The organism is Arthrobacter sp. zg-Y1110 (assembly GCF_025244865.1).
GTDB lineage: Bacteria > Actinomycetota > Actinomycetes > Actinomycetales > Micrococcaceae > Arthrobacter_B.
In genome coordinates this window covers 1,939,883-2,055,225 of sequence record NZ_CP104272.1, presented here as the reverse complement: position 1 = coordinate 2,055,225, position 115,343 = coordinate 1,939,883, and the positions used below count along the sequence as shown (strand labels likewise).

At 64.1% G+C, this 115,343-nt stretch carries 95 protein-coding genes (2 of these 95 running past the window's edge); 71 read left to right on the top strand and 24 right to left on the bottom strand.

Going from position 1 to position 115,343, the window contains the following annotated elements; translation table 11 throughout:
• Positions 1 to 473, top strand: the 3' portion of a protein-coding gene (hisS, locus tag N2K99_RS09485; protein ID WP_227933606.1) for a histidine--tRNA ligase. 883 nt of this gene lie to the left of the window's left edge; 473 of the gene's 1,356 nt are visible here — the last part of the coding sequence; the start codon falls outside the window, past its left edge; the stop codon is at positions 471 to 473.
• A gap of 12 nt (positions 474 to 485) precedes the next feature.
• On the opposite strand, the gene N2K99_RS09480 is transcribed toward hisS, so the two are convergent.
• Both N2K99_RS09480 and N2K99_RS09475 read right to left on the bottom strand, forming a co-directional pair.
• The gene (locus N2K99_RS09480) at positions 486 to 1,094 is read right to left on the bottom strand and encodes a response regulator transcription factor (protein WP_231711853.1); all 609 of its coding nucleotides are present in this window, start codon (positions 1,092 to 1,094) and stop codon (positions 486 to 488) included.
• 56 nt (positions 1,095 to 1,150) lie between these two features.
• Entirely contained in the window at positions 1,151 to 2,461 is a 1,311-nt protein-coding gene (locus tag N2K99_RS09475; protein ID WP_227933604.1) for a sensor histidine kinase, read from the bottom strand.
• A 48-nt stretch (positions 2,462 to 2,509) separates the two neighbouring features.
• On the opposite strand from N2K99_RS09475, the gene N2K99_RS09470 reads away from it, so the two are divergent.
• On the top strand, positions 2,510 to 3,154 hold the full coding sequence (locus N2K99_RS09470; RefSeq protein WP_227921317.1) for a hypothetical protein: 645 nt from the start codon (positions 2,510 to 2,512) through the stop codon (positions 3,152 to 3,154).
• A gap of 45 nt (positions 3,155 to 3,199) precedes the next feature.
• Positions 3,200 to 4,210, top strand: a complete 1,011-nt coding sequence (locus tag N2K99_RS09465; RefSeq protein WP_227921320.1) for an adenosine deaminase — start codon at positions 3,200 to 3,202, stop codon at positions 4,208 to 4,210.
• 24 nt (positions 4,211 to 4,234) lie between these two features.
• Here N2K99_RS09465 and N2K99_RS09460 read toward each other — a convergent pair whose 3' ends face one another.
• On the bottom strand, positions 4,235 to 5,581 hold the full coding sequence (locus N2K99_RS09460) for an APC family permease (protein ID WP_227933603.1): 1,347 nt from the start codon (positions 5,579 to 5,581) through the stop codon (positions 4,235 to 4,237).
• Between the two features lie 77 nt (positions 5,582 to 5,658).
• Here N2K99_RS09460 and aspS point away from each other — a divergent pair, with 77 nt between their 5' ends.
• From aspS to N2K99_RS09445, 3 genes are all read left to right on the top strand, one after another.
• Positions 5,659 to 7,452 carry an aspartate--tRNA ligase gene (gene aspS / locus N2K99_RS09455; protein WP_227921325.1) on the top strand — a complete coding sequence of 598 codons (1,794 nt, stop codon included), beginning with the start codon at positions 5,659 to 5,661 and terminating at the stop codon, positions 7,450 to 7,452.
• Between the two features lie 120 nt (positions 7,453 to 7,572).
• Positions 7,573 to 8,409 (top strand): PhzF family phenazine biosynthesis protein, encoded by an 837-nt coding sequence (locus tag N2K99_RS09450; protein ID WP_227921328.1) that lies wholly within the window; start codon positions 7,573 to 7,575, stop codon positions 8,407 to 8,409.
• A gap of 9 nt (positions 8,410 to 8,418) precedes the next feature.
• Positions 8,419 to 9,456 (top strand): nitronate monooxygenase family protein, encoded by a 1,038-nt coding sequence (locus N2K99_RS09445; RefSeq protein WP_227933602.1) that lies wholly within the window; start codon positions 8,419 to 8,421, stop codon positions 9,454 to 9,456.
• A gap of 6 nt (positions 9,457 to 9,462) precedes the next feature.
• Here N2K99_RS09445 and N2K99_RS09440 read toward each other — a convergent pair whose 3' ends face one another.
• Positions 9,463 to 10,050: a Vms1/Ankzf1 family peptidyl-tRNA hydrolase gene (locus tag N2K99_RS09440; protein WP_227933601.1), complete on the bottom strand. Its 588-nt coding sequence runs from the start codon at positions 10,048 to 10,050 to the stop codon at positions 9,463 to 9,465.
• 92 nt (positions 10,051 to 10,142) lie between these two features.
• Here N2K99_RS09440 and N2K99_RS09435 point away from each other — a divergent pair, with 92 nt between their 5' ends.
• The 13 genes from N2K99_RS09435 to nusB all read left to right on the top strand — a co-directional run bounded on the left by N2K99_RS09435 (position 10,143) and on the right by nusB (position 22,666).
• Positions 10,143 to 11,534: a replication-associated recombination protein A gene (locus N2K99_RS09435; protein ID WP_227933600.1), complete on the top strand. Its 1,392-nt coding sequence runs from the start codon at positions 10,143 to 10,145 to the stop codon at positions 11,532 to 11,534.
• A 207-nt stretch (positions 11,535 to 11,741) separates the two neighbouring features.
• Positions 11,742 to 12,368, top strand: a complete 627-nt coding sequence (gene rpsD, locus N2K99_RS09430; protein WP_104054795.1) for a 30S ribosomal protein S4 — start codon at positions 11,742 to 11,744, stop codon at positions 12,366 to 12,368.
• A gap of 229 nt (positions 12,369 to 12,597) precedes the next feature.
• Entirely contained in the window at positions 12,598 to 12,972 is a 375-nt protein-coding gene (locus N2K99_RS09425; protein WP_227921340.1) for a DUF948 domain-containing protein, read from the top strand.
• Between the two features lie 27 nt (positions 12,973 to 12,999).
• A complete protein-coding gene (locus tag N2K99_RS09420) occupies positions 13,000 to 13,254 on the top strand; it encodes a hypothetical protein (RefSeq protein WP_227921347.1) in 255 nt (84 codons plus the stop codon).
• A 93-nt stretch (positions 13,255 to 13,347) separates the two neighbouring features.
• Positions 13,348 to 16,041: an alanine--tRNA ligase gene (gene alaS / locus N2K99_RS09415; RefSeq protein WP_227921350.1), complete on the top strand. Its 2,694-nt coding sequence runs from the start codon at positions 13,348 to 13,350 to the stop codon at positions 16,039 to 16,041.
• Between the two features lies 1 nt (position 16,042).
• Positions 16,043 to 16,615: a Holliday junction resolvase RuvX gene (gene ruvX / locus N2K99_RS09410; RefSeq protein ID WP_227921352.1), complete on the top strand. Its 573-nt coding sequence runs from the start codon at positions 16,043 to 16,045 to the stop codon at positions 16,613 to 16,615.
• Positions 16,612 to 17,826, top strand: coding sequence for an endolytic transglycosylase MltG (gene mltG / locus N2K99_RS09405; RefSeq protein ID WP_227921355.1), 1,215 nt, complete (start codon positions 16,612 to 16,614; stop codon positions 17,824 to 17,826). The genes ruvX and mltG overlap by 4 nt, the downstream gene beginning before the upstream one ends.
• 2 nt (positions 17,827 to 17,828) lie before the next feature.
• Positions 17,829 to 18,698 (top strand): shikimate dehydrogenase, encoded by an 870-nt coding sequence (locus N2K99_RS09400; protein WP_227921358.1) that lies wholly within the window; start codon positions 17,829 to 17,831, stop codon positions 18,696 to 18,698.
• A gap of 32 nt (positions 18,699 to 18,730) precedes the next feature.
• Positions 18,731 to 19,939, top strand: a complete 1,209-nt coding sequence (aroC, locus tag N2K99_RS09395) for a chorismate synthase (protein ID WP_227921359.1) — start codon at positions 18,731 to 18,733, stop codon at positions 19,937 to 19,939.
• On the top strand, positions 19,929 to 20,471 hold the full coding sequence (locus tag N2K99_RS09390; RefSeq protein ID WP_227921360.1) for a shikimate kinase: 543 nt from the start codon (positions 19,929 to 19,931) through the stop codon (positions 20,469 to 20,471). The genes aroC and N2K99_RS09390 overlap by 11 nt, the downstream gene beginning before the upstream one ends.
• Positions 20,472 to 21,593, top strand: a complete 1,122-nt coding sequence (gene aroB, locus N2K99_RS09385; RefSeq protein ID WP_227921362.1) for a 3-dehydroquinate synthase — start codon at positions 20,472 to 20,474, stop codon at positions 21,591 to 21,593.
• Between the two features lie 102 nt (positions 21,594 to 21,695).
• Positions 21,696 to 22,259 (top strand): elongation factor P, encoded by a 564-nt coding sequence (gene efp / locus N2K99_RS09380; RefSeq protein WP_227911484.1) that lies wholly within the window; start codon positions 21,696 to 21,698, stop codon positions 22,257 to 22,259.
• Positions 22,256 to 22,666: a transcription antitermination factor NusB gene (gene nusB, locus N2K99_RS09375; protein WP_227921364.1), complete on the top strand. Its 411-nt coding sequence runs from the start codon at positions 22,256 to 22,258 to the stop codon at positions 22,664 to 22,666. Before efp ends, nusB begins: the two co-directional genes overlap by 4 nt.
• Before the next feature lie 122 nt (positions 22,667 to 22,788).
• Here the strand turns inward: nusB and N2K99_RS09370 are convergent, their stop codons facing one another.
• On the bottom strand, positions 22,789 to 24,006 hold the full coding sequence (locus N2K99_RS09370; protein ID WP_227933599.1) for a PrsW family intramembrane metalloprotease: 1,218 nt from the start codon (positions 24,004 to 24,006) through the stop codon (positions 22,789 to 22,791).
• A gap of 146 nt (positions 24,007 to 24,152) precedes the next feature.
• Here N2K99_RS09370 and pyrR point away from each other — a divergent pair, with 146 nt between their 5' ends.
• The 13 genes from pyrR to N2K99_RS09305 all read left to right on the top strand — a co-directional run bounded on the left by pyrR (position 24,153) and on the right by N2K99_RS09305 (position 39,043).
• Positions 24,153 to 24,737: a bifunctional pyr operon transcriptional regulator/uracil phosphoribosyltransferase PyrR gene (gene pyrR / locus N2K99_RS09365; RefSeq protein WP_227921369.1), complete on the top strand. Its 585-nt coding sequence runs from the start codon at positions 24,153 to 24,155 to the stop codon at positions 24,735 to 24,737.
• On the top strand, positions 24,734 to 25,729 hold the full coding sequence (locus N2K99_RS09360) for an aspartate carbamoyltransferase catalytic subunit (RefSeq protein ID WP_227933598.1): 996 nt from the start codon (positions 24,734 to 24,736) through the stop codon (positions 25,727 to 25,729). The genes pyrR and N2K99_RS09360 overlap by 4 nt, the downstream gene beginning before the upstream one ends.
• Positions 25,726 to 27,054 carry a dihydroorotase gene (locus tag N2K99_RS09355; RefSeq protein ID WP_227933597.1) on the top strand — a complete coding sequence of 443 codons (1,329 nt, stop codon included), beginning with the start codon at positions 25,726 to 25,728 and terminating at the stop codon, positions 27,052 to 27,054. The genes N2K99_RS09360 and N2K99_RS09355 overlap by 4 nt, the downstream gene beginning before the upstream one ends.
• Positions 27,054 to 27,569 (top strand): hypothetical protein, encoded by a 516-nt coding sequence (locus N2K99_RS09350; RefSeq protein ID WP_227921376.1) that lies wholly within the window; start codon positions 27,054 to 27,056, stop codon positions 27,567 to 27,569. Before N2K99_RS09355 ends, N2K99_RS09350 begins: the two co-directional genes overlap by 1 nt.
• 38 nt (positions 27,570 to 27,607) lie before the next feature.
• The gene (gene carA, locus N2K99_RS09345; RefSeq protein WP_227933720.1) at positions 27,608 to 28,744 is read left to right on the top strand and encodes a glutamine-hydrolyzing carbamoyl-phosphate synthase small subunit; all 1,137 of its coding nucleotides are present in this window, start codon (positions 27,608 to 27,610) and stop codon (positions 28,742 to 28,744) included.
• Positions 28,744 to 32,037, top strand: a complete 3,294-nt coding sequence (gene carB, locus N2K99_RS09340) for a carbamoyl-phosphate synthase large subunit (RefSeq protein WP_227921378.1) — start codon at positions 28,744 to 28,746, stop codon at positions 32,035 to 32,037. Before carA ends, carB begins: the two co-directional genes overlap by 1 nt.
• Before the next feature lie 37 nt (positions 32,038 to 32,074).
• On the top strand, positions 32,075 to 32,899 hold the full coding sequence (gene pyrF / locus N2K99_RS09335; protein ID WP_231709360.1) for an orotidine-5'-phosphate decarboxylase: 825 nt from the start codon (positions 32,075 to 32,077) through the stop codon (positions 32,897 to 32,899).
• A 112-nt stretch (positions 32,900 to 33,011) separates the two neighbouring features.
• Positions 33,012 to 33,329, top strand: coding sequence for an integration host factor, actinobacterial type (gene mihF / locus N2K99_RS09330; protein WP_227921382.1), 318 nt, complete (start codon positions 33,012 to 33,014; stop codon positions 33,327 to 33,329).
• Between the two features lie 26 nt (positions 33,330 to 33,355).
• A complete protein-coding gene (gene gmk, locus N2K99_RS09325; protein ID WP_227933596.1) occupies positions 33,356 to 33,940 on the top strand; it encodes a guanylate kinase in 585 nt (194 codons plus the stop codon).
• Between the two features lie 26 nt (positions 33,941 to 33,966).
• On the top strand, positions 33,967 to 34,230 hold the full coding sequence (gene rpoZ / locus N2K99_RS09320) for a DNA-directed RNA polymerase subunit omega (RefSeq protein WP_227921386.1): 264 nt from the start codon (positions 33,967 to 33,969) through the stop codon (positions 34,228 to 34,230).
• Between the two features lie 32 nt (positions 34,231 to 34,262).
• Positions 34,263 to 35,525, top strand: coding sequence for a bifunctional phosphopantothenoylcysteine decarboxylase/phosphopantothenate--cysteine ligase CoaBC (gene coaBC / locus N2K99_RS09315; RefSeq protein ID WP_227933595.1), 1,263 nt, complete (start codon positions 34,263 to 34,265; stop codon positions 35,523 to 35,525).
• 56 nt (positions 35,526 to 35,581) lie between these two features.
• The gene (gene metK, locus N2K99_RS09310; RefSeq protein WP_227933594.1) at positions 35,582 to 36,811 is read left to right on the top strand and encodes a methionine adenosyltransferase; all 1,230 of its coding nucleotides are present in this window, start codon (positions 35,582 to 35,584) and stop codon (positions 36,809 to 36,811) included.
• A gap of 6 nt (positions 36,812 to 36,817) precedes the next feature.
• The gene (locus N2K99_RS09305) at positions 36,818 to 39,043 is read left to right on the top strand and encodes a primosomal protein N' (protein ID WP_227933593.1); all 2,226 of its coding nucleotides are present in this window, start codon (positions 36,818 to 36,820) and stop codon (positions 39,041 to 39,043) included.
• 127 nt (positions 39,044 to 39,170) lie between these two features.
• On the opposite strand, the gene N2K99_RS09300 is transcribed toward N2K99_RS09305, so the two are convergent.
• The 5 genes from N2K99_RS09300 to N2K99_RS09280 all read right to left on the bottom strand — a co-directional run bounded on the left by N2K99_RS09300 (position 39,171) and on the right by N2K99_RS09280 (position 43,894).
• Entirely contained in the window at positions 39,171 to 39,320 is a 150-nt protein-coding gene (locus N2K99_RS09300; RefSeq protein ID WP_227933592.1) for a hypothetical protein, read from the bottom strand.
• 240 nt (positions 39,321 to 39,560) lie between these two features.
• Positions 39,561 to 40,037 (bottom strand): Hsp20/alpha crystallin family protein, encoded by a 477-nt coding sequence (locus N2K99_RS09295; RefSeq protein WP_227933591.1) that lies wholly within the window; start codon positions 40,035 to 40,037, stop codon positions 39,561 to 39,563.
• 149 nt (positions 40,038 to 40,186) lie between these two features.
• Positions 40,187 to 40,924 carry an MBL fold metallo-hydrolase gene (locus N2K99_RS09290; protein ID WP_227933590.1) on the bottom strand — a complete coding sequence of 246 codons (738 nt, stop codon included), beginning with the start codon at positions 40,922 to 40,924 and terminating at the stop codon, positions 40,187 to 40,189.
• Between the two features lie 187 nt (positions 40,925 to 41,111).
• Entirely contained in the window at positions 41,112 to 42,725 is a 1,614-nt protein-coding gene (locus N2K99_RS09285) for a DUF222 domain-containing protein (RefSeq protein WP_227933589.1), read from the bottom strand.
• 197 nt (positions 42,726 to 42,922) lie between these two features.
• Positions 42,923 to 43,894: a phosphotransferase gene (locus N2K99_RS09280; RefSeq protein WP_227933588.1), complete on the bottom strand. Its 972-nt coding sequence runs from the start codon at positions 43,892 to 43,894 to the stop codon at positions 42,923 to 42,925.
• 106 nt (positions 43,895 to 44,000) lie between these two features.
• On the opposite strand from N2K99_RS09280, the gene N2K99_RS09275 reads away from it, so the two are divergent.
• Positions 44,001 to 44,435 (top strand): MarR family winged helix-turn-helix transcriptional regulator, encoded by a 435-nt coding sequence (locus N2K99_RS09275; RefSeq protein WP_227921403.1) that lies wholly within the window; start codon positions 44,001 to 44,003, stop codon positions 44,433 to 44,435.
• A gap of 68 nt (positions 44,436 to 44,503) precedes the next feature.
• On the top strand, positions 44,504 to 45,517 hold the full coding sequence (locus N2K99_RS09270) for an NADP-dependent oxidoreductase (RefSeq protein ID WP_227933587.1): 1,014 nt from the start codon (positions 44,504 to 44,506) through the stop codon (positions 45,515 to 45,517).
• A gap of 3 nt (positions 45,518 to 45,520) precedes the next feature.
• On the opposite strand, the gene N2K99_RS09265 is transcribed toward N2K99_RS09270, so the two are convergent.
• Genes N2K99_RS09265 through N2K99_RS09255 form a run of 3 tightly spaced genes read right to left on the bottom strand, consistent with a single transcriptional unit; the run spans position 45,521 to position 48,381 of the window.
• Complete coding sequence (locus N2K99_RS09265; protein ID WP_227933719.1) at positions 45,521 to 46,612, bottom strand: glycosyltransferase family 1 protein; 1,092 nt, start codon at positions 46,610 to 46,612, stop codon at positions 45,521 to 45,523.
• A gap of 2 nt (positions 46,613 to 46,614) precedes the next feature.
• The gene (locus N2K99_RS09260; protein WP_227933586.1) at positions 46,615 to 47,544 is read right to left on the bottom strand and encodes an alpha/beta fold hydrolase; all 930 of its coding nucleotides are present in this window, start codon (positions 47,542 to 47,544) and stop codon (positions 46,615 to 46,617) included.
• Positions 47,545 to 48,381, bottom strand: a complete 837-nt coding sequence (locus N2K99_RS09255; RefSeq protein ID WP_227933585.1) for an aldo/keto reductase — start codon at positions 48,379 to 48,381, stop codon at positions 47,545 to 47,547. It abuts the gene before it with no gap.
• 197 nt (positions 48,382 to 48,578) lie between these two features.
• On the opposite strand from N2K99_RS09255, the gene N2K99_RS09250 reads away from it, so the two are divergent.
• From N2K99_RS09250 to N2K99_RS09230, 5 genes are all read left to right on the top strand, one after another.
• Entirely contained in the window at positions 48,579 to 49,322 is a 744-nt protein-coding gene (locus tag N2K99_RS09250) for an MIP/aquaporin family protein (protein ID WP_227921407.1), read from the top strand.
• Positions 49,323 to 49,385: 63 nt separating this feature from the next.
• Positions 49,386 to 50,909 carry a glycerol kinase GlpK gene (glpK, locus tag N2K99_RS09245; protein WP_227921415.1) on the top strand — a complete coding sequence of 508 codons (1,524 nt, stop codon included), beginning with the start codon at positions 49,386 to 49,388 and terminating at the stop codon, positions 50,907 to 50,909.
• 224 nt (positions 50,910 to 51,133) lie between these two features.
• Positions 51,134 to 52,399: an NAD(P)/FAD-dependent oxidoreductase gene (locus N2K99_RS09240; RefSeq protein WP_231711837.1), complete on the top strand. Its 1,266-nt coding sequence runs from the start codon at positions 51,134 to 51,136 to the stop codon at positions 52,397 to 52,399.
• On the top strand, positions 52,399 to 53,337 hold the full coding sequence (locus N2K99_RS09235) for a bile acid:sodium symporter family protein (RefSeq protein ID WP_227933583.1): 939 nt from the start codon (positions 52,399 to 52,401) through the stop codon (positions 53,335 to 53,337). The genes N2K99_RS09240 and N2K99_RS09235 overlap by 1 nt, the downstream gene beginning before the upstream one ends.
• Positions 53,334 to 54,305: an SDR family oxidoreductase gene (locus tag N2K99_RS09230; protein WP_227933582.1), complete on the top strand. Its 972-nt coding sequence runs from the start codon at positions 53,334 to 53,336 to the stop codon at positions 54,303 to 54,305. The genes N2K99_RS09235 and N2K99_RS09230 overlap by 4 nt, the downstream gene beginning before the upstream one ends.
• On the opposite strand, the gene N2K99_RS09225 is transcribed toward N2K99_RS09230, so the two are convergent.
• Positions 54,296 to 55,342 (bottom strand): sigma-70 family RNA polymerase sigma factor, encoded by a 1,047-nt coding sequence (locus N2K99_RS09225; protein ID WP_227921424.1) that lies wholly within the window; start codon positions 55,340 to 55,342, stop codon positions 54,296 to 54,298. The genes N2K99_RS09230 and N2K99_RS09225 overlap by 10 nt on opposite strands.
• Positions 55,343 to 55,685: 343 nt before the next feature.
• On the opposite strand from N2K99_RS09225, the gene leuS reads away from it, so the two are divergent.
• From leuS to N2K99_RS09200, 5 genes are all read left to right on the top strand, one after another.
• Positions 55,686 to 58,187, top strand: a complete 2,502-nt coding sequence (gene leuS / locus N2K99_RS09220; RefSeq protein WP_374200053.1) for a leucine--tRNA ligase — start codon at positions 55,686 to 55,688, stop codon at positions 58,185 to 58,187.
• Positions 58,188 to 58,200: 13 nt separating this feature from the next.
• Complete coding sequence (locus N2K99_RS09215; RefSeq protein WP_227933580.1) at positions 58,201 to 59,334, top strand: DegV family protein; 1,134 nt, start codon at positions 58,201 to 58,203, stop codon at positions 59,332 to 59,334.
• A 64-nt stretch (positions 59,335 to 59,398) separates the two neighbouring features.
• Positions 59,399 to 60,067, top strand: coding sequence for a hypothetical protein (locus N2K99_RS09210; protein ID WP_227921431.1), 669 nt, complete (start codon positions 59,399 to 59,401; stop codon positions 60,065 to 60,067).
• A 417-nt stretch (positions 60,068 to 60,484) separates the two neighbouring features.
• Positions 60,485 to 61,312 carry a helix-hairpin-helix domain-containing protein gene (locus N2K99_RS09205; protein WP_227933579.1) on the top strand — a complete coding sequence of 276 codons (828 nt, stop codon included), beginning with the start codon at positions 60,485 to 60,487 and terminating at the stop codon, positions 61,310 to 61,312.
• Positions 61,313 to 61,784: 472 nt separating this feature from the next.
• A complete protein-coding gene (locus tag N2K99_RS09200) occupies positions 61,785 to 62,450 on the top strand; it encodes a ComEC/Rec2 family competence protein (protein WP_227933578.1) in 666 nt (221 codons plus the stop codon).
• A gap of 1,385 nt (positions 62,451 to 63,835) precedes the next feature.
• Here N2K99_RS09200 and N2K99_RS09195 read toward each other — a convergent pair.
• Positions 63,836 to 65,038 carry a hypothetical protein gene (locus tag N2K99_RS09195; protein WP_227933577.1) on the bottom strand — a complete coding sequence of 401 codons (1,203 nt, stop codon included), beginning with the start codon at positions 65,036 to 65,038 and terminating at the stop codon, positions 63,836 to 63,838.
• A 1,143-nt stretch (positions 65,039 to 66,181) separates the two neighbouring features.
• On the opposite strand from N2K99_RS09195, the gene N2K99_RS09190 reads away from it, so the two are divergent.
• From N2K99_RS09190 to N2K99_RS09165, 6 genes are all read left to right on the top strand, one after another.
• On the top strand, positions 66,182 to 67,153 hold the full coding sequence (locus N2K99_RS09190) for a hypothetical protein (RefSeq protein WP_227933576.1): 972 nt from the start codon (positions 66,182 to 66,184) through the stop codon (positions 67,151 to 67,153).
• Between the two features lie 58 nt (positions 67,154 to 67,211).
• A complete protein-coding gene (locus N2K99_RS09185) occupies positions 67,212 to 67,628 on the top strand; it encodes a hypothetical protein (protein WP_227933575.1) in 417 nt (138 codons plus the stop codon).
• Between the two features lie 259 nt (positions 67,629 to 67,887).
• Complete coding sequence (locus N2K99_RS09180; RefSeq protein WP_227933574.1) at positions 67,888 to 68,136, top strand: type II toxin-antitoxin system Phd/YefM family antitoxin; 249 nt, start codon at positions 67,888 to 67,890, stop codon at positions 68,134 to 68,136.
• A 265-nt stretch (positions 68,137 to 68,401) separates the two neighbouring features.
• The gene (locus N2K99_RS09175) at positions 68,402 to 68,857 is read left to right on the top strand and encodes a DUF6507 family protein (RefSeq protein WP_227933573.1); all 456 of its coding nucleotides are present in this window, start codon (positions 68,402 to 68,404) and stop codon (positions 68,855 to 68,857) included.
• 158 nt (positions 68,858 to 69,015) lie between these two features.
• Entirely contained in the window at positions 69,016 to 70,530 is a 1,515-nt protein-coding gene (locus N2K99_RS09170) for a hypothetical protein (RefSeq protein ID WP_260554618.1), read from the top strand.
• Between the two features lie 33 nt (positions 70,531 to 70,563).
• On the top strand, positions 70,564 to 71,337 hold the full coding sequence (locus tag N2K99_RS09165) for a hypothetical protein (RefSeq protein ID WP_227933571.1): 774 nt from the start codon (positions 70,564 to 70,566) through the stop codon (positions 71,335 to 71,337).
• On the opposite strand, the gene N2K99_RS09160 is transcribed toward N2K99_RS09165, so the two are convergent.
• Positions 71,294 to 72,316 carry a hypothetical protein gene (locus tag N2K99_RS09160; RefSeq protein WP_227933570.1) on the bottom strand — a complete coding sequence of 341 codons (1,023 nt, stop codon included), beginning with the start codon at positions 72,314 to 72,316 and terminating at the stop codon, positions 71,294 to 71,296. The two genes, N2K99_RS09165 and N2K99_RS09160, sit on opposite strands and share 44 nt — an antisense overlap.
• 3,295 nt (positions 72,317 to 75,611) lie before the next feature.
• Between N2K99_RS09160 and N2K99_RS09155 the strand changes: the two genes are divergently transcribed.
• The gene (locus N2K99_RS09155) at positions 75,612 to 76,379 is read left to right on the top strand and encodes a nucleoside 2-deoxyribosyltransferase domain-containing protein (protein ID WP_227933569.1); all 768 of its coding nucleotides are present in this window, start codon (positions 75,612 to 75,614) and stop codon (positions 76,377 to 76,379) included.
• A gap of 407 nt (positions 76,380 to 76,786) precedes the next feature.
• Positions 76,787 to 77,782 (top strand): hypothetical protein, encoded by a 996-nt coding sequence (locus N2K99_RS09150; RefSeq protein ID WP_227933568.1) that lies wholly within the window; start codon positions 76,787 to 76,789, stop codon positions 77,780 to 77,782.
• A gap of 64 nt (positions 77,783 to 77,846) precedes the next feature.
• On the opposite strand, the gene N2K99_RS09145 is transcribed toward N2K99_RS09150, so the two are convergent.
• Positions 77,847 to 80,018 carry an HIRAN domain-containing protein gene (locus N2K99_RS09145; RefSeq protein ID WP_227933567.1) on the bottom strand — a complete coding sequence of 724 codons (2,172 nt, stop codon included), beginning with the start codon at positions 80,016 to 80,018 and terminating at the stop codon, positions 77,847 to 77,849.
• A 216-nt stretch (positions 80,019 to 80,234) separates the two neighbouring features.
• On the opposite strand from N2K99_RS09145, the gene N2K99_RS09140 reads away from it, so the two are divergent.
• The gene (locus N2K99_RS09140; protein ID WP_227933566.1) at positions 80,235 to 85,043 is read left to right on the top strand and encodes a type ISP restriction/modification enzyme; all 4,809 of its coding nucleotides are present in this window, start codon (positions 80,235 to 80,237) and stop codon (positions 85,041 to 85,043) included.
• Positions 85,040 to 85,162, top strand: a complete 123-nt coding sequence (locus N2K99_RS09135; protein WP_257793670.1) for a hypothetical protein — start codon at positions 85,040 to 85,042, stop codon at positions 85,160 to 85,162. Before N2K99_RS09140 ends, N2K99_RS09135 begins: the two co-directional genes overlap by 4 nt.
• Positions 85,163 to 86,033: 871 nt before the next feature.
• Here the strand turns inward: N2K99_RS09135 and N2K99_RS19120 are convergent.
• Positions 86,034 to 86,327, bottom strand: a complete 294-nt coding sequence (locus tag N2K99_RS19120; protein ID WP_227933565.1) for a helix-turn-helix domain-containing protein — start codon at positions 86,325 to 86,327, stop codon at positions 86,034 to 86,036.
• Between the two features lie 682 nt (positions 86,328 to 87,009).
• Here N2K99_RS19120 and N2K99_RS09125 point away from each other — a divergent pair.
• The 3 genes from N2K99_RS09125 to N2K99_RS09115 all read left to right on the top strand — a co-directional run bounded on the left by N2K99_RS09125 (position 87,010) and on the right by N2K99_RS09115 (position 91,613).
• Positions 87,010 to 87,135 carry a ParB family protein gene (locus N2K99_RS09125; protein WP_308036382.1) on the top strand — a complete coding sequence of 42 codons (126 nt, stop codon included), beginning with the start codon at positions 87,010 to 87,012 and terminating at the stop codon, positions 87,133 to 87,135.
• A 165-nt stretch (positions 87,136 to 87,300) separates the two neighbouring features.
• Positions 87,301 to 89,784 carry a tetratricopeptide repeat protein gene (locus tag N2K99_RS09120; RefSeq protein WP_227933564.1) on the top strand — a complete coding sequence of 828 codons (2,484 nt, stop codon included), beginning with the start codon at positions 87,301 to 87,303 and terminating at the stop codon, positions 89,782 to 89,784.
• A gap of 800 nt (positions 89,785 to 90,584) precedes the next feature.
• Positions 90,585 to 91,613 (top strand): hypothetical protein, encoded by a 1,029-nt coding sequence (locus N2K99_RS09115; protein ID WP_227933563.1) that lies wholly within the window; start codon positions 90,585 to 90,587, stop codon positions 91,611 to 91,613.
• Positions 91,614 to 92,013: 400 nt separating this feature from the next.
• Here N2K99_RS09115 and N2K99_RS09110 read toward each other — a convergent pair whose 3' ends face one another.
• Positions 92,014 to 93,576, bottom strand: a complete 1,563-nt coding sequence (locus N2K99_RS09110) for a recombinase family protein (RefSeq protein ID WP_227933562.1) — start codon at positions 93,574 to 93,576, stop codon at positions 92,014 to 92,016.
• A gap of 44 nt (positions 93,577 to 93,620) precedes the next feature.
• Here N2K99_RS09110 and N2K99_RS09105 point away from each other — a divergent pair, with 44 nt between their 5' ends.
• Both N2K99_RS09105 and holA read left to right on the top strand, forming a co-directional pair.
• Positions 93,621 to 95,411, top strand: a complete 1,791-nt coding sequence (locus N2K99_RS09105) for a ComEC/Rec2 family competence protein (RefSeq protein ID WP_231711835.1) — start codon at positions 93,621 to 93,623, stop codon at positions 95,409 to 95,411.
• Between the two features lie 189 nt (positions 95,412 to 95,600).
• Entirely contained in the window at positions 95,601 to 96,638 is a 1,038-nt protein-coding gene (gene holA / locus N2K99_RS09100; RefSeq protein WP_227921439.1) for a DNA polymerase III subunit delta, read from the top strand.
• 248 nt (positions 96,639 to 96,886) lie between these two features.
• On the opposite strand, the gene rpsT is transcribed toward holA, so the two are convergent.
• Entirely contained in the window at positions 96,887 to 97,147 is a 261-nt protein-coding gene (gene rpsT / locus N2K99_RS09095) for a 30S ribosomal protein S20 (RefSeq protein WP_146361896.1), read from the bottom strand.
• A 174-nt stretch (positions 97,148 to 97,321) separates the two neighbouring features.
• On the bottom strand, positions 97,322 to 97,978 hold the full coding sequence (locus tag N2K99_RS09090; protein ID WP_227933561.1) for a type II toxin-antitoxin system PemK/MazF family toxin: 657 nt from the start codon (positions 97,976 to 97,978) through the stop codon (positions 97,322 to 97,324).
• Between the two features lie 174 nt (positions 97,979 to 98,152).
• Here N2K99_RS09090 and lepA point away from each other — a divergent pair, with 174 nt between their 5' ends.
• Both lepA and hemW read left to right on the top strand, forming a co-directional pair.
• Entirely contained in the window at positions 98,153 to 100,006 is a 1,854-nt protein-coding gene (gene lepA, locus N2K99_RS09085; RefSeq protein WP_227921442.1) for a translation elongation factor 4, read from the top strand.
• Positions 100,003 to 101,235 (top strand): radical SAM family heme chaperone HemW, encoded by a 1,233-nt coding sequence (gene hemW / locus N2K99_RS09080; RefSeq protein ID WP_227933560.1) that lies wholly within the window; start codon positions 100,003 to 100,005, stop codon positions 101,233 to 101,235. Before lepA ends, hemW begins: the two co-directional genes overlap by 4 nt.
• 59 nt (positions 101,236 to 101,294) lie before the next feature.
• Here the strand turns inward: hemW and N2K99_RS09075 are convergent, their stop codons facing one another.
• Both N2K99_RS09075 and N2K99_RS09070 read right to left on the bottom strand, forming a co-directional pair.
• Complete coding sequence (locus tag N2K99_RS09075; RefSeq protein WP_255766287.1) at positions 101,295 to 101,723, bottom strand: DUF4870 domain-containing protein; 429 nt, start codon at positions 101,721 to 101,723, stop codon at positions 101,295 to 101,297.
• Between the two features lie 117 nt (positions 101,724 to 101,840).
• Positions 101,841 to 102,689, bottom strand: a complete 849-nt coding sequence (locus tag N2K99_RS09070) for a DUF3097 family protein (protein ID WP_227933559.1) — start codon at positions 102,687 to 102,689, stop codon at positions 101,841 to 101,843.
• A gap of 209 nt (positions 102,690 to 102,898) precedes the next feature.
• Here N2K99_RS09070 and hrcA point away from each other — a divergent pair, with 209 nt between their 5' ends.
• The 3 genes from hrcA (at position 102,899) to N2K99_RS09055 (ending at position 105,929) form a co-directional block, all read left to right on the top strand.
• Positions 102,899 to 103,912: a heat-inducible transcriptional repressor HrcA gene (hrcA, locus tag N2K99_RS09065; protein WP_227921446.1), complete on the top strand. Its 1,014-nt coding sequence runs from the start codon at positions 102,899 to 102,901 to the stop codon at positions 103,910 to 103,912.
• Between the two features lie 105 nt (positions 103,913 to 104,017).
• A complete protein-coding gene (dnaJ, locus tag N2K99_RS09060; RefSeq protein WP_227921449.1) occupies positions 104,018 to 105,160 on the top strand; it encodes a molecular chaperone DnaJ in 1,143 nt (380 codons plus the stop codon).
• A gap of 1 nt (position 105,161) precedes the next feature.
• The gene (locus N2K99_RS09055; protein WP_227933558.1) at positions 105,162 to 105,929 is read left to right on the top strand and encodes a 16S rRNA (uracil(1498)-N(3))-methyltransferase; all 768 of its coding nucleotides are present in this window, start codon (positions 105,162 to 105,164) and stop codon (positions 105,927 to 105,929) included.
• Positions 105,930 to 105,942: 13 nt separating this feature from the next.
• Here N2K99_RS09055 and N2K99_RS09050 read toward each other — a convergent pair whose 3' ends face one another.
• Positions 105,943 to 106,914 (bottom strand): GerMN domain-containing protein, encoded by a 972-nt coding sequence (locus tag N2K99_RS09050; RefSeq protein ID WP_227933557.1) that lies wholly within the window; start codon positions 106,912 to 106,914, stop codon positions 105,943 to 105,945.
• A gap of 371 nt (positions 106,915 to 107,285) precedes the next feature.
• Here N2K99_RS09050 and N2K99_RS09045 point away from each other — a divergent pair, with 371 nt between their 5' ends.
• From N2K99_RS09045 to recO, 7 genes are all read left to right on the top strand, one after another.
• A complete protein-coding gene (locus N2K99_RS09045) occupies positions 107,286 to 108,383 on the top strand; it encodes a PhoH family protein (protein WP_227933716.1) in 1,098 nt (365 codons plus the stop codon).
• Entirely contained in the window at positions 108,380 to 108,856 is a 477-nt protein-coding gene (ybeY, locus tag N2K99_RS09040; protein WP_227921458.1) for an rRNA maturation RNase YbeY, read from the top strand. The genes N2K99_RS09045 and ybeY overlap by 4 nt, the downstream gene beginning before the upstream one ends.
• Positions 108,857 to 108,876: 20 nt before the next feature.
• On the top strand, positions 108,877 to 110,181 hold the full coding sequence (locus N2K99_RS09035; protein WP_374200052.1) for a hemolysin family protein: 1,305 nt from the start codon (positions 108,877 to 108,879) through the stop codon (positions 110,179 to 110,181).
• Positions 110,174 to 111,103, top strand: coding sequence for a GTPase Era (era, locus tag N2K99_RS09030; protein ID WP_227921464.1), 930 nt, complete (start codon positions 110,174 to 110,176; stop codon positions 111,101 to 111,103). Before N2K99_RS09035 ends, era begins: the two co-directional genes overlap by 8 nt.
• Before the next feature lie 90 nt (positions 111,104 to 111,193).
• The gene (locus N2K99_RS09025) at positions 111,194 to 112,717 is read left to right on the top strand and encodes an LCP family protein (RefSeq protein WP_227933555.1); all 1,524 of its coding nucleotides are present in this window, start codon (positions 111,194 to 111,196) and stop codon (positions 112,715 to 112,717) included.
• 177 nt (positions 112,718 to 112,894) lie between these two features.
• On the top strand, positions 112,895 to 114,637 hold the full coding sequence (gene leuA / locus N2K99_RS09020) for a 2-isopropylmalate synthase (protein WP_227921469.1): 1,743 nt from the start codon (positions 112,895 to 112,897) through the stop codon (positions 114,635 to 114,637).
• A 67-nt stretch (positions 114,638 to 114,704) separates the two neighbouring features.
• Positions 114,705 to 115,343: the 5' portion of a DNA repair protein RecO gene (gene recO, locus N2K99_RS09015; protein WP_227933554.1), read on the top strand. 111 nt of this gene lie beyond the right edge of the window; the window shows 639 of its 750 coding nt (coding positions 1-639); the start codon lies at positions 114,705 to 114,707; its stop codon lies off the right edge, out of view.

The window sequence follows — 115,343 nt, the reverse complement described above, 5'->3', positions numbered from 1 at the left end:
TCCTGGTGGGCCATGAAGCGCTCGGCTCCATCTGCTCCGGCGGCCGCTACGATTCCCTGGCCAGCAAGGGCAACCGCACCTTCCCCGGCGTCGGACTCTCCATCGGCGTCACGCGGCTGGTCATGCGCATGCTCAGCCAGGAATTCGCGCAGGCTTCGCGCAGCGTTCCCACCACCGTGCTGCTGACCCTGGCCACCGACGAGTCCTGGTCCGAAGCCCAGGACACCGCCGCCCAGCTGCGCGGCCGCGGAATTTCGGTGGAAGTGGCCCCGAAGGCGGAAAAGTTCGGCAAGCAGATCAAGTTCGCCGACCGCCGGGGCATCCCGTTTGTCTGGTTCACCGCCGAGGACGGCAGCCACGAGGTCAAGGACATCCGCACCGGCGAGCAGGTGCCGGCGGATCCCGCGCTGTGGACTCCGCCGGCCGAGGACCTCACCGTGCAGGTGACCCCTGTACAGGTGCCGTCCGCCTAGCGGCCCGGGCCGCTAGCCGCGTTCCCGGAACGCGATGGCGGCCTGCACCCGGGAGGAGACTCCCAGCTTGGCCAGGACCCGGGACACATGCGTTTTAACGGTGGTCTCGGCGATGCCCAGCCGGCGGGAAATCTGCTGGTTGGACAATCCCTCGCCGATGCAGGCCAGGACCGCTTCCTCCCGTGCGGTCAGGGACTCCGCCGGCATGGTTCCGGTAGCGGCACCGGTACCGGTAGCCGCTGCCGGAGCCGCAGCCGGTGACTGCACGAACGCGGAGATCAACCTGCCGGTGACCTCCGGGGAGAGGACACTGTCGCCGTCGGCCACGCTTTGCACTGCACGGACCAATTCGGCAGGTTCCACCGATTTCAACAGGAAACCGGCGGCGCCGGCCCGCAGCGCCGCGAAAACGTACTCGTCAATGTCGAAGGTGGTCAGCACCAGCACCGCCGCCAGCCCCTCTCCGGTGATCTCGGCGGTGGCGGCGATTCCGTCCATTCCGGGCATACGGAGGTCCATCAGGACGACGTCGGGCCGCAGGGCCCGTGCCATGCGCACGGCTCCGGCTCCGTCGGCAGCCTCGCCGACGACGGTGAAGCCGCCGATGGACTCCAGAATCATGCGCAGGCCGCCGCGGATGGCCGAGTGGTCATCCGCCAGCAGCACAGTGGCGGCGCTCAAAGCATCTCCTGGGGCTGGCGGGGCACGCGGGGGAGCACGCGTGGGAACACGGAGGCTCCGTCGGCTTCTTCTGTAGGCAGGGTGGCTTCCACGAGCCAGGCGGCATCCAGTCCCGGGGCAGGACCTGCCACCCGTCCGGCAGAGAAACTGCCGCCGAGCTGACCTGCCCGCAGTTTCATATTCCGCAGGCCCGAACCGTTTCCGGCGGCTGCGGAACTGCCGCCCTCGGAGGCAGGGAGCGCGTTGCGGATCCGCAGCTCCAGCTGCTTGTCCTGCCGCCGGACCGAGATACTCACGGGGCAGCCGGGCGCGTGCCGGACCGCGTTGGCCAGCGATTCCTGCACGATCCGATACACGCTGCTGCCCACCAGCACCGGCACCTCAACGTCGCCGGACAGATCCAGCTCCACCGGGCTTCCGGCCAGCCGGGCGGAAGCGGCCAGGGACTCCAGATGGCCCAGGCCCCCCGCGGCCGCAGCGGCTTCCGCCTGCTCCCGACTGTCCAACGGGCCGTCGGACTGGAGCAGGTCGATCATGGACCTCATTTCCCGCAGGGCGGAGACGCTTTCCGTCCGGACCTGGGCCAGCACCCTGCGGTCCAGGGCAGCGTCACCTGCCGCCAGCGCTGCGCCGGACTGCAGTGCTATGGCGGACAGATGCCCGGCAATCGCGTCGTGCAGTTCGCGCGCCATGGCTCCGCGCTCCGACGCCACGGCAACCTGCAGGTTGAGCTCGGCCAGCTGGGCGGTGCGTTCGGCCTTGAGCCGTTCCGTTTCCGCCCGCTGCCGTTCGCGTTCCGCCCTCTCGGTCTGGCGGCGCAGGGAGCCGGCCCACCAGAGCGGAACAAGGCAGACAAAAACCGCCTGGAACAAACCGAAGAGCAGGTACGGCCATCCCCGGTAGACCAGTCCTACGGAAACGGGAAGGACGACCATGCCGGTTACCGCCGCGCGCTGCACGCCGCGGCTTACACGCGGGGAGCCAAAGAGGATCCCGGCGTACAGCACCTCGAACAGGAGCAGGTAGGTAATGATTCCGCCGCCGAGCAGTGCGCCGGCACCGGTTGCCGTTCCGGTGACGGCCAGCATCAGCGGAACATTCCGGCGGCGGAACAGCAGGCCCGTACATCCCAGCACCAGGACCGGTACCCAGGCCCAGCCCGGTGCGCCCGGAATCGGCGGGAACAGACCTGCGGCGTTCACCCCGAGGAGTTTCAGCACGGTACCGCCCACCAGATAGCCGGCGGCAGCGGCGGCGCCGGAAGGCCAGATTCCGTTCCCGGTGCCCTGGTTTGGGGTTCTTTGCATGGGTTCAGCCTAAATGAGCGGCGTTCCCCTGGGCCCGGGCGGCGGGCTATGTCCTCCAAAGGGATGACGGAAGGCACCCTCGCGGTGGCACCTTTCGCCGACGACACCGGGTTTTCCGCACGGAAGGCTGGGGTCATGGACATCCTCGTGTATTTGATCATCGGCTCAGAGATCGGTTTCTGGGTCCTGCTGGCGGCCGGCCTGGGAGCCCGCTACCTGCTTCACCGCCGCCGGCTGGGCCTGCTGCTGCTCGCCTGCGTTCCGCTGCTCGACGTCGTGCTTTTGGCGGCATCCGCCGCTGACCTGGCACTGGGCGGACGGGCCGAGTCCATCCACGGCCTTGCGGCGTTCTACCTTGGCTTCAGCGTCGCCTTCGGCCGCAGCCTGATCCGGTGGGCGGATGTACGGGTTGCCCACCGGTTTGCCGGGGGACCGGCACCCGTGAAGCCGGGGAAGGGGACGCCGGAGTATCGCCGGTCATTGTGGGTGGAATACGGCCGCGTCCTGCTGGCCACCGGGATTGCCGTCGCCGTCCTGGTGGGCATGATCGGGATCGTGGCCGCACCCGGGGAAGCGGAGGTGCTGTGGGACTGGGTGAAGCGGGCCGGCCTGGTCGCAGGGATCTGGCTGCTGGCCGGTCCGGTGTACGGAATGTTTGAAACCGCTCCCCGGGAACGTGCCGGCCGCCGCTGACCTGGTGAATGGCGGTCCAAGGCATCAGGCCCCTAGGCTTTAACCATGCCTGTTGACCTGCTTCCCACCCCGCCCTGCGCCGAACTCCACCTCCACATCGAGGGAACACTGGAACCGGAGCTGATCTTCGAACTGGCCGCCCGCAACGGCCTGGACCTGCCCTACGACAGCCTCGAGGACCTCCGTGCGCGGTACCGGTTCACGGACCTGCAGTCCTTCCTGGACCTCTACTACTCCAATATGGATGTGCTGCGGACCGAGGCGGACTTCACCGACATGACCCGTGCCTACCTGCGCCGTGCAGCGGCGGCCGGGGTGCGGCACGTGGAAATGATGATGGATCCGCAGGCGCACCTTGTCCGAGGCGTCCCACTGAGCGTCTCCGTGGGTGGCGTCTGGGCGGCTTTGGCCCGCAGCGAGGAAGAGTTCGGGATCTCCACGGAGCTGATTGCCGCGTTCCTGCGCGACCACCCGGTAGCCGAAGCGCTGGAGGTGCTGGAGGAACTGCTGGCCATGGACGCGCCCATCATCGGAATCGGCCTGGACTCCGCGGAAGTGGGCAACCCGCCGTCGTCGTTCATCGAGCTGTACCGGCGTGCCCGGGAGGCAGGGCTGCGGAGCGTAGCCCACGCAGGCGAGGAGGGTCCGTCCTCCTACATCGAGGAGGCGCTGGACCTGCTTCAGGCGGACCGCATCGACCACGGCATCCGCTGCCTGGATGACCCGGACCTGGTGGACCGGCTGGTCCGCGATCAGGTGCCGCTGACCGTCTGCCCGCTGTCCAATGTGCGGCTGCAGGCGGTGTCAGCCCTGGCTGAGCATCCCTTGCCGCGGATGCTTGAGCACGGGCTGAACATTTCCGTGAACTCGGATGACCCGGCCTACTTTGACGGCTACGTGGATGACAATTTCCGGGCGGTACAGGAAACCTTCGGGCTCAGCAGGGCGCAGCTTGCCCGGTTGGCCGCCAACTCGATTGAAGCCTCGTTCGCCTCTGCCGGACGCCGCGCCGAACTGCTGGGTGAGGTCCGTGCGTGGGAGGCAGCCGGGGCCTAGGTGGGCGCCGGCCCCTGGACGAGGCTAGAACGGCGGCGTCCTGGGGGTCCGCGGCCGCCGGAAACTCAACCGGACCACGAGCCCCGCCACCAGGATGATCAGTGCCAGGCTGATGGACACCGGCGGCAGGGCGAGTGCCAGCAGCAGCGCCCCCACCGCCCCGGCCAGGTTCAGGACCCGGGGTGCGTAGCGCGTGCGGTCCTTCACTGTGAAAGCACACACGGTGGTGATGGCCGCGTAGAACAGCAGGGCGAAGGACGCCATCCCCAGCAGCGCGTCCAGATCCCCGAGCAGCACAAGCAGCAGCACGACGGCGGCGGCCGCGGCTTCGGCGGCCCAAGGGGTCTGCCCGCGGCCGAAGCGGGATTCCCTCGACGCACCAAAGAAGGACGGAAGGTCACGGTCGGCGGCCATGTCGGAGGCTGTCCGGCCTGCCGATTCCAGCAGCGACCACAGGCCGCCCAGGGCAGCGGCGGCAACGGCAAGGATGACGGCACCCGTGCCCACGCCCGCGCCCACGCTCTCCAGGGGTTCAAGCAGGGGAGCGGTCTCGGCGGACAGGGCAGCCGCTCCGTAGTAGGCCAGCATTGATGAACCCATGAACCAATACAGTCCGAAGGCCACGGCAATGGCAGCGGGGATCGCGATGGGCAGGTTGCGTGAGGGATTGCGCACACCGGACCCCAGCGTGGCCAGCCGCGTGTACCCGGAGAAAATAAAGAACAGCAGTCCGGCGGCCTGCAGCACGCCCGAGGCGGAAGCCTCAATCTCCGCACCCACCCGCACCGGCTGGTGAGGCGCCTCGTTGAAGAGCACCACCACCGTGAAGGCCAGGACGCTGAAGACAAAGGCCACTATGAAGCGGGTGACCCAGGAACCCCTGTTCACTCCCAGCAGGTTCACCGCAGCCATGACAATCACGGCTCCCGCCGCGCCGGCCCGGGGATGCTCAGGGAAGACATACGCCCCGAACGCGAGGGCCAGGACAGCCGAGGAAAGCAGCAACGCCCAGATCAGGGTCCAGCCGGAAAGGAAACCGCTGTACGGCCCCAGGAGGATCCGCGCGGCTGTCCGCGCCGTGGCGTCTCCGCCCCGGTCCTCGGGGAGCCGGCGCGAAACGGCCCTGCTGAGCTGGAAGGTGGAGAGCCCGCAGAGGAAGGCCACAACAGCGGCTATGCCGAGGCCCGCGCCCAGCGCCGGTCCTGCAGCGGCCGCAGCCGGAGCGAAGGCGACGAACGCGCCCGCACCGACGATGGAGCCTAGGCCGGCAGTGGTGGCATCAAAGCCGCCCAGGGGAACACGCGGCTGGGTAGTGCCGGACAACAGGCTTATCCAATCGGTAGGTACATGGCGGGGTGGGGGTCGGTTCACCGGTAAACTCTCAAGGAGACCGTGTATTTACAATGGGCGGAAACAGTGGTTTCCGCAAGTTTTTCGAAAGGACAGCTGTGCTGCGCACTCATGCCCTTGGTTCCCTGAGGGCCGAGCATATTGGACAGACCGTTACTCTCGCAGGATGGGTCGCCCGACGGCGCGACCACGGCGGCGTTGCCTTCCTCGACCTCCGCGATGCCTCGGGTGTGGCGCAGGTTGTGGTGCGTGAAGAGGATGTCTTCCACGGGCTGCGCAACGAGTACGTCCTGCAGATCACCGGCACCGTGCAGAAGCGGCCCGAGGGTAACGAGAACCCGGCCCTGGCCACGGGCGAAGTCGAGGTGATCGCGGACGACGTCGTCATCCTGAACACTTCAGACCCGCTGCCGTTCCAGATCGACGAGCACGTGGAGGTCGGCGAGGAAGCACGCCTGCGCCACCGTTACCTGGACCTCCGCCGCCCGGCACCGGCCGCGGCCATGCGCCTGCGCTCGGAAGCCAACCGCGTGGCCCGTGAACTGCTGCACGATGAAGGCTTCGTGGAAATCGAAACCCCCACGCTGACCCGGTCCACCCCTGAGGGTGCCCGCGACTTCGTGGTTCCCGCACGCCTGGCCCCGGGTTCCTGGTACGCCCTGCCGCAGTCCCCGCAGCTGTTCAAGCAGCTGCTGCAGGTTGGCGGCTTCGAGAAGTACTACCAGATTGCCCGCTGCTACCGCGATGAGGACTTCCGCGCGGACCGCCAGCCGGAGTTCACGCAGCTGGACATTGAAGCCAGCTTCGTTGAGGAAGACGACATCATCGCCCTGGGCGAGCAGATCGTGAAGTCGCTGTGGAAGCTGATCGGCGTCGAGATCAGCACCCCCATCCCGCGCATGACCTACGCCGATGCCATGGCCCGCTACGGTTCCGACAAGCCGGACCTGCGGTTCGGCCTGGAACTCACCGAGCTGACCGAATTCTTCAAGGACACCACCTTCCGCGTCTTCCAGGCTCCCTACGTGGGTGCCGTGGTGATGCCGGGCGGTGCCTCCCAGGCACGCCGCACCCTTGATGCCTGGCAGGAATGGGCCAAGCAGCGCGGCGCGAAGGGCCTGGCCTACGTGCTGATCCAGGAAGACGGCACGCTGACCGGACCGGTCGCCAAGAACCTGACCGACTTCGAGCGGGAGAACCTCGCCGAAAAGGTGGGCGCCAAGCCCGGTGACTGCATCTTCTTCGGTGCCGGCGAAAAGAGCGAGGCACGTGCCCTGCTCGGCGCCGCACGCGTGGAGATCGGCCACCGCACCGGCCTGATCGATCCCAAGGACTGGGCCTTCGTCTGGGTGGTTGACGCACCCATGTTCGAGCCGGCGTCGGCCGCAGTTGCCGCCGGCGACGTGGCTGTGGGCGGCGGGGCCTGGACGGCCGTGCACCACGCCTTCACCTCGCCCAAGCCCGAATTCATGGATACCTTCGACACGGATCCCGAGTCGGCAGTGGCCTACGCCTACGACATTGTCTGCAACGGCAACGAAATCGGCGGCGGTTCCATCCGTATCCACCAGCGCGACGTGCAGGAACGCGTCTTCAAGGTCATGGGCCTTTCGCAGGAAGACGCCCAGGAAAAGTTCGGGTTCCTGCTCGAAGGCTTCAAGTACGGCGCACCGCCCCACGGCGGCATCGCGTTCGGCTGGGACCGCGTAGTGGCCCTGCTGGCCGGCACCGAGTCGATCCGCGACGTCATCGCCTTCCCGAAGTCCGGCGGCGGCTACGACCCGCTGACGCAGGCTCCGGCACCGATCACGCCGCAGCAGCGCAAGGAAGCCGGCGTGGACTTCAAGCCTGAGGCGAAGAAGGACAAGGAAGCAGCCGCGAAGGAAGCATAGCTTCCCGCCGCAGGTACGGTACCCGGTCGCAGCATGCGGCCGGGTACCGTGCTTTAACCGTGTTTTGACATGCCCGCTTCCGCTGGACAGTCCGGCACCGGCACCCGATAGTGTTTGGGCATGAGAGATCGCTGGTTCAAGCAGGTGGACGTATTCGGCACGAAGCCCTATCTGGGCAACCCGGTGGCCGTGGTGCTGGATGCCGACGGCGTTTCCGACGCCGCCATGGCCTCCTTTGCCCGGTGGACCAACCTGTCCGAGACAACGTTCGTGCTGCCGCCCACCCAGGAAGGCGCCGACTACAGGGTCCGCATTTTCACGCCCGGGGGAGAGATCCCCTTCGCCGGGCACCCCACGCTGGGCACCTGCCACGCCTGGCTCGAAGCCGGCAACATCCCGCATTACCCCGGCGTGGTGATTTCCGAATGCGAAGTGGGCCTGGTGACCCTGCACGCCTCGGCCGGGATGGCCGCGTTCGGCGCACCGCCGCTGATCCGCTCGGGCGAGCTGGAGGAAGCCGTGCTGAAGCAGGCGGTGGACGCCCTCGGGATTACCCGGGACCAGGTCTCCGCCTCGAACTGGATCGACAACGGTCCCGGCTGGCTGGGTCTGCTCCTGAAGGATGCCGAAACCGTGCTGTCCCTGACGCCGGATCCGGCAGCTATGGGCTCCCTGGCCGTGGGAGTCATCGGCCCGCAGCCCGACGGCGGCGAAACGGACTTCGAAGTCCGCGCCTTCGCGCCCGGCCACGGGGTGCGGGAGGATCCCGTCACCGGCAGCCTCAATGCCGGACTGGCGCAGTGGCTGATCGGAGCCGGACTCGCACCGGAGCGCTACACCGTCACGCAGGGCACCGTGCTGGAGCGTTCCGGACTGGTGCGGATCTTTACCCGGGACCGGAAGATCTGGGTCGGCGGGGAAACCGCCACCTGCATCGACGGCACCGTAAAGCTGTAGGCGGCGGGAATGTTGACGCTGGGGTCCCTTCCGCACGCCGTCGTCGGCGCGCCCATGGCCGGCGGGCCGTCCACTCCGGCGCTGGCAGCGGCGGTCAGCAACGCCGGAGGCCTGGGGTTCCTCGCGGCAGGCTATAAAAGCGCTGAGGCTCTGGCCGGGGAAATCACGGCGACCCGGGCGCTGACCGGCCGGCCGTTCGGAGTAAACCTCTTCGTGCCGGATGCCGCGAACACCGGCGGTTCCGGAACATCCCGGCAGGTCGCTGCCGCCCTGGCCTACCGGGAGCAGCTGGCCCGGGACTATCCGCCGGAGCTGCTGCCGCTGCCGGACCCGGAGGACGACGACGGATGGGATGCCAAGCTCGAACTGGTCCTCCGCCTGCAGGTACCCGTGGTGTCCTTTACCTTCGGCCTGCCCGGCGGAGACGTTATTACTGCGCTCCGGGAGGCAGGCACCGCCGTCGCCGTCACCGTGACCACCGCACGGGAAGCGGAGCTGGCCGTTGCGGCAGGTGCACGGATGCTGTGCCTGCAGGGACCGGCGGCCGGCGGTCACCGCGGAACCTTCGACGCCGCGGCGGAACCGTCCGCGCAGTCGTTGGATGAGCTGGTGCGTGCGGTCCGGGACGCCGTCAATGACGATGTTGAACTCATTGCCGCCGGAGGCATCAGCACTCCTGCACAGGTCCGGACCCTGCGGGCTGCCGGGGCCGACGCCGTGCAGGTCGGCACCGCGCTGCTGTTGAGCCCGGAGGCCGGGACCGCGGCCGTGCACCGGGCGGCCCTGCAGGACCCGCAGTTTACGCAGACCGCACTGACCCGGGCCTTTTCCGGCCGCACCGCACGGGGACTGGCCAACCGGTTCATGGCCGAACACCCGCACGCTCCGGCCGCCTACCCGCTGGTCAACCAGGTCACCAAGGGGCTCAGGGCACAGGCGGCAGCGTCGGGGAATCCGCACGGCACCAGCCTCTGGGCCGGAACCGGTTACCACTCGGCACTGCCGGAGCCGGCCGCCGCCATAGTCGCGCGGCTGGGTGCGCGGTAACCGTTCCTAGGGCAGGCTGATCCGGACAAACACCGACGCCGCATCCCGGGCCGCCTGCGCCAGCACCGCCGCTTTCGGGTCAGGTACGTCCAGCGGGCGCAGCCGGGGCAGCCCGGCCCAGCGGGCAAACTCCCGCCGGCCGGCAACCTGCTCGGCCAGCATCCGGTCGCCGCCGAAAACCAGGTACTCCGGGGTGGCGCTGCTGAACACGGCCGCTGCCTGCTCCGCGGCGATGGCTGCCAACGCGTCGGCTGCGTTGGCCCGGCGGCTGTTGGGCGACCCCGTTTTCGAGCCCAGCAGGCGGCCTTCCCGGGCAACGCCCACGGCATATCCGCCGCGGCGGACCAGCACCAGGCCCAGGGTCCGGGCCTGCCCGGCCAGCGAAGCGAGGCGTTCGACGTCGTTGGTTCCCCGCCCGGGGCGGCCGTCGGCAGGCCACGGGCCCAACAGCTCGGCCTCGGCGCCGGACGCAGCACGGACCCGGACACCCTCATTCCCGGGGACAAACTCCAGTGCACCCTGGCCCGCTTCGAACCGTTCCAGCCAGCCAACCAGCCGCTCTGCCGGAACATAGGTGGTGCGCGAGGCAGGCATGGCCGGGTCTGCTTTCAACGAAAAGCGGGGTGGACCTGCTCAGGTTACGGCACGAGTAGCCTTGAAGCGTGAATGGTTTGCCGGGGAATGATTTGTTCAGCGTAGACGGAGACGACGACGCAGAGTTCGACGACGCCGGGGCAGCCCCGGGCACGAGAGTGCGGCCGCGCAGCCCCCTGGCTGTGCGGATGCGCCCGCGCACGGTGGACGAGGTGGTGGGACAGCAGCACCTGCTCGGCCCCGGCTCCCCGCTGCGCACGCTGGCTTCCTCCGCCGATGAACGCAACCCCGCCGGACCTTCCTCGGTCATGCTGTGGGGGCCGCCCGGCACCGGCAAGACCACTTTGGCGCACGTCGTCGCCCGGGGTGCCGGGCGCAAGTTCGTGGAACTCTCCGCCATCACGGCAGGCGTCAAGGATGTCCGACGGGTCATGGAGCAGGCCCTGACGGACCGGGACCTGCACGGCGTCACCACCATCCTCTTCCTGGACGAGATCCACCGCTTCAACAAGGCCCAGCAGGATGCCCTGCTGCCCGGGGTGGAAAACCGGTGGGTGGTCCTGATGGCCGCCACCACGGAAAACCCGTCCTTTTCCGTGGTTTCCCCGCTGCTGTCCCGGTCGCTGCTGCTGACACTGAAACCGCTGACCGAGGAGGACATCGCCGCCCTGCTCCAACGCGCCGTCGAGGATGAACGGGGGCTGGCCGGACGGGTCACGCTTAGCTCCGAGGCGCTGGAGCACCTGGTCCGGCTGGCGGCAGGGGACGCCCGACGCGGCCTGACCGCGCTCGAGGCCGCCGCCGGCGTCGCCTACTCCGAAAAAGCGGACGACGACGATATCCCCGAAGTGACCCTGAAACACGCCGAAGAGGCACTGGACGTTGCGGCGCTGCGCTACGACCGCGCGGGTGACCAGCACTACGACATCACCAGCGCGTTCATCAAGTCCCTCCGGGGATCCGACGTCGACGCCGCCCTGCACTACCTGGCCCGCATGCTGGAATCGGGGGAGGACCCCCGGTTCATTTCCCGGCGGTTGATCATCTCGGCATCGGAGGACGTGGGAATGGCGGACCCGACCGCGCTGCAGACCGCCGTCGCGGCTGCCCAGGCCGTCCAGCTGATCGGCATGCCCGAAGGGCGGATCATCCTGGCGGAGGCGGTGGTGCATATTGCCACCGCACCGAAATCCAACGCTGCCTACAACGGCATCAACGCGGCCATCGCCGATGTGCGGGCCGGGCGCGGGCAGGGCGTTCCGTCCCATCTGCGCGATGCCCACTACCCGGGCGCGAAGCAGCTGGGACACGGCAAGGGGTACATCTATTCGCATGACTCCCCGCACGGCGTCGCACGCCAGCAGTACGCGCCGGATGACCTGGTCGGAAAAAACTACTACGAACCCACCGGCAACGGAGTGGAGCGCGACATTTCCGCCAGGCTGGAGCGGCTTCGGGGAATCATCCGGGGCGAGAAGTCCTGACCGGCCCGGCTGTTCCTGCCGGCCGGCCCCGCAGTGCGTGTTAGCATTGATGGTTGACTGGCAAGCCGGTTGTCGATTTCGACACCCTCGGCTGTAGCAGACGGCAGCGGTTGGCCGGAGCTCTCCCTAATGGAGGCCAGCATATTTCGCAGCAGTCACGGCACGTACTACCGCCGTGGCCAAACCGCCAAACAGTGAAAGGTGAACGTGGCTAACAACACACGTGCACGCCGGCAGGCACGCGCATCGCGCGCCCTCGGCATTGCTTTGACCCCCAAGGCAGCAAAGTACTTCGAGCGTCGGCCTTACCCCCCGGGTGAGCACGGCCGCGCCCGTCGCAAGCAGGACAGCGACTACGCCGTACGTCTGCGCGAAAAGCAGCGTCTGCGCGCCCAGTACGGCATCCGCGAAGCACAGATGACCCGTGTCTTCGAAGAAGCCCGCCGTACCGCCGGCCTGACCGGTGAAAACCTGATCGAACTGCTCGAAATGCGTCTCGACGCACTCGTGCTGCGTGCCGGCTTTGCCCGCACGATCGCCCAGGCCCGCCAGCTGGTTGTGCACCGTCACATCATGGTCGACGGCGCCCGCGTGGACCGCCCGTCCTTCCGCGTTTCCGAAGGCCAGCTCATCCACGTGCACCAGCGCAGCGAGACCATGACGCCGTTCCAGGTTGCCGCAGCCGGCGCCCACCGCGACGTCCTGCCCGCCGTTCCGGGTTACCTCGATGTTTCCCTGGACAAGCTGCAGGCACGCCTCGTGCGTCGCCCGAAGCGCTCGGAAGTCCCCGTGACCTGCGAAGAGCAGCTCGTGGTGGAATACTACGCACGCTAATAACGGAAACTTTTCCGTTTACTGTTCAGCCCGCGGCCTTGTGCCGCGGGCTGTTCCGTTATCCGGGGCAGTATTCCTCCTTTCGTGGCGTACACGGCAAAAGTAAGTGCCGCGGCGTTGCAGTAGGTAAGGTACATACCGGAGTCTTTCGCCGTATCCAGGCGGGGACTTCCGGGCAGAGCCGTTCACGGCGATGCGAACCACGAATTTTTGCGCAAGAAGGAGTCCCATGTCGGGTGGAGATATAGCCGGTCTGATCGCGGCCGGTGTGTTTGCCGTATTGGTCGCGTTGCTGGCCGTTCCCGTCTGGAAACTGGGGAAGGTCTTCGACGAGATGCGCGGCGCCATCCGTACGCTCAGCGAGGAGACCACTCCGCTGATCGACGAGGTCACCACCACGGTGTCCACCACCAACCTGCAGCTGCAGAAGGTGGACGGCATCTCCTCGAACGTTTCGGACGCATCGGCCAACTTGTCCGCTCTGTCCTCCCTGGTGGCCGCCACCGTGGGTTCCCCGCTGATCAAGGTCTCGGCGTTCAGCTACGGCGTACGTTCCGCCCTCGCCTCCCGCAGGACCGCCGGCCGTGGCCGGCGCAGCCGCTAAGCACACCAACAACTACAGGAGCCAGCCATGATCAAGCGCGTATTTTGGATGTCCATTGGCGTTGCCATCGGCGTAATCGCCGTCCGCCGGGTTTCCGAGGCCAAGACCAGCCTGAGCCAGGCGGGGATCAACCGTGCGGTGGATTCCGCAGCGGGTGCCGTGCAGAGCTTCGCCGAAGCCCTGCGTGAAGGCATGGGCCAGCGCGAGGGCGAGCTGCGTGCCGCCCTGGGCCTGGACAACTCCGACAACGTTGCCGAGACCCTGAGGTCCACGCGCCGCTAAGCGCCGCACTTCTTCGTCACTGGCAGCACAGCATTACGCATGCAGCCCCACCTGCCTGCTGAAACACCATTACCGGAAGGGTATAGAACCACCATGAAGTCCCACGAGATTGCACGCCGCTGGCTGGATTACTTCAGCGATAAGGGACATACGGTGGTGCCCTCGGCGTCGCTCGTCTCCAACGATCCCTCGCTGCTGTTCACCGTGGCCGGCATGGTGCCGTTCATCCCTTACCTCACCGCCCGCGAAAAGGCGCCGTACAGCCGGGCAACCAGCGTGCAGAAGTGCATCCGCACCGCGGACATCGAAGAAGTGGGCAAGACCGCCCGCCACGGCACCTTCTTCCAGATGGCAGGCAACTTCTCCTTCGGTGACTACTTCAAGGAAGAAGCGATCACCTACGCCTGGGAACTGCTGACCTCCGACGTCGAGAAGGGCGGTTACGGGCTGGACCCGCAGCGGCTCTGGGTCACCGTTTACGAAGACGGCGACGAGCGCGACGACGAAGCGCGCGCCATCTGGCGGGACAAGATCGGCATCCCGAATGACCGCATCATCGGGACCGGCAAGGCAGACAACTACTGGAACACCGGACAGGCAGGCCCGGGCGGCCCCTGCTCCGAGATCTACTACGACCGCGGTCCGGCCTACGGCCAGGAGGGCGGCCCGGCAGTAGACGAGACGCGCTACATCGAGATCTGGAACCTGGTCTTTATGCAGTACCAGCTCTCCGCCGTGCGCTCCAAGACGGACTTCGACGTGGCCGGCGAACTGCCGCAGAAGAACATCGACACGGGTCTCGGCCTGGAGCGCCTGGCGATGATCCTGCAGGGCGTGGAGAACATGTACGAGACGGACCAGGTCCGTCCGGTGCTGGACAAGGCCGCCGAGCTCTCCGGCAAGACCTACACCAGCTCCGAAGACCCCTCGGACCCGCACCACACGGACGACGTCCGGATGCGCGTGGTGGCCGACCACATCCGCTCCGCCCTGATGTTGATTTCCGACGGCGTGAGCCCGTCCAACGAAGGCCGCGGCTACGTGCTGCGCCGCCTCATCCGCCGGGCCGTGCGCGCCATGCGCCTGCTGGGCGTGGACACCGCCGTGCTGCCCGAACTGCTGCCCGTCTCCCGCGACGCCATGAAGGGCACGTACCCCGAGGTTGAAGCCGACTTCGCCCGGATCAGCCGGATCGCCTATGCCGAGGAGAAGGCGTTCCTGCGCACCATCGCCTCCGGCACCGAGCGCCTGGAAGAGGCCGTCAAGGTTTCCAAGGCCGCCGGAGCTCCGTTGAGCGGCGAAGAAGCGTTTGCCCTGCACGACACCTACGGTTTCCCCATCGACCTCACGCTGGAAATGGCCGAGGAAGCGGGCCTGAAGGTCGACGAGGCCGGATTCCGCTCGCTGATGTCCGAGCAGCGCAAGCGCGCCCAGGCAGATGCCCGCGGGAAGAAGCACGGGCACGCCGATATGTCGGTGTTCAACGAACTGCTGGCCGCCGGCTCCACAGTATTCACCGGCTATGACGAGCTGAAGACCGAATCGAAGGTCCGCGGCATCATTTCGGGGAACTCCCGGGTGGAATACGCCGGGCAGGGTTCCGAAATCTCCCTGGTGCTGGACTCGACGCCGTTCTATGCCGAAGCGGGCGGGCAGGCCGCCGATACCGGCCTCATCACCGGTGACGGCTTCGTCCTCGAGGTGCAGGACGTCCAGCGCCCGGTCAAGGGGCTGAGCGTGCACAAGGCGATTGTCCGCGAAGGCGAGATCGCTGCCGGCGCCAACGTGCTGGCCGCCGTCGACGCCCAGCGCCGCCACGAGGCAGAGCAGGCGCACTCCGGCACGCACATCGTGCACGCGGCCCTGCACCAGATCCTCGGCCCGGAAGCGCTGCAGCGCGGCTCCTTCAACAAGGCCGGCTACCTGCGCTTCGACTTCTCCTGGGGCGAAGGTCTCTCCGACGCCGCGAAGTCCGAAATCGAAGAGGTCTCCAACCTCGCGATCCGCAGCAACTACCAGGTGGAGACCAAGGTCATGTCCCTGGCGGACGCCAAGGCACTGGGCGCCACCGCACTGTTCGGCGAAGCCTACGGTGACACCGTGCGGGTCGTGGAAATGAACGGCGACTGGTCCCGCGAACTCTGCGGCGGCACCCACGTGGCCTCGACTTCCCGCATCGGCAGCCTGACCCTGCTGGGCGAGCAGTCCGTCGGATCCGGCAACCGCCGGGTCGAAGCCTTCGTGGGCATGGACGCCTTCCGCCACCTCGCCGCCGAGCGCGCACTGGTGAATGAGCTGTCCGAGATGCTCAAGGTCCCTTCGGTGCAGCTGCCGGACCGCCTCGCTGCCACCCTGGCCAAGCTGAAGTCCACCGAGAAGGAACTCGAAAAGCTGCGCCGCGAGCAGCTGGCCGCTTCCGCCGCCGCCCTCGTAGGCACCGCAGTGGATGTAGACGGCGTCCGGCTCCTGGCCCACAATGCCGGCGAGGTCGGGGGAGCGGATGACCTGCGCACCTTGGCCCTTGACCTGCGTTCCCGCCTGGGCAGCGAACCCGCAGCGGTGGCTGTCGCCGGTGTCTCCAACAACCGTCCCGTAGTGATTGTCGCCACCAACGAAGGCGCCCGCGGCGCCGGCGTCAAGGCAGGTGCCCTCGTCAAGGTTGCCGCCGGCGTGCTTGGCGGCGGCGGCGGCGGCAAGGACGACGTCGCCCAGGGCGGCGGCTCCGATGCCGGCAGGATCGGAGCTGCCCTCACGGCGATCCGCGAAGCCGTGGCCGGGCGGAGCTGACTTGAGTGGTCTGCACGGGGTGAAGCTGGGTGTCGACGTCGGCCTGGTTCGGGTCGGCCTCGCCGCCAGCGACCCCGACGGCGTCCTGGCCATGCCGGTCAGGACGCTGAAGCGGGACGCGAAGAAGAACAGCGACATCCGCGTGGTGGTCCGGGAAGCTGCGGAGCGGGGTGCCGTCGAAGTGTTTGTCGGCCTGCCCCGCAGCCTGGGCGGCGGCGAAACCGCCTCCACCCAGATGGCCCGGGACTACGCGCAGGCGCTGGTCCGGGCCCTGGCCGACGCCGGCCAGGAACAGCAGGTGCGGTTGGTGGACGAACGCCTGACTACGGTCTCCGCGCACCGTTCCCTGCGCGAAGCTGGAATGAACAGCCGGAATCACCGTACAGTGGTTGATCAAGCGGCTGCTGTAGCGATTCTGCAGCAGTCTATTGACACACAACGATCCCTGAACCGGGACGTAGGGGAGCTGGTTACACTGCGCCGGCCGCGCCGCGAAAGCGGCGGGGTGCCGGCCCCGACCGAGGAGTTCGAAATTTCGCAGGACATCGAGCGCGAAAGCGGTAATACGCCGTGAGCCACAGATATCCCGAGTACCCGGCCATGGCGGAGCCTGACCGCAGGCCCCGACAGGGCGGCAGTCATGAACTCCCCGTGGGCGTGTTCTTTGAGGAGCCCTCGGACCTTCCCAGCCGCAGGAGCCAGCGGCCGAGCCGTGAAAAGCAGCGCCGCCGCCGTCGCCGCACCATCATCATGGTCACCGTGCTGGCCGTGTTCGCAGGCGTGGTTTTCGGCCTCATCATGTTCCTGCGGGACCTGCTGGGCATGAACGAGATCCAGGACTACGAGGGTGCAGGCAACGGCACCGTGGCGTTCACCGTGGCAGAAGGTGACGGCCCGCTGCTGATCGGCGGAAAGCTCGAAGCCGAAGACATCGTCGCCACGTCCAAGGAATTCGTCAACGCCTTCACCGCCCAGTCGGACGGACGGGAAATCCAGCCCGGGACGTACGAAATGAAATACCAGATGTCCTCCTCCGCTGCCGTGGATGCCCTGCTCGGGGACGGCGGCAGCCAGGTGCATTACGCGGCAGTGGCACGCGACCTGCGCCAGGGCGAGGTCTTCGAAGTCCTGAATACCTCCACCCGGATCCCGCTTTCTGAGTTCCAGGCCTTGGCCGCGGACCCGCAGCAGTTCGGCCTGCCGGAGGAAGCAGTAAGCCTTGAAGGCTACCTGCATCCGGGCGAATACCGGTTCGACGTCGAAAAGGACGCCACCGAGATCATCACCGAGATGGTGGATAACACGTTCGCTGAACTCGAAGCGGCCGGTATTACCGATCCCGCCGAGCAGTACCGGATCCTGACCAAGGCCAGCATCATCCAGGCCGAGGCCGGGGAGGCTGACTACGGTGCCGTCGCCGGCTCCATCGAGAACCGGTTGGGCCCGGACAACAAGGAAACCAACGGGCTGATCCAGTCCGATGCCACGGTGACGTACGGCCTGAACCGCAAGAGCTATGAACTCACCGCGGAGGAAAAGGCGGACAAATCCAACCCGTACAACACCTACGCCAACCCCGGCCTGCCCGTCGGTCCCATCGGTTCCCCGAGCCGGGAGGCCATTGAGGCAGCGGCCAACCCTGATGACGTCCCGTACTACTACTGGGTCACCGTCAACCTGGACAGCGGCGAAACCAAGTTCTCCTCCACCCTCGCCGAGCACGCCAAGTACGTCGAGGAATACCAGAACTGGTGCAGTACCCAAAAAGCCGGGCGGTGTGGTTAGCGGTGGATAGCGCCCCGCGGCGCGCAGCCGTGCTGGGGCATCCGATCAGCCATTCCCAGTCACCCCGGCTGCACCAGGCCGCGTACAACCATCTGGGGTTCGACTGCAGCTACGAGGCGATAGACCTCCGTGTTGAGGAGGCCGCGGGATTCGCGGCCTCCCTCCGCGGGCAGGAGGGCTGGACCGGTCTGTCCGTCACTATGCCGCTGAAGGCCGTCATGGCGGAGGAGATGGACGAGGTCGGGCCGCTGGTGAAGGCGCTCGGAGTGCTGAACACCGTGACCTTCTCCCGGACAGGCTCCCGCACGGTCCTGACCGGCCACAACACCGATGTGGCCGGCATTGTCGGCGCCCTGCGGTACGCCGGAGTCGGTTCCGGAGCGCGGGCCGTGGTGCTTGGCGCGGGCGGAACCGCGTGCGCCGCTGTTGCGGCACTGGCGCGGCTGGACCCGTCCGAAACGGTGGTCTGCGCCCGACGCTTCCCGGTACCTGCCCCCGGGCAGGCAGGGGTGCTGGAGGCAGGCCACGCAACCGGCGTTGCCGTGCACCCGCGGCCGTGGGAGGAGGCAGCCACAGCCTGCGAGGCGGCCGACGTCGTAATCTGCACGCTGCCGCCGCACGGTGCAGACGGCCTCGCGGACGCAATCTCCGAAGTCCGGCAGGACGCCATCCTCCTGGATGCCGCGTACGACCCATGGCCAAGCCGGATCGCGTCCGTCTGGTCCGGGTTCGGCGGAACGGTGGTGCCGGGCATCGAGATGCTGCTTTACCAGGCCGTGGAGCAGGTAAAACTGTTTACCGGGGACGCGTTCTTCGACGAACCCGGCGTCATAAACGCCATGTGTGACGCTGTGCGAATCCCGCGGCGCTGAACGCCCACGCCGGGCATGGCAGTATTGAAAGCATGTTGCGTTGGTTGACCGCCGGTGAGTCCCATGGCCCTGCTTTGGTTGGAATTGTTGAAGGTGTCCCTGCCGGAGTGGAGGTGGACAGCACCCTCATCTCCGCTGCTCTTGCCCGTCGCCGCCTCGGTTACGGCCGCGGCGCCCGAATGAAATTTGAACAGGATGCCGTGCGCATCCTGGGCGGCGTCCGCCACGGCAAGACCCAGGGCGGCCCGGTCGCCATCGAGATCGGCAACACCGAATGGCCCAAGTGGGAACAGGTGATGGCTGCCGATCCGGTGGATCCGGCGGTCCTGGCCAACTCTGCACGCAATGCGCCCCTCACCCGTCCCCGTCCTGGGCATGCTGATTTCACCGGTATGCAGAAGTACGGTTTCGACGAAGCCCGTCCCGTCCTTGAACGCGCCAGCGCAAGGGAAACCGCCACCCGCGTGGCGCTTGGCGCCGTCGCCTCTGCCTTCCTGAAGCAGCTGGGCATTGAACTGGTCAGCCACACCGTGGGCATCGCCGGTGTGATGGCGCCGGGCGACTCGGCCTTGCCGCTCCCGGCCGACGTCGACGCGCTCGACGCCGACCCGATGCGCTGCTTCGATGCAGGCGTCTCGGCGGCCATGGTGGCCGAAGTCGATGCCGCGCACAAGGAGGGCGAGACGCTCGGGGGAGTGGTGGAGGTGCTGGCCTACGGCCTGCCGCCGGGACTGGGCAGCTACGTTCATTGGGACCGCCGGCTGGACGCCCGCATCGCCGGCGCCCTGATGGGCATCCAGGCCATCAAGGGCGTGGAAGTAGGGGACGGTTTCCTCACTGCCACCCGCCGCGGCTCCGCTGCCCACGACGAAATCCTGCAGGACGCCGAGGGCCGCGTGGTCCGATCAAGCAACCGCGCCGGAGGCATCGAAGGGGGCATGAGCATCGGCGAACTGCTGCGGGTACGTGCCGCAATGAAACCCATTGCCACCGTGCCGCGGGCGCTGCGCACCGTTGACGTGAGTACTTCCGAACCGGCCCGGGCCCACCACCAGCGGTCGGATGTCTGCGCGGTCCCCGCTGCCGGCGTGGTTGCCGAAGCCATGGTGGCGCTGGTCCTGGCCGAAGCCGTGATCGAGAAGTTCGGCGGCGATTCCGTGCCCGAAACTGCACGGAACCTGCACGCCTACCTGGCCGCCATTCCGCAGCCGCTGGAATCCGCCGGTACCGATGTCCCCTAGGAGCGACAGGTCCAGCGGGCTCGACCGGCACCTGGTCCTGATGGGCTTTATGGCGGCCGGGAAGTCGGTCGTCGGACGCGGGTTCGCTGCCCGCCAGGGAATGCCCTTCCTGGACACGGACGAGGCCGTCGTGGCACGGTACGGTCCCATTGCCGGCATTTTCAGCGCGTACGGTGAGCACTATTTCCGCGAGGTCGAAGCGCGGACCGTTGCCGCTGCCCTTGAAGCCCGCGTGCCCACCGTGATTTCCCTGGGCGGAGGCGCCGTGCTGGACTCGGGGACCCAGCAACTGCTCGGCCGCGCCACTGTAGTGTTTCTGGATACGGACCTTGCCACCGTGCTTCCACGGATCACCCGTGCAGGCCACCGTCCCCTGCTCGCACCGGACCCGGTCCGGCGCTGGCAGGAACTGGCGGACATCCGCCGTCCCATATACGAATCCCTGGCCGACATCACCATTGACACCAGGGGACTTACCGTTCCGGCCATTATTGACCGGCTGACTTCCGTCCTCATCAAAGGAGAAGACTAGATGCCCTCCGACCCCACGATCATCCCGGTGACCGGCACCAACCCCGCAGAGAACTACGACGTCGTCGTAGGCAACGGCCTGCTTGGCCGGCTGCCGGACATGCTGGGTGAGCGCGTGCGCCGCGTCCTGGTGATCCACCCGCGCGCCCTGCGCACCACCGGCGATACCGTACGCGACGAACTCGCCGCCACGGGCCTGACCGCCGTCACCGCGGAGATCCCGGACGCCGAAGAGGGCAAGCACATCCAGGTGGCGTCCTTCTGCTGGCAGGTCCTGGGCCAGAACGATTTCACCCGGTCCGATGCCATTGTCGCCGTCGGCGGCGGAGCGGTCACCGACGTGGCCGGCTTCGTGGCCGCCACCTGGCTGCGCGGCATTAAAGTGGTGCACATCCCCACGTCCCTGCTGGGCATGGTGGACGCGGCCGTGGGCGGCAAGACCGCCATCAACACCGCCGAAGGCAAGAACCTCGTGGGCGCCTTCCATCCGCCCGCCGGGGTCCTGGCGGACCTGGACGCCCTGGCCACCCTGCCCAGGAACGAGCTGCTCAGCGGCATGGCCGAGGTCATCAAATGCGGGTTCATCGCCGACCCTGCCATCCTGGACCTGGTCGAAGCGAACCCGGAGGCAGTGGCCGACGGCGCTTCCGACGTCGTGCGCGAACTGGTGGAACGCTCCATCGGGGTCAAGGCGGAAATTGTCTCCTCGGACCTGCGCGAATCCGGCCGGCGGGAATTCCTGAACTACGGGCACACCCTGGGCCATTCCATCGAGCTGGCGGAACGCTACCAGTGGCGGCACGGCGCGGCAGTGTCCGTTGGCCTGGTCTTCGCCGCGGAACTGGGACGGACGGTGGGCCGGTTGGATGACGCGACTGCGGACCGGCACAAGGAGATCCTCTCCTCGCTGGGGCTGCCCGTGACCTACCGCAAGGACCGTTGGTCCGCCCTGCTGGACGGCATGCGCCGGGACAAGAAGTCCCGCGGGGACCTGTTGCGCTTCGTGGTGCTGGACGGACTGGCGAAACCGTCCATGCTGGAGGTGCCGGATACCTCGCTGCTGTTCGCGGCCTACCAGGAGATCGCCTCCGAGCCGCAGGGCGGAATCCGCCTCAGCCTGTAGGTTCTGCGCGAGCGGGTAGAATAGTCGACGGACTTGAATAAAACGTACTTTGACTACCGAACGTACTTTGACTAACGACTGACGAACAACGGAAGAGAAACTGTGGCGACGACCAACGACATCAAGAACGGCACCGTGCTGAAGCTTGAAGGCAACCTCTGGAGCATCATCGAGTTCCAGCACGTGAAGCCGGGCAAGGGTGGTGCGTTCGTCCGTACCAAGATGCGCAACGTGACTTCGGGCAAGGTAGTGGACAAGACGTTCAACGCCGGCATCAAGGTCGAGACCGCCACGGTGGACCGCCGCGATTACCAGTACCTGTACCAGGACGGCGAAGACTACGTCTTCATGGACACCTCCGACTTTGACCAGCTCACGGTCCCCGGCAAGATCGTCGGTGACAACGCGAACTTCATGATGGAGTCCATGATGGTCACCATCGCGATCCACGAGGGTTCGCCGCTGTACATCGAACTCCCGCCGTCGGTCACCATGGAGATCACGTACACCGAGCCGGGCCTGCAGGGCGACCGTTCCACCGGCGGCACCAAGCCCGCCACGATCGAGACCGGCTACGAGATCCAGGTGCCGCTGTTCCTGGAGCAGGGCACCAAGGTCAAGGTCGACACCCGCACCGGCGACTACCTGGGACGCGTTAACGAGTGAGTGCACGCAGTAAAGCACGGACCCGGGCACTGGAGGTCCTTTTCGAAGCCGAACAGCGTTCGGTTTCTGCCTTCGATGCCATTCGGGCCCGCCGCGAAAAGACCGACCAGACCATCAACCCCTACACCATGGACCTGGTGGAAGGCGTGGTTGCGATGCAGGAGCAGATCGATGAGTTCCTGAGCACGTATTCGCAGGGCTGGACGCTTGATCGCATGCCCTCGGTGGACCGCATCATCCTCCGCCTGGGCACTTGGGAACTTCTCTACAACGACGACGTTCCCGACAAGGTGGCCATCAGCGAAGCCGTGGAATTGGCGAAAGCACTCTCCACGGACGAATCCCCGGCCTTCATCAACGGCCTGCTCGGACGGCTGCAGGAACTGAAGCCCTCCCTGCTGGCTTAGCCAGGATCCAAGCATCCAAAAAAGACCGGCCCCGCGGGGCCGGTCTTTTCTGCGTTTCCAGCCGTTTCACTTCGGCTGCGGGTTTCACCCGGGCTGCAGGGTTTCACCCGGGCTGGAGGGTTTTACCTGGCCTGAAGGGCCTGCCCGGCCAGCATGGTGGTCCGGATGCCGGTGAGTTCACCCAGCAGGGTCCGCTCATACTCCATGTTGGCGCTGACATCCCGGCCGGAGGCTATCTGCTGCCGGGTCAATGCCAGGCGGGTGGCACGCCGGATGAACTCCTTCATGTGCGGTGCCGCCCCGGTGGCCCGTGCCCAGCCCATGGCCTGGCGGCGGCCGGCGCCGGTGGCCAGCATCCGCACTTCTGCGGGGGTGAACCAGCCCGCCATGGCGTATTCGGAAAGCCGTTGCAGGGTCAGGCGCTGCTCCGCGCGGCGCAGCAGCCACACCCCGGTGACCGCCGCGCCGAAGAACGGAACCTGGAGCAGGAAGTAGAAGAGGAAGAAGTCCCCGAAAAACAACGCGGGGCCGCCGTTCCACAGCATGTGCCCCAGGATGGCCGGAATCAATCCGATCACGAAGGCCGGCAGGATCCACGCGTTGCCCGCACGCCGCGCCGCCAGTCCCAGCGCGAGCCCGGTGCAGGCGGTGAACAGGACATGCGCAAAGGGGGAGAGCAGCCCGCGGAGGATGAAAATAAACCCGAGCTCGTACACCGTCTCGGGCCCGGCTGTCCGCAGCGCTGCCCCGAAGTAGAGGATGTTTTCCGTGAAGGCGAACCCCGCTGCCACGGCAGCGGCAAACACGATGCCGTCCACCGGCCCGTCAAAGATCCGCCGGCGGACCAGCAGAAGCAGGAGGATGCCCAGGCCCTTGGCGATTTCCTCCACTACGGGAGCCTGGACCACCGCGCCCAGCAGGTCCGCCGAGCCGTAGGGGACCAGCTCAAGCAGGGCAAACGTGAAGTACGGACCAACCAACAGGGCGATGGCCACCGAAACCCCGGCACCCCACAGGAACGAGAAAACCAGGCTGCTCCGCGGTTCCGGCTCCCACCGGTCCACCCACCAGATACCCAGCACGCAGATGCTCAGGGGGACCAGCGCCAGGAGCCCGCAGATAATGAAGGCCGGCGGGCCGAGGCCGTCCAGAAGGTACATGCCCACCCAGGCCAGTGCCACGGAGGAGAGCGCAATCAGCACTACGGTGGCCGCCAGGCCCTTGTCCCGGCGTGGTGCCGGAGGGGACCAGAACGTCTGGACGGGTGCGGCGCCGTTGGCAGGGCCATAGCCCGGAGGGGCGGGATGCTGCGGGTCGGGAAAGATACCGGGTGCGCTCATGGGCTGGGCCTGCTCATAGCAGACAGGATAGTTCCACCGAGGCATTTCCCGTCACACACAGCGGGCGGCGGCGTGGCCTGTGATAGCTTGGTGCGGCATTCAACCTTTAAATTCCGTCCTGTGAGGCGGGGAAGGAGGAAGCGAATATGACGGCCAAAGATGCTCTTTCCAGCCGTACTGTTTTGTCTTCAGCTGACATTGACCGCGCCCTGACGCGTATTGCCTATGAGATCCTCGAGGCCAACAAAGGGCCCGAAGACCTGGTCCTGATGGGGATCCCGCGCCGCGGTTATCCGTTGGCCCAGCGCCTGGCCGCCAAGATCGCCGCGGCGGCTCCCGGCGTCGATCCCGCTGCCATCACCGGCCAGCTCGACGTCACCATGTTCCGTGACGACCTCGCCCGCAGGCCCACCCGGCCGCCCTACGCCACCCGCGTCCCGGTCACCGGGATCGACGACAAAGTGGTGGTGCTCGTGGACGACGTCCTGTATTCCGGCCGCACCATCCGTTCCGCGCTCGATGCCCTCGTGGACCTGGGCCGGCCGCGCATCGTCCGGCTGGCAGTGCTTGTGGACCGCGGCCACCGCGAACTGCCCATCCGGGCAGACCACGTGGGCAAGAACCTGCCCACCGCCTCCATCGAGCAGGTCCGGGTCCGGCTGTCCGAAAGCGACAGCACGGCCACAGGCGAAGCTGCCACGGACGAAGTGGTCATCGAGGGCATTGCATGAGGCACCTCCTGTCCACGCTGGACCTCAGCCGGGACGACGCCCTGGCCATCCTGGATACGGCGGAGCAGATGGCCGCAGTAGGGGAGCGTGAAGTAAAGAAGCTTCCGGCCCTGCGCGGGCGCACCGTGGTGAACCTCTTCTTCGAGGACTCCACCCGCACCCGCATCTCCTTTGAGGCGGCCGCGAAACGGCTGTCCGCCGACGTCATCAATTTCTCCGCCAAGGGATCGTCGGTCTCCAAGGGCGAATCACTGAAGGACACCGCACAGACGCTGGCAGCCATGGGCGCCGACGCCGTAGTGATCCGGCACGGATCCTCCGGAGCGCCGGCGCGGCTGGCGTCCTCCGGCTGGATTGATGCCGCAGTGCTCAACGCCGGGGACGGCACGCACGAACACCCCACCCAGGCACTGCTGGATGCCTTCACGATGCGACGGCACTGGGCGCGGCTGCACGGCACGGAGTCCGCCGGCACCGACCTGGCCGGAATGAAGGTGGTGATTGCGGGGGACGTGCTGCATTCGCGGGTTGCCCGCTCGGACCTGTGGCTGCTTCGGACACTGGGCGCGGAGGTCACCCTGGTTGCACCGCCCACGCTGCTGCCGTTCGGCGTCGAGTCCTGGCCCTGCACCGTCAGTTACGACCTGGACGAGGCACTGGCGACCCGGCCGGATGCCGTCATGATGCTGCGGGTGCAGGGCGAACGGATGCACTCTGCGTTCTTCCCGTCCGTCCGCGAGTATTCCCGCCGCTGGGGCCTGGACGACGTCCGCCTCGACCGGCTGGACACCCTCGGCCTGACGGACACCATCATCATGCACCCCGGTCCGATGAACCGCGGGCTGGAAATTTCCGCCCGTGCCGCCGATTCGCCCCGCTCGACCGTCCTGGACCAGGTCCGCAACGGCGTCTCGGTGCGGATGGCCGCCCTTTACCTGCTGCTCTCCGGAGAGAACAGCACCCCCCGTACCCAGCAGGAGCAGCCCCGATGAGCACTACCGGCACCTATCTGATCCGCGGAGCGTCACTGCTCGGCACCGAACGCGCGGATATCCGCATCGAGGACGGCACCATCACCGCCGTCGCCCCCGAACTGCCGGTGCCCCCCGGCGCCACCGTGGTCGAGGCGGAGGGCCTGATCGCCCTGCCCGGCATGGTGGACCTGCACACGCACCTGCGCGAACCCGGCCGGGAAGACGCCGAAACCGTGGAGACCGGCACCCGTGCCGCAGCGCTCGGCGGCTTCACCGCCGTGCACGCCATGGCCAACAGCATGCCGGTTGCAGACACCGCCGGCGTGGTGGAACAGGTCCTTCACCTGGGGGAGCGGGCCGGCTGGGTGGATGTGCGTCCCGTAGGGGCGGTCACCGTAGGCCTGGAAGGCCGGCAGCTGGCGGAACTCGGCGCGATGGCCGACTCCCGCGCCCGGGTGCGCGTGTTTTCCGACGACGGCAAGTGCGTTTCGGACCCGGTGCTGATGCGCCGTGCGCTGGAATACGTGAAGGCGTTCGACGGCGTCGTTGCCCAGCACGCGCAGGAGCCACGCCTCACCGAAGGCGCACAGATGAACGAAGGCGAAGTCAGTGCCGTCCTCGGACTGGCCGGCTGGCCCGCCGTCGCCGAGGAATCCATCATCGCCCGCGACGTCCTGCTGGCACGGCACACGGGCTCCCGCCTGCATGTCTGCCACCTGTCCACCGCCGGGTCGGTGGAAATCATCCGCTGGGCCAAGGAACGCGGCATCCGGGTCACCGCCGAGGTTACCCCGCACCATCTGCTGCTCACCGACGAACTGGTCCGCACTTACGATCCGGTCTACAAGGTGAACCCGCCCCTGCGCACCGAAGCGGATGTGCAGGCGGTCCGCCGCGGCCTCGCCGACGGCACCATCGACATTGTCGGCACCGACCACGCTCCGCATCCCCGCGAACACAAGGAAGGCGAGTGGGAGACGGCGGCCATGGGCATGACCGGCCTGGAGACCGCGCTCTCCGTGGTGCAGCACGCCATGATCGACACGGGGCTGATGGACTGGGCGGGTTTCGCCCGCGTCACCTCTTCGACACCTGCGCTGATCGGCCGGGTACCGGGCCAGGGCAGGCCCCTTGCCGCAGGCGAACCGGCCAACGTCATATTGGTGAACCCGTCTGCGCGAAGGAGGGTCGACCCTTCTAAGATGGCTAGCAAGGGACGCAACAGTCCGTTTGCCGGACTGGAACTGCCCGGTGGAGTCGAAGCGGTTTTCTACGCCGGCCACCCCACCGTCCTGAACGGCAGACTGAACACGCCCCACCCCGCTGCCGCAAAGGAATCCTGATGGAACTGGTCTTTTTCTTCCTGGGCCTGGCCGCCCTTATCGTCGTGGTCCTGGGCCTGTTCGCCCTGGGCTGGCGCGGCCGACGACGCCGCCAGCAGGACACGCCCCGCCCCCTGCCCCTGCCGGACGAACTGTCCGATCCGGGCTTCCAGGCACTGGGCCAATATGTCGCCACAACCACCGCCGGTGACTGGCTGGACCGCGTGGCACTCTACGGCCTGGGCGTAAAGTCCAACGCCACCGCGGCGGTTTTCCCCGAAGGCGTGCTTTTTGCCCGCTCCGGTGCCGAGGACCTCTGGATTCCGCGGCAGGACCTGCACGACGTCCGCCTGGAGCGCGGCATGGCCGGAAAATTCGTGGAAAAGGACGGTCTGGTCATTGTGACCTGGCAGCTGGGCCCCAAGCGTGTGGATACCGGCTTCCGGACCCGCTCCTCGGATGAGAAGACCCCCCTTGTCCGCGCCATTACTGAACTTCTGCCGGAATCGGCCACCCCTAGCGAGGAACAACTGTGACAGTTCACGAAATCATCAACCCCACGCCCGCCGTCCTCATGCTCGAAGACGGCCGCACCTTCCGCGGGCGTGCCTACGGCGCACAGGGAACCGCCCTGGGCGAAGCGGTGTTCGCCACCGGCATGACCGGCTACCAGGAGACCATCACCGACCCCTCCTATGCCCGGCAGCTCGTGGTCCAGACAGCCCCGCATATCGGCAACACCGGAGTCAACGGCGACGACGCCGAGTCCCGGCGGATCTGGGTGGCCGGGTACATCGTGCGCGACGCCGCCCGCCGCCCCTCGAGCTGGCGTTCCGAATCCACCCTGGACGAGCAGTTGGCGGAACAGGGCGTCGTCGGCATCTCCGGCGTCGACACCCGCGCCGTGACCCGGCACCTGCGCGAACGCGGGGCCATGAAGGCCGGGATCTTCTCCGGGCCCGACGCCGAACGCCCGGACAGCGAACTGCTCGCCGAGGTCCGCGCCCAGCAGGGTATGGAAGGCGCACGGCTGGCCGAAGAGGTCAGCGTGGACGAAACCTACCTCATCGATCCGGCAGACCACGGCTGGGCCGGCGACCCGCTGTTCACCGTGGCCGCCATCGACCTGGGCATCAAGTCCATGACGCCGGTCCGCCTGGCCGAGCGCGGCATCCGCACATATGTGCTGCCCGCCGCCAGCACCTTCGAGGACATCAAGGCCCTGGGTGCCGACGGCGTGTTTATGTCGAACGGCCCCGGCGACCCGGCCACCGCCGATGTCCAGGTGGACCTGCTGCGTGAAGTGCTGGATGCCCGGATTCCGTTCTTCGGAATCTGCTTCGGCAACCAGATCCTCGGGCGTGCCCTGGGCTTCGGCACCTACAAGCTGCGCTACGGGCACCGCGGAATCAACCAGCCCGTCATGGACCGGCGGACCGGCAAGGTGGAAATCACCAGCCAGAACCACGGGTTCGCCGTCGATGCCCCGCTGGACGGCCCCGTCACCGCACCTCAAGCCCGCTACGGCCGGGTGGAGGTCAGCCACGTGAGCCTGAACGACGACGTCGTCGAGGGCCTCGCCTGCCTCGACATCCCCGCCTTCTCGGTCCAGTACCACCCCGAGGCTGCCGCCGGACCGCACGACTCCGCGTACCTCTTTGACCGCTTCGTCGAGCTTATGGCAGCCAGCAAGAGCAAGGAAAGCATCTAATGCCCCGCAGAACCGACCTTAAGTCCGTCCTGGTCATCGGCTCCGGCCCGATCGTCATCGGCCAGGCCGCGGAATTCGACTACTCCGGCACGCAGGCCCTGCGGGTGCTCAAGGAGGAGGGCCTGCGGGTCATCCTCGTGAACTCCAACCCGGCCACCATCATGACCGACCCGGAGTTCGCCGACGCCACGTACGTGGAGCCGATCACCCCGGAGATGGTCGAGAAGATCATTGCCAAGGAACGGCCCGACGCGATCCTGCCCACCCTCGGCGGGCAGACGGCCCTGAACACCGCCATCGCCCTGGACAAGAGCGGCGCGCTGGAGAAGTACAACGTGGAACTGATCGGCGCGAACATCGCCGCGATCGAACTCGGCGAGGACCGCGAGAAGTTCAAGGGCGTCGTCGAGCGCTGCGGTGCCGAATCCGCGAAGTCGATCATCGTGCACAGCATGGACGAGGCCTTCGCCGCCGCCGAGGAACTGGGCTACCCGATGGTGGTCCGGCCTTCCTTCACCATGGGCGGGCTCGGCTCCGGCCTGGCGTACAACGCCGAGGACCTGCGCCGCATTGCCGGGGCCGGCATCCAGTACAGCCCCACCTCCGAGGTTTTGCTTGAAGAGAGCATCCTGGGCTGGAAGGAATACGAACTGGAGATGATGCGGGATCGGAACGACAACGTGGTTGTCGTCTGTTCCATCGAGAACTTCGATCCGGTGGGTGTGCACACCGGTGACTCGATCACCGTGGCCCCGGCCATGACCCTGACCGACCGCGAGTACCAGAAGCTGCGCGACATCGCGATCGCCGTCATCCGCGAGGTCGGCGTGGACACCGGCGGCTGCAACATCCAGTTCGCCATCGAGCCGGACACCGGCCGCGTGGTGGTCATTGAAATGAATCCGCGCGTCTCCCGCTCTTCGGCGCTGGCATCCAAGGCCACCGGCTTCGCCATCGCCAAGATCGCCACGAAGCTCTCCCTCGGCTACACCCTTGACGAGATTCCGAACGACATCACCAAGAAGACGCCGGCGTCGTTCGAGCCCACCCTGGACTACGTCGTGGTGAAGGTTCCGCGGTTCGCTTTCGAGAAGTTCCCGGCTGCGGATCCTACGCTGACCACCACCATGAAGTCCGTGGGTGAAGCCATGGCGATCGGCCGCAACTTCACCGAAGCCCTGCAGAAGGCGCTGCGTTCCCTGGAGCAGAAGGGCGCCTCGCTGTCCTTCGACCCCGTGGACGCAGCGGAGGTGCCCGGACTCATTGAGGCGTCGCGGCGGCCCACCACGGCCCGGCTGCAGCAGGTGCAGCAGGCCCTGCTGGGCGGCGCATCCATCGAGGAGCTCTTCGAAGCCACCGGCATCGACCCGTGGTACCTGGACCAGCTGGTGCTGATCAACGAAACCGCCGAGCAGATCCGAGCCACGCCGTCGGTCAACGAGGACATCCTGCGCCTGGCCAAGCGGCACGGCTTCTCGGACGAGCAGATCGGCACGCTGACCAACACCCCCGAAGCAGTGGTGCGCGGCGTCCGGCACGCCCTGAACGTACGCCCCGTCTATAAGACAGTGGACACCTGCGCCGCCGAATTCGCCGCGTACACGCCGTACCACTACTCCTCCTACGACGAGGAGGACGAGGTGGCCGAGCACGCCAAACCGTCCATCATCATCCTCGGCTCCGGGCCGAACCGGATCGGGCAGGGCATCGAGTTCGACTACTCCTGCGTCCACGCGACCATGGCACTGCGCGAAGCCGGCCACGAGACCGTGATGATCAACTGCAACCCGGAAACCGTGTCCACCGACTACGACATCTCCGACCGGCTCTACTTCGAGCCGCTCACCCTGGAGGATGTCCTGGAGGTCATCGCCGCGGAACAGCGCACCGGCGGCGTCCTGGGTGTCTTCGTCCAGCTCGGCGGGCAGACACCGCTGAAGCTGGCACAGGCCCTGGCCGACGCCGGCGTGCCCATCCTGGGCACCTCGCCCGCCGCGATCGACCTGGCCGAACACCGCGGTGCGTTCCAGCAGGTGCTGGACGAGGGCGGGCTCACCGCACCCAAGAACGGCACGGCCGTGTCCTTCGAGGACGCCAAGCGGGTCGCGGACGAAATCGGCTACCCCGTCCTGGTCCGCCCGTCCTACGTCCTGGGCGGCCGAGGCATGGAGATTGTCTACGACGAAGCCAACCTCTCCCGCTACATCACCAACGCCACCGAGATCACCCCGGACCACCCCGTCCTGGTGGACCGGTTCCTGGAAGACGCCATCGAGATCGACGTCGACGCGCTCTTCGACGGCACCGACCTCTACGTGGGCGGCATCATGGAGCACATCGAGGAGGCCGGCATCCATTCCGGCGACTCGGCCTGCGTGCTGCCGCCCATCACCTTCGGCACCGACGTGATCGACCGGGTCCGCGAGGCCACCCGGGTGATCGCCGCCGGCGTCGGCGTCCGCGGGCTGATCAACATCCAGTTCGCCCTGGCCTCGGACATCCTCTATGTCATCGAAGCCAACCCGCGTGCCTCCCGTACCGTGCCGTTCGTGTCCAAGGCCACCGGCGTCCAGCTGGCCAAGGCCGCGGCGCTGATCGGCACCGGCGCCAGCATCGCCGAGCTGCGGGCTGCCGGGAAGCTGACCGCCGTCGGTGACGGCTCCACCCTGCCCCTGGACGCGCCGGTGGCCGTGAAGGAAGCGGTGCTGCCGTTCAGCCGGTTCCGGACCCCCGAGGGCACCGTGGTGGACTCGCTCCTGGGCCCGGAAATGCGGTCCACCGGTGAGGTCATGGGCATCGACAAGTACTTCGACACCGCCTTCGCCAAGTCCCAGGCCGCCGCCAACAGTGCGCTGCCCACCGCCGGGAAGGTCTTCGTGTCGGTGGCGAACCGGGACAAGCGCTCGATCATCATGCCGGTGAAGCGGATGAGCGACCTCGGCTTCGAGATCCTCTCCACCGGCGGCACGGCCGAGGTGCTGCGCCGCAACGGCATTGCCGCGACGGTGGTGCGCAAGGTCGGCGAGGGTGCCGGACCGCACGGCGAAGGAACCGTTGTGGACCTGATTACCGCCGGGGAGATCAACCTGGTGGTCAACACGCCTTCCGGCGGACAGGCCCGCGGCGACGGATACGAAATCCGGGCCGCGGCAACGTCCATCGGCTGCCCCGTGGTCACCACCGTCTCCGAGTTCGGTGCCGCCGTGCAGGCGATCGACGCGATGCGGTCCTACGAATGGGACGTGACGTCCCTGCAGGAACACGCCGCCCGGTTGAAGGCAGCCGGTGTCTGAGGCACGTCCCGCTTTCGGTGCGCGGCTGCGCGCGGCCATGGACCGCCGCGGGCAGCTGTGCGTAGGCATCGATCCGCACCCCGAACTGCTGGCCCAGTGGGGCCTGAACGACGACGCCGCCGGGCTCGAGCGATTCTCCCTCACCGTCCTTGCGGCGGTGGGGGAGCAGGTTGCAGCCGTGAAGCCCCAGGTGGCGCTGTATGAACGCCACGGATCCGCCGGGATCGCGGTCCTCGAACGCCTGCTGGGGGAGTGTTCGGACGCCGGCGTGCTCAGTATCGCCGACGCCAAGCGCGGGGACATCGGCTCCACGATGGCGGCCTATGCGGACGCGTGGCTGCGGGACGGTTCGCCGCTGGCGGCCGACGCCGTGACGCTCAGTCCGTATCTCGGGTTCGGGTCCCTGCGGCCCGCCCTGGACCTTGCCGCCGCCACCGGACGCGGCGTATTTGTCCTGGCACTGACGTCAAACCCGGAAGGGGCGTCCGTTCAGCACGTCGGCGCCGGGGGAGCGGAACGGTCCGTGGCTGCCCGGATCGTCGACGCGGCAGCGGCGGAAAATGCCGGCTCGGGGGGTGGTTCCGGGGAGGAACTGGGCTCCGTGGGACTTGTGGTCGGCGCGACCGTCGGCACGGCACTGGCCGACCTGGCGATCGACCTCGCCGCCTCGCGGGCACCGCTGCTTGCACCGGGACTGGGCGCCCAGGGAGCAACGGCCGCCGACCTGCGCGGAACCTTCGCTGCGGCGTACCCCAATGTCCTGGCTACCTCCAGCCGCGGCATCCTGCGGGCCGGCCCCGATCTCCGGGGCCTCCGTGAGGCAGCACTGCGGACCGGATCGGAGCTGGCATCCGTACGCTAGTGGAGCGGCGCCTGCGAAGCGGTTTCCATTGCAATTGGGCTTCGATTGCGGATAGGTTCGGACCTACCAGCAGAGCCGCTGAAAGCGGTGTGTCTTCGTCCGGGAGCGTCTCTTGAACCTCAAGCCACTGACAGAAGCCGAGCGTACGCTCGCCCGCGAAAAGGCCACTGCGGCCCGGGCCGTCCGTGCCGAGGTCAAGTCACGTATCAAGTCCGGTGACCTCAGCATCGAAGAAGTCATCCTGTCCCGTTCCGGAGAGGAAGCGGTAGGCCGGCTGAAGGTCATGGACCTGCTGCGCGCCCTGCCTGGTGTCGGGGAGCGCCGCGCAGCTGGAATAATGGCTACGGTAGGTATTGCGCCCACCCGCCGGGTCCGGGGGTTGGGCGTGCATCAGCGCAAGGCGCTGATAGACCTGCTGGCGAGCCATTAGGCTCCGGAGGCCGGCAACAACAACGAGTGAATGAGGTTTACGTGTCGCAACCGCGGCTGACAGTTCTGGCAGGTCCAACCGCAGTTGGCAAAGGCACTGTATCCACCTATATCCGGGACAACTATCCCGAAGTCTGGCTTTCCGTCTCGGCCACCACCCGTGCTCCCCGGCCGGGTGAAGAAGACGGCGTACATTACTTCTTCGTCAGCGCCGAAGAGTTCGACGCCATGGTTGAACAGGACCAGATGCTCGAATGGGCAGTGGTCCACGGACGCAACCGCTACGGAACCCTGCGCCGCACCGTGGAAGCAGCCATGGCCGAGGGCCGCAGCGTATTGCTGGAGATCGATCTCCAGGGTGCGCGGCAGGTCAAGAAGTCCATGCCGGAGGCGAATTTCGTGTTCCTGGCCCCGCCTACCTGGGACGAAATGGTCCGGCGGCTGGTCGGGCGCGGAACCGAAACGCCCGAAGAGCAGCAGCAACGGCTGGAAACCGCTAAACTGGAACTTGCTGCCGAGTCCGAGTTCGATCACACCGTCATTAATGATGACGTCCAGCGGGCTGCAGCTGAGCTTGTATCACTCATGGGAATCAGTCCGCGCACGCGCTGACAAACCGCGAATCCCGTTCAAGAATTTTGGAGAACCCTGTGTCTGAAGGCATCATCAACCCGCCGATCGACGACCTGCTCGAAGCAGCAGATTCCAAGTACGCGCTGGTCATCTACGGTGCCAAGCGCGCCCGCCAGATCAACGCCTACTACTCCCAGCTGCACGAGGGCCTGTTCGAGTACGTCGGCCCGCTGGTGGAAACCAAGCTGAACGAAAAGCCGCTGTCCATCGCCCTGCGCGAGATCAACGACGGCATGCTCGTAGTGCGCCCGAACGAGAACGCCGAGTAAAGCTCAGCGAACACAAGGGGGAAGGCAGCAGCGTGCGCATAGTCCTGGGCGTCGGCGGCGGAATCGCCGCGTACAAGGCCGCGTCGCTGCTGCGGCTTTTCACCGAAGCCGGGCACAACGTCACCGTTGTCCCGACTGAATCCTCCAAGCAGTTCGTCGGTGTCGCAACGTGGGAGGCGCTCTCGGGCAACCCCGTCTCCTCCTCCGTCTTTGACGAAGTGGAGAAGGTCAACCATGTGCGGCTCGGACACGAAGCGGATCTGATCGTGGTGGCCCCGGCCACTGCCGATCTGCTGGCCCGGGCGGCCGCAGGCCAGGCAAACGACCTGCTCACCAACACCCTGCTGATGGCCCGCGGGCCGGTGGTTTTCGCCCCGGCCATGCATACCGAAATGTGGATGCATCCCGCGACCACCGCCAACGTCGCCACCCTGCGCAGCCGGGGTGCCGTGGTGCTGGAACCGGGCATCGGACGGCTTACCGGCAAGGACACCGGCCCCGGCCGCCTGCCGGAACCGGATGCCATCTTCACTGCCGCATTGGCCGCCGTTGAAGCTCACAGCGTTGAAGCTGCAACCACCGCAGCCGCTTCCGGTGATCTGGCCGGCACCACCGTCACCATCACCGCCGGCGGCACCCGCGAACCGCTGGACCCGGTACGGTTCCTCGGCAACCGCTCCTCCGGAAAGCAGGGGACAGCACTGGCCGAAGCAGCGCTGGCGGCCGGCGCCCGGGTGCGGCTCATCGCGGCGCACATGGATGTTCCGGCGCCGGACGGCGTCGAACTGATCCGCGTCGAAACAGCCCTCGAACTGCGTACCGCCGCACACGCGGCCGCCGCGGACTCCGACGTCGTGATCATGGCCGCCGCGGTGGCGGATTTCCGCCCGTCACAGGTGGTGGACACCAAAATCAAGAAGCGCGACGACGAAGCGGATCCCGTGATCACCCTCGTCCGGAATCCCGACATCCTGCAGGAACTGGTCCAGGCGCGCGAAGCAGCCGGAACGGGCACCCCGAAACTCATTGTCGGCTTCGCCGCCGAAACCGGAGATGCCACCTCCGATGTGCTCGAATACGGGCGCAAGAAGCTGGCCCGCAAGGGCTGCGACCTGCTGGTCCTCAACCGGGTCGGCAAATCCCTGGTCTTCGGCCAGGACGAAACCGAGGTGAGGATTCTCTCACCGGCAGACGCCGCAGAGGATGCAGGCGAAAGCGCAGCCGGTACCAAAACCGACGTTTCGGCACGCATCATCGCGCGGATTTCCGCCGAGCTCGCCGCACGCACCGCCTGAGGCCGCGCGCCCTGCACGTGCTTCGATGGTCGGTGCGGCCCGGTAGAGTAAATCCCGTGACTTTTTCCGATACATCATCCCCCTCCAAGCCGCAGTCCAACCTGCGCCTTTTCACCTCGGAATCCGTCACTGAGGGCCACCCGGACAAAATCTGTGACCAGATCAGTGACGCAATCCTCGACGGCCTGCTCAAGGTCGACCCCGAGTCCCGGGTAGCCGTTGAAACCCTGGTGACCACAGGCCTGGTGCACGTCGCAGGAGAAGTGACCACCGAGGGGTACGTTGAAATCCCGCAGCTGGTCCGCGACACCATCCTGGACATCGGCTACGATTCCTCGGCCAACGGCTTCGACGGCGCCCGCTGCGGCGTGTCCGTCTCCATCGGGCAGCAGTCCCCGGAAATCGCTTCCGGTGTGTTCAACTCCCTGGAGAACCGGACCGGGAAGGTTGTGGACCCCTATGACGCCCAGGGGGCGGGGGACCAGGGCATCATGTTCGGCTACGCCAGCGACGAGACCTCGGTGCTTATGCCCACGCCCATCTGGCTGGCCCACCGCCTCTCCGAACGCCTCACCACCGTCCGCAAGGACGGCACCCTCCCGTACCTGCGTCCGGACGGCAAGACCCAGGTCACCGTGGGTTACGACGGCGACCGGCCGGTTTCCGTGGACTCCGTGGTTGTCTCCACGCAGCACGCCGCGGAGCTGGACCTGGAGCAGCTGCGGGCCGACATGGTCGAGTACGTGGTCAACCCTGTGCTTGCCGGAACCGACCTGGACATTTCGGACGTCGAGCACATCATCAACCCCGGCGGACCGTTCGTCATTGGCGGCCCTGTCGGCGATGCCGGCCTCACCGGCCGCAAGATCATCGTTGACACCTACGGTGGCTTTGCCCGCCACGGCGGCGGCGCCTTCAGCGGCAAGGACCCGAGCAAGGTAGACCGTTCCGCGGCCTACGCCATGCGCTGGGTAGCCAAGAACGTGGTTGCCGCCGGCCTGGCCCGGCGTGCGGAAATCCAGATCGCCTACGCCATCGGCATGGCCCGCCCCGTCGGCATTTACGTTGAAACCTTCGGCACCGAAACTGTGGACCCGGCCCGGATTGCCGACGCCGTGAAGGAAGTCTTCGACCTTCGTCCGCTGGGTATCATCAACGGCCTGGACCTCAAGCGCCCCATCTACCAGCGGACTGCCGCCCACGGCCACTTCGGCCGTGAGGACGAAGGTTTCACCTGGGAGCGCAAGGACAAGGTCGAGGACCTCCGCAGCTACTTCAACGTGTAGCCGGCCATGGCCGCCGACGACTCTACCGAGGCCGTGCAGCTTTCCCTGCTGCACGGCTTCACGCCGTCGGCAAAACCGGTAGGGAAGGCGCAGCCGGCTTCCGCCCTGCCGATTGCCCGTGTCCTGCTGGATTCTCCGCTGCCGCACCTGGACCGCCCCTTTGACTATCTGGTCCCCGCGGACCTCGACGCCGACGCTGTGCCCGGCGCCCGGGTCAAGGTGCGCTTCGGCGGCCAGGAACTCCCGGGATTCATCACTGAACGCGCGGCCGAAGCGGACACCACCGCGCGGTTGATGCCGCTGGGGAAGGTAATCTCCCCGCAGCCCGTGCTGTCGCCGCAGATCCTGCGCCTGGCCGAGGCCGTCGCTGCACGCTACGCCGGAACCGTCCATGACGTGCTGCGGGTGGCCATTCCGCCGCGGGCGGCGCGCGTGGAGAAGGAGTTTACTCCCGAGGCGCGGGCCGGATCCGCAGACGCCGGCTCAGGTGCCGACGGCGACTCCGGTACCGGCGGCGACTCCGGTACCGGCGGCGACTCGTCCGCGGCAGCGGCCGGCGCCGTGTCCGGACCGGCCGTCGCCCCGCCCGGACCGGAAGGGGCCGGGGCCAACCCGCTGGCACGCTATCCGCACGGACCGCGTTTCCTGACCCATCTTGCCGCAGGCCACCGCCCCCGCGCTGTGCTCTCCTCGCTGGGCGGCTACGGCCGGCAGGACTGGCCTGCCGAAATTGCCGAGGCTGTCCGGTCCACGCTGCTCTCCGGACGGGGCGCCGTCGTCGTCGTTCCCGACAACAAGGACCTCTCCCGGGTGCAGTCGGCACTTACTGCCCGCATCGGTGCGGAGTCCTTTGTCCGGTTGACGGCCGAAGACGGACCCACTCCGCGCTACCGCAGTTTCCTCCAGTTGCTGCACGGTGATGTCCGCGTGGCCATCGGTACCCGTTCGGCTGCCTATGCGCCGGTGCAGAATCTCGGCCTGGCCGTTATCTGGGATGACGCAGACGACCTGCACGCCGAACAGCGGGCACCCTACCAGCACACCCGCGACGTACTCCTGCTGCGTGCCGAACTGGAAGACGCTGCCCTGCTTCTGGCATCCCATTCGCGGAGCACTGAGGCACAGCGGCTGGTCGCCAGCGGCTGGGCAGCCGGTATAGCCGCCGAACGTTCCACCGTCCGTGCGCACGCCCCGCGGGTGGTCAGCACTACGGATTCCTTCACGATGGAACGCGACCCCCTGGCTGCCCGGGCACGGATACCGCACGCAGCATGGAAGGCAGCGCAGGACGGACTGACGCGCGGACCGGTACTGGTCCAGGTGGCCCGGACCGGTTTCTCGCCGGCGTTGTCCTGCCAGGATTGCCGGGAACCCGCCCGCTGCCGGAACTGCTCCGGTCCGTTGGGCCTGGCCAGCAGGAACGGCATTCCGGCATGCCGCTGGTGCGGACGGCCGGAACCCATGTGGCATTGCGGCAACTGCGGAGGAACCCAGTTGCGGGGCTCCACCGCCGGTGCCGGGCGCACCGCCGAGGAACTGGGCCGTGCGTTCCCCTCCACCACTGTGATTTCTTCCGCCGGCGACCACATCCGGACCGAGATTCCAGACACCCCGGCACTGGTCGTCGCCACCCCCGGCGCCGAACCTGTGGCTCGGGGCGGCTACGCCGCAGCCATCCTGCTGGACGGCAATGCGATGCTGTCCCGCGAATCGCTGCGGGCGGGGGAGGATACCCTGCGCCGCTGGTTTACGGCGGCAGCGCTGGTCCGGCCGGCAAAGGAAAAGGGCCTTGTGGTTGTCACCGCCGATGATTCGGCAACGGTTGGCCATCTGCTCCGTTGGGATCCGGCGTCGGCGGCGGAACGCGAACTGGAGCTGCGGCGCGAACTGGGTTTGCCGCCGGCCGTGCGGTATGCCGAACTGACCGGCTCGCGGGAGGGGCTTGACGCGTTTATCACGCGGCTCGAGCTGCCTGAGGGTGTCCGGACAGTGGGGCCGGCGCCTCTTGCGCCCGCAGTAGTCCCGCCGTCGGGGAATACCCAGCAACGGGACAGCAAGTCTCCGGACGGGCAGCTGGGCGGCGCCGGTGGACGCTACCGGACACTCCTGTTTTTCCCGTACACGGCAGCTCCCGGGATTACGGCGGCCCTGCGTTCAACCAAGGCTGCTGCCTCTGCCCGCCGGACCGGCGATCCCGTCTACATTCGAGTGGACGGAACCGACGTTCTGTAAGTTCCTGGCGTCCTTGGCTTCAGGCGTCCGGTTGGGTCCAGGCGTCCGGCAGCTTCAGGCGTCCGGCAGCGAGTTCCTGCAGCGGTTCTTACTTACGGCAGCTCGAGTTCCCGCAGTTAGTTCCTACTTACAGCAGCTCGAGCAGGACCGCGCTGGCACCGAGGAGGGAAAGCAATGCCAGCTGGGCGGCGCCGCCCAACCGGGACAACCGGCCCAAGAATCCACGGGGTACTCCGTGGATCATCCGGTACCGATGATTGACCGTGGGCAGCCTCACTGCTGCGTCCCCTTTCCCGGCCGCCGGGACCTGGTGACTGCAGCTGTGACTGCCCACTCTCTTGCCCGGGCCGATCCGTTTCATGACGTACATTTCCCAGTATCCCGCCCCGCGGAAAGCGGAATTGACCGGAATCGGGGTGAAGTTTGCCACTGGTGTGCACTGGTGTGCACCGGTGGCGGGTACAACGAAGGGCTCCGGATTTCCGGAGCCCTTCGTCGCAGGAAATGGAGTCAGGGATTAGGCCCCAACGGTTTCACGGTCGTTGCCTTCGACTGCGCTGTTGCCTTCGACTGTTTCGCCGTTGATGGCGGAACCTTCCGCAGAGGTTTGGACGGCGATCTTACGGGGCTTGGCCCGCTCCACCACCGGGATGATGACACTGAGGACGCCGTTCTCGTACTGGGCCGAAATCTGCTCAGTGTCGATCCCCTGGCCGAGGTTCAGCTGGCGCAGGAAGGAACCGCTTTCGCGTTCGCGGGTGAGCCACTTGACCCCGTCCGTGTTCTGCAGTGTGCGCTGGGCCCGGATTGTCAGCAGCTGGCCGTCGACGTCAATGTCGATGGATCCGGGGTCGATTCCGGGGAGATCTGCTGCGAGGATGTACTGGTCGCCTTGCCGGTAGAGGTCCATGGGCATGCCGCGCAGGGTTCCCTCGCCACGCAGTGCCTGAGCCATGCGGTCCAGTTCCTGGAACGGATCAAACTTCATAGCCATGGTGGTACCAACTCCTTCAACGTGATCGCTTTTCAGCGGTGCCGAATTTCAGTTCCAAAGTTGAGTCAGCAACACTCAACTTGCGAAATGAGATTAGCACTCTCATGGGGCGAGTGCCAACTACTTTTTCGGATGGTGAGTTTGTGGTCTCAGCGTCTGCCAGGGTGGCCTGTCCACGCTGCCGCCAGGCGTGCCAGCTCCTGAACCTCGCCCGGGTTCCCGCGCCAGGGAGCCCCGTGTCCGGGGAGCACCCATGTGGCCTCGATGCCGGCCAGCCGATTCAGGGACTTCAGGGCTAATGCAGGGTCATCGGTGAACGGCGCGGGCCGAATGCCGGTCTGCCCAGTCAGCACATCACGCGTCGTGAGGGCATCCCCGACAAAGACCGCATCCGCGACCGGCACATACACGGCAATGCTGCCCGGGGAGTGTCCCGGAAGGTCTATGACGCGCGGTTCACCCGGCAGCGGGAGGACGTCACCGTCCGCCACCTCGGAGACCCGGGTGAGGTACGTGGTGCGCCAGCCACGCTTGCGCACCGCGTAGGCGAAGAACCGAACCACGGGACCCGGCCGCATGGGGCCCATTGCAGGCTTCGGCTTCTTGCCGCCGCGAGCACGATCTGCATCTTCGGAGTGGATGAAGACGGGCACGTTCTGGGTCCGGCGCAGTCTTTCGGCAAAGCCGAGGTGGTCACTGTCCCCGTGTGTCAGGACCACCCCGCGTATGTCGTCCAGGGTTCGGCCCATGGACTTCAGTTCGGCGAGCAGATCCTTCCAGTGCCCGGGGAGCCCGGTGTCGATCACCGTAATCCCGTCCTCCGTGTCCACCAGATAAGCGGCCACTATGTCGTTGCCGATGCGGTGCAGGTGCGGTCCAAGCTTCACGGGTGCTCCTTCTGGTGACAATTAGCCGATGCGGTGCAGCTGCGGTCCAAGCTTCACGGGCACACCTTCTAATGACATAGCCGATCCGTGAGCGCTGAGTTGGCCACTGGCTTATTGGCCGTCGCTAGCTGGTTGGCCGCCACTATAGCCACGCTTCCATCTGCGGCAGCCCTCCGGGGGTTCGCCTTTAGGCTGCCCAGACAAAATCCGCTATGCATGCTTCAACTGGGGAGTCCGGGGAACGCGCCGGGGGACCAGCCAGGGGAACCGCCGGGTTCTCTGGCGGGCGTGCCGGCCGCGGTGCTGTTCCGGACGCCACCGTTCCGGGCAACGCAGTCCCGGGCAGGGGCGGAGCGGTGGAACGATACGTGTGGCCGGTCGGCGTCGTTGTGTCCACCGTGTGCCCTGCAGTCGCTGCGTTTACCGGCTTTTCGAGGCCCTCGTTGATGCCGACGTCTGCTTCGGGCTCCGGGCTGCTCCTTCGGACTGGTTCCGCACTCCATCCCGGTGCTTCCTTTGCATGGTTACATGCCTCGCATAGTGCCTGCCCGTTGGATGCGCTGGTGGGTCCGCCGCGGTTGTGAGGGCGGATATGGTCCAGATGGCGGATTGGTGCTCCGCACCAGGGCATTCGGCAGCTAGTGTCCCGGGCCGCGATGAATCGTGCGAGGGATTTGGGAAACAGCCGTGCGCGGGAATCCATTGCCACCAGCTCCCCGGTGTCCGGAGCCGTGTACAGCCTCCGGACCCAGTATTCCGCGTGCTTGTCGGAGCCACCCATGGCTTGGTCCTTAGTCCGGTCCCGCCTGCTCCGGTTCCGGCTGCTCGGGTGCCGGCTGTTCCGGCGCCGAACCAGATCTCTAGCCCACTGCGCCGGAACCGGGCCGTACCCGGGTACCAGGACCGGTTCGGAATCGCCTGCCAGTAAGGTCCGGTCGGTCATTACCAGCTGGATCTCCACCTTCGGCGAGCCTGCATCTCCCAACCCGGTGACCCGTTCCACCAGGGTATCCGCCATGATCTGGCCCCGCCCCCTTGGGTCGCCGGCGGCGCGCAGCCGGTCAGCCTCGTGCGAAAGGGCTGCGTAGACGCCCACTCCCTGCGTCACGGGCAGCAATCCGGTGAGGTACGTCATGGTGTCCGGCGCGGGACGGCAGGAGACAAACCGTTCAGAGGCTGCTTTCGCGGCGCGGTTCACTGCCGCCCGGGGGTCCAATCGGTATGCGGCAGCCTTGGCGCGGGCGATGATTTGTCGGTCACCCAAGGACTCCAGCAGGCCGGCATCACCTGCCACTTCTTCATCCACTTGTTTGCGGTCCTCGAGGGAGAGGCAAGCTGTCTCGCGCACCAGGAGTGTGGCCCGCCATTCACTGATCTTCCCGAGGGACAGGGCCTGCATGGTGTGAGGCATCTCCGAGGTCAGGACTTTCGCCAAACCGAGCAGCCGCCCGCCCTTGTTGGCGGATTCCCGCCGGGCCAGTGCGATCTGTGAAGCTACCCCACGCCCCAACTCTTCCTTCCGCAGTCCGGCGTGTTCCTGCTTGCTCCGCTGTGAGGCATCGAAGGCCGCTGCGATCCGTGCCTGCGCTGCGGCAGCGGCACCCTTCAGTTCCTCAAGCACCCGCAACTGGTCGATCAGTTCCGAATCCGATGCGATTTCCGAAATTGAGCCCTCCGGCGTCGGAAGGGAGTTAGGTTCGAACTCAGCTGCCAGGTACTCCACCCAGGCGTCGAACACTGCGGATCGGGCCTCCAGCGGGCCCTTCCGATGATGATCAACCGACGGCAGATATTCGAACATGTGTTCGAGTTTAGCGTTCGGTTTGATCGCGTAAAAGGCCAAAACTACGCGACTCAATACCTATTTTTTATCGAGCGCTATGCGCAGTCGGAACGGTGGCGAGCAGGCACAAATGGTGCGACGGAGCCGTTGCCGCCGCGCTTCGAAATCCACTAGCAGCCTCGCTGGGCGGCCCGCCCTCGCCTCGCAACCGGCCCTCACCCGGCAAGCCCCCGCCGGGCGGCCAGCCATGCGTAGATCAACCGTGCGGTATGCCGGCCGTGGCTGCGCAGGTGCGGACTGGATTCCACCTCGGGCTTGCAGCCCGAGTCGATCATGCAGTTGAGCAGCGACGCCAGCCACGCGTCAATATGGTCAGCCGGAACGTCCCGGGTAAGCGCCGACCGCCGGAGTTCGGCGTCGGCGTCGAACCCGTCACCACGCACGTAGGGGAGTACCCCGACCCAGTCCAGCCAGGGAGCGCCGGTCCCGAGGAAATTCCAGTCGCAGAACAGTGCCCGCCCGGAGGTGACCAGGATATTGTCCGGGCGCAGGTCCCCGTGAAGGACTGCATCACCTGCCAGTGCTACGGGGCACAGTTCCAGCAGCTCGGAAAACATCCGTGCCTGTGCGGCACTCAGTGTCGGCAGGAACCACGGCGCCGGACCGCCCCCGGCTACCGGCTCGAAAGTGGAGGGTATCCGGGCCATATCTTCTGTAACTGGGCGGCCGGCTGCACCGCGCGGGAAGCCCACCAAGAGGCCGGCGGCGGTGTTGCAGGAGTCCTCGACCGCCAGGAGCTCGGCGCTGGTCCACGGCTGGCCGGGCATGTGTCCGTCCACCGCCTCGTAAGCGAGCAGCTGCCAGTCGGTACCTTTCGCCGCTAGGCATTCCGCGGCAAGCAGCGCCGGCATGGGCATGTTCGCGGGCATCAAAGGCACCACCTGCGATTCACGCACGTATGACGGATAAGTGACAGCGTCCGACGCCGGTGCCGCCTTCACGAAGACGCGCGCCCCGGCGTCGTTCCCGAGAACCGCAGCGAAACCCGGCGTGAAGCCGCCGCCCGCCGGCTGCACCGACGTGATCCTGCCGCCCAGGTATGTTCTGAACCGCGACTGCAGGACTGCCGGCAACCCGTCCCAGGAACGCCTGGCGGCCGTGCGGCGGTAATCGGGGATGCTCTGCATTCGGAACAGCCTAGGGCAGCACCTGTGTCGAAACAGGTAAGGGCGCATCCAGCGCGCCGACCGGAAACAGGTTGTGCACAATTGAATTGTGCCCTACGGTGGGTCCATGAACGAATCCCTACAGCGACAGGTGTGCTTCTCGCTGTACTCCGCCTCCCGGGCGGCCACGGCCCTCTATCGTCCGATGCTTGAAGAGATGGGGCTGACCTACCCGCAGTACCTGGTGATGTCGCTGCTCTGGGAGAAGGACGCCCAAAGCGTCCGGGACCTGGGGGAGGCGCTGGACCTGGATTCCGGCACGCTTTCGCCGCTGCTCAAGCGGCTGGAGGCAGCGGACCTGGTGCAGCGCCGTCGTGCCGTCGAGGACGAAAGGCGCGTCCGTATCCATCTGACGGATGCCGGCCGCGCGCTCGAACATGACGCGAGGAACCTGCCGGACCGGCTCGCAGCCTCCGCCGGACTGGCACCGCAGGACCTGGAGAGCCTGCAGGACACCCTCGCCAAGGTCACTGCCGCGCTGCGGCAGGCCGTGGCGAAATAGCACCGTGGCGAAATAGAGCCGTGGCGAAGTAAATACTGACCATCAACCCCGACAGTAAGGTTCATTCCATGAGCAGTTACCCCGAAACCGGCCGCGAAATCCAGCTTGCTTCCCGCCCCGAAGGGTGGCCGACGGAGCAGAACTTCCGCCTGGCGGAGGTACCGGTACCCGAACTGCAGGAGGGCCAGGTCCTGGTCCGCAACCTGCACATGTCCGTGGACCCGTACATGCGCGGCCGGATGAATGACGCCAAGTCCTATGTACCGCCGTTCCAGCTCGACGAACCGCTGGAAGGCGGCGCCGTCGGTGAAGTCGTGGAGTCACGCTCACCGGAGCACAAGCCGGGGGACAAGGTGCTGCACGGTCTCGGCTGGCGCGACTATGCCATCCTTGACGGGCGCCGTGCCCGTGTCATCGATACGGATGCCGCTCCGGCCAGCGCGTACCTCGGGGTTTTGGGCATGACCGGCCAGACGGCCTATGCCGGCCTGACCAAGGTGGCGGAGTTTCGGGAAGGCGACGTCGTCTTCGTCTCGGGTGCCGCGGGCGCCGTGGGTTCGCTGGTCGGGCAGATCGCCAAGGCCATGGGTGCCAAGAAGGTCATCGGCAGTGCCGGTTCCGCCGAAAAGGTCCAGCGGCTGCTGGACCTGGGCTTCGACGAGGCGTTCAACTACCACGACGGTCCCGTGAAGGATGCGCTGAAGAAGGCCGCCGGTGCCGACGGCATTGACGTCTACTTCGACAACGTGGGCGGCGAGCACCTCGAAGCTGCCCTGTCGGTGATGAACAAGTTCGGCCGGATCGCCATGTGCGGTGCCATCTCGCAGTACAACGATGCGCCCGTCGGCCCGCGGAACCTCGCCATTGCCATCGGCAAGGAAATCACGCTCCGGGGGTTCCTCGTGGGCAGCTACAACCAGTACGCCGACGAGTTTGCCTCCCTGATGACCGGCTGGCTGCAGGAAGGCCTGGTCCGCTACGACGAAACGTTCGTGGACGGGCTCGAAAACTCCCCGCAGGCCTTCATCGACCTGATGAAGGGCGCCAACAAGGGCAAGATGGTCGTGAACCTGGGCAAGTAAGGATCAACGACGACGGCGGCGGCCGGGGAACAGGCGGACAGCCTCCCCGGCCGCTTCCATGAGCTGGGCGGCAGAGGCAGCCCAGCTGTAGTCGGCGGCCCGCTGCACGCCGGCGTCGGACGCCTTCTGCCAGCGCCCCTGCTCGCCCAGCTGTCGGACGGCCCCGGCGAAGGCGGACGGATCATCCGGATCCACCAGTATTGCTGCGCCGCCGGAGACCTCGCGGAAAATCGGAATGTCGCTGGCGATCACCGGTGTGCCCACAGCCATTGCCTCGATCACCGGAAGCCCGTAGCCCTCGGCCTTGGACAGTGTCACCAGGGCCGTGGTGCGGCGCAGGAGATCGTCATACTCCTCATCGGTCACGCCGTTGTGGAACGTTACGCGCGCGCCGGCGGGAATCAGCGCTTCAAGCTCGCTTCGCCGCGCATCGGAGATCCGGCTCAGCAGGTGGAGGGTGTAATCCGGCAGGTATTCCATGCCGCGGATGATGGTCTCCACGTTCTTGTACGGCATGAAGGACCCCATATACAGCAGCGATGCCTCGGCTCCCGCGTCCGGGTCCCGTGGCACGGAACCCTCCTGGGGCGCGTTTGCCACTATCCGGACGGGACGTTTGGTCAACCGGTGGCGGGACATCAGCTCCCGCGTCGTCCCGCTGATGGTGGCAACGACGTCGGCCCTGTCCAGCAGCAGCCGCTGCGGCCAGTAGGCCAGGTGGTACAGCCGCCACAGCCAGCGCACCGCCGCCGGAAGGAACGACGGCGGCGTCGGGTTCGAGTAATAGATCAGGTCATGCAGGGTCAGGACCAGCGGATATTTCCGGCCCCAGCTGCCCATGGTCTGCATCGGGCAGAAGACCGCATCGGCACCGAGCCGGTTGATCCGGAAAGCCACGAACAGCTCGGCGGGGGAAAGCGGACTGTTGATTTTCACCCACGGCAGGTCCGGGAGCAGTCCCAGCTGGCGTTCGTCCGAAATCAGCATCACGACGTCGGCGTGCCCGGCCACCGCCTCGATCAGGCTCGCACCGTAGCGGCTGATGCCGTCATGGTGGTCGGTGCGGGTAAACCGGGCGTCTACGGCGAGGCGCATCCTCATATATGCCTCCGGGACAGGAAATCCTCGATCATATCGGCCGCCTCAGCCGGCTTTTCATAGTGCACCAGGTGGCCGACACCGGGCAGTATCTGCAGTTCTGCGTCGGGGATCAGTTCAGCAAGCAGGCGCTGCCCCCGAACCGATCCGAGGTCGTCCTGTTCCGCGGCGATCAGGAGCACGGGCATGGAAAGCTGCGCCGCGACGTCGCGCACCGTGGCCGAAATGGATGCCCGGAAGGCATCCAGGACCACCCGGCGGTTGGCGAAGGCGCTGAAGTACGCATCGTGCTGGGAATGGATCCAGCGGCGCAGGCCCGGATCCTTCGCCTTTGCCATCAGCATGCTCATGCCCCGGACAATCACCGGGCTGCGGAGCAGCGCCATGCCTGGTTTTTCCGGCAGCGCCGCCGCCAGCCGGTAGTAGAGTTCCGCCGCCTTGCTGGTGATCCCCTTGGGGCCCTCCAACGCAGGCTCGCAGATGGGATTCACGAGCACCAGTTCACTGATCAGTTCCGGTGATTGCGCCGCAAGGTGCGCGGCAATAATGGAGCCGAAGGAGTGCCCGAGCAGGACGGTGTCCGGGCCCATGCCCAGGTCCGCCAATGCTTCGCGGACAAATGCGGTGTAGGCGGGGACATCGTGCGTGCCGGGAAGGGCGGCACCGGCGCCGAACCCGGGAAGGTCAGGGACCAGGACGCGGTGGCGGGGGAGTGCTTCGACAATCCGCAGCAGTCCATGGTGGTCGCCGCGGAATCCGTGGACCATGAAGATCGGCGGCAGGCCGGCGTCGTCGTCCGTTACCGGCGCGAAGTCCCGGCAGACCTGCTCGGTGCCGTCCACCGAAAAGGACCGCACGGCGGCCTTGCGCGCGAAAGGTGCAGGGGCGCCCGACGGCGTCGACGCATCACGCGCTGCAGTGCCGGACATTCAGTTCACCTCGTCGGGATGCGATCCGGACCGCTGGCCCCGGTCCAGTCCGTTCAACGCCGCCCGGTGATCATCGGTCAGCTCGAAGGAATACAGGTCCAGGTTTCCGGCAATCCGCTCCGGACTGCTGGCCTTGGGAATAACGATGTTGCCGAGGTCCAGGTGCCAGCGGAGGATCACCTGCGCGGGGGTGCGGCCGAGTTCGGCCGCAATCCGTGTCACTACCGGGTCCGCGAGGACTGCACCGCGGCCCAGCGGGCTCCACGCGGCCGTGCGGATTCCGAGCCGCTGGTGCAGCTGCCGCAGTTCCTCCTGCGCCAGCCAGGGGTGCAGTTCAATCTGGTTGACGGCCGGGACAATTCCGGTCGCGTCCAGCAGCTGCTGCAGATGGCCGGACTGGAAATTGGAGACGCCGATGGCACGGACCCGGCCCGCGGCGTAAAGCTCCTCCAATGCCCGGTACGTGTCGACGAACTGCCCCCGCTGCGGGCACGGCCAATGGATCAGGTACAGATCCAAGTAGTCCAGGCCCAGCCGGGAGAGGGACGCATCAAAGGCACGCAGAGTGGAGTCGTAGCCCTGGTCGGTGTTCCAGACCTTCGAGGTGACGAAGATGTCACTGCGGTCGACGCCGTTCGCGCGGGTGAAGGTGTTCACGGCCTCGCCCACCCCGGCTTCATTGCCGTACAGGGCCGCCGTGTCGAGGTGCCGGTAGCCTGCCCCGAGTGCCTCAAGGCACAGCCGGGCGGCGTCGTCGGCCGGGATTTTGTAGGTGCCGAAGCCGACCTGATCCATCAGGACGCCGTTATTGAGCGGAATTCGAGCTGCAGGCTGCATAGGACGACTTTACCGAGGCGCGGGCACGGTGCCGAATCCTGCCCTGACTACCTGCTTTGCCGGCCAAAGATTGGCGTGGTGCCAAAGAGGTCGGCTAAGGTAATGGCGCTTCTTGCAAAAGATTGGTTGCATAGAACCCAACAGTCCGGCCTCCCGTTTGGGTCGCGGACAGATACGAATGATCGGAGGAGTCGATGGTGACTCTCGGAGAAGTTTTCATCAGTGAGCTGGCAGGCACTGCCATCCTCATTATTCTGGGCTGCGGCGTTGTGGCCAACGTCGCGCTGGCGAAAACGAAGGGTGCCGGCGGCGGGTTCCTGATGGTCAACTGGGGGTGGGCCATCGGTGTTTTTGCCGGCGTGTACGCGGCCGCTATTTCCGGCGCGCACATCAACCCCGCCGTTACGGTAGGCCTCTGGGCAGCCGGCAACGAGGAGTTTGCGCCGGGCGTGGAGGTTTCCTTCGGCGCGGCCATGGTCTACTTCGCCGGACAGATGGCCGGTGCCATCATTGGTGCCTTCGTGGCGTGGCTCGCCTACAAGAAACAGTTCGACGACGAACCCGACGCCGCCAACATCCTGGGCGTCTTCTCCACCGGCCCGGCCATCCGGTCCTACGGCTGGAACGTTGTGACCGAGGTCGTGGGCACATTTGTCCTCGTCTTCACCATCGTTGCCTTCGCGGGAACCCCCACGGAACTCGGCCCGCTGGCCGTGGCCCTCGTGGTGCTTGGCATCGGTGCCTCCCTCGGCGGCCCCACCGGCTACGCCATCAACCCGGCCCGTGACCTTGGACCCCGCATCGTGCACGCCCTGCTGCCCATCCCGGGCAAGGGCAGCAGCGACTGGGCCTACGCCTGGGTACCCGTCGTCGGCCCGCTGATCGGCGGCGCCCTGGGCGGCCTTCTCGGCGCCCAGATTCCCCTCCCGCTTCCGGTATAAGCGCACCGGCCGGTGCCCTGGCCCGGCCACCCCCAAAGACCCCCACCGCAAGGAGCAGAAACAATGCCTGACAATCCCAGGTACATCATCGCCATCGACCAGGGCACCACCAGCAGCCGGGCCATCGTCTTCGGCCACGACGGAAACATCATTTCCACCGGGCAGAAGGAACACGAGCAGATCTTCCCGCACGCCGGCTGGGTGGAGCACGACCCGATGGAGATCTGGACGAACGTCCGCGAAGTTGTCGGCAGCGCTCTGTCCAAGGCCAACCTGACCCGGCACGACATTGCCGCCGTCGGCATCACCAACCAGCGTGAAACGGCAGTGGTCTGGGACCGCAACACGGGCGAACCCGTCTACAACGCCATCGTCTGGCAGGACACCCGCACGCAGCCCATCGTCAACGAGCTGGCGGAAAAGGGCGGTCTGGACCGTTTCAAGGACACCGTTGGCCTGCCGCTGGCAACGTACTTCTCGGGTACGAAAATCAAGTGGATCCTGGACAACGTTGAGGGGGCACGTGAACGGGCAGAGGCGGGGGACCTCATGTTCGGCAACACGGACTCCTGGATTGTCTGGAACCTCACCGGCGGGACGGACGGAGGCGTGCACATCACGGATGTGACCAACGCTTCCCGCACCCTGTTCATGAACCTTGAGACACTCACCTGGGATGAGGAGATCCTCAAGGAATTCGGTATCCCGCGGTCCATGCTGCCGGAAATCAAGTCCTCCTCCGAGGTCTACGGCATGGTTGCGGGTTCGCAGCTGCTGCGCGAAACCCCGGTTGCCGGCATCCTCGGTGACCAGCAGGCCGCAACGTTCGGGCAGGCCGCGTTCGAGAAGGGCAACGCCAAGAACACCTATGGCACCGGCTGCTTCCTGATCTTCAACACCGGCGAGGAGATTGTCCGTTCCGAGAACGGACTCATCACCACCGTTGCCTACCAGCTCGGCGACGCCAAGCCGGTCTACGCGCTCGAGGGCTCCATTGCCGTCACCGGTTCCCTGGTCCAGTGGCTCCGCGACAACCTGGGCATCATCAACAGTGCCCCGGAAATCGAAGAGCTTGCCCGCAAGGTGGAGGATAACGGCGGCGTGTACATCGTGCCGGCGTTCTCCGGACTGTTCGCACCGTACTGGCGTGCGGATGCCCGCGGTGCGATGGTGGGCCTGACCCGTTACGTGAACAAGAACCACATTGCCCGGGCAGCACTGGAAGCGACCGCGTTCCAGACCAGGGAAGTACTGGATGCCGTGAACGCCGACTCCGGCGTTCCGTTGACGGAGCTGCGGGTGGACGGCGGCATGGTCGCCAATGACGCCCTCATGCAGTTCCAGGCCGACATCCTCGGCGTGGACGTGGTCCGGCCCAAGGTCATCGAGACCACGGCACTGGGCGCCGCCTACGCTGCCGGCCTGGCCGTCGGGTTCTGGAACGACACCGACGAGCTCGAGCAGAACTGGGCTGAAGGCAAGCGCTGGACCCCGCAGATGGATGACGCCGAACGCCAGCGCCAGATGCGGCTCTGGAAGAAAGCCGTCACCAAGACCTTCGACTGGGTTGACGACGACGTTGAGTAATCCGTACGCATAGTGAAAGGCCCCGGCAGCGAGACTGCCGGGGCCTTTCGCATCTCTGCACACGGAGCCGGTTTGACCGGCACATCCACCCTTGGGTAGCGTTCGGGCAGCATCGACAGTGATGCAGGTCACAGAAACAGGTGGAAGTGTCTCCCGCAGCAAACGCCGTCCGATCGGAACTGCCAGTCGCCGTCATAGGCTCCGGACCCAGTGGCCTTGCCGCCATGCGTGCCTTGTCCCGACAGGGACTGGACTTTGTCGGCTTTGAACAGCACACGGACGTGGGCGGGCTCTGGAACATCGAGAATCCAGCCAGCACGGTTTACGAATCGGCGCACCTGATCTCCTCGAAATCCACCACCCAGTTTTCCGAGTTCCCCATGCCCCGGGACACTCCCGACTATCCCGGGCACCGCCACCTGCACGCCTATTTCCGCGCCTATGCGGACCACTTCGGTTTGCGCCGCTTCATCCGGTTTGGCGTGTCGGTCACCGCAGCGGTTCCGGCCGACGACGGCGCCTGGACGGTTTCGTGGGAAGGCTCCGACGGGCACGGCAGCGGCCGTTTCAGTGCTGTCATCGTTGCGTCCGGCACCCTGCACACCCCGGCAATGCCCGCCCTGCCCGGCCGGTTTGCCGGGGAGGTCCGCCATTCCGCACAGTACAAAGATGCCCGGGAGCTGGCGGGGAAACGGGTGCTGATTGTCGGCGCCGGCAACAGCGGCTGCGACATTGCCGTGGACGCCGTCCACCACGCCGCTGCCGTCGACATCAGCGTCCGGCGCGGTTATTACTTCATTCCCAAATACGTCTTCGGCCGGCCAACCGACACCCTGAACCAGGGCAAGCCGCTGCCCCGGCCGCTGAAGCAGTTCTTCGACAAGCGGCTGCTGCGCATATTCACCGGAGACCCGCACCGCTTCGGCTTCCCGAAACCCGACTACCGCATCTACGAGTCCCATCCGGTGGTGAATTCCCTGATCCTGCACCATCTGGGACACGGGGACCTGCAGGTCAAGGGCGACATTGCCCGGCTGGACGGGAACACCGTGCACTTCCGGGACGGCAGCACGGGGGAGTATGACCTCCTCCTGCTCGCCACCGGCTACGCCCTGGACTATCCGTTTTTGGATCCGGCGCTGCTCGGCTGGGACGGCCCGTCGCCGTCGTTGTACCTGAACATCTTCAGCCGCCAGGCGGAGAACCTGCTGGTCATCGGCATGGTGGAAGCTTCCGGACTGGGGTGGGAGGGAAGGTTCCGGCAGGCCGAACTGGCAGCCGCCTACCTTGCAGCCCAAAAACACTCCCCGGCGGCCGCGGGGGAGTTCCGGCAGCTGCTGGCGGGGGAGTCCCCGGATGTCACCGGCGGCTACCGCTATCTGGGCCTGGACCGGATGAGCTACTACGTGAACAAGGACGCCTACCGTGCCGAACTCGATGCCCACCTGGACCTGCTCGCCGCTGCCGCTCGTGAAGAGGTGAACCACTGATGCCCATCGACGACGTCGTCCTGAACTTCACGCCGGCCTCCCTGCTGATCCTGAACGTGGTGCTGGCGATCATCATTCTCGGCATTGCCCTCGAGGTGCGTCCGGCGGACTTCCGGACTGTGGCACGCAGCCCGAAGGCCGTGCTGCTGGGAATCTGCGCCCAGTACCTGGTACTTCCCGCGGTGACGGTGGGGCTTGCGCTCCTCCTGCAGGTCCCGGCCTCCATCGCCCTGGGCATGATCCTCGTTGCCTGCTGCCCGCCCGGCGGCATTTCGAATGTGCTCACCCACCGGGCGCACGGCAACGTCGCCCTGTCCGCTTCCATGACCGCCGTCTCCAACCTAGTGGCCATCGCCGTGATGCCGCTGAACGTGGCGCTGTGGGCGCGACTGAATCCGGACACCGCCGGGCTGATGCGGGACTTCTCGCTGGACCGCTGGGAAATGCTGGTCCAGGTCCTGCTTATCATCGGCGTGCCCTTTGCCGTCGGCATGCCCCTCGCCCGGCGCTTCCCCGCGGTGACCGACATCCTGCGGCCCTGGGTGCAGCGGATCGGCCTGCTGGCCCTGCTGATTTTCATTGTTGCCGGGACGGCCAGCAACCTCGGGCCGCTCCGCGAACATTTGGGCACCATCTTCCTGGTCGTGCTGCTGCATGATGCGGTGGCACTGGCTGTCGGATACTGGACGGCGGCTGCGGTGCGGCTGGACGAACCCAGCCGGCGGGCCTTTACCTTCGAAGTAGGTGCCCGCAATACCGGACTCGGGCTGGGTCTGACACTGACCTTCTTTGCCGGGCTGGGCGGGATGGCGATGGTTGCTGCCTGGTGGGGCATCTGGGACATCCTTGCCGGGCTGCTGCTGGCCGCCTGGTGGCGTCGGCGGGATGCACGGCGCAGTACGGCCCCCAAGCCAGAGCCGCGGGAGACAGCACGATGACCCGCGTCTGCGTCACCGGCGGCAACGGCTTCCTGGGCAGCGCGGTGGTCGCCGGCCTGGCGGACCATCCCGAAATCTCCTATGTCCTCAGCCTCGACATCCGGGAACCGGCGGAGGACAGGAGGATAGACGGGGTGCACTACGCCTTGGCCGATGTGTGTTCCCCGTACATGGCCCAGCTGCTGGAGTTCCACCGGATCGACACCGTGGTCCATCTGGCCGCCATCGTGAGCCCGGGCAAGCACACCACCCCGGAACAGGAATTCTCCGTGGACGTGGTGGGCTCACGCAATGTACTGGCGGCCTGCATCTCATCCGGAGTAAAGCACGTGGTCATTTCCTCCTCCGGTGCCGCCTACGGTTACCACCCGGACAACGCCCCGTGGCTGAAGGAAACCGATCCGCTGCGCGGCAATGACGAGTTTGCGTATTCCCGGCATAAACGGCTGGTCGAGGAGGAGTTGGCCCGGGTCCGCGAAGAACATCCCGAACTGCAGCAGACCATCTTCCGGATCGGCACCATCCTCGGCGAGCGGGTCCGCAACCAGATCACCGCCCTTTTCGACGCACCGAGGCTGCTGCGGGTAGCCGGAAGCGAGTCTCCGTTCGTCTTCATCTGGGATGAAGACGTGGCCGGCATTATGGTTCAGGCCGTCATCACGGGACGCAGCGGCAATTTCAACGTGGCCGGAGACGGGGCCCTGACCGTCCGCGAAATCGCCGGGCTGCTGGGACGCGGCACCGTCACGGTTCCGGCACCGGTCCTGGCCGCCGCGCTCTGGCTGGGACACCTGCTGCGGCTGACCGTCCACGGGCCGGAGCAGGTGAGGTTCCTGCGCTACCGGCCGGTGCTGGACAACACCGCCCTGAAGCAGGAGTTCGGGTTTACCCCCACCCGCACCAGCAGGGAAGCGTTCCTCGCGTTCCGGGCCGCCCGGGACGCCGCCCGGGACTTGCGTCAGAAGTAGGAAACCCCGTTCGTCTTGAAGGGCAGTCCCAGGCCGCCGGCCACCTCGGACAGGACTTCCGGGCAGAAGAAGTACCACCGGAGTTCGGCGATCAGCGGTTCCCCGACGGCACAGCTGAGGCGAAGGACATCGGCCACAACCTCGGGAGTTTCCGGCGCATCCTTGGGGCGTTCCCACAGGAGGATCACGTCCTCGCCGTCATAGCGGTGCACGCTGGCGCGGTAGAGCTCTGCGGCGTCCGGCCCGAAGGTGTGCGTCATGGAGCCGGTGCGGATTTCCTCGTGTCCGGTTTCGCTGACGTTGCCGATCACCTCCGTGCGTCCGCCGGCCAGGAACAGGCTGACCATGGCATCAATGTCGTAGGAGTTGAAAGCATCCGCGAGGCGGCGCAGCAGTTCCGGGTGTCCCTCCGGCTGGGGTGAGCCGGCCTGTGTTGACCTGGTTTCGGCGCCGGACCCGGACCCGGCGGCAGCGCCGTCGTCGGCGGGTTCTCCCGCCCGGGCTGTTGCCAGCGTGCCCCGGCCGCGGTGAAGCGCGGACTTTACCGCCCCGGCGGTGGTGTCCAGCATTTCCGCGATCTCGGCCAGGGAGTAGTGAAACACGTCCTTGAGGACCACGCAGGCTCGTTCCCGGGGAGGCAGGACCAGCAGCAAATGCCCCAGTGCCGACTCCACCTCCAGGGACACCAGGGGGTCCGCGCCGTCGTAGGGCAGATCGACGCCCGGTTCGCTGAAGTCCTGCACCGTTATCCGGCCGCTGCGGCGCAGGGTGTCCAGCCAGGTGTTCGTGGCGATCCGGATCAGCCAGGCCTGCACGTTGCTGATGGGTTCGTGCCGTTGGGAGGCATCGGAGAGGGCCTTCACCAGGGTTTCCTGCAACAGGTCCTCGGCATCCCAGACAGTGCCGGTCAATCTGCGGCAGTAACCGTAAACGGCCGGGCGCACAGGCTCGAGCGCCACAAGGAAGTTCCGTCTGGCCTGCCGGAGTTCTCCGGCAGAGACGTTTACCGGTTCCGGCTTTGTTGCTGCTACTGACATTCCTGGCTCCATCCGTTCGGCCGCCCCGGCGGCTCCTGCGACAACAATGGCATTTTTGCTTTTGTCCTACCGGGTAGACGCACGGGAAGGGGCAAAAGATACGCCGGGGTCCATCCTGCCTGCGGCTCACCCGAACGCACTGGCCCCGGGGGCCGTGTGCTGTTGTAAAGTGGAGAAATGATCGCAGTACTCCTCCTTAGCTAGCCGCGCACCGTCCGTGCGCGGCCGCCCCTTGCTTGTCGAGGGGCTTTTGTGTGTCTGGGGAGGACCCAAAAATTTATCGGGCCGGATTTACCGACGGCCCGCAGCGCGGATCGATTTTCTTTGAGGACAGAGGCGAAGCATAGTGAGCACGCAGTCACAGACTGATCAGCAGGAAGAGGCCGTCTACAGTTTCGCGGCCATCGAGCAGAAATGGCCGAAGGTCTGGGATGACCTCGGTGTTTTCACCCCTGCCGACGACGGCTCGCGCGAACGACGCTATGTACTGGACATGTTCCCGTACCCCTCCGGCGACCTGCACATGGGCCACGCCGAAGCGTTCGCGATGGGCGACGTCGTCGCCCGTTACTGGCGCCAGCGCGGGTACGACGTGCTGCACCCGATCGGCTGGGACTCCTTCGGCCTCCCCGCGGAAAACGCGGCCATCAAGAACAACGCGCACCCCAGTGACTGGACCTACCGCAACATCGAGACGCAGGCGGAGTCCTTCAAGCGCTACGCCATCAGCGTTGACTGGTCCCGCCGGATCCACACCTCGGACCCCGAGTACTACCGCTGGACCCAGTGGCTGTTCACCCGGTTCTACGAGCGCGGCCTGGCCTACCGGAAGAATTCCCCGGTCAACTGGTGCCCCAAGGACCAGACCGTGCTGGCCAACGAACAGGTAGTCAACGGTGCCTGCGAACGCTGCGGAACCCAGGTCACCAAGAAGTCGCTGAACCAGTGGTATTTCAAGATCACCGATTACGCCGACCGCCTGCTCGATGACATGGAGCAGCTCAAGGGCCACTGGCCCGAGCGTGTCCTGGCCATGCAGAAAAACTGGATCGGCCGCTCCGAGGGCGCGCACGTCCGGTTCAACATCGAGGCCGACGGCGGCAAGCCCGCCGAGCAGGTCACCGTCTTCACCACCCGCCCGGACACCCTGGCCGGGGCAACCTTCTTTGTTGTCGCCGCGGATGCCCCGCTGGCGCTGGACCTGGTGACGGACGAAAACCGCGATGCGTTGCTGGACTACCGCGAATCGGTGAAGGCTCTCTCGGACATCGAGCGCCAGTCCACCGAACGCGTCAAGACCGGCATCTTCACCGGCCGGTACGCCGTGAACCCGCTGAACGGTGAGAAGCTGCCCGTCTGGGCCGCCGACTACGTGCTGGCGGACTACGGCACCGGCGCCATCATGGCCGTCCCGGCGCACGACCAGCGTGACCTGGACTTCGCCAAGACTTTCGACCTGCCCGTCAAGGCTGTCCTGGACACCGGTGAAGAGGATCCCGCCGTCAGCGGTGTGGCCACCACCGGCGAGGGCACCCTGATCAACTCCGGCGCCCTGGACGGCCTGCCCAAGGCTGAAGCCATTCCCGCCGCCGTCCGGATGCTCGAGGAGCAGGGCACCGGCGAGAAGTTCGTGAACTTCCGCCTGCGTGACTGGCTGCTGTCCCGGCAGCGTTTCTGGGGTACGCCCATCCCGATCATCCACTGCGAAAACTGCGGCGAGGTTCCGGTCCCCGATGACCAGCTGCCCGTCACGCTGCCCACCGGGCTGCGCGGCGAAGCGCTGGCTCCGAAGGGCACCTCTCCGCTGGCCTCCGCGGAGGAGTGGGTCAACGTGGCCTGCCCGAAGTGCGACGGTCCCGCCCGGCGCGATACCGACACCATGGACACGTTCGTGGATTCGTCCTGGTACTTCATGCGCTTCGTGTCCCCGCATTTCACGGAGGGACCGTTCGATCCCGAAGCGGCGAAGAACTGGATGCCGGTCGGGCAGTACGTGGGTGGCGTTGAACACGCGATCCTGCACCTGCTCTATGCGCGTTTCTTCACCAAGGTGGTCCACGACATGGGGCTGCTGGAAGCCAGCGAGCCGTTCAGCTCGCTGCTGAACCAGGGGCAGGTGCTCAACGGCGGCAAGGCCATGTCCAAGTCGCTGGGCAACGGTGTGGACCTGGGCCAGCAGCTGGACAAGTACGGTGTGGACGCGGTGCGCCTGACCATGATCTTCGCTTCCCCGCCGGAAGACGACGTCGACTGGGCGGATGTGTCGCCGTCGGGCTCCGCCAAGTTCCTGGCCCGCGCGTGGCGCCTGGGGCAGGACATCACCAGCGAACCCGGCGTGGACTACTCGGCCGGGGACCGGAAGCTGCGTGCGCTCACGCACCGGACCGTTGCCGATGCCACCGACCTGTTGGAGAACAACAAGTTCAACGTAGTGGTAGCCAAGCTGATGGAGCTGGTCAACGCGACCCGCAAGGCCATCGACTCCGGTGCCGGCCCCGCTGACCCGGCAGTACGCGAGGCCGCGGAAGCCGTCGCCGTCATCCTGAGCCTCTTCGCGCCCTACACGGCCGAGGATCTCTGGAACCTGCTGGGCCGCGATGCCTCCGTCGTAAACGCCGGCTGGCCCGTGGTCGATGAAACCCTGCTGGTGCAGGACACGGTCACCGCCGTTGTCCAGGTGCAGGGCAAGGTCCGCGACCGGCTCGAGGTCGCCGCGGACATCAGCGAGCAGGACCTGCGGGAAGCCGCCTTGGCATCCGACGCAGTGCAGCGGTTCCTGGACGGACGCAGTATCCGTACGGTGATCGTCCGGGCGCCGAAGCTCGTCAACATCGTCCCGGCCTAGGGCCCGGACAACCATGGACTGGCTCGAACGGCTCGCAGCGCGGGCCAGGGGACGGCAGCGGGAAACCGCGGCCGTCCCCGGGCCGTCCGTGGGAGTGGTGACCGATTCGGCGTCGGCACTGCCGGCTGGCTGGGCGGAAGCGGCCAACGCCGCTGATTTCGTCCGGGTGGTTCCCATGCCCGTGATGATCGGGGACCAGATCTACGGCGAAGGATCCGCGGACCTGATTCCGGCCCTTGCCCTGGCCATGGCACAGGGCCACGAAGTGCGGACCTCCCGGCCGGCGCCGGGGCAGTTCGAAGCGGCTTACCGCGAGCTGACTGCCGCCGGGTGCACGTCCATAATCTCCGTCCATCTCTCCGGGCAGCTTTCCGGGACGGTGGATTCGGCGCGGCTGGCCGCCCGTTCGGCTGAAATTCCGGTGGAGGTCATCGACAGTGCGACGGCGGCCATGGGCCTCGGTTTTGCCGTGGCGGCCGCGACGGAGAGTGCCCGGTCCGGTTCCTCCGCGGCGGAGGTCGCGGCATGCGCCCGCTCGGTATCGGCCGAAGCAACCATCCTCTTTTACGTCCCCAGCCTGGACCAGCTGCGCCGGGGCGGACGGATCGGCGCAGCGGCCGGCTGGCTGGGAACTTTGCTCGCCGTGAAGCCGATCCTGGTGGTCCGCGACGGCATGGTTGTTCCGCTGGAACGGGTGAGGACCGCACCCAAAGCGCTGGCACGGCTGGCCGAACTGGTGCAGCAGGACATTGCCGGACGCGACGGGAGGGTCCGCGCGGCAGTGCACCACTTCGGCAACGCCTCGGAAGCCGAACGGCTGGCCGGGATCATCGGCGCCGCCGTGCCCGAGGTGGAGATCCTCATCTGCCCGCTGCCCGCCGTCCTGGCCGCGCATGCCGGGCTGGGGGTGCTGGCCGTAGCGGTTGCCGGAGATGCACCGGATCCTGCCCGGCAGAGCGTGCAGGGCGCGGGACCGGCTGGTAGCGATGCGCCGGTGGACGGGAGCGCCGCTGAAGATGAAAGCGGCCGCACTGGTACCGGCAACGCAGCCGGGAAACCGGGGGCCAAAGGTTCGGCATCCCGGACCAAGTCCGCCGGGACCAAGGCCAAGGGCAATAAGACTTCCGGCGGCGGCGCCAAGAATTAGCCTGCGCAAATTGCGGTGGATGCGTGAGAATCGGGTGTTATAGTAAGCGGAAAATTTGCCCCGATTGAAAGCGATTACTGCTATGGCACCGTTTGGATTCGGCAAGAACAATGAAACTGCTCCGGCTGCTCCGGCTGTAGACCTTGGAAAAAAAGCCGGTGCCATTTCCCTTGAAAAGGGGAACCGGGTCACCATTGAGAAAACACCGGTCGTTACGGCCCGCTGCGAATGGTCGTCCAACACCGACTATGACCTATACGCCCTGGTCATTCTCAAGGATGGAACAGAGTTGGTTTGTTCCACTTTCGGCTCTGACGCCCAGCCGGTTGCCACACCGGAACTGCTCGGCGGTGCAGTCCGCCATCTTGGCGACGTGGGACGCGGGCAGAACGGCAAGGCGCAGGAAACCATTGAAATCAAGCTGACCGACGAAATTGAAGCGGTCGTTCCCATTGCTTACTCAGCTCAGTCCAATGGTATGGGCTCTTTCCGTAAGTACGGGGTGTCGCTGGGAATCGACAACGGCTCCGGAACCAGCGTAACTATCGATTCGGCAAATGCTTCCAAGCGTATGAGCGTCTTCACTGTTGCCATCGGAGTTATTCGCAATACCCCCGAAGGGGTTGTCGTGGAGTCGCTGGAGAGTTACTCAAAGTCGCTGAGTGAATTCCGTCCGGCTTGGCAGAATGGCCAGGTTGTTATGGATGCAGGATCCAAGAACATCTTCAAGTAAATCCGGGACCGGATTAATGCAGGGGCCGATAGTTTCTGTTCCATCCGGACCGGACCCTGGCGCAGCATATCCTTTCGGGGATGGCAACCCTCGTGCAGCCCGCCTGTGGACCCCAGACGGCACCGGGGCCCTCGGCAATGGACTCAAGGATGCCGGGGCGCCCGGGTACGACCAGCGTCCCGCCGTCCAGGATCCACCTCGGTTCGCTGACGGCTTCCCGGCAGGAATAGAGGTCCTGGACCGTGAGGTCAGCTGGGGACGGTGAGGGACCCCAACGGGTCAGGAGTAGCTTCGGGAAATGCGCGGCCGTTTGTCTCGTCCTCAACAGTGCCGTTTCTGAGCGGCGGCTCGCTCCGGTCCGTCCACCGGCCTCAACACCGTGGAACCCCGGCGGGTGGCGATAGCTAGTTTTGTCCAATGGCACAGCATCGTTGGGACACCTCGGACGTCCATGTCCCTGATCCGCAGGGGGCGGAGCCGTCGGGCGATTCCCGCCCCGGACTGAGGCGCCGTTGGGCGTTCTCCCTGCCGGCAGCGGTGCTGGCGGTGTGTCTGCTGCTGGGCTGCACAGCAGCGATCGTACTGTTCCGGGACCGAGATCCGGTTCCGGTGGCCAACATCGAACTGTCCCCGCCTGCCGCGGACCCGTCATTTGCCTTCGATCCGTCCGCTGAAAGCAGCGGCAGCCGGCGGGATGCTTCGTCTCCTGCGTCCGCTACCCCGTCGCCTTCGGCTTTGCCGGCAGGTCCGGGGGAGCCTGGCGGGGGCCCGGCAACCACGGTGGTTCACGTGGCTGGGGCCGTGCAGCGCCCCGGCGTCGTCCGGTTGCCGCCGGGCAGCCGGATCGTTGACGCCGTTGAAGCCGCCGGTGGAACGGCAGCCGATGCGGACCTCTCGGGCGTGAATCTCGCGGCGTTGGCGGAGGACGGCGCGATGGTGCTTGTTCCGAGGATCGGGGAGAACCCGCCGCGCCCTGCCGGCACGGGAGGAAATGCGGCGGAGGGCGGTGCATCCAACGCGGCTGGTTCAGGAGCTCAGTCCGACGGCGCTTCGGGCAGTATCAACCTGAACACTGCAGACTTGGCCCGGCTTCAAACTCTGCCGAGGGTCGGTCCGGTGCTGGCCGAGCGGATCATCGCGTGGCGTACCGAGCACGGGAGGTTCAACCGGCCCGAAGATCTTGACGCGGTTCCCGGGATCGGGGAAGCGATGATGGCTGCGTTGCTCCCGCTGGTTACCGTCTAGCAGTTGACGAATGTCCAGCCGGGAAAAGAGCAGGTGGTCACGGTACGTCGCGTCGGCATTGGATCCGGAAGCGCAGCCCTCGGTTCCGCAGGAAACGCGCGGCGCGGAAAAGGGCAACGGGGAGCGGAACACGGAGCGGAATGCGGGGCGGGGCGCCACCGCCGGCACTCGGTGGGAGAGGACCCGTGCTGGGATCGGCAGGGCTCGGGAAGCCTGGGACAACCGGGAGACCGCATCCGTTGACGCGCCGTCGCCGCTCCGCGAGCTGCGGCTCCTGCCTGCGGCAGCGACGGTATGGGCCGCAGCCTTTGCCGCGGTCCGGTTACCGCCGCCGGCGGGATGGGCTTTGGCAGGCTCGGCCGCTGTCCTGGCGGTCCTCTTGGTTCTGGCAGCATCGGGCAGCCTCCCGACGGCATCGCGTGGTCGGGTCCGTAACCGGGCGGGAAACAATACGCGTTCAGAACCGCCCCGAATGACGCCACCTAACGGTGCCGGAAGCAACCCTCTGCACCCCGGCGTCGCCGCGTTCCTGCGAGGTGCCGCTGTCCCTGCCGCGGCGGCAGCACTGGTCTGTGCTGGCGCAACGGCCAGCTTGGCGGCACGCACCGGCGGCCCTATCTCCGGCCTTATTGCCGAAGAAGCCGCCATCACGGCGGAACTGCGGGCCGCATCGGACGCGCGGCCTGCGGCGGCGGACCGGTTTACGGGAAAGCCGCGTTATCTCATTGACGCCGTGGCGGAATCGGGCACTGCGGACGGCCATCGGTTCGGTACCTCGGCAACGCTCCTGGTTGTTGGCGGCGTGGATTATGCCTCCATCAGGTTGGGGGACCGGTTCAGCAGTGCCGGATCCCTTCAGCCTCTTCCGGCAGGGGACCGGAACCTTGCCCTGCTGCGGGCTGCCGTTCCACCCGAGGTTACGCCTGCCGGCGGCTGGTACACCGTGACGGCCGGACTCCGCGGAGCGTTTGTCCGGGCGGCCGAAGACCGCGGTGCGGACGTCGAGGGACTGCTTCCGGGCATGGTGCTCGGTGACCGGGGCGGCCTCGATCCGGGCCTGGAGCAGGCGATGAAGAATACCGGCCTGACCCATCTGACAGCTGTCTCGGGAGAGACTGTGACAAGCAAGTGTGGGTGACAAATTGTGAGCAGGTTTGATCAGTTGCCGGCAGCAAATGGGTTCAAATTTCACCGTCACCGCCAGATAAGAAAGACCCCACTTCCCTTTGTTTACAAGGGAATCGGGGTATTTTGCTTTGTCCTCGAGAGAAGATTGGCAAAGAATTGGCAACGTTTCCAGCCCGGAAGCGGTCCACCGACGAGGCCCTCCAGACCCCATTACCCGCCGGCTGTCCGGCTTTTGGGCTGTGATCACTATACGGAGAAGAAGGAGGAACCTCTGCGGGTGGTAGACGTTCTGCTACGGGTTGGCGGAGGCGTCTTCGGGAACCGCAGCAAGCGCGTAACGCCCCCGCCCATTAAAACGCGCCCTCCCCCGAGACCCGACGGTCCCGCCGCTCGCGTTGGCCTATGTGACTCATCTATGGAGGTCTCGACTTGAGTTGGCTCGCTTTGACGCGGCTCGCCACGGACGAGCAGGAGCCTGACGCATCTCGGCGGAGTTACAATAATGGTTTTGTCGCTGTACGTTCATCGGACTAACGAAAAATTGGGGAAACCGTGAATCCGTTCTGGATCGAGTTCTTTGCAATCGCCGCGGCGACGGGCATGGTCGCAGGCATCGTCGAGCACACACGCAAATTTAGCGACAGTCCCCTGTGGGCGAAGAGGGGACGCGGCTGGACCTTCTTTTTGGTAGGCACCTTTGGACTTGTGGGCCTTCCCAGTCTTCTCATCCAGGCGGGATCGAGCAAACCCGTCAACGGCTTCACGTTTGGGTGCCTATTCCCACTTATAGTCGGACTCATCTACCTTCATGCAGCGCGATCAGGATCTGATAAGCCCTACTACCAAGTGGTGCGGGAGGTCTTCAATCGCCCCTCCCATGCCGTTGAAATGGCCGAGATCATGAAGGATTTCAGGGAAGGAAGCGCAACGACTGCCGAGGGACCGTCCAAGTCGACCACGGAGTCAGATCGTAGCCCCAGAGACGGGGTCTAGAGGTGCCGATCAGCACTGGACAAGCCCAGCCTCCGTCGCGGTCTCGTCGGCTAAGGAGGCCAGATGGAAAACGACCGACCGGCGCCGGGAAGCCGCAGCCTCAACGTTGCCCAGAAATTGGGAGACGTAAGTCCGAAGAGCGACTGGTGGCGCTTCATGCCTGCGGGGCGATGTAGAACCGACCAAGCGATCTCCGGGTGAGCACACGGACGAGCACCCACCGCGCTTATTAGGAGACGCCGAGGTTTCGCAAGCTACTAGCCGGAAAAGGGGAGGCGTCCGCCGCCCGCACTCCTGGGCGTGCCAAGGCGCCATGGGTCACCTCGCACCCTTTGTCAGTTTCACGAGCCAGCGGCGGGGATCAAGTTTTTCACTGTTGGTTCAACCTGTCACGTGGCGCACTCAACTCTTTTTCGTTGCGTTCGTAGCTGCACTGACGGCGAGGACCACTCCTGCTGCCACCCCCACGCCGAGCGCTTTGCGCCCCGCTTCCGCTCCCGCGGTCTTCCATTGCTCCGCTTCCCGGGCCGCGTCCCACCAGCGGGTTGCCTTCAACGAATCTCGATCGGACTCGATTCCGAGCGGACCGTGGAAGTCATCGACGGCGATTCCGACATGGTTGATCGAGCCCACCACAGCCCGGTGCGCGGGCAGGTGGAACAGCACATTCGATTTGGCGGTGCCGGCAGCCGCATCCATCCGAGTCATCAATTCCTCGGTGATCCGCAAGATGTCTTCACGCCGCTCCTGACGGTCATCCTTCAGCGCGAGCCGGAGCCCATCCAGATCAGCAGGAGATGCGTCCAGCATCCGCTCCAGTCTTAGGAAGTCGAGCATGTCCTGTAGTTCGAAGCATCGGGCCACAACTGCGAGCAACTCCCGAACTTCGGACGCTGCATCGTTGGCGGACTTTGCGAGATCACCGATCTTGGTCGTACTCTCAATTCTGTTCGCGAGAGCAGCGAGCTGAAGCAACGCCCACTCCTGGGCATTTGTGATCGTTGCTTGCCTGCCCTGCACCGTCGACCACGTATCATCGTCCGCTCGGTTTAGCTTCTCCAGGACACGCATGGCGGACTCGATGTCACGCCCAGCCCCCTTCACATCTGCCACCTTCTCGTACCTCTGGTTGCTGAGCACGTTGTCGATCTTTGTGTCGATCCTGTCGAGATATACCTTGAATTCATTCATCTCTTGTTGCCGCGCGAACTGCGCCATGATCCCTGCGGTACCAGAAAGCAACGCCGGGTTGGTCAGAAGCGATCCCGGGCCGTTCTCAACCTGGATCCACTTACTGATGGAACCCGGTTTCCCCAGCATCACATGGCTGATGCCCGGCGTCGCGGTCTCCATCAGCCCCGACTCTCTCACCAACTTGGCAGACTCCTTGGTCAGCTTTAGGTATAGCCCTGAGTTCGCAGCAACCTCGAAGGCTGCCTCTGCGACTCCAGCCCCGGCGTGTAGTAGAGATCCGAGCCGGTGCAATCCGAGATCCTTCGACAAGGACAGCAACCCCGCCGCGTCGAGGAAGCGCTCGACAGCCCTCCGGGTCCCGATGACGGCCAAGCCCTCGCCGTCACTAATCAGCTCAATCTCGTCATCCATCGTCAACTCCTGAAGTGCGGGCGGGGAGGGTGGTTCTTCTGAGTTGAGAGTGTAGTCGGGGCAGCGTCCGCGCCTTGCTTCCCGTCGAATTCAAGTTAGCCATGGCGGCCCTCAAATCGCTCCCAAGCTATGGGAGGTGCTGCCCGGCGGCCGTGCGGGGAAATCCGCAGTCGTTTGAGCAGGCGGTCTGGCCATTTCACGGCCCACACCATAACCGACATTATGATGTGGGTTACCTGTGCACGCGACGCCGCACAGCACGTTCAGGATCCGGACCGGAGCCCGTCGGATTAGGAGCAGTCCTGCCGCGGGCGACCAGGTCCGTATAGCATTCCGCCACGTAGGCCGGTCCGAGGGCTCCAGTCGGCACCAGAATGAAGCACCAACGGCCGAAGTCAGGCATCTGTAGCGCAAAAAACAGAGAAACGAAGCTAGGAAATGGGACGACCCGCCCAGTCCGGCGGCGCCTCTTGAGGAAGACGGTGCACCAAGCACAATAGATTGTCGGCACGGTTGCCGAGGCGTACGTGTGGTGTCATTCTCCCTTTATCCCTTCATCCGCTTACCGGAACCCGGTTGGAGACAGACCATGGAGAAGAGTTTCAGCGACCGCATCGAGGCAGACATCCGAAGGGGCGCGATCTCCTCAGTTGAAGATGAAGAACGGGATCAGCTGGAACGCTGGCTAGCCGATGGGATGCCCGCGCCAGGAACGATCGCAGCGAGATTATATTACGAGCAGAGAAATACCCCTTAGACGGTACTCTCAACCTGGCTTTTCAGATCGAGCCCCGGTCGGTCTGCGAGGGTCTGCTGGTGTCCAACCGTTGTTCACCGCATTCATATACAGTCGAAACATGGGACTATGGGGGAGCTTTAGAAGTGCTTATATACGGTCAAGGACCGAGGTTATGGCGCATCCTCCCCAGACGAGCGATAGTTCTGGGCCAAGCGCCCGCCGGGAGCGCCCGAGATCTAGGGTGGAACCGGAGACGGCCCTAGCTGAGTCCCATCGGGAGAAGATGGAAACTGCGGCAGCCGGCCTGACGGTCAAGGGCTACAGTGCGGGGTACCTCAATGCAGAGGACGCAAGGAAGACCGTAGCAGATGTCAAAGAAGGCCCCACAGAGCTAGAGCTTGTCAATGGCTCAGCACATTGGCAGAGACATCGGTGTCAGTCGCGCCACTCTTTATCGCCGATTCAGTCTGGACGCTAGGGTGATGGCCCAATATCCGAACCGCCATAAGGCGCGGGCTAGTTCTATTCTGCGCACCAGAACTACGGAAGAGGATCAGGAAGCATGGCGCCAGCTAAGCAAACTCTTCAGAGAGATCGAGGAATGGCATGCTGCGGTGGGCGGAACCCACCCTGTTCACGCTCAATCACCCCTGGGTATCGCAGACGAGCTCTCGGATCCATTTCAAGCCTCCCATGCAGTGGCATACCTTCGACTAACTGCGGTGGACCACCTTCATGCTCTTCGAACGTTGATGCAGGAAGCCCAGTCTCAACACATCTTTGCTCCTTTCTCGGTGATTCGTTCCGCTCTCGAAAGCGCATCAACCGCCTTGTGGATTCTGACGGATCCGGACCCAAGAGTTATAGCAGTCAGATCGCTGAAGCAGGAATGGGTGAACCTCAGGGAGTTGCGTCACGCCTATCAAACAATTGGGGCCCCCGAGAAGGACCTCACAGCCCGCTACCAACGCTTTGACGCAGTCATCGAGAAGAACCGCATGAGGAAGGACGGGATTACAGCAAACCCTCCCGGTTCTTTGAAAATGCTCCAGAGGGCCTGCGAGGCTTTTGAGCTGGGCAGTGTGCCCGTCCTGATGTGGCAAATGTGCTCCGGTGCCACCCACGGGCGGAATTGGATTACGGGGTTCCTTACCATGATGGAAGCCCGAGACGATGGCGTTTCAAAAATCGTAAAGGGCCGGCTCACATCTGATGCGCAAGCAATCCTTCTCGCCACCTACGCAGCATGCGATGTTGTCCGTCGTCTTTTCGCCGTGATGCAGAACCGGGCAAAACTAGAGAACCATACTGGCGCTGCCTTCCAGAAAGCAGCCCCCAGGCTACTAGTGCCTACGCCCGGACTCTATCTCCCATGAAACGTGGGCAGGGAGAATAAGCTTGGCGATGAACTGATACTGGTAGAGAGGGGCTGGGATGCACTACGGACAAACTGAAGAGCTATGGGAAGACCTGATCGGGGCCGGGCACGAAATCCTAATCGATGTGTGCCGCAGAGAGGACATGACGACCTATACGGACCTAAACAGGGAGCTAAGCCATAAGGTCGATGGATTCTCCGGTTTCGATTTCAATCAACAATCGGAAAGAGCTGCGATGGGTTACCTGCTAGGCCAAATTGTTGAGCGAGACCAGGTGACGCACCCGGAACTGGTCCTCAGCGCGGTCGTCCATTACATCGATATGAACTCACCCGGTCCTGGGTTTTTCGATCTCGCCCTGAAGAACGGCAATATGAAGGTCGGAGAAGATAAGGACAGCTTCTGGTCCAAGCAGGTTACCCTAGCCCAGAAAACATATCCTCGTAGAAGGTTCGGCCTCCCTCGCACGTAAGAATCATTAGTGATGCGTTGCGTCATCCGCGCAGCGTTAGGGTGTCCCCTTTGTAGGGGATTCCGTCGTAGAGCATGGCGAGGAACATCGGAACGACGCGGCTCCAGGGGCGCCGAGCCCTTGGCCTGCGGCAGTTACCCTCGGATCGTTTGCGGTCGGAATACCCCCTGGATGACGGATGGTCCTCAGCCACGACACGAAAACCATGGAGGTATTCCCTCGTGAGCCATAACATGTCACGTATAACCGGGAGGCAGTAATGGCTATAACAGCAGCGGAAGCCCGCCGTGATCTGACCCGTCTCATCGAACAGGTCAACCTGGACCGAACAGACATCGAGATCGTGGCGGAGCGCGGGTCCGCAGTATTGATGTCCAAAGACGCGTATGACTCCTTGATGGAAACTAACTATCTGCTTCGCTCGCCCCAAAACGCGCAGCGGCTCTTGGCGTCACTCGTATCCGCACGGAAAGGCGACATAGCGGAGCGCAAGCATTTAGAACAGTGAGGAAGTTTAAGTAGGCTTTCTGGCCCAGTGGGCCAGGGCCAGGCCTGAGTCCCTCTTGGATGTGCGGGGCACATCGGCGATTCCAACCCCCTCATGCTCCCAGAGGCGGTTTCCGCGTCCCGTTGCCGCCCGAACCATGGGGTGCGCAGAAAGCCTCTTTCTAGCCAGCTAAATCATCGGTGGGGTGTGTTAGTACTATTGCGTCTTGCCGCCCCATCGGGTTTTATGTCCCCGGTATAGCAAACACTGCAGGTGGGGGACATAAATGAAGTTTGATCTGAGTGGGCAGAGCACTGCCCCCGTATCCGGCACTACGCCCGGTGGTACCGCGGACGGAAACTTCGAGGTGGCCCCTGACGCAGTAATTGCGATCCTGAACGAGGTCCAGACAATGGCGGTCGAGTTCAACGACCTCCTGATGGCTGCTGACGCGAGCATGGTCAGCCTTGCCGACGCCTGCAAAGCTCCGCCCATCGCCACAGAGCTGGCCACGTTCTCCATCATGATGCAGAAACGGACGATACGTTCCGCCGGAGGGCGGACGATGGTGGCCGTCGATGCCGTGGCAGACGCCACTCTCGCCCTGGTCCAGGGCGATAAGCAGATGAGCGACACGGCACGCGAAGCAGCGGCCATGGCAGCACAGCAACATGTTGACGACGCTCCGGGGGCCGCCAACGGCCCGAGTTACGTCCGGCACGGATCCCCTCAGGCCTTCTGATGGATTTCGGAATAACCGAATTTGAACAGCGGCTCCCGGATGCCGACACGATCCGGACGCACGCGGCCGACACGATGGCCGTCGGGGTGCGGGTCCACGAACTCATGGACTCCCTCTGGGAGACCTGGCTCCGACTCACGGCACCTGGAACCTATGACGTGGCAGGAAACGAGAAGGTATTCACCGCCCTGGATACTTCCCGGACGGCGGCAGAAGAACTCTCTAATCACAGTATCCAAATCGATACAGTGATGCGGACCTATGCAGAGTCCGTCGATCTGCTCAAGGTCCGTCTGGGATGGGTCAAAGAGCGGGCCGAGGCATTCAACCGCGAGTACCCGGAGTCCGAACAGGACGAATGGGACAACGAGGAGGCCGCCGTCGATGCCCGAAACGACGTAGCACGCGACGTTGGACAGCTGCATGCGGATCTGGACGAGGCCCAGCGGGACGCGGCCATCCGAATCACTCACATCACCGGCTCAGAGCGCAGCTACATTGAAACTGACCAGATCTATTCCAAGTGGGGCGACAGGGACCGGAACACCGTCGAGTACGGGTACGACTATTCAGATTACCGTGACGCGTTTTCCGGTGGGTACATGTCCAATGATCTTCCCTGGTACCGGGACACGCTGAACTTCGCCGGCGACACCATTATTGGGGTTCCGAAAGCCGGCTGGGAGCTCGTCACCAGCGCCGGCGTGCTCATTGGGTTCCAGGGCTGGTATAAGGCCGGTAACGCCTGGCAAAACATGGGACGCATGACCGGCAACGTTATCGTGGTGACTTCGCCCGTTTACTTAGGATCCGAGCGGTACCGTGAGGCAGTGGATGAGCTGATGGCCCTTGGTCCGCAGCTGATCCGGTACGACCAGTGGAATTCGGACCGTCCCGGACTTGCACTGGGCGGGAATATCTTCGACGTCGCCACCCTGTTCCTGGGCGGTGCCGGTGCTGCCGGCGGCGCCGCGAAGGCCGGGACGAAGGCTTTGGGACTGGTGGATCGGTTTGCAGATTCTTTCCCGGCCAGTCCGGGCGGACCCGGCGGGTTCGGCGGGTTCGGCGGTTTCTCCCCGGCACTCCCTGACGGTCATATGCCCGTCACACCCCGGGATCTGGAGTTGCCTGACAACGGCATCATGCACCGCGAAGGCAAGGGCGGTGGAGGAAAACCTTTCCCGGACACCTACAGCCCGGACAGCGGACGCGATCCAGCCATCCAGCCCCAGGTCGGGGACACCGACGGCGGCAACGGCTACTTCAGAGATGAACCTCGTACGATGCACGGTGCACCGGAGCAACAGTACTTCTCCGGTATCGACCGTGTGGACTCCGGCCACGCCCGTGAATACATCCTGAGGGACGCGGACGGCAAAGAAGTCAGATTCGACGGCCACGGCTGGATTGGTGACCCCCCGAAGGAGTACTTCCCAGAGATCAAGGGGCATTACGACTGGATGTGGCCAGCCAAGGAAAAGGAAATGTTCGACTACTGGATCGAAGACGAGTTGCTAAGGCAAACGAATGCCTTAAAACATGCGGGGCACCCGGGGTTCATTCACGAATTGATATTCACGGAGAAAGTGGTCATGGATAAATTCAACGCTTACCTGCCCTCCGATCACCCCTTGCGACGCACCCTCATCATTTCCTTTAAGCCAATGCCCTGAACAACCTGTTCCGACTCTTGATAGGTTTAATATATGAAGCAAACGGTGGCTGAGTTGTTGCCAGAAAATGACGAATACGCCTACATCATGATGGTTTGGGGTAGTCGGCGCGAGCGGCCTGAAGAGATAGCAGCTCGCGGGTGGGCCACAATGGCTGCGCTCAAAGATGCTATTCCTGCCAACGACCCGCAGGTCCCCGCGCCCGTATGGGTAGACGCTAGTCAGGATCTCTACGGACATGACCGGCCGCCCGCGCCGTCGTCCCTTCCCGCCATGCAAGATCAGACCCTAGAAAGAGCGGACGTCGACGACCTCGGCAACCTTGTCGGTGGGGTGCGCATGGGCTCGTATCTGATATCAGGTGAGACGGATGTCGCTTCCTACAGTGGAAACGTGGGTGCCGGTAGGACCTATGTGGGTAACACCGTCACTATTCGCTTCCTGCCCGACTATCCGCTGGGCACGGAAGAAGATGTACTCAGATTGTTCCGGACACTCGTCGCGATTTGGGCGCCGGACACCGCCAGGTTCGGAACCTACCTGACCTCCCGCCAGGTGCATGATTATGCGAAGTCTTACGCCGGATATATGACGTGGGTGTCTCAATCAGGCATGGGCACACCGCCACCGCTAAAGTCGGCCACCGCGGAACCATTCGGTGAAGGTACCCTGCTAACCGTTAAGGAGTGGAGCGTTGAGGGCGTCCGCAACCTCCACGAGGAGCTTCTTGCCGCCGGTGTTCCAGGCTATGTCTCTGAAAATATCAATCCGCAGAGCGTCCCCCGCTTCCCCTCTTCGACAAGCTGAGCGGCGCGCTCAGCAGGGGTGAACAGCAGTTCGCTGATTGGGGATCCGAAACCGGGCCGACAGGGTTGAACTTGTACGCCCTTAGGGTGTGACCGCTGGCGCGATATTCCGGGGCAGACGGCGGGACCATAAACGTGTTGTAGGCCGCCATATCGCTGCGATGAGCGACGTAAACACGCGTCCACTCGCGGGATTCGGCGGTGATTGCAGACAGCTGACGCGCAAATAGCCCGCTTTGGTAGAGGTGCACACGGTCTTCTGATTGCGCCTGAACCCAGTCGTTGTAGCGACCGTATACGAAGCTGAAGGTAGCGAAGGGCATGAAGTCCTGAGCGTGAGTCAGCCAAAACCGCCGGATGCTTTCGTCAACGGGCACCCGGTAGGACGGTAATCGATGTGGCTCCACAACCAGGGGATGGGGGCGTGTCGAAGGACTCATCTTCACGTGGTTGCCTTCCACCACGTCCTGGTCGCTACGACAGCACGGGACGAGGCTGACACCGGCGGAGTGTACGACGTACCGGAATGCTGTGATCGAGCCGCCCTCATCCAGGAGTTCAAGGATGCTATCAGCGGTTTTTGGATGAATAGAGGCGGCGATGATCATGAGTGCCGGAGAATCATTCACGGTCTCTGGCAGCGTGTGACCAAAGCGTTGTTGGAAAGCCTCCGCCAAGTCGATCCGAAGACGACCGTGAGCGAGGACGTATATGAGATCCTTTCTGTTCATCCGCTTGAGCAGGCGGCGATAGCTGAGAACCTGGGCAACGACGGGGGGTTTGGCTTCGTCAACCTTCAGCTCGACGATGTGTATGAGGCCAGTTGGGTCGATCGCGAGCAAGTCAATCTCGCTTCCGTATACCTCCACCTGTCTTCCGATGACCAATAGGTCCAGCCCGGTAAGCCATAGACGGGCCTCCAGATAGTCCTCTAAGTCCTTTTCATAACGGAATCCGAGCAGTTTGGTCAGTTCAGTCACCACCAGTCGTCCGGTTCTTCGTGTAGTGCTTGGCCAGTTGATGTCCGGGTAGATGGGGCTTGCACCTACCCGGACGTGACGGAAACCTGCGCGCGGTTTAGGTAAAGCTTTCGACTTGCAGATCCGAAAGTTCATAAACAAGGGGGGGAGGTCTGACGGCCGAGCTCCTGATCCAGGACGACTTTCAGACGAGCAGCGAGGACCTCTCGGTAGAGAGAACCTGAACCTTCCCTAATACGCTCTGGACGCTCCGACCGGGAATTCTCCCCGGACGCAGACACTGTGCTGCGTTCATCGAGGAGACGGCGTACCGCCGAGTCCCACATCTGGGTGCCGGTCGTTTTCCAGGCTGTGTCGAGAAGGGTCTTCTCCTCGTTGCTGGCGGCACCGCTGCTCAGGTGGACGAGCATCCGGTCGAGTTAGGGCAAGCGGGAAGCGCCCTACTCGCATTAGCGCTACGTCATCCCACCCGCTCATCCTCTCCGGACCCAGTTTCCCAAGCCTGAGAGAACGCCGTTGCACGATGCCCCTGGTTGCCAGAACTCTCTCATTGGGTTCTCTACCGGTCTTGTAACTTGGAGCTGCCAGACGGGGGCAGATCCCGGATCCCGAACACAGCGATGATTCCACAGCCCACGTTTTCTTGGTTTTCTGGTCGACCGCCGAATAAATGACGTGCCCGAAATCATCCCGGTTCTGGGCCGGTTCCGGTCCAGAACCGGGATATCGATAGAGGCCTCTCCTGCACTGTGCCCAATTATGGGCCAAACATGGGCCATTGCCAGGCCACGAAAGCGGTGTTGATCGCGCTAGGCCAGATTCAGGTCTGATCCGTCCGGATCCTGCCCGAATCCGGCCCAGAAGTGGCCCGACACGTTCTCGGAAGCCCGCAAGTAATCAAAACATCAGATAGGAAGACCAGTTGTCGCCTATGACGGGACATTTTCTGACCAGAATCGGGCCAGCTTTGTCCGAAACGTTGCAGCCTTCGGGCTGCCTTTTTTTACCCGTCGGCACCCTTCGGGTGCCATGCCTGGATGGAAGGCACGGTGTAAGGAGCGTGATGGGGCGGGGGCGGGTGGCGATGCACTTGGACGCTGTGCCCATGGCTCTCCAGGGGGCCGGGGAGTCCGGTCACCTCGAGGAGTTACGAGCCGTCAGGGATGCTGTGGAAGCGCTCGTCCCGCCTCGTGATGAACGGAGATGGAGGATCGCGGGATCCCACCCCGGTCCCCTGGGGAGCCCAGCATGAATGGTTAAGCCCGGGCACAAAATGCATGGATGTCCAGTCGACTGACAGCCGCCAGCCCGCCCCCGTTGAGGGAGCGATCAGACGCAGCTCCATGGCTGATTCCAACAGCCGTTGACGCAGCGTGGAAGGCACAGTGGGATCCTGCATGGACGCCCGGACCGGTCCCTGGGCAGAAAGCACTCAACTGGGGAGGATTCGCAGGCTCACCTCACCCACCGGAGCATGGAACGTGGACGACGGCGCCCACGGACCGGGACCTAAAGAAACGAATCCGCGGGACCGCCGTCGGCACCTTTTTATCTTCCCTTCGGGCCCTTCGGGACCAGATAAAAAGGTTCACGACGTCGATGCTGCATGGACTGTTTTCCGGAGCAGCCGGCTGCCGCCGGCTGCCGCCGGCTACGGGTGTAAGGACCATCCGAAGCGGGTGCTGTGACGACGCCGGTACAGAAGATGGAACACCGCCGGGGCGGTGCCGTTACCGGCACTCCGGCGTCGCCGGAGAGGTCGTGTGCATGGACCCTGGCGGGCCGTTGAACCCCTGCTGTGACAAGGGCATGAACAGCTGCTGCGCAGCGCCTTCGGCACCCCCGCGGATCCGTCTTCGTCCCTCAGCCGTCACCGCGTGGCCACCTCGTACGGGATCACTGCTCCTGCGTCGCAGCGTCCTGCTGGTGAGTTTGGAACGGGGACTGCGTCCCCTCTTTTCGGGCCTTGGAACACGCTCCTACTCCTCCGTCGCAGGACCGCGGCGCTGCTTCGCAGCAGCTTCCTACCGGGTGCCATGCACCTAAATACCCGGTAGGAAGCAAAAGGCCCGAAACCGCCGGAAACTAGCGCCACCTCTACCCTCCCTCCTACGAGTAGGAACCATAAATGGTCGGGTAGGAAGCATGGTGGTAGGCGCTACTTTCCTCTGATAAACCAGCAGAAATCCCCTCAGTCCTCCGCTAAAGCTCCGGACGTGAGGGAAAAAGGGAAAGGGCATAAGAAAGGGTGGCACCTCGCTACGCTCGGTGGTCGGCACAGCCGACACCCCTCGGTCGCTGCGCTCCCTCGCCCTTCGCTGCGCTCAGGGTTTCTACTGCGTTCGCTGGCGCTCTCTTGCCCCGCCAATGCTGCGCATCGTCGGGGTGCCCCTGGAACCATCGCTGACGCGAGTGGTCCCAGCTCCCACTCGGGCTGCCGCCCGTCGTGGACAGAGACCCCTGCGACGTTGTCGCGGTGTCTCTGAGACAAGCAGTACAGACACCTCGCGACCCCTTCGACAGGAGCTGTATCGAGGTGCCGTGAGGCACCGGTCGGCTGCCGTCGACCCGGGTTGGAGCGACGTCGTTGACCACTTCGCGGCCCACCCTTTCGACGGGCATCTGAGACCTCGGATGTCCGTCTCAAAATCCAACCAAGGAGGTGCCTGAACGATGGTCACCATAAAGGCCAATATTTACGACCGGCTTCTCGCCCGCCCTGCTACCGGATGCGTCCTGTGGCAAGGAACCATCAGACCAGACGGCTACGGTCAGCTCGTCAGCCAACGGCAAGAAACGCAGACTACATCGAGTCGTCCACGGACTCTCTGCCCAGAGGGAGACGGTCTGGCCCTCGACTATCTCTGCCGCGATCGAGGCTGCCTCGATGCCAATCATCTGGAGCCTGTAACCCTTGCGGATAACAACTTCCGCGGCATCGGTTTCACGGTGGTCCATGCATGCAGACCCACTGTCCCTAGGGACACCCTTACGACGAGGAGAACACCCAAATGAAGAACGGCGGTCGCAGGTATGGAACCTGCATCTCCATCGAGAACCGCCGCTACCGAGAGAAGCAGAAAGCTGTAAGGAACAGCTGAGGTCGTTACTCCAGAGACCGTCCGGTCGTCCTGGGGACCCTGGAAAAGAGCCAGCGGGTTGCGCGAATCCGGGGTGCTGAATATCAGCTCAGTGCACAGCGCAGGATGCTCACGGCTCACAATTAATTGGAAATCATTTGCACGACCTTTTTGAGCGTCTACCGATGAGGCAACGCGGGAAGGAGCAACCCGCTATGAGCGATGCCCAATCCGCACTGGACACTGAAACACCGCAGGTGCCTTGCCTGGAAAGGACCGAAAAAGATCCAGAAGGCGGCGTGCCACGCCAAACTGCCTGCCTAGGCCGGAAACATCGGTTTGGCCGTTCCAACCGGTACAGTTGTGCCACTCGCAGGGAACTGAGGATAAGGGGAGTCATGGACAGCGGTTTTTCGGTCTATCTGGCCGGCAAGATTTCTAAGAACGGCTGGCGCAACGAGCTTGTGAGGTCTGAAATCCTTGGAGGCAACGAATGGGCCATTGATGCACTGGGGTCGAGCCATATCCGCCCAAAGTGGGACACCATAGTGAACGGTCTGGCGGACGGAATACACCTGACCGGTCCGTTCTTCATTGGCTGCGACCATGGTTGCGGTCACGGGCCCGGAAGTCACGGCGTCACCGGAGGATGTATCTCCAGCGTGGCCAGCCAGCAAGCGACGGTAAAGCTGTGCCTTGACGCCATTGACCGGTCCGACGTTGTGTTCGCGTGGATTGATGCGAAGGATGCTTACGGAACGCTCGTTGAACTCGGTTATGCGAAGGCTAAGGGTAAGCGCATCATCGTTGCTCATCCTCCGGGACCATTCGTCCGAAGTGAGAAGGGCGATGTTAGCAACACCGCTCTGCGCAGCGACATGTGGTTTCTAAACACCATTGCCGATGTCGAGATCGCCGAGCACTCGGCGGGCGCAGCATGGAAGCGTTTCTTGGACTGGGAGGAAGAAACGAATCCGACCTGATTCGGCTTCTAGCATCCCGGCAGATCCTTTGGACAGCCCGGGATTGACCAAGGTCGCGATCGCCGCACAGGCGGAAGACGGAACTTCTGAGTCACCCAATGATCGTGAGTGCAGTGCCATTCGCCCTCTGGTCTGATCAATAGCTGCAGCAGGTCGATTTGGTGCTGGGCAGCCTCCCTGCGCTGAGAACCGCTGAGGCCGTCGTTGACGCACGCCCGGACTGTGTCTATTCTGACTACGGGTCGGTCGGACGGCCCTACTCCGAGTCAGGATCCCCACGCGGCCTGGCTTCGAAGGACAACCGCAGCGGATCCGGTGGAAGCAGGAACTTGTCAGCTGATTTCTCTACATCCGTCAAGGCTCTGCGTGCGTGGGGTGCAAAGCCAAGGACGGAATTGGAGATTCAGATGATCAACATCGACGTGCGCGCTGCTGAACGCAGGATTTCAGCCCCCTCCGCCCGGCCCACGCGGGAACACCAGCGCGACGCGCGCGCTTGGTCGAAGTTCTCAGGCCTGAACTACACGACCTGTCTTAGGCAGATGATGCACCCACTCGCGCAGGGCATCCTTGGGCAGAGAGTCAGCGCACGCAGCCTGATCACAGCCCTCACCAAGAAGGGGCTCATCAGCGAACGGGCCGAAAGTTATCACCAACACAGTGCCTCCAATGCAGCGTCCAGAGTCACCACGCTGGGGGAGTCTGGACTCCTGAAGGCCGATAAGGATCCCCTCCACGTCTCCTCCCCTGACGCGTACTTGGAAGTCGTACTGTCGACTGAGCTGCTCCGTGCGTTCGACCTGGTAGGTGGGCCGCAAGACGATTCCCACAGCTATGTTCTGAAGCATGTCGCCGAAGAATTCTTCAGGGATCGGCTTGGTTCCTTCTCCTACATTTCGAACGGGAAGATGATCTGGGCCGCTGCTGTGCTGGATCTGCCGATGCGGTCCTCGGCGGTAGACTCCAGCAATGCTCTGTTCGGCCTCGATCCCCTCCAGGTCCACTACCTGCAGCGTATGCTCCGCGGGCCGGCTCCAAAGGCCCACCACCACCGTCCGCCTGGGCTTATACACCTAGCGAAGATGCTCGAGCGCTTCGCGTCTGCTGAGGAGATCCCTGTTCGCTGGGACCCACAGGACGCTTTGCACGAGGCGCGGACTACCCCGTTCCACGAATGGGTTATCGAACAATGCAATCCGGAGGGCGACGGCACCCCGGAGGGCGGTACGCGCCAGCGTCTGGCCTTCGACTACTGGCATGGTGTCAGGGGCAGTGATCATCCAGTGGCAAAGAGCCCGGAACATCTCCTCGAGATCCTCGACGGTATGGGTGCTGGATACTTGGCGATCTCCGAAGCGGAGAACATAGCAGTGGCATGGAATCAGCTGCAGCGGCCTGAGTGACAGGAACCCACCCATACCGCCTGGGCCGGTGGGTGGGTTCCGGTCTGAAGCTCCTGCAGTGACGTTATGTGTGGGCTCTCTTTGGGACGGTTGGCGTAGGAGCTCTGGGGGATCGAGGAAGAGCTGGGGCACTTCTTGTAAATGAGAACAATTCCTCGAGTCGTCCCAGATCCTGAGGAGTTACGCCGACAAGCCGGATGCCATGCTTAGCGGCCAACCTGATCTTTTTCTGCATTTTTTCTATGTATTTCTCCTCATCAGGCAGGCCCCAAGCCTCCACGTAAGTTCCGTCCCACAAGAGCCAGTCTGCGCGCATCGCGTTAGGATTCAGGTCAGGGTCATAGGGCCAATGAGGTTCGGCTTCATGGGCGATGCTGTTAGCAGTGAAGAAATCGTCTATATGTCTCTCCAAAAGGGATCGGCATACATGTCCGTCCCTTGCAGTAGACATGATGCCACGCGACGTTCTGTAGCCGTCTTGGACGATGTCAGCTTTGGCGAGCCAATCGAACCACGTATAGGGAGCCCTTTGTTGCGCTCCTTCGCGCCTCAGGCGCGTATTTACTCGCGGCACATGCATCCTAACGAGCAATGCTCGATCAATCGCCGTAGGGGAAGTCGTCGGGGGAAGACGTGAAACTTGGGCTTGACTTGGAGCACCGCCAATCTCGGTGGCCAGTTCAGCGAGGGCCCAAACCGCAAGGGGTTCCCAAGGCTCATCCCATCCCAAGTCAACGTAGAACCCGCGCACTGCATGCCTGAGGCATAGGACGCAGTATGCCAACCACTCTGCGTCTCTCTCCCCTTTTCGCTTGACAGGCAGCGCGTCATAGCCGCAGAGTCGGCACGGTGTTGGGCGGTTTCCCTTTTCATTAAAGCTGTAGGGTCCGAATAATTCGTCAAGGTATCCTGTGTCGGCGTAACTATCGAGCAAGAAATCGGTGGTGCGATTAAGGTACTCCGGATCCGGTTTTCCTGCAGTAAAATTTAATGGCGAATGATTGACTATTTCCTTTGGGAGGACCTGACTGTGGTGCGCCCATATCCTCCGATATTCAGGGGGAATCTCAGATGGAACATCCAACGCCTTGATAGGCTCCTTGACTTCGCCTATGGAGAGATAAACCTGTGGGGGAGGGGCACTCCAAACAACACGGTTTGGAATCACCCCTAGGCGGGCCAAGAGGGTCAGCGCAGGTTGTCGGTATACGGATGCATGTACGTGTAACCTCTCAAGCTCCGGCTCGTACCAGCCGAGGGGAAGTACGTCGGAGGGTACGTTGATGCTCCATCTGGTGCCTTCGTCCTTGATAACAGCTGGCGGGTATTCTCCCGTGAGGTTTGGACTGCCGGTTAGATCCAGCCCAGAGGCCGCAGCGGCTTCCAACGCGGCAGGCCGGTAACACTCGTCGTGTAGGAACACTATTCCGTTATGGATCTTTCCGATACGTCCTCCCGCCTTGTTGACGACGTATGCTCGTCGCTTCCCAAACACCGATCGTTGTTGGACGCTAACCGGTTCGGACGGGGCTGCCGGGGGCATGAGGAGTCGCCAATTAGCAAGCTGTTGTAGCGCATGAGCGTCCAAGCGCTCGGCTTGATATGTCCGAGCCGGGGGTATCTCCAGCGTGTCCGCTGAAGAATGTGATGCTATGCCTCGAAAGGTGTCACGAGGACGCTGTTGATCCGCTGTACTGGGAGCTGACCCTTTTGGGCGGCATAGAGCGGCGTCAATAAGAGTATGAAGATGGGATGTGTTGGGGAGACACAGCTGGATTTCTCCGTTGTCGCCACCGCGCACACGGGCATGGCAGGCGACTGGCGCACCGAACTCAGAGCGGGCTCTGGCAGCTAGCTCGCTAAACCGGGAACCCCCTAGGTGGGCGAGACTCGCTTCGGGGACGTATCCCATGTGTCTGTCCTCCGCGGTTCCGCCGTAGGTATACGGTTGCGCGACCGAAATTGCGTTGCTGTTGTAGGTGTTGTCTGGCCTGGGAACGAGTTCAACCAAGGTACGGACCCACTTCTTCGCCGGAGGTATTTCGCCAGGGGAAGTAAGCTCCAGCGTGATGAATTCTCGTTGCGTATCCAGGGCGTCCCCCCAAGCGGCGGCCGTGATGTGCGCCGGTCCCCACGGGATGACTACCATTCCAACGGTCACGTCAAAGATAATCTTGCCGGCGTCAGGTGAGGACGGGTCGGCTTTGCCTTGCATATTCGAGCTGGTAGTACTCATGGCATGACTGTATCCGTGTATAGCCGACGGAGTTGAGAATGGTCCGCGCCGTGAACCGGCGTCATCCAGACGGTCCCAAAGGGTCTGGAACGATCCGTTGTAAACCGGGAATCAGGGACTAGCTGCGTGTGACCTGTTGTGGAGCCTGACGATCGCCGCTGCCCTCCGTCAGGCAGCGAAGACGGTGCACCCGTAATTATGAGGAAAGATAGTCCTATGGTTTCTTCTTCGTTTGGGCAGGTCTTGGATCAGCTGTACTTCTCCGCTACTGATGAGCGTGACAAGGGCTCCAAGTTCGAACGGCTGATTAAGCGGTACCTGGAGCTGGAACCGAAGTACGCCGATCAGTTCTCCGACGTCTGGATGTGGAACGAGTGGCCGGACCGCGGCAAGCAGGTGGATACCGGGATCGATCTAGTTGCCCGGGACCGCTACACAGGCGAGCTGACCGCTATCCAGTGCAAGTTCTACGACCCGCAGCGCCGGCTCGAGAAGAAACAGATCGACTCGTTCTTCACCGCCATGGGCAAGGTCGACTTCTCCTACGGCATGGTGGTCTCCACCACCGACGACTGGTCCAAGCACGCTGAGGAAGCATTGGAGGGCCAGTCCAAGCCCACGACCCGGTTGCGCCTGCAAGACCTTGCCGAGTCCACCATCGACTGGGAACAGTTCAACCTCGCCCAGCCTGAGCAGATGGTCCGCTCGGACCGGAAGGTACCGCGCAAATACCAGCGCGAAGCGATCAACGATGTAATCACCGGCTTCCAGGACTCTGACCGAGGCAAGCTGATCATGGCCTGCGGCACAGGCAAGACCTACACCTCTTTGAAGATCGCCGAAGGAATGGTCCCGGCCGGCGGCACTGCCCTGTTCCTGGTGCCCTCCATCGCCCTGCTGCAGCAGACCCTGAACGAGTGGACCGCCCAGACCACGGTGAAGCTCCGTCCCCTGGCTGTGTGTTCGGATGCGAAGGTCGGGCGCCGCGACGACGAAGACGTTTCCGTGCACGACCTGGCGTTTCCGGCCACGACGGACGCACAGAAGCTTTTCCACCGGGCGAGTATCAGCACCGGACAGGAAGCTGTCACCGTGGTGTTCTCCACCTACCAGTCCATTGATGTCATCGCACAGGCGCAGGCTATGGGGATGCCGGACTTTGATCTGGTTCTGTGCGATGAAGCCCACCGGACCACGGGCATCACTGAGCCCGAGCATGATGATTCAGCGTTCGTCCGAGTGCATGATCAGGGGTATCTGCGGGCTGGGAAGCGCTTGTATATGACGGCGACCCCGCGGATCTACGTGCAGGATTCGAAGGTCAAGGCCGCGGAAAATGACGTTGCCGTGTACTCCATGGACGATATGGCCGTCTACGGTCCTGAATTCCACCATCTCGGTTTTGGGAAAGCCGTGGAGATGGGCCACCTCGCCGACTACAAAGTCCTGGTCCTGGCCGTGAACGAGGATGCAGTGTCTCGCTCCTTCCAAGGCTTGTTCGAGGAAAACGGGGACCTGTCTCTGGACGATGCTGCCCGCATTGTGGGCTGCTGGAACGGGCTTTCCAAGCGCGGCGTGAACGGGGAACGTCTCTCCATCGGAGACACAGCGCCCATGAACCGGGCGGTTGCGTTCGCCCGGAACATCAAGGAATCCAAGAAACTGGCCGAACAGTTCGAACTCATCGGCCGGCAGCTGCGCGTCGAGGATGACGAGGCGTTGAAGCTCGAAGCCGGGCACGTTGACGGCACGTTCAACGTGCTGGAACGCTCCGCGAAGCTGGACTGGCTGCAGGACGAGACCAAGGGGAACGTGTGCCGGATCCTCTCCAACGCCAAATGCCTTACCGAAGGCGTTGACGTTCCGTCTTTGGACGCCGTGCTGTTCCTGAACCCGCGTAATTCCCAGGTCGATGTGGTGCAGGCAGTGGGCCGTGTGATGCGCAAGTCCGAGGGCAAGGAGTACGGATACATCATCCTGCCCATCGCCGTGCCGTCTACCTCGGATCCGGAAGCCGCATTGAACGATAACAAGAAGTACAAAGTGGTCTGGGATGTTTTGCAAGCGCTCCGGGCACATGATGACCGGTTCGAGGCGATGATCAACAAGCTGGACCTGAACGGGAACTCCAACGACAAGATCGACGTCATCACCGTCGATGATCCCTTCAACAACGACGACAGTGAACCCGGGAAGAATGAGAAGCCCGGTGCGCAGGTCACCGAGGCCCTGTTCCATATGGCCAACGCGGATGAGTGGCGCAACGCGATCTTTGCCCGCATGGTCCGCAAGGTGGGGGACCGGCGCTACTGGGAGCAGTGGGCCGAAGACGTCAAAGGCATTGCCGACCGACACATCATCCGCATCCGGTCCATCCTGGACGGGCCTGATGCCCGGGTACGGGATGAGTTCGCTGTGTTCCTGGACGGGCTGCGCGGGAACCTGAACGCGTCAATCACGGAGAACGATGCGATCGATATGCTCTCCCAGCATTTGATCACCAAGCCCGTGTTCGAGGCATTGTTCGAGGACTACTCCTTCGCAGCCCACAACCCGGTGTCCCAAGTCATGGACTCCATGGTCCAGGTGCTCGAGCAGTACAACCTGGATTCCGAGGTGCAGAATCTTGAAGAATTCTACCGGTCCGTGAGAATCCGTGCGGAAGGCGTGGAAACGGCCGAAGGCAAGCAGAAGATCATCACCGAACTCTATGAACGGTTCTTCAAGCTTGCATTCCCCCGCACCGCCGAATCCCTCGGTATCGTCTACACCCCGGTCGAGGTTGTGGACTTCATCCTCCGAGCCGTCAATGACGTCTTAGCAGAAGAATTCGGGGTGACGATCTCTGACGAGGGCGTGCACGTCCTGGACCCCTTCACCGGCACCGGAACCTTCATCGTCCGCTTGCTGCAGTCCGGGCTGATCAAACCCGAGGACTTGCTTCGCAAATACACCCATGAACTGCACGCCAACGAACTGCTGCTCATGGCCTACTACATTGCGGCCATCAACATCGAAGCCACCGTTCACGGGCTTCTTCGTGACCAGGCGGTTGCGGCGGGAACTGATCCGGACGCTGTGGGGTATGAGCCCTTCGACGGGATCGTCCTCACCGACACGTTCCAAATGACAGAAGACGGCGACACCCTCGACGAGCACGTTTTCACCAACAACAGTGACCGCGTTGTTAAACAGAACGCGCTTGATATTCGGGTCATTATCGGCAATCCGCCCTACTCAGTCGGGCAGAGCAGCGGCAACGACAACAACGCGAACCTCAAGTACCCGACATTAGATGAATCCATCCGTCGAACCTATGTTGAACGCTCTACGGCCACGAACAAGAACTCTCTCTATGACTCCTACATCCGGGCAATCCGGTGGGCCTCCAACCGCATCCTGAACTCGGACAATGGGGGAGTGATCTGCTATGTCTCCAACGGAGGTTACATTGACGGCAACACCGCGGACGGCCTCCGCAAAACTCTCACAGACGAGTTCCACGAGATCTACGTCTACAACCTGCGCGGCAATGCACGTTCTGCCGGCGAGCTGCGCCGCAAGGAAAAAGACAACGTATTTGGTGAAGGAAGCAAGACGACGGTTGCTGTCATGCTCCTCGTGAAACATCCCGGCCCTGTTACCGAGTGCCGACTGAACTACCGAGACATCGGAGACTACCTCGACCGTAAGCAGAAACTTGCCATCGTAGATGAGTCCACCCTCGGCAACCTCCCCTGGCAGCAGCTCACCCCAAACACTGACGGCGACTGGGTCAACCAACGTAACGATCTGTTCGAAACTTTCACTCCGCTCGGAGCAAAAGACTCCGCTAAACCCAGCATGTTCCGCACATACTCCGGCGGGCTCAAAACGAACCGGGATGCCTGGGTCTACAACTCGTCAGCGGACAGACTTCGCATCAATGTTGAATCCATGGTGCAGTATTACAACGAGCAGCTGAGTTCCCTGCGAGATGGAGGCGAAGCCAGCAACGACCCGACGAAGATCTCTTGGGGCGGCGGGTTGCGCAACCTAGCGAAAGCTGGAAAGGCTGTCCAGAAACAAGCAGGGGCGATGCGGAAGTCGTCCTATCGTCCCTTCAATGCTCAGCATGTGCATTTTCAGACGGAGCTCAACGAGCGTCAGTATCAGTTGCGAAAGATTTTCCCTACTCCGGAGACGAGGAACTTCGGCTTTTACATAACCTCTCCTGCTACCCATTACCCGACTTTCGAATCCTTGATGGTAAATAACGTTCCTGACCTTCACCTGCTGGATACGGGTCAGTTCTTTCCGCGTTACATCTACACCCTTCAGGAATCTGAGGACGATCTGTTTGGCGGATTCAACAGCAGTAGCGATCCGATAAAGATCGACAACATCGCGGACGAAACGCTGGCGGACTACCAGGCGGTCTACGGGTTGTCGGTGACGAAGGACGATATCTTCTACTACGTCTACGGGCTGCTCCATTCAAATCAATACCGTGAGCGGTTCGGCGCCGACCTGAAGAAGATGCTTCCGCGGATCCCCAAGGTCCCCGGAGAAGATCGATTCCTTGGCTTCGCTGCAGCGGGCCGTCAGCTCTCTGACCTCCACCTTGGCTACGAGGATGTGGCCCCCTACCCTCTCGTCGAACGTGAGACCGGGTCGGGCCCAGAGGTAGACGAGTACGCGAAGTACGCTGTTAAAAAGATGAAATACGGTGGAAAGGCGGGATCCTGGGATAAGACCAGGATCATCTACAACGCACGCATTGCTCTCGAAGGCATTCCCGCGGATGCTCATCGGTACATGCTGGGGTCTCGCTCAGCAGTTGACTGGATTCTAGAGCGGTACCAAGCCAAGACGGACAAGGCCTCCGGGATCGTGAACGATCCCAACGACTGGTCCCGAGAACACCAGCAGCCCCGCTACATCATCGACCTCATCGGACGGATAGTAACCGTCAGCATAGAAACGAATCGCATCGTCGACGCCTTGCCGTCACTTGGAGTGGATGAACAGGAAAAGCCACTGTGAACACCGGAAAGTCTGTCCGCCTCTTCCTAGTGGACGGAACCCCGGGCGGGCTGGTGACGGCAGAGATCATGAACTGGACCGGCCATGTTTTGGTCCCCGCAGCGGCATCGCTGAACTAGTAAAGAGGCCAGAGGCTAGACGAACAGTCATCTATGTCCTGGTGGGGGAAGGTTCGCCCACCAGCCCCGGCGGGATCAAAGCCTATATCGGTGAGGGGGACGACATCAGCCGCAGGCCCTACGATCACACCCGTTCAAAAGATAAGGAATTTTGGAATCGGGCCATCCTCCTGACCAGCAAGGATGCGAACCTCGCCAAAGCACATGCCCGCTATCTGGAGGCCCGTTTTATTGCCGTCGGGCATCAGGCCGCACGCTCTGAAATTGCTAACGGCACCGCATCGCTACCACCGGCGTTGCCGGAATCGGATGTTTCGGACAAGGAGTATTTCATCGCACAGGCGCTGATCGCGCTCCCAGTTCTGGGTATCAACATCTTTCGCGCGGCCGCTACGATCCCAACCGAGGCAGCAACCATGAGTGCATCCACTAAGACTGCGGAATTCGAACTGAGGCTTTCCAATACCGGAAACGTTGCTCGGGCATTGGAAGTCGACGGGGAATTCACGGTTCGTGCCGGTTCTCCCGCCCGTGGATCATGGGTTAGCGCAACCAATGCCGTGGGTTATCGGACCTTGCGCGAGGACCTCGAACGCGAAGGCTCAATCAGCGTCCGGGATGTGTCGGCGAAAGAGGTGCGGTATTCACTCGGGATCAGGTTTTCGCAAGCCCGAGCGCTGCTGCCGCAGTTATCCTGGGTAGATCCGCCAACGGTCGTAAGGACTGGATTGAGACAAAGACCCAGCTGTCCTACAGCGAATGGCAGGACCGCGAGCTGGTCGCCCCGTTGTATCGGTATCGGGTTTCGGATGGAGGCTGTCATCACCGGGCATACGGCAAAGGCTACGAAAGTGGCCATCACCTTTCGCTTCTACGGGCCTCCGAGAGCAGATTCGAACGCCGAAACAATGAGGTCCCGCTGTTCCGGCCGGAACGGCGGGGCAGCGGCAGCCATTCTCTGCGCCCAACTTTTCAGGTCCTCGCAGGTAGCGGCGACAGGTACGGGCGCGACCGCGGCGTCAAGATCCGTCTTAGTAACGTAGATCTTGCGCCCATCCTTAACCGCCGGGAGGCGTCCCATTTTGATGTATCGGCGGAGGGTGACGGTGCTGCGGCCACTGTGTGTAGCGGCGGCGTCCAAATCGAGAGAGATAGTGGCAGGCATATTGGTGCTCCATGGGGATGATGGGAGCACAACAGGAAGGCATCTGCACGAATTCTAGGCACAAGCCCCTGCCGGCGTTTTGCACCTGGCCACGAGGGCCCGCACGATCTTCCCGTCATGTTGCCTGCCGGCAACGGCGACGTGACACTCACCCAAGAACGGGGAGGTGTCCGCACTATTTTCAGCTTGCGTGCCTGCCGGCGGCGCGAGCCAGATCCTAGAAAGGACCTGCACAGGTCTACAGTCCACGCCGCCTGCCGGCTACGCAAACTTGGCCCTGAAAAAGGCCTGCACTTTTATATAGCCACGCCGCCTGCCGACGAGCGTGACTTGATGTTCAGTTGCGCATCTGGATGGTCCAGATTGAAGAACACTATCAGCCCGGTGATCAAATTTGATAGGGGAACGCATTACGGGTTTTATCAACATGTTTACCCCCTGCGTCATTGCTTAGCGGGGAAATGAACGATGGAACCTGATGGTGTTCACCTCGGGTGGTTCCGGCCCCGGCAGGAGTGGACTTCAATATATTCGGCGTCCGTTGTCGCAGACGGCTGGTTAGTCCCGTGCGGCGCCGTCGCAGTGAGAAGAAGCCGGGCAATGCACCCCGTATTTCACCGTCGAGGACTCCGACCAGATCCGGGCTGTTCCTGGCCGCCGGGGCAGCGGAGGGCACCGATTCGTGGCAGACTTGATCGAGGCCGCAACCCTGCGCGAAGTGCGTAGGCTGCCGCGCAAACACAACCAAGGCAGGAAATGGGCGCCGGTCAAAGCCGGTGCTCTCCGCCCGGGCCGGAGCACCTCTTAAAGAAGAGGGACGCGGGGCACCATAGATTTATGTCGCCCGGGAGCCCTCAGTCGCAACACTGGCTGCAAGTCTCAAATAGAACTTCCAAGTCTGGTCAAGCAATCGGGCTGATTATTAGCTTCGTGGGTCTGCCCTCGGTGACAGCGGAACGAGACCTTCACGCCAATGTCACAGGACGTCCACATAAACTTCTCTAGAGACAATCGCCGGACACCTGATTGGAAGGGAAGTACTTTGGCATCGGAGTGGAAGTCGCGAAAGCGCGGAGAACTGAAATGGTGGTTTCCGGCTTCTGCCGTTGCATGGGGCGCGCTAGCCATTTTTCTAGGAAGCGTTGGTTGGAGCCCCTGGGTGGTAGTGCCGCTTGGCATTCTAGGTGTAGTTGGTCTCGCAATCGGTCCCTTCCTGAAGGAGAAGGCGAAAGTCAAAGATGCTTCGGTGACTACGCGCCTTCAATCCATGTTGACTAAGGGGTCTGGATCAGCGCTGGCGCCACTTGCGGATGAGGTTCCGCTCAACACATGGCGTGTACACAAATCCCGGATCGAAGTTCCGTACCTACGCAGGGACGCCGAAGAACAGTTCATCACAGCCGTGAAGAACGCGGAGCCTGTTCTCGTGTTGGGCTCGTCGATGGCTGGGAAGACCCGTATGGCTGCACAGCTGATCAAGGAAAACTTCTCGGACACTAGGGTGTTCATACCAGATGCCCCTGACGGCGTTTCGAATATTCTCAATGTAGGCGACATACCGCGAGGCCACGTTATTTGGCTGGATGACCTAGAAAGATATCTTCGGGATCCCAAGGACTTGAAGGCTAGGTGGATCCAAGAGCTTCAAAGCAACGGAAACATCCTCGTGGCGACCATGAGATCGACATCCTATGAGTCCTTCATGCCTAACAGCGAGGAGCAATCGAAATCTGGCTGGGACACGTTGCAATGCTTCACGAAGGTTTATCTAACTGACGAGACAGCTGAAAGCGTCAGGCTGGCGAACTCCAGCGGAAATCCTGAACTGAGCATGGGCATTATGAATTATGGTTTGGGTACGTATCTCGGAGGGGGATACCTCGCTGTTGAGCGTTTAGAAGCAGGCCGCTCGTCTAAACCAGCCGGAAGAGCTTTCGTGCTTGCCGCAATCGATTGGCAACGTGCAGGCGTTACCGACCCCATCCCTCGAGGCACCGCTGAAAACCTCTTGTACGCTTATTTGGGTAGTACTCAATCTCGAGTCACTTCCTCAGAAATCACGGAGGGCCTAGCCTGGGCCACTGATAAGGCCGGCGGCGGGGGGCTTTTCGGACTTGTTGAAGAGACAGATGAGGGTCTCCGTCCCTTCGATTACTTGGTCGACTTCGTATCTTCAACCAACACTCCTATTCCATACTCGCTATGGCTGGCCGTGGAGCGATGCGTTGCCTCAGGGTCGCAGCTGAACCGGGCTGGGGTCATCGCAGAAGCCTCCGGCCAGTTGCCTAGCGCGGCCGTTTTGTTTGAACGCGCGGCTATGCAAGGGGATCAGGATGGAATGCATAACTACTCAATCAGTCTGGAACGACAGGATCAGATCGTTGAGGCGATGAAATGGGATCAGAAGGCGGCGGATGCCGGCAACCTCCAAGCCTTAACTGGTCTTGCCGTTAAGATGCTTCGCTCAGGGGAGCAAACCGATGATGCACTGAGGATGCTTCGCGAAGCAGCAGACGCTGGTGATGGTTCAGCGATGGCCAATCTAGGCGTGGTGCTCCTGGAGAAGGGCAAAACTGCCGAAGGATTCGAATGGTACAGGCGAGCTGCAGATGCAGGCAGTGCGCTAGGCATGGTGAACTACGGGATACAGCTAGAGCATCAAGGTGATGAATCGGCTGCAAAAGCTTGGTACGAGCGTGCAAAGGACCGAGGGGATGCTTCCGGGGCCGCTCATTTCCAATTGTCGATGCTTGCGGACAAGCTAGGCGATAAGGATGAAGCAGACCGACTTTTGAGGGAAGCGGTAGCCAGGAGGAATCCCACAGCGATGGGCAGGCTTGGGATGATCATGGCAGGCCAGGGGCGACACAATGAGGCAAAGACGCTGTTCGAAGGAGCCGCACAAAGAGGAGGCGCAGTTGGGCTTGCAATGGTTGGGAGGGACCTCGCTGATCAAGGCAAGTATCCTCAGGCAGAACAACATTTCAAGAGAGCAATCGCCCAAGGGCTGCTCGGGGCTGTCACTGATCTAGACGTCATGTACGCAAATACTGGCCGTATTGAGGAGGCCAAAGAACAGTACATGGCAGCAATCTCGGCGAACGATGACGTTGCGCTTCGAAATTACGGTGGACTTCTCATCCACGAAAAGAAACTTGCTGAGGGTGAGGAAACCTTCCGACGAGCAGCCGCTCACGGTTCTGCTGTGGGAATGTACTTTACAGCCGAGGCCCTATTTGCTGGAGGAAAAGCGGATGATCAAGCCGAAGCGCTCGTCCTGCTTGAGCAAGCGGCGAGCTTGGGCAACCTGGATGCCCTCTGTGAATCTGGGAGGAGGGCCGCTGACGAAGGGGACTTAGAGGAAGCACGGCTTCGTCTGAGGAAAGCTGCGGATGGTGGTCATACTTACGCAGCCGAGTGCCTCAGGCTGATCGAGTCGCATGGCGGCGAGGTATAGTCAAGCCGCTCACTGATGAACAGACCGCCTTCCTTAACGGATGTCTTTCTCACATGGTTACTGCCGTGTGAAGCTCTCTGGCAGTCGTGGGTGGAAGTGTTCGTCGGGCGCGAAGTTCATGAGGCCGAGAATGCTTTTAGTCACGGCGCATTTTTCTGGATAGGCGTCTCCTTGACCAGGGAAAGGTGGTCGATGAATTCACCCAAATTGTGATGCATCAGCAAGCGCGTACTGCTGTAAATGCCTCGTGCTCTTTGACCGCAGTCGGAGATCGGCGTGTCTTGATACCCACTGATGACGCCCGCAAGCCGGTCGCTCTACGTTCCTGCAAGCAGAGTGTACTGGTGACAATATTCCGCGGCGTACGTACTGGCCAAATTACTTCAGAGCAGTCGTAGGCCCGTGATTCACGGCGGGGCGAGGTTGATTAGGATTTAGGGCATGAAGATGTGCGATGCCCAGCGCCTCAAGGGATGGTTCTTTCTGCCTGAAGCTCCCGCTGATCGTGTTCCTCGGATATTGACTTGGAGTCAGGAAAATGGCGCAAACCTAGAGCTCATCGGCGGATTCTCCCCACCACCTGAATGAGCCAGACACAAGAGGGGCCTTGGACTGCGGGGCAGTTCCTCGAGAGCGATGGATGCGACGAGAGCGACGGAATTCCTCCGGATCCAGCCTTGCCATGATGGCCGTCCTTCCAGGAGAACAAAGTCCTCACAGGTTAGATGGAACCGGAGCTTTAGCAGTCCCGATCATCGTAAGCGCTCTTAGAGTGAGGGCCGGTCACCTACAGTGTCAGTATGTCTACCAATCAACCATTTTTTCAGCTGCAGCAGACCTTCACAGATAAGAACTGCTTTCTGTGTGGTGTAACTCTAACGAAGAGGGAGGGGGATCCGGCCCGGAGCACGGAGGAACATGTCATCCCGCGTTGGTTGCAGAGTCGACACCAGTTGTATCAGGAAAAGATGACCTTGCTCAACGGGACAACTATATTTTATGCGGCTCTTAAGATTCCTTGCTGTTATGAATGTAATCATGACAGGTTGGCACCGCTTGAGGAAAAAATGAAGACGGCCGTAGAAGCTGGCCCTGACGCCGTCGAGCAGTTGGACCCCTGGACCCTTTTCTACTGGCTTGGAAAGATCTACTATGGTCTCCTTTTCAGGGAGCTATCCCTAGTAGCTGAACGTTCCGACCCTAACAGTAATAAGATCATGACTCCCGACGTTCTTGAGCAATTTGCAATGCATCACGCGCTCATGCAGAAAATTAGAGGTGTTATCGACTGCGCGGATGAGAGTTTCCCGGCCAGTATTTATATACTGGAGTGCCAAGAGTTGCTGGATCAACCCAAAGTTAATTGGGATTACGGAGATGCCTTCGTCCGACCGTACCTTAGTTTGCGTATGGGTAGGGTGGGTATTATTGCCTTCCTGCAAGACTGGGGTGTCTGCGAAGATTCTGGGCCTTTAATTTTTCAATCAGCAAAAGGTCTAGCTCTTCACCCGACTCAGTTCAGATACTTGATGGGTTGGGGACATTACACTGCCAATGCTTACCGTCGTACGAACCACCATTTATCTTTCACAGGGGAATCGTCGATTACAACGATCTCTCCCCCCATCCCATCGCTGTCTAACGAGCACCCTTATATTCAGGACGATCAGATTCTGGCTGAGGTGCTGGCAGCAGTAATGCAGCAACCACTCGAGTCGATCTATCGTCCAGAGCAGCTACTTAACGCAATCCAGAAGGACGACGGCACGCACCTGCACATTCCTTTTACTAGTGAGACCATCAGTATTGGAATTGGTCTACCTCAGTGAGGTTCTCCAGCCCTGAGCCTGAATGGTGCGCATCCCCGTTTATGCGAGGAATCAACCTGGGAGATTACAATCGCCGGCGATGGCGATGGCGATGGCGATGGCGATGGCGAAGGTGTCGTGGACGCTGAGTGAATACACGGCATCTCCGGCAAGAAGGCTGTCAGAGGCAAGGGATTAGGCGGCAGGATCGGACGACAAGTTTCGCACCTCTGTGATTCACGGGCGTGACTCAAGCCAACCCTCAGAAGCTGAATCATCCATATCTGATCTTCTAACAGATTCGTCAGAAACGGTTGTGGCTGACCTATCGAAAGCCGCCCGTTAGCCGGTCCCCTTAGAGAACGGGTTATGAGCCGTGACTTTGAATGAGACCAGGTGGCTCGACGAGACCCTCCATTACTCAGCGCCACACCACATCAACGCGCTCATGATTGATCCCTCTTTGGCCCCTACGATCGGGGCTGATTCGGTTGACTCTTAGTGTCATGATGGCGCGGATGGCCCGGCGCTTCTCGGCCAGCTCCATTTTCTCCCAGGTTGTTCGGATCGCACCCTCACTTAGGAGGCGAAGGACGAGTGGATCCAACTCAGAGAGTTTTTCCAGCCGCTCCTGTGCTGCCCGGATTTTGGGTCCGATCCGCTCCTCCTGATCAAGGAGAATGTCGAACCGAAGCTTCTCGGCAGCCTCTTCCCGCAGCCGGTCAAGGTACCCTTGATAGCCGGCGATTTTTTCAAGAAGAATGCGGCGTTCGGCATTGTTGCCTTCACCCCGCTGCCCGACTTCGACGAGGAACTCGGGCTTCTCAAGACGCGTCAACGCTAGTTCTGTGGCCACCTGATCGAGGTGGGTTTCCCTCATGGCAACGTGGAATCCGGTCTTGCCGGAGGGTCCAAGTTTCCCTGGCACCCCGGGGCAGATATATGTGTAGTAGAAGGGATAGGGTTGCTCTTTCCCTAGAACATCAACCGGCTTTGGCAGTGCGACGCCGTTGTCGTCCTTACGTCGTCCAGCATTTTGCTTGCCGATCCTGAGCGGGGTCCCGCAGATGCCGCAGGCAGCGATACCTGAGAGTAAATGCGTAGCGGGCCAATCGTTTGTCCTCTTCCGATCCGGCGGTGACATGATCATCTGAAGCCTCTTCCATTCCTCGAACTCGATCAGCGCGGGCCAAATGGCGTCGCTAATGATCTCCCCGCGGTGCTGGCGCTTCCCGGCATATGCCGGCATAGTGAGCATCTGTTTGACCGCCGGGGGAGTCCAGCCGTGGTCCTTTCTGTATTCCTTGCGTTTCGGGCGCCGTGGCTCGAATCCACGCTCGTTGAAGCTCTTCGCCACCGCGTAGAACGAGTGACCGCTGATGATCAGCTTCGCAGCCTCTTGGACAACCGGCGCCTGTACCGGGTGCGCTTCGACACGTTCGAGGACGCCTGTTTTCTGGTCATAAACTCGCAGGTAGCCATAGAGGTTCTTACCGTGCGGTTTGCCGTTCTCAGCGGCGGCGCGGACGTCACGCCGAATGCGCTCGGAGGATTTGTCACTCTCGTATTCCGCGTCCACTGCGTCCTCCAGCAGGCTCCGGCGATCCCGGGAGTTCGCGGGATCGTACAGTCTGCCGTGCGTAGTTACCCAGATGCGCACGCTTCGTTGCTTGCAGAGATCTACCAGATCGACCCATTCGCCCACGCGGCGTGAACCGCGGCTTGATTCCCAGATGGCTAGGACATCGGCACCAAAAGTGTCATTCTCAAGGTCGGCGATCAGCCGTTTGAAGTCCTCGCGGACAGTGCGTGCGAAGCGGCTCGCGCTACGATCCGTGTCCCTGTAGGGGGGATCAGGGTGCAGTGTCCAGCCCTGGCGATCGAACGCCTTGGCATTGTCATCGTGCTGCTGGTCCGGACTCTTGCCGGTCTGGTTGCTGTCCTTCGATACTCGTAGGTATTCACGAGCGATCAATTTTTTCATACCCACCCCTTTCGCGAACTGTATCAGGCGCCAACTGCAGCTATTTGCTGGCATTCATCTTCCTGAGTGCCCGGGCGCTGCGGATGCCGCGGGCGCCGGCGGTGCTGCTGGCCTTGACCGGGCTCACCGCGTTCGTGCTCCTGGTACGGCCGGACCCCAGCGTGCTGCGCGCAGCGGTAATGGGCGGGCTGGGCACCCTCGCTGTGCTCTCCGGACGGGGACGGCTTTCGGCAGCACTGCTCTTCCTGTCGATCTCCGTACTGCTGTGCATCGATCCCTGGTTGTGCGGAAGCTACGCGTTCATCCTGTCAGTCTGCGCGACGCTGGGTCTTATTGTCCTGGGACCGCATCTGGTGCGGGTGCTGTCGAGGCGCCTGCCCCGCTGGTTGGCAGCGGCCCTGGCCATACCCGTCGCAGCACAGCTGTTTTGCTCCCCGGTCCTGGTGCTCCTGCAACCTCAGCTGCCGGTGTACTCGGTCCCTGCGAATCTGGCGGCCGCGCCCGTTGTTCCTGCCGTGACGATTGCGGGGATGCTTGCCGTCGCACTGGTGGGTGTTGCTCCGGCGTTGGCGGCACCGCCGCTTCTACTTGCGGCCGCGGGAGCCTGGTGGGTGGCAAAAACTGCCCGGTTCTTTCAGTCCGCTCCCGGTGCGTTGGCGGCGTGGCCGGAGGGCAGCCTTGGTGTGGTGCTCATGGGCGTGTGCGCGGGCGCAGCCGTTGTTGGCATCCTGTACCTCTCGCGGCCCGCGGGCGGCGGGGTATTCCCGGCCCGGGCGGAACGGGCGGAACGGGCGGAACGGGCGGAACGGGCGGAACGGGCGGAACGGGCGAACGGGAAGGACGGGAAGGACGAAGCGGACCAGGGGGACAGACGCGCCGGGTCCCGGCGCCGTGCTTCGGCAACAAACGCGGAGGCAGGCTTCGCAGGGTGGCGCAGCCCCCGGCGGCGCTTGGTAGCGGCAGGAGCCGCCGCTTCGCTGGTCCTGCCGGGCGGTGTGGTCCTTGCTGTCCGTGCCCTGCAGGGAGAACGGGGCCAGGAGGATGAGTGGGTTGTTGCCGCCTGCGACGTCGGGCAGGGGGACGGGTTTGCGATCCGTGCGGGGCCGGACAGTGCGGTGGTGATCGATGCCGGCGGAGAACCCGACCCCATGGATGCCTGCCTTGATCGGCTGGGGGTGCGGACCGTTGAGTTCCTGGTGCTCACTCATGCGCATCTGGACCATTACGGCGGTGCTGCCGGAGTGCTTTCCGGACGGTCCGTGCTGCAGGTGGGCTACTCATCGGCGGATCCTGAACTGCCGGAGGAACTGTCCGGGGAGTTGGCCGGAACGGCAGCACCCCGGACACGCCTGACCCGGGGGATGGCTGGAACGGCGGGCCTCGTACAGTGGGAGGTCCTCTGGCCGCCTGCTCCCGACAGTGCGGTACCTGCGGCCGGAGACGGGGAGGAGAACAATGCCAGTGCCGTCCTGCTGGTGACTGTTGGGGGTCCGGGCCAGGGGGAGCGGCCGCTGCGGATACTGTTCACCGGTGATGCCGAGGAGGAGGCGGCTGCAGAGATTCTCGCAACGCAGGCCGATCTTCGTGCCGGCGTCGACGTGCTGAAAGTAGCCCACCACGGGGCACGCAACGGCGGTGATGGCTGGTTCCGCGCAGTCCGACCGTCCCTGGCACTGATTTCCGTTGGTGCCGATAATGAGTACGGGCACCCGGCACCGGAAATCCTGGCACAGCTCCGGGCTGCCGGCACCGGGGTGGCACGGACCGACCAGCACGGCACGGTAGTGGTGGTCCGCGAAGGCAACGGTCTTGAGGTCCAGAGCCTGCCGCCGTAGGCCCGGTAGGTCCCGTAGGCCCGTAGGTCCTGCTGAGGATCGGCAGACACGGCGGCAGGGGGACGGAAAATTGGCCGCCGACCGGGACCGTGGCAATCTTGGAGGGAGGCTATCCGCGGTGCGGATACCTTTCGATCCTTCGCCCCGGCAGGCCGGAAAGGCCGCCACACAATCCCAGGAGCACCAGCTGTGAATCCGGCAGTCCCTTCCAAACGCAGCTCCGGCAGTAAGTCTTCGGCAGGTAAGTCCTCAGCGACGGTCTCCTGGCGCGAGGTCGAACCCGCCCCGGTGGTCCTGCTGGCAGGCCCCGAGGACTATCTGGCCTCCCGTGCCCGGGACCGGCTGCGCGGGCTGCTCCGGGAGAAGCAGCCCGACACGGAGTTGGTGCACTTCGATGCCTCCTCCTATGCCTCCGGGGAACTCACACTGCAGTCGAGCCCCTCACTGTTCGGCGAGGCCAAACTTATCGAGGCCGTGAATCTAGCGTCGATGAACGAGGATTTCCTCACCGAAACGCTGGCCTACTTGAAGGATCCGTCTCCGGATGCCGTTCTGGTGCTGCACCACGCGGGCGGCAACCGGGGCAAGAAGCTGCTGGATGCGGTCAAGGCGGCCGGAGCCCCCGTCGTGGAGTGCCAGCCCTTCAAGAAGGATGCAGAGAAGCTGGACTTCGTCACTTCGGAGTTCCGCACTGCCCGTCGCAGGATTGACCCGGGCGCGGCCCGGGCGCTGGTAAACGCCGTCGGGTCCAGCCTCTCCGAGCTTGCAGCCTCCTGCCAGCAGCTGATCAGCGATTCCACCGGCGAGGTCACCGAGGAACTCGTAGAGCGCTATTACGGCGGGCGGGTCGAGGCCACGGCCTTTAAAGTCGCCGACGCCGCTCTGGCCGGCCGCGCTGCGCAGGCGCTGTCCATGCTCCGGCATGCGCTGGACACCGGCGTGGATCCGGTGCCGCTCGTGGGCGCCCTGGCCATGAAGGTCCGTGCAGTGGCGCGGGTGGCCAACCTGCGTGGCTCCTCTGCCTCGATGGCCAAGGAACTGTCCATGGCGCCCTGGCAAGTGGACCAGGCTCGGCGGGATGCCCAGCGGTTTACCTCGGAGTCCCTGATCGAAGCCGTCCAGGCCCTCGCCGAAGCGGATGCACAGGTCAAGGGCGCCGGACGGGATCCGGTGTACGCCGTGGAACGGGCCGTCACCGTCATAGCCCTGGCGGCCTCCGGGCGCTAGCAGCAGTGAGCCAGCCGGCACGCGCTGGTCCCGCTATGCCCGCCGACACACCAGCCGGCTGCAGTGTCCCGCATTCACCCGCCCCGCCGGCATGCACCGCACCGCTGTCCGGAACAGCCCGAAACGCCCGGAAGCACCCGGAAACGCTGGAAACGCCCGAAACAGTCCGGAAGCGCCGACTTAAACCAAAGCGCGGCCGGTCCCGAGGGACCGGCCACGCTGAGTAAGTCTGTAATGCTGGCTGCTGGTTAGAGCGCGCTGACCTTCTTGGAGATGGCCGACTTGCGGTTGGCAGCGTTGTTCTTGTGGATTACGCCCTTGCTGACGGCCTTGTCCAGCTTGCGGCTGGCGGTCTTCAGCGCTTCGGCTGCTGCGTCCTTGTCGCTGGCCTTGACTGCGGCATCAACCTTGCTGATGACGGTCTTCAGCTCGGACTTCACCGAGTTGTTACGCTGACGCGCCTTCTCGTTGGTGAGGATGCGCTTCTTCTGGGACTTAATATTGGCCACTTATAAACTCTCTTTGTATTGCGGACTTGGTCGGTGAGGGTATTTCAGCCCAGACATTGACTGAGCGGCGTGGGGATACCGTAATGGCGTCTGAACCAAAGTGCCCGTCGACCTGCGCGGACACACAGCAATAAATGTTAGCAGAGTTTGGGCTCCGGTAACTAAAGTGCCGGTTCAGCGTGCCGGGCGCATCACGGCCAGCCGACGGGCAACTGTCTGGAACACGTTCCTATCCATGATTGCACCTTCCCGGCGCACGCTGCCCGGTTCGAGCTGGAGCACGCGGTCAAGCTTGACCTCGCTGGGACGCCCCTTGCTGTCCCACGGGCCGGTGCCGACGTCGAGGTACCTCGGGTCCGAACCGCTGCTGTTGTTCCGGTCCCGGCTGGTCATCATCAGGCCCAGCAGCAAGCCGCCGCTCCGCCCGATCAGCAGGACCGGACGGTCCTTGCCCTGGCTGGGGTCGTCTTCGTACGGGACCCAGGCCCACACCACTTCGCCGGGATCGGGATCGCCGTCGGGCTGCGGGGCGTAGACCGGAGTGACGGGACCGGAGTAGTCGCCGAGGTAACCCCTCCCGGCGGCCGCCGGCGCAGTCCGCGCGGACGACGGCGACGACGGCGGCGACTGCCGGTTCGCCGGGGTGCGCGGGGGAGCTGCCTTGGTCCCGGGGGAGGGCGACGGCGTCCGGCGGGTCTCCGGCGTGCGAGGGCGGGCCGGTCGGCGGGTTCCGCGGCTGCTTTCGGCGGGGCCGGCGGAGGAGGAAGCAGAGCGCAGCAGGCGCAGGGCCGAGCGGGCAAAGGAGGCAAAGGCGCGGGCATTAAAGGGCATGGCACTACGTTATGCTCCCGGCCACGAAACCTCAGGTGCGTCCGGTTCCTGCTGCGGCAGGCAAACGTGGGAGACTGTTAACTCGATAGAACACCCACCAGACCGCCAGGACCAAGGACACCCGCGCACCGCGCCGCGTCCGGCTTGTCCCGGAACAGTAAAGGAACCGCCACAGTGTCACCCATGGCCCGCTTCTCGCCGGTGCCTGCCGCGACGGATCCGGCGATCATCAGAAACTTCTGCATCATCGCCCACATCGACCACGGCAAGTCCACCCTGGCCGACCGCATGCTCCAGTCCACCGGAGTGGTTGAGCACCGGAACATGAAGGCCCAGTACCTGGACCGGATGGATATCGAGCGTGAGCGCGGCATCACCATCAAGTCCCAGGCCGTGCGCATGCCGTGGGAGCTGGACGGGCAGTCCTACGCCCTGAACATGATCGACACACCGGGCCACGTGGACTTCACCTACGAAGTTTCCCGTTCCCTGGCTGCCTGCGAAGGAGCAGTGCTGCTGGTGGACGCCGCCCAGGGCATCGAGGCGCAGACGCTGGCGAACCTTTACCTGGCGATGGAAAACGATCTCACCATCATTCCGGTCCTGAACAAGATCGACCTGCCGGCGGCACAGCCGGAGAAGTACGCCGAGGAACTGGCGAAGCTGATCGGCGGCGATCCGGAGGACGTACTGAGGGTTTCCGGCAAGACCGGTGTTGGCGTTGAAGCCCTGCTGGACCAGATTGTCCGCGAGATTCCGGCACCGGTGGGCGACCCCAATGCTCCTGCCCGAGCCATGATCTTCGACTCCGTGTATGACACTTACCGCGGCGTCGTCACCTATGTCCGCGTGATCGATGGTTCGCTGTCCCCGCGTGAACGCATCCAGATGATGTCCACCCGGGCCAGCCATGAACTCCTCGAAATCGGCGTCAGCTCTCCCGAGCCCACCCCGTCCAAGGGCCTGGGCGTCGGTGAGGTGGGCTACCTCATCACCGGTGTGAAGGACGTACGCCTGTCCAAGGTGGGCGACACCGTCACCAACCTCGCGAAGCCGGCCGAGAAGTCACTCGAAGGCTACGCAGATCCCAAACCCATGGTGTTCTCCGGGCTGTACCCCATCGACGGCGCCGACTACCCGGTGCTGCGCGAAGCGCTGGAAAAACTGATGCTCAACGATGCCGCGCTGGTGTACGAACCCGAGACATCCGCGGCCCTGGGCTTCGGCTTCCGTGTGGGTTTCCTGGGCCTGCTGCACTTGGAAATCACCCGTGAACGGCTCGAGCGCGAGTACAACCTGGACCTGATCTCCACCGCCCCCAACGTGGAGTACGAGGTGACGCTCGAAGACAAAAAGGTGGTCACCGTGACCAACCCCAGCGAGTACCCCGAAGGCAAGATCAAAGAGGTCCGCGAGCCGATGGTCTCGGCCACGATCCTGGCGCCGAACGAATTTGTCGGCGCCATCATGGAGCTGTGCCAGTCCCGCCGCGGTGTCCTGGGCGGCATGGACTATCTCTCCGAGGACCGGGTGGAAATCCGGTACCGCCTGCCGCTGGCCGAGATCGTTTTCGACTTCTTTGACATCCTCAAGTCCAAAACCCGCGGCTACGCCTCCCTGGACTGGAAGGCCGACGGCGAACAGGTCGCCGACCTGGTCAAGGTGGACATCCTGCTCCAGGGCGAGCAGGTTGACGCCTTCAGCTCCATCACGCACAAGGACAAGGCCTACGCCTACGGCGTCATGATGACCGGCAAGCTGCGTGAGCTGATCCCGCGGCAGCAGTTCGAGGTGCCCATCCAGGCGGCCATCGGCTCCCGCATCATCGCCCGCGAATCCATCCGCGCCATCCGCAAGGACGTGCTTGCCAAGTGCTACGGCGGCGACATCAGCCGTAAGCGCAAGCTGCTGGAAAAGCAGAAGGAAGGCAAGAAGCGCATGAAGATGGTGGGCCGCGTGGAAGTTCCCCAGGAAGCCTTCGTGGCTGCGCTTTCCTCCGACGAGTCCAAGGACAAATCCAAGAAGTGACACCCAGTGCACTGCCCCTCGGAGACCCGGCACCCGCCGACGGTCTCCTCCCCGCACAGGCCGCGGACGGAGCAGCGGAGCGGAACTTCGGACTGTACGTCCATATTCCGTTCTGCTCCGTCCGCTGCGGCTACTGCGATTTCAACACGTATACGGCCACCGAGCTGGGCGGCGGTGCGTCACAGGCTGCTTACGGCGGCACAGCGGCCCGCGAGGTGGTCTTCGCCGCGGACGCCCTCCGGCGTTCGGGCCTGCCGGAGCGCCGGATGGGCACCGTCTTCTTCGGCGGCGGCACTCCCACGCTGCTCCCGGCGGAGGATCTCGCGCTGATCCTTAGCACCGCCGTCGACCAGTGGGGCCTGGCTCCCGGCGCCGAAGTCACCACCGAAGCGAACCCGGACTCCGTCACGCCGCAGTCCCTGCAGCTGCTTGCCGACGCCGGCTTCACCCGGGTTTCCTTCGGCATGCAGTCCGCCGTGCCGCACGTGCTGGCAGTGCTGGACCGCACACATACGCCGTCGAGGGTTCCGCAGGCCGTGCAGTGGGCGCGCGACGCCGGCCTGCACGTGAGCGTGGACCTCATCTACGGGACCCCCGGGGAGTCCATGGCTGACTGGAAGCACTCGCTCGAAGAGGCGCTGAGCTACGAGCCGGACCACATCTCCGCCTACGCGCTCATCATCGAGGAAGGCACTAAACTCGCCGCACGGATGCGCCGCGGCGAGGTTCCGCCCATCGACGATGACGACCACGCCGACAAATACGTGCTGGCGGATGAAATGATGACCGCCGCCGGGCTGAACTGGTACGAGGTCAGCAACTGGGCCCGCACCCCCGAGGATCAGTGCCGGCACAACCTGGCCTACTGGCGCAGTGATGACTGGTGGGGCGTTGGTCCGGGAGCGCATTCACATGCCGGCGGCGTGCGCTGGTGGAATGCCAAGCATCCCACCGCCTATGCCCAGCGGATCGGCGCGGGGGAGTCGCCCGCCGTCGGACGAGAGACCCTGGATGCCGATACCCGGTACGTGGAAGACGTTATGCTGCGGACCCGGCTCGCCGAAGGCCTGGCACTGGACCGGCTGCGTGAGCCCGGCAGGCTGGCCGTGGCGGGACTCATGGCCGACGGCCTTGTGGATCCGCGCGCTGCGCTGACAGGCAAGGTGATCCTCACCCCGGCGGGCCGGCTGCTGGCCGACGCAGTGGTTCGACGGCTGCTGCCGGACTGAGTCCCGCGGCCGTCCCGGCACACCTGCCCGGACGGCGGCGGCATATCCGCCCTGCGGCGCTACTTGATGCGGCGCAGGTTGAGCGGGTAGCGGTACGGCCGGCCGCGGTTGCACTCGATGCCCGCGATCACCGAGGACACGGCCACGTAGACCCAGATCATGGCATTGAGCACGGCAAAGAAGCCGCCGATCTCGGGAATGAAGGACAGTGCCCAGACCGTCAGGGCAGCAATGCTGGGCGGAAGCGTGAAGTTCAGGGCTTCCTTGGATTCCTGGGCAGTGAACGGACCGCGGTCGCGGAACACCAGGTAAATGATCAGCGACGGAACAAAAGCGAGGATGCCGCCGAAGTGCGCCAGAGTTGCCCACTGCCGGTCTTCGGACGCGGTCAGCGGCAGTGCGTTGGCCGGAGCCCCCTGGTACACGGGACGCTGCGCTCCGCCGTGTTCTTCCGGTCGGGGGCGGTGGTTCTGGCGTGTGTTGGACACGGCGTATATTCCTTTTGGCTCATGGTGACACAGGGTCGGTCCGCTACTACGTATTCCTCAAGAGTACTGGCTCGCGCACTTCCTCACGGAAAGGAAAGAGGCAGTGCGATGCGCGTCTCACCCGGGAACGGTCAGGAAATCGATGACTTCCTCCACCCGTCCGAGCAGTGACGGTTCCAGATCCGCATAGCTGTTCACCTGCCCCAGCAGCTTCTTCCAGCCCATCGCGACGTCGGTGTGGTCCCGGTGCGGCCAGCCCAGTCCCTGCAGGATTCCGGTTTTCCAGTCCAGGTGACGGGGAACCACCGGCCAGGCGGTACGTCCGATCACGGACGGCTTGATGGCCTGCCAGACGTCCACGTACGGATGCCCGACAATCAAGACGTTGCCCGGCCCGCCGGGGGAGGTCATCGCCTCGGCTGCGATGCGCGATTCCTTGGAACCCGGAACCAGATGATCCACCAGGATGCCCAGCCTGCGTCCCGGGCCCGGGGCGAACTCCCGGACCGCGGAGTACAGGTCATCGACGCCGTGGAGGGGCTCGACGACGATCCCTTCCACCCGCAGGTCATCGCCCCAGACCTTCTCCACCAGTTCGGCGTCGTGCTTGCCCTCCACCCAGATGCGGCTGGCCCGGGCGGTGCGGGCGCGCTGGTTGGCGACGCGCACCGAGCCGGACGCCGTCCGGGCCGGTCCTGCCTTGGCTGCCGCCGCGGCCGCGGGCACAACTTCCACCGGCTCGCCCTCGAGCAGGAAGCCGAAGCCCAGTTCGAAGGATTTCTTTTTACCGCGCCGGTCTTCCAGCACCATCAGGTGCAGTCCGCCGGATTTCTCCACGCGTACCACCGCACCAACCCAGCCCGAGGCAACGTCCTCAAGGACCAGGCCGGTTTCGGCGCCGACTTTGCGCAGGACGGTCCGGGCCGGCGCAGTGATGTCCTGCGGACCCCAGGAAAAGCTGGACACGGAAGTTGCCTCACTTACGGTTCTGATCGGGCGGAAACCGCAGCAGGCCACGGGTTCCTCAATGCTAGCAACGCTGCCGATCCGTACTAGACTTGGCACTTGAACACTGTGAGTGCTAAACGTCCGGCGCTCTGCCCATAGGTCACCACGCAGGCCAACACGCAGATCAAAATGCCGATCAAACCGCCGATCAACAGGGAGGGAAAACCATGAGTGAGCCACGCCGACTCGAGGTCCTCCGCGCCATTGTTGAGGACTACGTCCATTCGCGCGAGCCCGTGGGATCCAAGGCACTTGTGGAACGCCATCACCTGGGCGTTTCCTCGGCGACCATCCGCAACGACATGGCCGCCCTTGAGGAAGAGGGGCTGATCACCGCCCCGCACACGTCCGCCGGGCGCATCCCCACCGACAAGGGCTACCGCCTGTTCGTCGACCGGATTTCCGACGTCAAGCCGCTCTCTGCTCCCGAACGCCGCGCCATCCAGTCGCTGTTGGAGGAAGCCGACGACCTCGACGATGTGATGGATCGTACCGTCAGGCTGTTGTCCCAGCTGACCAACCAGGTGGCCGTGGTGCAGTACCCGCATCTGGGCAATGCCAAGGTCCGGCACATTGAATTTGTCCTGCTGGCTCCGGCGCAGGTGCTGGTGGTGCTCATCTCGACCACGGGGCGGGTGGAGCAGCGGGTCATTACCGTTCCGCAGCCGGTGACGGAGCCGGACCTGAGTGACCTGCGCCAGCACTTCCTGACCGCGTTGGCAGGCACGCCGCTGAGCAGCATCACCAGCCAGCTGGCCAATGCCCTTGCAACTGTGCCGGCCGAACGCAGGCGCGTGGGCAACGCCCTGGGCCACTGCCTGGAGCAGCTTGCGGGCATCAACCGCGAGGACCGCATGGTGATGGCAGGGACAGCCAACCTGGCCCGCTCCACTGTAGACTTCCCGCTGACTATCGGTCCCGTGCTCGAAGCGCTCGAGGAACAAGTGGTGATGCTGCGGCTGCTGTCGGAGATGGAACAGGATGCCCGCGGCGTTGCCGTCCGGATCGGGCGGGAGAATCCGTACGGCGGATTGTCGGAAGCGTCTGTGGTGGCTACGGGATACGGTCCCGACGCCACCGCTAAGGTCGGCATTCTCGGTCCCACACGGATGGACTATCCCACCACCATGGCAGCGGTGCGAGCCGTGGCCAGGTACCTGTCCCGAATACTGAACAACTAACGCGGTCCCCAGCAGTTACGGACCCGCCCGCCGGGGAACCGGCGGGAACCCAACCTCCGTCTTCAAAGTTTGAAGGCACGCAATACAGGAAAGCGATGTGCACGAGTGAGCGATCACTACCAGGTTCTGGGTGTCGGACGAGACGCCACCGGTGAAGAAATCAAGAAGGCGTACCGGAAGCTAGCCCGCAAGCTGCACCCGGACGTCAACAACGCTCCGGGTGCCTCGGACGAATTCAAAGCCGTATCGCACGCCTACGAGGTTCTTTCCGATCCGGAAAAACGGCGGATCTACGACACCACGGGCAACGAGAACGGAACCGACAACGGCTTCGGCGGCGGCGGCGGCTTCGGCGCCCAGGGTTTCGGTTTCCAGGACATCTTCGATACCTTCTTCGGCGGCGGCGCCCCGGGTTCAGGACGCGGACCGGCCTCACGCAGCCGCCGCGGACAGGACGCCCTGATCAACGTCCGGATCGACCTCAAGGACGCCGTTTTCGGCACCAACAAGAAGATCGACGTCGACACTGCAGTCGTCTGCCCCACCTGTGACGGTTCCTGCTGCCAGCCCGGCACCTCCCCGCGCACCTGTGACATCTGCCACGGCACCGGTCAGGTCCAGCGGGCGGTCCGCTCCATCCTGGGCCAGGTCATGACCTCGGCACCCTGCGGAACCTGCAACGGCTTCGGCACCGTCATCCCCGACCCCTGCCACGAGTGCTCCGGAGAAGGCCGCGTCCGCAACCGGCGTACCCTGACCATCAAGATTCCGGCCGGCGTTGCCACCGGTACCCGGATCCAGCTTGGCGGACAGGGCGAAGCCGGGATGGCAGGCGGACCCGCCGGCGATCTCTACGTGGAGATCCGGGTCAACAATGACCCGACGTTCCTCCGCGACGGCGATGACCTGCACGCCACGCTCACCATCCCCATGACGGCCGCAGCGCTGGGAACCACCGTTGCACTGGAGACCTTCGACGGCGAACGCGAAATCACCGTCAAGCCCGGCACCCAGTCCGGCGAGGTGTCAGTCCTCAACGACCTGGGCGTCACGCACCTGCGCGGCCACGGCCGCGGCGATCTCCGGGTGCACCTGCACGTGGAGACCCCGCAGAAGCTGGACTCCGAGCAGGAGGAACTGCTCCGCCGCCTCGCCAAGCTGCGCGGTGAGGAATACAGCGAGGGGAAGCTCAACAGCTCAGGCAACGGCGTTTTCGCCAAGCTGCGGGACCGTCTGGGCAACCTCTGAGATGACCAACCCGATTTTCTTCGGTGACCCGGCGCAGGTGGCGGCGGCCGGGCCCGGAGACATCTTCCGTCTTGAGGGTCCGGAGGCGCGGCACGCGGTGTCGGTGAAGCGCCTCGGAGCCGGTGAAAGCGTGGACGTGGTCGACGGCGCCGGGCGCCGGCTCACCGGCACGGTGACGGAAACCGGTGCATCCCTTTTGGAGCTGCGGGTAGCCAACGTCATCGACGAACCGGTTGAGCCCGAACGGTTCCTCCTGGTCCAGGCACTGGCCAAGGGGGACCGGGACGAGCAGGCGGTGGAAGCCGCGACCGAGCTGGGTGTGGACACGGTGATCCCGTGGCAATCCGACCGCAGCATTGTCCGGTGGCGCGCCGAGAAGGCGGTTAAGGGACAGGCCAAATGGCAGGCCCTGACCTTTGCTGCGGCCAAGCAGTCCCGCCGTTCCCGCATCCCTGCGGTGGAGCCTGCGCTGGACAGCCGTGCCCTGCCGGCCAGGCTGGCGGAACTTGACCTCGTCCTTGTCCTTCATGAGGAGGCCGATGTACCGCTGGCGAATGCTGTTCGTGACCTTGGCAAGCGCGGTCCGGACGAGGCCCCCGCCTCCATTGCGGTAGTCGTGGGTCCGGAAGGCGGCATCAGCCCCGCCGAGCTGGAAGCGCTGCGCAGTGTCGGAGCGGTCGCCGTCCGGCTCGGACCGCATGTGCTGCGTTCCTCCACTGCAGGTCCGGCGGCGCTGGCCGTGCTGAATTCGCTGCTCGGCCGCTGGTAGGAAGCCCGGAGGGCTAGCCCTCCGGGTCCTGCTTGGAAGCGGAGACCGTAATGCGCTTGGAATCCCCGGCGGTTTCCTGCCCGTTGTAGTAGACCCGGAGGCTGTATTCGCCCGGGGCTAGGGAAGCAGTGAAGCTGAATTCACCGGTCTTGCCGGGCGCTTTGTCCAGTTGCACGCTGCCGGAAGCCACGGCCCCGGCCGACGGCCTGCCGTCCACTATCGGTTCGGCCCGCCAGTGCAGTTCAGCCGTCTGCGCCACCGCAGTCCCGGTGACCTCGACCTCGGTGCCCCGGATCTGGGATTCCTGCGGATCAATCACCCAGATTGGCGCCACCAGTGCGGGATCCCGGTGCAGGGGCTCCTCCAGGGCTACGTGGCCGAACGCGCGGTACCCCTCTTTGCCGTCGACCAGGATCGCCACGCTGCTTTCCTGGCCTACGGTGGTCAACCCAGCGTTGGCGGCTGCTGCCGTGGCGGTGTAGACCAGCTGCTGAACTGCACGGTGGGCCATGCCCGAGTCGAGGGAGCCCTTGAACGCGTCCGAGGAGATGTCCACGGTAATGACGTTCTTGCTGGAAATGGATGCGGTGACGCTGTCAGCCGGGTGCCAGGGAGTGAAGTAGTCCTGGTCCAGCGGTTGGTCCGCCGTCATGGCCTGAACTGCCTCGCCGATGGGATCACCGGTGTTGTCCGAGGAAAGGAACTCACGGTAAAGACTGACCGTCGAGTCATTCCGTCCCAGCCAGTACACCGGCATGAGCGTTCCGACGGAACTCGCTTCCGCCGGCGGGGAGACCGTCATCGGAGCTGCTGCGGAGGCGTCTGAGCCGTCGAAGGATGACGGCATCGTGATGGTGGGATTCTCGGCGACGACGCCGCATCCACCCAGCCCCAGTGCAGCCGCGGCCAATAGGGAACCGGCCAGGAAATACCGCTGGCGAAGCCCTCGGAGACTGGACGTTGCGTTGTTGGATCCGGCGTCCATCTATCCTCCTCTGGGGTAACTCGAAAACGTACGTCTTCAACCTTTGCACATGCTTTGGTGCCCTTCCGTGCCGTGGGCGGGCCAGCGCCCGGACTGAAACACGATTGAGACATCACCGTTGCGGGGCCGAGATAAAACCCGATGCTGTTCCGTTCGCAGGGGAGAGCATCAAGTAAGATTTAGGTAGCGTGCGCTGCGCGGCGCGTCGTCCGGGTCCCGGGAAATAATCGGCTGTACCGGGGCGTTTACTTTGCCGGACGGATAGCCGGACCAACCGTCACCACCGTAAAAAGTTCGATGAACTTTAAAAACCAGACTCTATAAGGGGCGATGAAAGGCCTGAAAGGGCCGTCTATATGACCGAATCTTCAATGGAAATCGGCACCATTCGGCTGGACAACCAGACAATAGTCTTTGACTCGACGGAGCACATGGTCCAGTCGCTGGGTGCCAATGATGAGGCGCTCAGGATCATTGAGACGGCAAATCCCGAGGTAAGCCTGATGGTGCGGGGCAACGAACTGTCCGTGTCCGGCCCCGCGGCGGAGGTGGAACAGACCGTACGCCTGGTCAACGAAGTCCGTGTACTGGCCCGCCACCAGACCCGCGTCACGCCGCAGGTCCTCGAGCAGCTGATCAGCATGCTCAAGGACCAGAGCACCCACCGCCCGGCCGATGTCCTGACGCAGAACATCCTCTCCACCCGGGGGAAGACCATTCGGCCCAAGACCCTGAACCAGAAGAACTACGTGGATGCGATTGACCGCAACACAGTTGTTTTCGGCATCGGTCCTGCGGGCACCGGCAAGACGTACCTGGCGATGGCCAAGGCGGTGCAGGCCCTGCAGCAAAAAGAGGTCAACCGGATCATCCTCACCCGACCGGCAGTGGAAGCGGGGGAGCGGCTCGGCTTCCTTCCGGGCACGCTGAGCGACAAGATCGACCCGTACCTGCGGCCGCTCTACGACGCCCTTCACGACATGATGGACCCCGAATCGATTCCCCGCCTGATGGCCGCCGGCACCATTGAGGTGGCGCCCCTGGCCTACATGCGCGGCCGGACGCTCAATGACGCGTTCATCATCCTCGATGAAGCCCAGAACACCACGCCCGAGCAGATGAAGATGTTCCTCACCCGTCTCGGCTTCGGCTCGAAGATGGTCGTCACCGGCGATGTTACCCAGGTGGACCTGCCCGGCGGCACCGCCTCCGGCCTGCGGATTGTCCACGACATCCTGGGCGGCATCGACGACGTCGCATTCTCGGAACTGCAGGCAGTGGACGTTGTCCGGCACCGCCTGGTCAGTGACATTGTCACGGCCTACAGCGAATGGGACGAGGTCCGGCGCTCCGACGCAGCCCGCGCCGACGGCGGCCGGTCCAACGGCGGCGCCCGGTCCAACGACGGCGGCCGGTCCAACGGCAGCGGCCACTCCAACGCCGGACGCAACCGGGAGGCCCGCGCATGAGCATCGAAGTGAACAACGAATCCAGTGCACCGGCCGTCGATGAAGAGGAACTCGCCCGGCTGGGCAGGTACCTCCTGGACAGCCTGTACGTCCATCCGGAGGCAGACCTGTCGATCATCCTGGTGGATGAGGACGCCATAGAAAAGCTGCACATTGAATGGATGGACCTGCCGGGTCCCACAGATGTGCTGTCCTTCCCGATGGACGAACTGCGCCCCGGAACCGCCGGCCGGATCACCCCCGCCGGTGTCCTTGGCGACATTGTGCTGTGCCCGCAGGTGGCGGCCCGGCAGGCCGCCGACGCCGGCCACAGCACCGGTGAGGAGTTGCTGCTCCTCACCACCCACGGCGTCCTTCACCTGCTGGGCTACGACCACGCCGAACCGGAAGAGGAGAAGGAGATGTTCGGTCTCCAGCGCCGCCTCCTTGCCGCCTACCTGGGTAAACAGGCACCCAAGGAGACCCGAAGTTGAGTATTGGTGTCCTCATCGTCATGGCCATGGCTTTCATGGTCCTGGCGGGCCTGCTGACTGCCGCGGAGTCGGCCTACGGCTACCTGCCCCGGCAGGACGCCGAAGCACTGCTCCACGGCAAGGCAGGAGCCCCGCTGCGCCGCATCCTGGCGCACCCGGTGGCGCACATGCACGCCCTGCGGTTCTGGCGCGTGTGGTTCGAAATGGCCATGGCGGTGTCCGTGGCGACGCTCTTCCAGCTGCTGCTGGACAATATCTGGCTGGCGGGCCTGCTTGCCACGGTGACCATGGCTGCCGTCGGTTTTGTCCTCGTGGGCGTCTCTCCGCGACAGATCGGCCGCAAGCACGTCACGGCCGTCGTTGTGCTGACGGCCGGACTCGTCCGCGTGCTGCGGACCGTCCTGGGACCGATCCCGGGATGGCTCGTCCGCCTCGGCACCGCCGTCGCTCCCGGCACCCAGGGGCCTGATGCCGCGTTCTTCACGGAAGAGGAATTCCGCGAACTGCTCGACCGCGCGTCCGATGCGGACATGATCGAGGATACCGAGGCGGAACTGATCCACTCGGTCTTCGAACTCGGCGACACCAAAATCCGGTCCGTCATGGTCCCGCGCACGGACATGGTGTGCATCGAAGCCGGCAGCACGCTGCGCCAGGCCATGTCGCTGTTCCTGCGCTCGGGCTATTCCCGCGTCCCGGTGATCGAGGACAGCGCCGACCATCTGGTGGGCATCCTCTACCTGAAGGACGTCGCCGCGCAGATGCACAGTGACCCGGAGCGCGCCTCGGTGCAGAAGGTCGAAGATTACGCCCGAAGCGTCCGCTACGTTCCCGAGTCCAAGGCCGTAAGCGAGCTGCTGCAGGAACTGCAGCGAGAATCCACTCACGTGGCGATCGTGATAGACGAATACGGCGGAACCGCGGGATTGGTTACGCTGGAGGACCTGATCGAAGAGATCGTGGGGGAAATCGTGGACGAGTATGACTCGGAGCGCCCCGACATCGAAGGCCTCGGCGACGGCCGCTACCGGGTCAGCTCCAAGACCGGGATCGACGACCTTGGTGAGTTGTTCGGCGTCGAACTGGAGGATGATGAAGTGGACACGGTGGGCGGCCTCCTGGCCAAGGCCCTTGGCCGCGTCCCGATTGTCGGCAGCGAGGTAGTGGTCGAAGGCATCGCCCTGCACGCCGAACGGCTGGAGGGCCGGCGCAACCGCGTTTCGCATGTGCTGGCCTGGAACACCGAAAACGAAGAAATCAGCGACGAGGGCAGAAACCCTGCTCCGCGCACCCGCTCTACAGAATTGGTACCCCGTAATGACTGAACCGCAGTTCCGCGCAGGATTCGTTTCCCTGGTGGGCCGGCCCAACGCCGGAAAGTCCACCCTGACCAATGCGCTGGTCGGTTCCAAGGTGGCCATCACTTCCGCCAAGCCGCAGACCACCCGGCACACCATCCGCGGCATTGTCCACCGCGAGGATTCCCAGGTGATCCTCGTGGATACCCCGGGCCTGCACCGTCCGCGGACCCTGCTGGGCAAGCGGCTGAACGAGCTGGTGGCGGATACCCTGGCCGAGGTTGACGCCGTTGGTTTCTGCCTGCCCGCCAACGAGGCAGTGGGCCCCGGCGACCGTTACATCGCTGCGCAGCTGGCGGCCCTGAAGCGGACCCCCGTGATTGCCCTGGTGACGAAGACCGACCTGGTGGACCGCGCCGCCCTGGCCAAGCAGCTGATGTCCGTCACGGCACTGGGCAATGACGTGCTGGGTGAGGCGGGATGGGCCGACGTCGTGCCCGTTTCGGCAGCCGACGGCTTCCAGGTCGATACCGTGGCGAAGGTCCTGGCGGGGCACATGCCCGCGTCCCCGCCTCTGTACCCGGACGGCGAACTGACCGACGAGCCCGAGGCCGTGATGGTGGCCGAACTGGTCCGCGAAGCAGCCCTGGAAGGCGTCCGCGACGAGCTCCCGCACTCCCTTGCAGTGGTAGTGGACGAGATTGTGCCGCGCGAGGGACGCAGCGAAGACAATCCGCTGCTGGACGTCCGGGTCAACCTCTACGTGGAGCGTTCTTCGCAGAAGGCCATTATTATCGGCCGCGGCGGGTCCCGGCTGCGCGACGTCGGAACCACCGCGCGACGCGGCATCGAAGCGTTGCTGGGCACTAAGGTGTACCTTGACCTGCACGTTAAAATCGCCAAGGACTGGCAGCGGGATCCCAAGCAGCTGGTGAAGCTCGGTTTCTAGTCCGGAGCGGCCGGCTCCCGTATCCACAGGAGCTGGCCGTACACTTTGAAGCATTCGTTTGAGCACATTGATTCATGAAGGGGACCGGCTATGTCATCTCGCCGTGCCGCAACGGGCGGCGGCCCCTTGGGAAAACCGACTGCAGGTAAGGGTTCAGCAGAACCAGGCGGGAGGCACCTCTCGAGCGGAGCCGCCGCCGGCCATCCGCTGCTTAAAGGCATCGCCGCGGCTCTTGCCCTGGTCCTGGTCGGCGGGGTGGTCTTCGGCGCCGTCCAACTGCTGAGGCTGAGGGGCAACTTCGATACCCAGCCCCTGAACCTGGGGTCCGACGACACACAGGTGGAGCAGGTGGACGCCAACACCGATCCCATGCAGATCCTGGTGCTCGGTACCGACCAGCGTGACGGGCAGGACTCGAACAACTCCGACGTCATGATGCTGGTGAACCTCACGGCGGACCGCTCGAACGTCACCGTGGTCAGTTTCCCCCGGGATCTCCTGGTCCCGCTGCCGGAGTGCGAGGATCCCTCGTCCGGCACGGTGTATGACGCCATGGACCTGGGCCAGCTGAACGGCGCCCTGGGCAACGGTGGACCCGGCTGCACCGTTGCTGCCATCAACGAGGTCACCGGCCTGTCGATCGACCACTTCATGATGGCCGACTTCGATGCGGTGAAGGAACTGTCGAACACCCTCGGCGGCGTGGAGGTCTGCGTCAACCAGCCCGTTGACGACCCGCTCTCCGGCCTGGACCTGCCGGCCGGTGTGAGCAGTGTCCAGGGCGAGCAGGCCCTTGCCTTCCTCCGGACCCGGCACGGGTTCGGCAACGGCGGCGACGAAGGCCGCATCCGCGCCCAGCAGAGCTTCCTGGCTTCCATGGTGCGGAAGGTCAAGGAAGAGGGAACGCTGAACAACCTGCCCAAGCTCTATTCGATTGCGGAAACCGTCACGAAGAACCTCACCGTGGACGAGGAGCTTGCGAACATCCCCGACCTGGTCGCACTGGCAACCCGCCTCAAAGACGTAGACCTCGGGAACGTTGCCTTCGTGACGGCTCCCGTTGTGCCGTACGAATACGACACCAACCGGCTGGTCCTCGACGAAGCCAAGGCCCAGCCGCTCTTCGACGCTCTGGTCTCCGACCAGGGCATCACCGCGGATGAAACCCCGTCCCCGGAGGCCACTGATACGGCTGAATCGGGTACCCCTGCCACCCCCGGGACAGCGGAACCTGCCGTACCGGCCGTGGACCCCGCTGCGGTTCCGGTGACGCTGGTCAACGCTTCGGGCACCGCCGGCCGCGACACCGCGGTCCTCGAGTACCTCACCTCCAAGGGGTTCACCCAGGCTCTGGCCGGCGGCGCAGGCGCGTCCCAGAGCCCGGCCACCCAGATCTTCTACGGCTACGGATATGAAGAGATGGCCCAGGAAGTGGCCCGGACACTGAACATCCCGGGCGTGCAGGTGGTTCTCAGCGCCGCCTACACCGGAGTGTCGGTGCAGATCGGCGCGGACTTCGCCAGCGGCTCCACCATGGGGGACCTGGGCGATCTGGGTGACCTGGACGGGCAAACCGCGGCCCAGGTTACGTGCCAGACGGCGTTTGGGAACTAGCCGTTCGGTAAACGGGATCGGCTGCATGTTAGTCTGGTCACGTGCACGCAGAGATCCTCCTCCTTAGCTGCCGCGGCGAGGCCACACAAGCACCTGCTTAGGCCGCCCCTCGCTGCGGAGTCTGTGTTGCCCGGCCACTCTTTCTGATGATCGACTAGAAAAGGCCAAACCAACACCATGCGTAACGCACAGCAGTCTTCGGGCATGCCGATCTCCAAGTACGTCCCTTTCCACGAACAGATTGCCGTGGACCTGCCGGACCGGACCTGGCCGGACAAGGTCCTCACCAAGGCACCGCGCTGGTGCGCCGTGGACCTGCGGGACGGTAACCAGGCACTGATCGATCCCATGACGCCCGAACGCAAGCATAAGATGTTCGACCTGCTGGTGAAGATGGGGTTCAAGGAGATCGAAGTCGGTTTCCCCTCCGCGTCCCAGCTGGACTTCGACTTTGTCCGCCAGCTCATCGAGGGCGACCGGATCCCCGATGACGTCACCATCCAGGTGCTCACCCAGTCCCGGGAACACCTGATTGAGCGCACCTACGAATCCCTCGAGGGCGCAGACCGGGCGATTGTCCACCTCTACAACTCGACCTCCGTGCTGCAGCGCCGCGTCGTGTTCAACACGGACCGCGACGGCATTGTGGATATTGCCCTCTCGGGTGCGCGCCTGTGCAAAAAGTACGAGGAGCAGCTGCGCGGCGTCGACGTCACCTATGAGTACTCGCCCGAGTCCTACACCGGCACGGAGCTGGATTTCGCCCTGCGGATCTCCGACGCCGTCGGGGAAGTGCTGGAGGCATCCCCCGACCGGCAGATGATCCTGAATCTTCCGGCGACGGTGGAAATGACGACGCCGAATGTCTACGCGGACTCCATCGAGTGGATGCACCGGAACATTGCCAACCGCGAATCGGTCATCCTGTCCCTGCACCCGCACAATGACCGGGGCACCGGTGTCGCAGCGGCGGAACTGGGCTACCTGGCCGGCGCGGACCGGATCGAAGGCTGCCTCTTCGGCAACGGCGAACGCACCGGCAACGTGGACCTGGTGACGCTGGGCATGAACCTGTTCAGCCACGGCATTGACCCCCAGATCGACTTCTCCGACATGGACGAGATCCGCCGCACCGTCGAATACTGCAACCAGCTCCCCGTGCCCGAGCGGTCACCGTACGGCGGCGACCTGGTCTTCACCGCATTCTCCGGCTCCCACCAGGACGCCATCAAGAAGGGCTTCGAAGCCATGGAGAAGGAAGCCGCCGCCGACGGCCGGACCGTGGACGAACTGCAGTGGGGCGTGCCCTACCTGCCGATCGATCCGAAGGACATCGGCCGCAGCTACGAAGCCGTGATCCGGGTGAATTCCCAGTCCGGCAAGGGCGGTGTGGCCTACCTGCTCAAGAACGAGCACAACCTGGACCTGCCGCGCCGGGCGCAGATCGAATTCTCCGGGGTGATCCAGCGCCGCACGGACACTGCCGGCGGCGAGATCACCGGAGCCGAGCTCTGGAAGGTGTTCCAGGACGAGTACCTGCCGAGCACGCCGGAGTCCGACGGCGCCGCCTGGGGACACTACGAGCTCACTTCGGTGAACGCGGACACGGCTGCCGACGGCCGCTTCAACCTCACCGCGACCCTGAGTACGGACGGAGTGGCGAAGCGGCGGATGGCCAGCGGAACCGGTCCCATCGCGGCGCTGCTGGAAATCCTGGGCCAGGACGGAATCGACGTCCGGCTGCTCGACTACACCGAACATGCCCTGTCCGCCAGCGGCAATGCGCACGCTGCGGCGTACGTTGAGCTGGCCGTGGGGGAGCGGGTGCTGTGGGGTGTCGGGATCGATCCCAACACAACCATGTCCGCGTTGAAGGCAGTCATCTCGGCCGTGAACCGGGCCATCCGGGACCACTCCTAGGCTGCCCGGAGGCACGCCGGGCGGCAGCGGTCCGCCGGGCGTGCCCGGGCGTGGGAAAATAGGTTCCGTGGCCAAATCCTTTGCATCCCGCACCTATCGGGATGACGCGGTTGTCCTGCGCACCCACAAGCTGGGCGAAGCGGACCGCATCCTCGTCCTCCTCACCCGCGAGCACGGGCAGGTGCGTGCCGTGGCCAAAGGCGTTCGGCGGACCTCCAGCAAGTTCGGTGCCCGGCTGGAACCCTTCATGGTCGCCGAGCTGCTGCTCTCGCACGGCCGGAACCTGGACATTGTGACCCAGGCCCAGACCAAGGGTGCCTACGGGCACGGCATCGCAGCAGATTACGCCCGCTACACGGCGGCGGCCGCAATTGCCGAAACCGCGGAGCGGCTGACCGACATCGACGGCGAATCCGCCAAGGCCCACTACCAGCTGGTGATCGGTGCCTTTGCGGCCCTCAGCCGCGGTTCCCACGCCCCGGAACTGATCCTGGATTCCTATCTGCTGCGCGCCCTCTCCACTGCCGGGTGGGCACCGAGTTTTACCGACTGCGCCCGCTGCGGGGCCGATGGCCCGCACACCGCCTTCTCCGCACCGCTGGGCGGCGCTGTTTGTCCCGCCTGCCGGCCGCCCGGCTCGGCGTCGCCGTCCCCGGAGACAATGGTGCTGCTGGGGGCGCTGCTCACCGGCGACTGGCCCACTGCC

Coding starts and splice junctions, on each gene's coding strand:
- N2K99_RS09150 (WP_227933568.1), top strand. CDS start 76,787: ATGATCAACATCGACGTGCGCGCTGCTGAACGCAGGATTTCAGCCCCC.
- N2K99_RS09165 (WP_227933571.1), top strand. CDS start 70,564: ATGAAGCAAACGGTGGCTGAGTTGTTGCCAGAAAATGACGAATACGCC.
- carB (WP_227921378.1), top strand. CDS start 28,744: ATGCCCCGCAGAACCGACCTTAAGTCCGTCCTGGTCATCGGCTCCGGC.
- N2K99_RS09140 (WP_227933566.1), top strand. CDS start 80,235: ATGGTTTCTTCTTCGTTTGGGCAGGTCTTGGATCAGCTGTACTTCTCC.
- N2K99_RS09025 (WP_227933555.1), top strand. CDS start 111,194: ATGTCATCTCGCCGTGCCGCAACGGGCGGCGGCCCCTTGGGAAAACCG.
- N2K99_RS09470 (WP_227921317.1), top strand. CDS start 2,510: ATGTCCTCCAAAGGGATGACGGAAGGCACCCTCGCGGTGGCACCTTTC.
- N2K99_RS09280 (WP_227933588.1), bottom strand. CDS start 43,894: ATGCAGAGCATCCCCGATTACCGCCGCACGGCCGCCAGGCGTTCCTGG.
- N2K99_RS09215 (WP_227933580.1), top strand. CDS start 58,201: ATGGACTGGCTCGAACGGCTCGCAGCGCGGGCCAGGGGACGGCAGCGG.
- N2K99_RS09195 (WP_227933577.1), bottom strand. CDS start 65,038: ATGGATGACGAGATTGAGCTGATTAGTGACGGCGAGGGCTTGGCCGTC.
- N2K99_RS09450 (WP_227921328.1), top strand. CDS start 7,573: ATGAGAGATCGCTGGTTCAAGCAGGTGGACGTATTCGGCACGAAGCCC.
- N2K99_RS09480 (WP_231711853.1), bottom strand. CDS start 1,094: ATGATTCTGGAGTCCATCGGCGGCTTCACCGTCGTCGGCGAGGCTGCC.
- N2K99_RS09225 (WP_227921424.1), bottom strand. CDS start 55,342: ATGTCAGTAGCAGCAACAAAGCCGGAACCGGTAAACGTCTCTGCCGGA.
- pyrR (WP_227921369.1), top strand. CDS start 24,153: ATGACGGCCAAAGATGCTCTTTCCAGCCGTACTGTTTTGTCTTCAGCT.
- N2K99_RS09205 (WP_227933579.1), top strand. CDS start 60,485: ATGGCACAGCATCGTTGGGACACCTCGGACGTCCATGTCCCTGATCCG.
- N2K99_RS09110 (WP_227933562.1), bottom strand. CDS start 93,576: ATGAAAAAATTGATCGCTCGTGAATACCTACGAGTATCGAAGGACAGC.
- N2K99_RS09260 (WP_227933586.1), bottom strand. CDS start 47,544: ATGTCCGGCACTGCAGCGCGTGATGCGTCGACGCCGTCGGGCGCCCCT.
- pyrF (WP_231709360.1), top strand. CDS start 32,075: ATGGACCGCCGCGGGCAGCTGTGCGTAGGCATCGATCCGCACCCCGAA.
- N2K99_RS09465 (WP_227921320.1), top strand. CDS start 3,200: ATGCCTGTTGACCTGCTTCCCACCCCGCCCTGCGCCGAACTCCACCTC.
- alaS (WP_227921350.1), top strand. CDS start 13,348: ATGAAGTCCCACGAGATTGCACGCCGCTGGCTGGATTACTTCAGCGAT.
- aroC (WP_227921359.1), top strand. CDS start 18,731: ATGTTGCGTTGGTTGACCGCCGGTGAGTCCCATGGCCCTGCTTTGGTT.
- N2K99_RS09420 (WP_227921347.1), top strand. CDS start 13,000: ATGATCAAGCGCGTATTTTGGATGTCCATTGGCGTTGCCATCGGCGTA.
- N2K99_RS09240 (WP_231711837.1), top strand. CDS start 51,134: ATGCGTGCCTTGTCCCGACAGGGACTGGACTTTGTCGGCTTTGAACAG.
- N2K99_RS09185 (WP_227933575.1), top strand. CDS start 67,212: ATGCACTACGGACAAACTGAAGAGCTATGGGAAGACCTGATCGGGGCC.
- aroB (WP_227921362.1), top strand. CDS start 20,472: ATGCCCTCCGACCCCACGATCATCCCGGTGACCGGCACCAACCCCGCA.
- era (WP_227921464.1), top strand. CDS start 110,174: ATGACTGAACCGCAGTTCCGCGCAGGATTCGTTTCCCTGGTGGGCCGG.
- N2K99_RS09255 (WP_227933585.1), bottom strand. CDS start 48,381: ATGCAGCCTGCAGCTCGAATTCCGCTCAATAACGGCGTCCTGATGGAT.
- ybeY (WP_227921458.1), top strand. CDS start 108,380: ATGAGCATCGAAGTGAACAACGAATCCAGTGCACCGGCCGTCGATGAA.
- glpK (WP_227921415.1), top strand. CDS start 49,386: ATGCCTGACAATCCCAGGTACATCATCGCCATCGACCAGGGCACCACC.
- N2K99_RS09390 (WP_227921360.1), top strand. CDS start 19,929: ATGTCCCCTAGGAGCGACAGGTCCAGCGGGCTCGACCGGCACCTGGTC.
- N2K99_RS09180 (WP_227933574.1), top strand. CDS start 67,888: ATGGCTATAACAGCAGCGGAAGCCCGCCGTGATCTGACCCGTCTCATC.
- N2K99_RS09295 (WP_227933591.1), bottom strand. CDS start 40,037: ATGGCTATGAAGTTTGATCCGTTCCAGGAACTGGACCGCATGGCTCAG.
- carA (WP_227933720.1), top strand. CDS start 27,608: ATGCTCGAAGACGGCCGCACCTTCCGCGGGCGTGCCTACGGCGCACAG.
- N2K99_RS09090 (WP_227933561.1), bottom strand. CDS start 97,978: ATGCCCTTTAATGCCCGCGCCTTTGCCTCCTTTGCCCGCTCGGCCCTG.
- N2K99_RS09045 (WP_227933716.1), top strand. CDS start 107,286: ATGGAAATCGGCACCATTCGGCTGGACAACCAGACAATAGTCTTTGAC.
- N2K99_RS09050 (WP_227933557.1), bottom strand. CDS start 106,914: ATGGACGCCGGATCCAACAACGCAACGTCCAGTCTCCGAGGGCTTCGC.
- leuA (WP_227921469.1), top strand. CDS start 112,895: ATGCGTAACGCACAGCAGTCTTCGGGCATGCCGATCTCCAAGTACGTC.
- N2K99_RS09360 (WP_227933598.1), top strand. CDS start 24,734: ATGAGGCACCTCCTGTCCACGCTGGACCTCAGCCGGGACGACGCCCTG.
- N2K99_RS09120 (WP_227933564.1), top strand. CDS start 87,301: ATGTCACAGGACGTCCACATAAACTTCTCTAGAGACAATCGCCGGACA.
- N2K99_RS09190 (WP_227933576.1), top strand. CDS start 66,182: ATGGCTCAGCACATTGGCAGAGACATCGGTGTCAGTCGCGCCACTCTT.
- N2K99_RS09200 (WP_227933578.1), top strand. CDS start 61,785: ATGACGCCACCTAACGGTGCCGGAAGCAACCCTCTGCACCCCGGCGTC.
- N2K99_RS09275 (WP_227921403.1), top strand. CDS start 44,001: ATGAACGAATCCCTACAGCGACAGGTGTGCTTCTCGCTGTACTCCGCC.
- N2K99_RS09175 (WP_227933573.1), top strand. CDS start 68,402: ATGAAGTTTGATCTGAGTGGGCAGAGCACTGCCCCCGTATCCGGCACT.
- N2K99_RS09350 (WP_227921376.1), top strand. CDS start 27,054: ATGGAACTGGTCTTTTTCTTCCTGGGCCTGGCCGCCCTTATCGTCGTG.
- N2K99_RS09055 (WP_227933558.1), top strand. CDS start 105,162: ATGACCAACCCGATTTTCTTCGGTGACCCGGCGCAGGTGGCGGCGGCC.
- N2K99_RS09155 (WP_227933569.1), top strand. CDS start 75,612: ATGAGCGATGCCCAATCCGCACTGGACACTGAAACACCGCAGGTGCCT.
- N2K99_RS09115 (WP_227933563.1), top strand. CDS start 90,585: ATGTCTACCAATCAACCATTTTTTCAGCTGCAGCAGACCTTCACAGAT.
- N2K99_RS09305 (WP_227933593.1), top strand. CDS start 36,818: ATGGCCGCCGACGACTCTACCGAGGCCGTGCAGCTTTCCCTGCTGCAC.
- N2K99_RS19120 (WP_227933565.1), bottom strand. CDS start 86,327: ATGCCTGCCACTATCTCTCTCGATTTGGACGCCGCCGCTACACACAGT.
- N2K99_RS09265 (WP_227933719.1), bottom strand. CDS start 46,612: ATGCGCCTCGCCGTAGACGCCCGGTTTACCCGCACCGACCACCATGAC.
- N2K99_RS09285 (WP_227933589.1), bottom strand. CDS start 42,725: ATGTTCGAATATCTGCCGTCGGTTGATCATCATCGGAAGGGCCCGCTG.
- hrcA (WP_227921446.1), top strand. CDS start 102,899: ATGAGTGAGCCACGCCGACTCGAGGTCCTCCGCGCCATTGTTGAGGAC.
- N2K99_RS09445 (WP_227933602.1), top strand. CDS start 8,419: ATGTTGACGCTGGGGTCCCTTCCGCACGCCGTCGTCGGCGCGCCCATG.
- N2K99_RS09270 (WP_227933587.1), top strand. CDS start 44,504: ATGAGCAGTTACCCCGAAACCGGCCGCGAAATCCAGCTTGCTTCCCGC.
- N2K99_RS09235 (WP_227933583.1), top strand. CDS start 52,399: ATGCCCATCGACGACGTCGTCCTGAACTTCACGCCGGCCTCCCTGCTG.
- N2K99_RS09355 (WP_227933597.1), top strand. CDS start 25,726: ATGAGCACTACCGGCACCTATCTGATCCGCGGAGCGTCACTGCTCGGC.
- N2K99_RS09370 (WP_227933599.1), bottom strand. CDS start 24,006: ATGAGCGCACCCGGTATCTTTCCCGACCCGCAGCATCCCGCCCCTCCG.
- N2K99_RS09425 (WP_227921340.1), top strand. CDS start 12,598: ATGTCGGGTGGAGATATAGCCGGTCTGATCGCGGCCGGTGTGTTTGCC.
- N2K99_RS09230 (WP_227933582.1), top strand. CDS start 53,334: ATGACCCGCGTCTGCGTCACCGGCGGCAACGGCTTCCTGGGCAGCGCG.
- N2K99_RS09035 (WP_374200052.1), top strand. CDS start 108,877: ATGGCCATGGCTTTCATGGTCCTGGCGGGCCTGCTGACTGCCGCGGAG.
- N2K99_RS09440 (WP_227933601.1), bottom strand. CDS start 10,050: ATGCCTGCCTCGCGCACCACCTATGTTCCGGCAGAGCGGCTGGTTGGC.
- N2K99_RS09145 (WP_227933567.1), bottom strand. CDS start 80,018: ATGAGTACTACCAGCTCGAATATGCAAGGCAAAGCCGACCCGTCCTCA.
- N2K99_RS09475 (WP_227933604.1), bottom strand. CDS start 2,461: ATGCAAAGAACCCCAAACCAGGGCACCGGGAACGGAATCTGGCCTTCC.